This window comes from Micromonospora sp. NPDC048842 (assembly GCF_040649935.1).
GTDB lineage: Bacteria > Actinomycetota > Actinomycetes > Mycobacteriales > Micromonosporaceae > Micromonospora > Micromonospora hortensis.
Genome location: NZ_JBEZGK010000008.1, coordinates 171,029 through 284,551 on the forward strand (window position 1 = coordinate 171,029; position 113,523 = coordinate 284,551).

Annotated in this window: 99 protein-coding genes, 4 tRNA genes and 4 pseudogenes (2 of these 107 only partly in view); 49 read left to right on the plus strand and 58 right to left on the minus strand. The window is 70.5% G+C overall.

What is annotated here, in order from left to right:
- On the minus strand, nucleotides 1-494 hold the start of the coding sequence (dacB, locus tag AB0C19_RS14145; protein WP_357184359.1) for a D-alanyl-D-alanine carboxypeptidase/D-alanyl-D-alanine-endopeptidase. The gene continues 1,090 nt to the left of window position 1, outside the view; only the first 494 of its 1,584 coding nucleotides appear in the window; it begins with the start codon at nucleotides 492-494; its stop codon lies beyond the left edge, outside the window.
- Between the two features lie 66 nt (nucleotides 495-560).
- Nucleotides 561-1,277, minus strand: a complete 717-nt coding sequence (locus AB0C19_RS14150) for an aquaporin (protein WP_238683433.1) — start codon at nucleotides 1,275-1,277, stop codon at nucleotides 561-563.
- A 109-nt stretch (nucleotides 1,278-1,386) separates the two neighbouring features.
- On the opposite strand from AB0C19_RS14150, the gene AB0C19_RS14155 reads away from it, so the two are divergent.
- Both AB0C19_RS14155 and AB0C19_RS14160 read left to right on the plus strand, forming a co-directional pair.
- Nucleotides 1,387-2,460 carry an NAD(P)-binding domain-containing protein gene (locus AB0C19_RS14155; protein ID WP_357184363.1) on the plus strand — a complete coding sequence of 358 codons (1,074 nt, stop codon included), beginning with the start codon at nucleotides 1,387-1,389 and terminating at the stop codon, nucleotides 2,458-2,460.
- 195 nt (nucleotides 2,461-2,655) lie between these two features.
- Nucleotides 2,656-2,937 (plus strand): adhesin, encoded by a 282-nt coding sequence (locus AB0C19_RS14160; protein ID WP_179782354.1) that lies wholly within the window; start codon nucleotides 2,656-2,658, stop codon nucleotides 2,935-2,937.
- Nucleotides 2,938-2,945: 8 nt separating this feature from the next.
- Here the strand turns inward: AB0C19_RS14160 and AB0C19_RS14165 are convergent, their stop codons facing one another.
- Complete coding sequence (locus AB0C19_RS14165) at nucleotides 2,946-4,013, minus strand: beta family protein (RefSeq protein ID WP_357184367.1); 1,068 nt, start codon at nucleotides 4,011-4,013, stop codon at nucleotides 2,946-2,948.
- A 91-nt stretch (nucleotides 4,014-4,104) separates the two neighbouring features.
- Between AB0C19_RS14165 and AB0C19_RS14170 the strand changes: the two genes are divergently transcribed.
- From AB0C19_RS14170 to AB0C19_RS14185, 4 genes are all read left to right on the plus strand, one after another.
- A complete protein-coding gene (locus AB0C19_RS14170) occupies nucleotides 4,105-4,983 on the plus strand; it encodes a sulfotransferase domain-containing protein (RefSeq protein WP_357184370.1) in 879 nt (292 codons plus the stop codon).
- A gap of 242 nt (nucleotides 4,984-5,225) precedes the next feature.
- A complete protein-coding gene (locus AB0C19_RS14175) occupies nucleotides 5,226-5,618 on the plus strand; it encodes a cupin domain-containing protein (RefSeq protein ID WP_091397116.1) in 393 nt (130 codons plus the stop codon).
- Between the two features lie 42 nt (nucleotides 5,619-5,660).
- Nucleotides 5,661-7,460, plus strand: a complete 1,800-nt coding sequence (locus AB0C19_RS14180; protein ID WP_357184374.1) for a glycoside hydrolase family 15 protein — start codon at nucleotides 5,661-5,663, stop codon at nucleotides 7,458-7,460.
- A gap of 255 nt (nucleotides 7,461-7,715) precedes the next feature.
- A complete protein-coding gene (locus AB0C19_RS14185; protein ID WP_357184377.1) occupies nucleotides 7,716-9,086 on the plus strand; it encodes a pectate lyase in 1,371 nt (456 codons plus the stop codon).
- A 51-nt stretch (nucleotides 9,087-9,137) separates the two neighbouring features.
- Here the strand turns inward: AB0C19_RS14185 and AB0C19_RS14190 are convergent, their stop codons facing one another.
- On the minus strand, nucleotides 9,138-10,328 hold the full coding sequence (locus AB0C19_RS14190) for a threonine synthase (protein ID WP_357184380.1): 1,191 nt from the start codon (nucleotides 10,326-10,328) through the stop codon (nucleotides 9,138-9,140).
- A 14-nt stretch (nucleotides 10,329-10,342) separates the two neighbouring features.
- Nucleotides 10,343-11,392 carry a DNA polymerase ligase N-terminal domain-containing protein gene (locus AB0C19_RS14195; protein ID WP_357184383.1) on the minus strand — a complete coding sequence of 350 codons (1,050 nt, stop codon included), beginning with the start codon at nucleotides 11,390-11,392 and terminating at the stop codon, nucleotides 10,343-10,345.
- Between the two features lie 94 nt (nucleotides 11,393-11,486).
- Between AB0C19_RS14195 and AB0C19_RS14200 the strand changes: the two genes are divergently transcribed.
- Complete coding sequence (locus AB0C19_RS14200; protein ID WP_357184386.1) at nucleotides 11,487-12,275, plus strand: aldo/keto reductase; 789 nt, start codon at nucleotides 11,487-11,489, stop codon at nucleotides 12,273-12,275.
- A gap of 108 nt (nucleotides 12,276-12,383) precedes the next feature.
- Here AB0C19_RS14200 and AB0C19_RS14205 read toward each other — a convergent pair whose 3' ends face one another.
- Both AB0C19_RS14205 and AB0C19_RS14210 read right to left on the minus strand, forming a co-directional pair.
- On the minus strand, nucleotides 12,384-12,701 hold the full coding sequence (locus tag AB0C19_RS14205) for a helix-turn-helix transcriptional regulator (protein ID WP_357184389.1): 318 nt from the start codon (nucleotides 12,699-12,701) through the stop codon (nucleotides 12,384-12,386).
- Nucleotides 12,698-13,063, minus strand: a complete 366-nt coding sequence (locus AB0C19_RS14210) for a type II toxin-antitoxin system RelE/ParE family toxin (protein ID WP_357184392.1) — start codon at nucleotides 13,061-13,063, stop codon at nucleotides 12,698-12,700. Before AB0C19_RS14210 ends, AB0C19_RS14205 begins: the two co-directional genes overlap by 4 nt.
- Nucleotides 13,064-13,298: 235 nt before the next feature.
- On the opposite strand from AB0C19_RS14210, the gene AB0C19_RS14215 reads away from it, so the two are divergent.
- Together AB0C19_RS14215 and AB0C19_RS14220 are read left to right on the plus strand one after the other, a co-directional pair.
- Nucleotides 13,299-13,451: a hypothetical protein gene (locus AB0C19_RS14215; RefSeq protein WP_238683424.1), complete on the plus strand. Its 153-nt coding sequence runs from the start codon at nucleotides 13,299-13,301 to the stop codon at nucleotides 13,449-13,451.
- Nucleotides 13,451-14,416 (plus strand): N-acetylmuramoyl-L-alanine amidase, encoded by a 966-nt coding sequence (locus AB0C19_RS14220; protein ID WP_357184396.1) that lies wholly within the window; start codon nucleotides 13,451-13,453, stop codon nucleotides 14,414-14,416. The genes AB0C19_RS14215 and AB0C19_RS14220 overlap by 1 nt, the downstream gene beginning before the upstream one ends.
- A 56-nt stretch (nucleotides 14,417-14,472) precedes the next feature.
- On the opposite strand, the gene AB0C19_RS14225 is transcribed toward AB0C19_RS14220, so the two are convergent.
- Nucleotides 14,473-15,594, minus strand: a complete 1,122-nt coding sequence (locus tag AB0C19_RS14225) for a cellulose binding domain-containing protein (RefSeq protein ID WP_357184399.1) — start codon at nucleotides 15,592-15,594, stop codon at nucleotides 14,473-14,475.
- Nucleotides 15,595-15,893: 299 nt separating this feature from the next.
- Here AB0C19_RS14225 and AB0C19_RS14230 point away from each other — a divergent pair, with 299 nt between their 5' ends.
- Both AB0C19_RS14230 and ctaD read left to right on the plus strand, forming a co-directional pair.
- Nucleotides 15,894-17,000: an FAD-dependent monooxygenase gene (locus tag AB0C19_RS14230; protein ID WP_357184402.1), complete on the plus strand. Its 1,107-nt coding sequence runs from the start codon at nucleotides 15,894-15,896 to the stop codon at nucleotides 16,998-17,000.
- A gap of 130 nt (nucleotides 17,001-17,130) precedes the next feature.
- The gene (ctaD, locus tag AB0C19_RS14235; RefSeq protein ID WP_357184405.1) at nucleotides 17,131-18,891 is read left to right on the plus strand and encodes a cytochrome c oxidase subunit I; all 1,761 of its coding nucleotides are present in this window, start codon (nucleotides 17,131-17,133) and stop codon (nucleotides 18,889-18,891) included.
- A gap of 437 nt (nucleotides 18,892-19,328) precedes the next feature.
- On the opposite strand, the gene AB0C19_RS14240 is transcribed toward ctaD, so the two are convergent.
- The 4 genes from AB0C19_RS14240 to AB0C19_RS14255 are packed head-to-tail and all read right to left on the minus strand — an operon-like array spanning nucleotide 19,329 to nucleotide 25,226.
- Nucleotides 19,329-20,576 carry an MFS transporter gene (locus AB0C19_RS14240; protein ID WP_357184408.1) on the minus strand — a complete coding sequence of 416 codons (1,248 nt, stop codon included), beginning with the start codon at nucleotides 20,574-20,576 and terminating at the stop codon, nucleotides 19,329-19,331.
- 40 nt (nucleotides 20,577-20,616) lie between these two features.
- Entirely contained in the window at nucleotides 20,617-21,198 is a 582-nt protein-coding gene (locus AB0C19_RS14245; protein WP_357184411.1) for an isochorismatase family protein, read from the minus strand.
- Between the two features lie 46 nt (nucleotides 21,199-21,244).
- Nucleotides 21,245-22,531: a nicotinate phosphoribosyltransferase gene (locus tag AB0C19_RS14250; protein WP_357184414.1), complete on the minus strand. Its 1,287-nt coding sequence runs from the start codon at nucleotides 22,529-22,531 to the stop codon at nucleotides 21,245-21,247.
- Nucleotides 22,532-22,547: 16 nt separating this feature from the next.
- The gene (locus AB0C19_RS14255) at nucleotides 22,548-25,226 is read right to left on the minus strand and encodes a LuxR C-terminal-related transcriptional regulator (RefSeq protein WP_357184417.1); all 2,679 of its coding nucleotides are present in this window, start codon (nucleotides 25,224-25,226) and stop codon (nucleotides 22,548-22,550) included.
- A 293-nt stretch (nucleotides 25,227-25,519) separates the two neighbouring features.
- Between AB0C19_RS14255 and AB0C19_RS14260 the strand changes: the two genes are divergently transcribed.
- The 9 genes from AB0C19_RS14260 to rdgB all read left to right on the plus strand — a co-directional run bounded on the left by AB0C19_RS14260 (nucleotide 25,520) and on the right by rdgB (nucleotide 32,323).
- Nucleotides 25,520-26,974, plus strand: coding sequence for a hypothetical protein (locus AB0C19_RS14260; protein WP_357184420.1), 1,455 nt, complete (start codon nucleotides 25,520-25,522; stop codon nucleotides 26,972-26,974).
- 148 nt (nucleotides 26,975-27,122) lie between these two features.
- Nucleotides 27,123-27,413 carry an ATP-dependent Clp protease adapter ClpS gene (gene clpS, locus AB0C19_RS14265; protein WP_088946433.1) on the plus strand — a complete coding sequence of 97 codons (291 nt, stop codon included), beginning with the start codon at nucleotides 27,123-27,125 and terminating at the stop codon, nucleotides 27,411-27,413.
- The gene (locus AB0C19_RS14270; RefSeq protein WP_091393575.1) at nucleotides 27,410-27,910 is read left to right on the plus strand and encodes a DUF2017 domain-containing protein; all 501 of its coding nucleotides are present in this window, start codon (nucleotides 27,410-27,412) and stop codon (nucleotides 27,908-27,910) included. Before clpS ends, AB0C19_RS14270 begins: the two co-directional genes overlap by 4 nt.
- Nucleotides 27,911-27,962: 52 nt before the next feature.
- Nucleotides 27,963-28,451, plus strand: coding sequence for a M67 family metallopeptidase (locus AB0C19_RS14275; RefSeq protein WP_355171104.1), 489 nt, complete (start codon nucleotides 27,963-27,965; stop codon nucleotides 28,449-28,451).
- Nucleotides 28,452-28,516: 65 nt separating this feature from the next.
- Nucleotides 28,517-28,918 (plus strand): MoaD/ThiS family protein, encoded by a 402-nt coding sequence (locus tag AB0C19_RS14280; RefSeq protein WP_357184425.1) that lies wholly within the window; start codon nucleotides 28,517-28,519, stop codon nucleotides 28,916-28,918.
- A gap of 11 nt (nucleotides 28,919-28,929) precedes the next feature.
- A complete protein-coding gene (locus AB0C19_RS14285) occupies nucleotides 28,930-29,895 on the plus strand; it encodes a pyridoxal-phosphate dependent enzyme (protein ID WP_328650747.1) in 966 nt (321 codons plus the stop codon).
- A 223-nt stretch (nucleotides 29,896-30,118) separates the two neighbouring features.
- The gene (locus tag AB0C19_RS14290) at nucleotides 30,119-30,862 is read left to right on the plus strand and encodes an MBL fold metallo-hydrolase (protein WP_357184428.1); all 744 of its coding nucleotides are present in this window, start codon (nucleotides 30,119-30,121) and stop codon (nucleotides 30,860-30,862) included.
- 121 nt (nucleotides 30,863-30,983) lie between these two features.
- On the plus strand, nucleotides 30,984-31,709 hold the full coding sequence (gene rph / locus AB0C19_RS14295) for a ribonuclease PH (protein WP_357184431.1): 726 nt from the start codon (nucleotides 30,984-30,986) through the stop codon (nucleotides 31,707-31,709).
- Complete coding sequence (gene rdgB / locus AB0C19_RS14300) at nucleotides 31,706-32,323, plus strand: RdgB/HAM1 family non-canonical purine NTP pyrophosphatase (RefSeq protein ID WP_266303539.1); 618 nt, start codon at nucleotides 31,706-31,708, stop codon at nucleotides 32,321-32,323. Before rph ends, rdgB begins: the two co-directional genes overlap by 4 nt.
- A gap of 15 nt (nucleotides 32,324-32,338) precedes the next feature.
- Here rdgB and AB0C19_RS14305 read toward each other — a convergent pair whose 3' ends face one another.
- The 7 genes from AB0C19_RS14305 to AB0C19_RS14335 all read right to left on the minus strand — a co-directional run bounded on the left by AB0C19_RS14305 (nucleotide 32,339) and on the right by AB0C19_RS14335 (nucleotide 41,707).
- The gene (locus AB0C19_RS14305; RefSeq protein WP_357184436.1) at nucleotides 32,339-33,562 is read right to left on the minus strand and encodes a hypothetical protein; all 1,224 of its coding nucleotides are present in this window, start codon (nucleotides 33,560-33,562) and stop codon (nucleotides 32,339-32,341) included.
- 102 nt (nucleotides 33,563-33,664) lie between these two features.
- Nucleotides 33,665-35,203, minus strand: a complete 1,539-nt coding sequence (gene hutH / locus AB0C19_RS14310) for a histidine ammonia-lyase (protein ID WP_238683409.1) — start codon at nucleotides 35,201-35,203, stop codon at nucleotides 33,665-33,667.
- A complete protein-coding gene (gene hutI / locus AB0C19_RS14315) occupies nucleotides 35,200-36,387 on the minus strand; it encodes an imidazolonepropionase (protein WP_357184440.1) in 1,188 nt (395 codons plus the stop codon). Before hutI ends, hutH begins: the two co-directional genes overlap by 4 nt.
- Nucleotides 36,384-37,745, minus strand: a complete 1,362-nt coding sequence (locus tag AB0C19_RS14320; RefSeq protein WP_357184443.1) for a formimidoylglutamate deiminase — start codon at nucleotides 37,743-37,745, stop codon at nucleotides 36,384-36,386. The genes hutI and AB0C19_RS14320 overlap by 4 nt, the downstream gene beginning before the upstream one ends.
- A 238-nt stretch (nucleotides 37,746-37,983) precedes the next feature.
- Nucleotides 37,984-39,186: an allantoate amidohydrolase gene (locus tag AB0C19_RS14325; protein ID WP_357184446.1), complete on the minus strand. Its 1,203-nt coding sequence runs from the start codon at nucleotides 39,184-39,186 to the stop codon at nucleotides 37,984-37,986.
- Entirely contained in the window at nucleotides 39,183-40,838 is a 1,656-nt protein-coding gene (gene hutU / locus AB0C19_RS14330; RefSeq protein ID WP_238683405.1) for a urocanate hydratase, read from the minus strand. The genes AB0C19_RS14325 and hutU overlap by 4 nt, the downstream gene beginning before the upstream one ends.
- Nucleotides 40,839-40,855: 17 nt before the next feature.
- A complete protein-coding gene (locus tag AB0C19_RS14335) occupies nucleotides 40,856-41,707 on the minus strand; it encodes a MurR/RpiR family transcriptional regulator (protein WP_238683404.1) in 852 nt (283 codons plus the stop codon).
- Nucleotides 41,708-41,839: 132 nt separating this feature from the next.
- Between AB0C19_RS14335 and AB0C19_RS14340 the strand changes: the two genes are divergently transcribed.
- Nucleotides 41,840-43,444 (plus strand): DUF6541 family protein, encoded by a 1,605-nt coding sequence (locus AB0C19_RS14340; protein ID WP_357184451.1) that lies wholly within the window; start codon nucleotides 41,840-41,842, stop codon nucleotides 43,442-43,444.
- An 89-nt stretch (nucleotides 43,445-43,533) separates the two neighbouring features.
- Complete coding sequence (locus AB0C19_RS14345; RefSeq protein WP_357184454.1) at nucleotides 43,534-45,579, plus strand: trypsin-like peptidase domain-containing protein; 2,046 nt, start codon at nucleotides 43,534-43,536, stop codon at nucleotides 45,577-45,579.
- On the opposite strand, the gene AB0C19_RS14350 is transcribed toward AB0C19_RS14345, so the two are convergent.
- Entirely contained in the window at nucleotides 45,576-46,604 is a 1,029-nt protein-coding gene (locus tag AB0C19_RS14350) for an acyltransferase family protein (protein WP_357184457.1), read from the minus strand. The two genes, AB0C19_RS14345 and AB0C19_RS14350, sit on opposite strands and share 4 nt — an antisense overlap.
- A gap of 181 nt (nucleotides 46,605-46,785) precedes the next feature.
- Here AB0C19_RS14350 and AB0C19_RS14355 point away from each other — a divergent pair, with 181 nt between their 5' ends.
- Nucleotides 46,786-48,924 carry a sialate O-acetylesterase gene (locus AB0C19_RS14355; RefSeq protein WP_357184460.1) on the plus strand — a complete coding sequence of 713 codons (2,139 nt, stop codon included), beginning with the start codon at nucleotides 46,786-46,788 and terminating at the stop codon, nucleotides 48,922-48,924.
- A 3-nt stretch (nucleotides 48,925-48,927) separates the two neighbouring features.
- Here the strand turns inward: AB0C19_RS14355 and AB0C19_RS14360 are convergent, their stop codons facing one another.
- The 6 genes from AB0C19_RS14360 to AB0C19_RS14385 all read right to left on the minus strand — a co-directional run bounded on the left by AB0C19_RS14360 (nucleotide 48,928) and on the right by AB0C19_RS14385 (nucleotide 56,341).
- Nucleotides 48,928-50,268 (minus strand): O-antigen ligase family protein, encoded by a 1,341-nt coding sequence (locus AB0C19_RS14360; RefSeq protein WP_357184463.1) that lies wholly within the window; start codon nucleotides 50,266-50,268, stop codon nucleotides 48,928-48,930.
- A 1-nt stretch (nucleotide 50,269) separates the two neighbouring features.
- Nucleotides 50,270-51,631, minus strand: a complete 1,362-nt coding sequence (locus AB0C19_RS14365; protein ID WP_357184467.1) for an oligosaccharide flippase family protein — start codon at nucleotides 51,629-51,631, stop codon at nucleotides 50,270-50,272.
- Nucleotides 51,628-52,695, minus strand: a complete 1,068-nt coding sequence (locus AB0C19_RS14370; protein WP_357184470.1) for a glycosyltransferase — start codon at nucleotides 52,693-52,695, stop codon at nucleotides 51,628-51,630. The genes AB0C19_RS14365 and AB0C19_RS14370 overlap by 4 nt, the downstream gene beginning before the upstream one ends.
- Nucleotides 52,695-53,660: a glycosyltransferase family A protein gene (locus AB0C19_RS14375; RefSeq protein WP_357184473.1), complete on the minus strand. Its 966-nt coding sequence runs from the start codon at nucleotides 53,658-53,660 to the stop codon at nucleotides 52,695-52,697. The genes AB0C19_RS14370 and AB0C19_RS14375 overlap by 1 nt, the downstream gene beginning before the upstream one ends.
- Nucleotides 53,661-53,752: 92 nt before the next feature.
- The gene (locus tag AB0C19_RS14380; protein WP_357184476.1) at nucleotides 53,753-55,402 is read right to left on the minus strand and encodes a sugar transferase; all 1,650 of its coding nucleotides are present in this window, start codon (nucleotides 55,400-55,402) and stop codon (nucleotides 53,753-53,755) included.
- Between the two features lie 87 nt (nucleotides 55,403-55,489).
- On the minus strand, nucleotides 55,490-56,341 hold the full coding sequence (locus tag AB0C19_RS14385; RefSeq protein WP_357184479.1) for an LCP family protein: 852 nt from the start codon (nucleotides 56,339-56,341) through the stop codon (nucleotides 55,490-55,492).
- 460 nt (nucleotides 56,342-56,801) lie between these two features.
- Between AB0C19_RS14385 and AB0C19_RS14390 the strand changes: the two genes are divergently transcribed.
- The 3 genes from AB0C19_RS14390 to AB0C19_RS14400 all read left to right on the plus strand — a co-directional run bounded on the left by AB0C19_RS14390 (nucleotide 56,802) and on the right by AB0C19_RS14400 (nucleotide 59,556).
- The gene (locus AB0C19_RS14390) at nucleotides 56,802-57,635 is read left to right on the plus strand and encodes a class I SAM-dependent methyltransferase (protein WP_357184482.1); all 834 of its coding nucleotides are present in this window, start codon (nucleotides 56,802-56,804) and stop codon (nucleotides 57,633-57,635) included.
- A gap of 4 nt (nucleotides 57,636-57,639) precedes the next feature.
- Nucleotides 57,640-58,458, plus strand: a complete 819-nt coding sequence (locus AB0C19_RS14395) for an MOSC N-terminal beta barrel domain-containing protein (protein ID WP_357184485.1) — start codon at nucleotides 57,640-57,642, stop codon at nucleotides 58,456-58,458.
- Nucleotides 58,459-58,569: 111 nt separating this feature from the next.
- Complete coding sequence (locus AB0C19_RS14400) at nucleotides 58,570-59,556, plus strand: expansin EXLX1 family cellulose-binding protein (RefSeq protein WP_357184488.1); 987 nt, start codon at nucleotides 58,570-58,572, stop codon at nucleotides 59,554-59,556.
- A 4-nt stretch (nucleotides 59,557-59,560) separates the two neighbouring features.
- Here the strand turns inward: AB0C19_RS14400 and AB0C19_RS14405 are convergent, their stop codons facing one another.
- From AB0C19_RS14405 to bcp, 4 genes are all read right to left on the minus strand, one after another.
- Entirely contained in the window at nucleotides 59,561-60,088 is a 528-nt protein-coding gene (locus tag AB0C19_RS14405; protein WP_357184491.1) for a GNAT family N-acetyltransferase, read from the minus strand.
- A 110-nt stretch (nucleotides 60,089-60,198) separates the two neighbouring features.
- A tRNA-Leu gene (locus AB0C19_RS14410) sits at nucleotides 60,199-60,272 on the minus strand.
- Nucleotides 60,263-60,859, minus strand: a complete 597-nt coding sequence (locus AB0C19_RS14415; protein WP_238684404.1) for an HNH endonuclease — start codon at nucleotides 60,857-60,859, stop codon at nucleotides 60,263-60,265. The genes AB0C19_RS14410 and AB0C19_RS14415 overlap by 10 nt, the downstream gene beginning before the upstream one ends.
- Before the next feature lie 29 nt (nucleotides 60,860-60,888).
- Nucleotides 60,889-61,365, minus strand: coding sequence for a thioredoxin-dependent thiol peroxidase (gene bcp / locus AB0C19_RS14420; protein ID WP_357184495.1), 477 nt, complete (start codon nucleotides 61,363-61,365; stop codon nucleotides 60,889-60,891).
- 172 nt (nucleotides 61,366-61,537) lie between these two features.
- On the opposite strand from bcp, the gene AB0C19_RS14425 reads away from it, so the two are divergent.
- The 4 genes from AB0C19_RS14425 to AB0C19_RS14440 are packed head-to-tail and all read left to right on the plus strand — an operon-like array spanning nucleotide 61,538 to nucleotide 64,216.
- Nucleotides 61,538-62,254, plus strand: coding sequence for an energy-coupling factor ABC transporter permease (locus AB0C19_RS14425; RefSeq protein WP_112582195.1), 717 nt, complete (start codon nucleotides 61,538-61,540; stop codon nucleotides 62,252-62,254).
- Complete coding sequence (locus AB0C19_RS14430; protein ID WP_357184500.1) at nucleotides 62,251-62,676, plus strand: PDGLE domain-containing protein; 426 nt, start codon at nucleotides 62,251-62,253, stop codon at nucleotides 62,674-62,676. The genes AB0C19_RS14425 and AB0C19_RS14430 overlap by 4 nt, the downstream gene beginning before the upstream one ends.
- Before the next feature lie 14 nt (nucleotides 62,677-62,690).
- Nucleotides 62,691-63,461: a cobalt ECF transporter T component CbiQ gene (gene cbiQ, locus AB0C19_RS14435; RefSeq protein WP_357184503.1), complete on the plus strand. Its 771-nt coding sequence runs from the start codon at nucleotides 62,691-62,693 to the stop codon at nucleotides 63,459-63,461.
- Entirely contained in the window at nucleotides 63,458-64,216 is a 759-nt protein-coding gene (locus AB0C19_RS14440; protein ID WP_357184506.1) for an ABC transporter ATP-binding protein, read from the plus strand. The genes cbiQ and AB0C19_RS14440 overlap by 4 nt, the downstream gene beginning before the upstream one ends.
- Here the strand turns inward: AB0C19_RS14440 and AB0C19_RS14445 are convergent.
- From AB0C19_RS14445 to AB0C19_RS14460, 4 genes are read right to left on the minus strand one after another with little or no spacing between them, the layout of a single operon-like run.
- Nucleotides 64,200-65,312 (minus strand): hypothetical protein, encoded by a 1,113-nt coding sequence (locus tag AB0C19_RS14445; protein ID WP_357184508.1) that lies wholly within the window; start codon nucleotides 65,310-65,312, stop codon nucleotides 64,200-64,202. The two genes, AB0C19_RS14440 and AB0C19_RS14445, sit on opposite strands and share 17 nt — an antisense overlap.
- Nucleotides 65,309-66,025 carry a thioredoxin domain-containing protein gene (locus AB0C19_RS14450; protein WP_357184511.1) on the minus strand — a complete coding sequence of 239 codons (717 nt, stop codon included), beginning with the start codon at nucleotides 66,023-66,025 and terminating at the stop codon, nucleotides 65,309-65,311. The genes AB0C19_RS14445 and AB0C19_RS14450 overlap by 4 nt, the downstream gene beginning before the upstream one ends.
- On the minus strand, nucleotides 66,018-66,542 hold the full coding sequence (locus AB0C19_RS14455; protein WP_357184514.1) for a MauE/DoxX family redox-associated membrane protein: 525 nt from the start codon (nucleotides 66,540-66,542) through the stop codon (nucleotides 66,018-66,020). The genes AB0C19_RS14450 and AB0C19_RS14455 overlap by 8 nt, the downstream gene beginning before the upstream one ends.
- A 32-nt stretch (nucleotides 66,543-66,574) precedes the next feature.
- Nucleotides 66,575-67,165 carry a sigma-70 family RNA polymerase sigma factor gene (locus tag AB0C19_RS14460; RefSeq protein WP_357184517.1) on the minus strand — a complete coding sequence of 197 codons (591 nt, stop codon included), beginning with the start codon at nucleotides 67,163-67,165 and terminating at the stop codon, nucleotides 66,575-66,577.
- Between the two features lie 172 nt (nucleotides 67,166-67,337).
- Here AB0C19_RS14460 and AB0C19_RS14465 point away from each other — a divergent pair, with 172 nt between their 5' ends.
- From AB0C19_RS14465 to AB0C19_RS14475, 3 genes and pseudogenes are all read left to right on the plus strand, one after another.
- The gene (locus AB0C19_RS14465) at nucleotides 67,338-69,005 is read left to right on the plus strand and encodes a copper resistance protein CopC (RefSeq protein WP_357184708.1); all 1,668 of its coding nucleotides are present in this window, start codon (nucleotides 67,338-67,340) and stop codon (nucleotides 69,003-69,005) included.
- Between the two features lie 17 nt (nucleotides 69,006-69,022).
- Complete coding sequence (locus AB0C19_RS14470; protein ID WP_238691197.1) at nucleotides 69,023-69,757, plus strand: YcnI family protein; 735 nt, start codon at nucleotides 69,023-69,025, stop codon at nucleotides 69,755-69,757.
- A gap of 692 nt (nucleotides 69,758-70,449) precedes the next feature.
- Nucleotides 70,450-70,662, plus strand: a pseudogene (locus tag AB0C19_RS14475) (hypothetical protein); the annotation flags it as partial.
- 384 nt (nucleotides 70,663-71,046) lie between these two features.
- Here AB0C19_RS14475 and AB0C19_RS14480 read toward each other — a convergent pair.
- Nucleotides 71,047-72,330 carry a glycosyltransferase 87 family protein gene (locus AB0C19_RS14480; protein ID WP_357184520.1) on the minus strand — a complete coding sequence of 428 codons (1,284 nt, stop codon included), beginning with the start codon at nucleotides 72,328-72,330 and terminating at the stop codon, nucleotides 71,047-71,049.
- Between the two features lie 72 nt (nucleotides 72,331-72,402).
- On the opposite strand from AB0C19_RS14480, the gene orn reads away from it, so the two are divergent.
- Both orn and AB0C19_RS14490 read left to right on the plus strand, forming a co-directional pair.
- Nucleotides 72,403-72,993 carry an oligoribonuclease gene (gene orn / locus AB0C19_RS14485; protein ID WP_091393455.1) on the plus strand — a complete coding sequence of 197 codons (591 nt, stop codon included), beginning with the start codon at nucleotides 72,403-72,405 and terminating at the stop codon, nucleotides 72,991-72,993.
- 112 nt (nucleotides 72,994-73,105) lie between these two features.
- Nucleotides 73,106-73,181 (plus strand) — tRNA-His (locus tag AB0C19_RS14490).
- Between the two features lie 109 nt (nucleotides 73,182-73,290).
- Here the strand turns inward: AB0C19_RS14490 and AB0C19_RS14495 are convergent.
- Together AB0C19_RS14495 and AB0C19_RS14500 are read right to left on the minus strand one after the other, a co-directional pair.
- A complete protein-coding gene (locus tag AB0C19_RS14495) occupies nucleotides 73,291-74,583 on the minus strand; it encodes an Ig-like domain-containing protein (RefSeq protein ID WP_357184524.1) in 1,293 nt (430 codons plus the stop codon).
- 249 nt (nucleotides 74,584-74,832) lie between these two features.
- Nucleotides 74,833-76,095, minus strand: a complete 1,263-nt coding sequence (locus AB0C19_RS14500) for an Ig-like domain-containing protein (RefSeq protein WP_357184527.1) — start codon at nucleotides 76,093-76,095, stop codon at nucleotides 74,833-74,835.
- A 187-nt stretch (nucleotides 76,096-76,282) separates the two neighbouring features.
- Between AB0C19_RS14500 and AB0C19_RS14505 the strand changes: the two genes are divergently transcribed.
- Nucleotides 76,283-76,358: transfer RNA gene (locus AB0C19_RS14505), tRNA-Lys, on the plus strand.
- Between the two features lie 104 nt (nucleotides 76,359-76,462).
- Here the strand turns inward: AB0C19_RS14505 and AB0C19_RS14510 are convergent.
- Nucleotides 76,463-78,142 (minus strand): Na+/H+ antiporter, encoded by a 1,680-nt coding sequence (locus tag AB0C19_RS14510; protein ID WP_357184530.1) that lies wholly within the window; start codon nucleotides 78,140-78,142, stop codon nucleotides 76,463-76,465.
- A gap of 342 nt (nucleotides 78,143-78,484) precedes the next feature.
- On the opposite strand from AB0C19_RS14510, the gene AB0C19_RS14515 reads away from it, so the two are divergent.
- Nucleotides 78,485-78,560 (plus strand) — tRNA-Lys (locus tag AB0C19_RS14515).
- Between the two features lie 106 nt (nucleotides 78,561-78,666).
- Nucleotides 78,667-78,819 (plus strand): hypothetical protein, encoded by a 153-nt coding sequence (locus tag AB0C19_RS14520; RefSeq protein ID WP_357184533.1) that lies wholly within the window; start codon nucleotides 78,667-78,669, stop codon nucleotides 78,817-78,819.
- Nucleotides 78,820-78,941: 122 nt separating this feature from the next.
- Here AB0C19_RS14520 and AB0C19_RS14525 read toward each other — a convergent pair.
- The 5 genes and pseudogenes from AB0C19_RS14525 to AB0C19_RS14545 all read right to left on the minus strand — a co-directional run.
- Nucleotides 78,942-79,805 (minus strand): annotated as a pseudogene (locus tag AB0C19_RS14525) (MFS transporter); the annotation flags it as partial.
- Between the two features lie 88 nt (nucleotides 79,806-79,893).
- Complete coding sequence (locus AB0C19_RS14530; protein WP_357184535.1) at nucleotides 79,894-80,238, minus strand: YnfA family protein; 345 nt, start codon at nucleotides 80,236-80,238, stop codon at nucleotides 79,894-79,896.
- Between the two features lie 194 nt (nucleotides 80,239-80,432).
- Nucleotides 80,433-80,762 carry a hypothetical protein gene (locus tag AB0C19_RS14535; RefSeq protein ID WP_357184538.1) on the minus strand — a complete coding sequence of 110 codons (330 nt, stop codon included), beginning with the start codon at nucleotides 80,760-80,762 and terminating at the stop codon, nucleotides 80,433-80,435.
- Between the two features lie 169 nt (nucleotides 80,763-80,931).
- Entirely contained in the window at nucleotides 80,932-84,054 is a 3,123-nt protein-coding gene (locus AB0C19_RS14540; protein WP_357184541.1) for a hypothetical protein, read from the minus strand.
- A gap of 54 nt (nucleotides 84,055-84,108) precedes the next feature.
- The gene (locus tag AB0C19_RS14545) at nucleotides 84,109-84,744 is read right to left on the minus strand and encodes a TetR family transcriptional regulator (protein ID WP_357184544.1); all 636 of its coding nucleotides are present in this window, start codon (nucleotides 84,742-84,744) and stop codon (nucleotides 84,109-84,111) included.
- Nucleotides 84,745-84,839: 95 nt separating this feature from the next.
- Here AB0C19_RS14545 and AB0C19_RS14550 point away from each other — a divergent pair, with 95 nt between their 5' ends.
- Together AB0C19_RS14550 and AB0C19_RS14555 are read left to right on the plus strand one after the other, a co-directional pair.
- Nucleotides 84,840-85,778, plus strand: coding sequence for an oxidoreductase (locus tag AB0C19_RS14550; RefSeq protein WP_357184547.1), 939 nt, complete (start codon nucleotides 84,840-84,842; stop codon nucleotides 85,776-85,778).
- A gap of 76 nt (nucleotides 85,779-85,854) precedes the next feature.
- On the plus strand, nucleotides 85,855-86,205 hold the full coding sequence (locus AB0C19_RS14555) for a DoxX family protein (RefSeq protein WP_357184550.1): 351 nt from the start codon (nucleotides 85,855-85,857) through the stop codon (nucleotides 86,203-86,205).
- A gap of 8 nt (nucleotides 86,206-86,213) precedes the next feature.
- Here the strand turns inward: AB0C19_RS14555 and AB0C19_RS14560 are convergent, their stop codons facing one another.
- The 7 genes from AB0C19_RS14560 to AB0C19_RS14590 all read right to left on the minus strand — a co-directional run bounded on the left by AB0C19_RS14560 (nucleotide 86,214) and on the right by AB0C19_RS14590 (nucleotide 94,022).
- Nucleotides 86,214-86,882: an ABC transporter ATP-binding protein gene (locus tag AB0C19_RS14560; RefSeq protein ID WP_357184711.1), complete on the minus strand. Its 669-nt coding sequence runs from the start codon at nucleotides 86,880-86,882 to the stop codon at nucleotides 86,214-86,216.
- 59 nt (nucleotides 86,883-86,941) lie between these two features.
- A complete protein-coding gene (locus AB0C19_RS14565) occupies nucleotides 86,942-89,794 on the minus strand; it encodes an ABC transporter permease (RefSeq protein ID WP_357184553.1) in 2,853 nt (950 codons plus the stop codon).
- 87 nt (nucleotides 89,795-89,881) lie between these two features.
- The gene (locus tag AB0C19_RS14570; RefSeq protein WP_210781026.1) at nucleotides 89,882-90,100 is read right to left on the minus strand and encodes a hypothetical protein; all 219 of its coding nucleotides are present in this window, start codon (nucleotides 90,098-90,100) and stop codon (nucleotides 89,882-89,884) included.
- 207 nt (nucleotides 90,101-90,307) lie between these two features.
- Nucleotides 90,308-91,054 (minus strand): BTAD domain-containing putative transcriptional regulator, encoded by a 747-nt coding sequence (locus tag AB0C19_RS14575; RefSeq protein WP_357184557.1) that lies wholly within the window; start codon nucleotides 91,052-91,054, stop codon nucleotides 90,308-90,310.
- Between the two features lie 20 nt (nucleotides 91,055-91,074).
- Complete coding sequence (locus AB0C19_RS14580; protein WP_357184560.1) at nucleotides 91,075-92,868, minus strand: ABC transporter ATP-binding protein; 1,794 nt, start codon at nucleotides 92,866-92,868, stop codon at nucleotides 91,075-91,077.
- 17 nt (nucleotides 92,869-92,885) lie between these two features.
- A complete protein-coding gene (locus AB0C19_RS14585) occupies nucleotides 92,886-93,410 on the minus strand; it encodes a TlpA disulfide reductase family protein (RefSeq protein WP_357184564.1) in 525 nt (174 codons plus the stop codon).
- Between the two features lie 66 nt (nucleotides 93,411-93,476).
- Complete coding sequence (locus tag AB0C19_RS14590) at nucleotides 93,477-94,022, minus strand: MauE/DoxX family redox-associated membrane protein (protein WP_357184567.1); 546 nt, start codon at nucleotides 94,020-94,022, stop codon at nucleotides 93,477-93,479.
- A 272-nt stretch (nucleotides 94,023-94,294) separates the two neighbouring features.
- Between AB0C19_RS14590 and AB0C19_RS14595 the strand changes: the two genes are divergently transcribed.
- Together AB0C19_RS14595 and AB0C19_RS14600 are read left to right on the plus strand one after the other, a co-directional pair.
- Nucleotides 94,295-94,654, plus strand: a complete 360-nt coding sequence (locus AB0C19_RS14595; protein WP_357184714.1) for a S26 family signal peptidase — start codon at nucleotides 94,295-94,297, stop codon at nucleotides 94,652-94,654.
- Between the two features lie 197 nt (nucleotides 94,655-94,851).
- On the plus strand, nucleotides 94,852-97,836 hold the full coding sequence (locus AB0C19_RS14600) for a glycoside hydrolase family 3 C-terminal domain-containing protein (protein WP_357184570.1): 2,985 nt from the start codon (nucleotides 94,852-94,854) through the stop codon (nucleotides 97,834-97,836).
- A 52-nt stretch (nucleotides 97,837-97,888) separates the two neighbouring features.
- Here AB0C19_RS14600 and AB0C19_RS14605 read toward each other — a convergent pair.
- The 4 genes and pseudogenes from AB0C19_RS14605 to AB0C19_RS14620 form a co-directional block, all read right to left on the minus strand.
- Nucleotides 97,889-98,251: pseudogene (locus AB0C19_RS14605) on the minus strand (cellulose binding domain-containing protein); the annotation flags it as partial.
- A gap of 42 nt (nucleotides 98,252-98,293) precedes the next feature.
- A pseudogene (locus AB0C19_RS14610) lies at nucleotides 98,294-99,979 on the minus strand (CotH kinase family protein); the annotation flags it as partial.
- Nucleotides 99,976-100,797, minus strand: a complete 822-nt coding sequence (locus tag AB0C19_RS14615) for a polyphosphate polymerase domain-containing protein (RefSeq protein WP_357184573.1) — start codon at nucleotides 100,795-100,797, stop codon at nucleotides 99,976-99,978. The gene AB0C19_RS14615 and the pseudogene AB0C19_RS14610, both read right to left, overlap by 4 nt.
- On the minus strand, nucleotides 100,794-101,396 hold the full coding sequence (locus AB0C19_RS14620; protein ID WP_357184576.1) for a DUF4956 domain-containing protein: 603 nt from the start codon (nucleotides 101,394-101,396) through the stop codon (nucleotides 100,794-100,796). Before AB0C19_RS14620 ends, AB0C19_RS14615 begins: the two co-directional genes overlap by 4 nt.
- A 941-nt stretch (nucleotides 101,397-102,337) precedes the next feature.
- Between AB0C19_RS14620 and AB0C19_RS14625 the strand changes: the two genes are divergently transcribed.
- On the plus strand, nucleotides 102,338-105,013 hold the full coding sequence (locus tag AB0C19_RS14625; protein WP_357184579.1) for an RICIN domain-containing protein: 2,676 nt from the start codon (nucleotides 102,338-102,340) through the stop codon (nucleotides 105,011-105,013).
- Between the two features lie 43 nt (nucleotides 105,014-105,056).
- Here the strand turns inward: AB0C19_RS14625 and AB0C19_RS14630 are convergent, their stop codons facing one another.
- The gene (locus AB0C19_RS14630; protein ID WP_357184582.1) at nucleotides 105,057-106,247 is read right to left on the minus strand and encodes a DUF1996 domain-containing protein; all 1,191 of its coding nucleotides are present in this window, start codon (nucleotides 106,245-106,247) and stop codon (nucleotides 105,057-105,059) included.
- 190 nt (nucleotides 106,248-106,437) lie between these two features.
- Nucleotides 106,438-106,740 (minus strand): amphi-Trp domain-containing protein, encoded by a 303-nt coding sequence (locus AB0C19_RS14635; protein WP_357184586.1) that lies wholly within the window; start codon nucleotides 106,738-106,740, stop codon nucleotides 106,438-106,440.
- A gap of 153 nt (nucleotides 106,741-106,893) precedes the next feature.
- On the opposite strand from AB0C19_RS14635, the gene AB0C19_RS14640 reads away from it, so the two are divergent.
- Together AB0C19_RS14640 and AB0C19_RS14645 are read left to right on the plus strand one after the other, a co-directional pair.
- The gene (locus AB0C19_RS14640) at nucleotides 106,894-107,190 is read left to right on the plus strand and encodes a DUF6582 domain-containing protein (protein ID WP_196921397.1); all 297 of its coding nucleotides are present in this window, start codon (nucleotides 106,894-106,896) and stop codon (nucleotides 107,188-107,190) included.
- 64 nt (nucleotides 107,191-107,254) lie between these two features.
- Complete coding sequence (locus AB0C19_RS14645) at nucleotides 107,255-108,469, plus strand: FUSC family protein (RefSeq protein WP_357184589.1); 1,215 nt, start codon at nucleotides 107,255-107,257, stop codon at nucleotides 108,467-108,469.
- Nucleotides 108,470-108,539: 70 nt separating this feature from the next.
- On the opposite strand, the gene AB0C19_RS14650 is transcribed toward AB0C19_RS14645, so the two are convergent.
- The gene (locus tag AB0C19_RS14650) at nucleotides 108,540-108,965 is read right to left on the minus strand and encodes a VOC family protein (RefSeq protein ID WP_357184592.1); all 426 of its coding nucleotides are present in this window, start codon (nucleotides 108,963-108,965) and stop codon (nucleotides 108,540-108,542) included.
- Between the two features lie 199 nt (nucleotides 108,966-109,164).
- On the opposite strand from AB0C19_RS14650, the gene AB0C19_RS14655 reads away from it, so the two are divergent.
- Together AB0C19_RS14655 and AB0C19_RS14660 are read left to right on the plus strand one after the other, a co-directional pair.
- Nucleotides 109,165-109,491, plus strand: coding sequence for a hypothetical protein (locus AB0C19_RS14655; protein ID WP_357184595.1), 327 nt, complete (start codon nucleotides 109,165-109,167; stop codon nucleotides 109,489-109,491).
- A 140-nt stretch (nucleotides 109,492-109,631) separates the two neighbouring features.
- Nucleotides 109,632-111,461, plus strand: coding sequence for a glycoside hydrolase family 15 protein (locus AB0C19_RS14660; protein WP_357184717.1), 1,830 nt, complete (start codon nucleotides 109,632-109,634; stop codon nucleotides 111,459-111,461).
- 9 nt (nucleotides 111,462-111,470) lie between these two features.
- On the opposite strand, the gene AB0C19_RS14665 is transcribed toward AB0C19_RS14660, so the two are convergent.
- Entirely contained in the window at nucleotides 111,471-112,286 is an 816-nt protein-coding gene (locus AB0C19_RS14665) for a DUF72 domain-containing protein (protein ID WP_357184720.1), read from the minus strand.
- A 123-nt stretch (nucleotides 112,287-112,409) separates the two neighbouring features.
- Between AB0C19_RS14665 and AB0C19_RS14670 the strand changes: the two genes are divergently transcribed.
- Both AB0C19_RS14670 and AB0C19_RS14675 read left to right on the plus strand, forming a co-directional pair.
- Nucleotides 112,410-113,420 carry a glycosyltransferase gene (locus tag AB0C19_RS14670; protein WP_357184598.1) on the plus strand — a complete coding sequence of 337 codons (1,011 nt, stop codon included), beginning with the start codon at nucleotides 112,410-112,412 and terminating at the stop codon, nucleotides 113,418-113,420.
- A gap of 61 nt (nucleotides 113,421-113,481) precedes the next feature.
- Nucleotides 113,482-113,523: the start of a Clp protease N-terminal domain-containing protein gene (locus AB0C19_RS14675; RefSeq protein ID WP_357184601.1), read on the plus strand. The gene runs 687 nt beyond the window's last position; 42 of the gene's 729 nt are visible here — the first part of the coding sequence; its start codon is at nucleotides 113,482-113,484; the stop codon falls past the right edge of the window.

A 113,523-nucleotide genomic window follows, 5' to 3' on the forward strand; every position in this document is an offset into this window, starting at 1 on the left:
CGGTCGTAGCGGGTGTCGTCGGCGACCAGGTTTCCGGTAACCACCCGCACGCCGTCGGCGGCGACCTGGGCGGCGAGCGCGTCGTAGTCGGCGGCGAGCATCGTCGGGTCGCCCCCGCCACGCAGGTAGAGGTTGCCGGAGAGCAGGCCCGCACGGCGTTTGCCGCTGGCCCGTACGTCGGTGCTGAACCGGTGACCCGGGCCGAGCAGCTCAAGGGCGGCCGTCGAGGTCAGCAGCTTGGTGTTGGACGCCGGAACCAGCCGGCGGTCACCGTTGCGGTCGTAGAGCGTCTGTCCCGTGCTGGTGTCGACCACCACCACCGACGCCTGCGCGCCAGCCAACCGGGTGTCGGCGAGGATCGTGTCGATGGTGGCACGCAGCTGGGTCGTCGCGGGGGTGGGCGATTCGGCCGTGGCGCCGGGCGCGGCGGCGGTGGCCGCTGTGGCTACCAGCGCGAGCAGCGCGAGGGCCCGGGGAAAGTGACGGCGATGCATCCGCTGATGCTGTCACGGAGATATTCGCCGGAGAAGGCCCTCAAGCGAAAGATATTGCCGTCTGGGCTACTTCGGCCCGCCGACCGTCTTCTCGTGGCCACCCCAGTAGTGCCGCTGCGCCCCCATCACCAGCGGTGCGACCAGCGCGGCGAGCGCCCCACCGAGCAGCGGGAAGACGATGAACACCCAGAGCTGCCGTAGCGCGACGCCGCCCTCGAACACCGCCGGGCCGAACGCGCGGGCCGGGTTGACCGCAGCGCCGGTCAGCGTCACGCCCACCAGTTGGGTCACGGCCAGGGCCAACCCGATGGCCAGCCCGGCGGTGCCCGGATTCTCGCTCCGGCTCGTCACCACCAGCACGACCAACACGAAGAGGAAGGTCAGCACGACCTCCAGCACCGCCGCGCCGCCCCGGTTGATGTGCGCGCCGTAACCGTTCGTGCCCAGGGCCCCGGTCTGGTCCGCCACGTCACCCCATCGGGTCAGCGCCCAGAGCACGAAGCCCGCGACGGTCGCGCCGACGAACTGTGCGATCCAGTACGCCACCGCCCCGAGCACCGAGATCTTGCCGGAGAGCAGCACACCGAGCGTCACCGCCGGGTTGACGTGGCTACCGGAGAGTGGGCCGATCGTGTAGACGAGGGCCACCATCACGAATCCGAAGGCCAGCGCCACCACCACCACGCCGCCCTGGACCCGTGCGGCGACCGCGCTGCCCACCCCGAAGAACACCAGCAGCAGGGTGCCGAGGAACTCGGCCGCGTACCGACGGAAGTCGCTCATTCACTCAGCGTAGGTGCAGGTCAGGTGGCCGAAGCCGGAATGGCCGTCTGTGATCGGCGCGACGGTCGAGGACGGGCACAGCGGTGACGTCCGGCGCGTTGTAGCCCACGTGGACACCCACTCCGCGGACATCGTGGTGATCGGCGCCGGGCAGGCCGGCCTGAGCGCCGGCTATCACCTGCACCGCACCGGCTTCGCGCCCGGCAGCGGCTTTGTCATCCTCGACGCCGACAACGGGCCCGGCGGCGCCTGGCAGCACCGCTGGCCGACGCTGGTCTTCGACCGGGTGCACGGCTTCCACGACCTGCCCGGGCTGCCGCTCCCGCCCACCGAGCCGCATCGCCCGGCCTCCGAGCAGGTCAGCGCCTACTTCGCCGCGTACGAGAGGGCCTTCGACCTGCCGGTGCGGCGGCCGGTGCGGGTCCGGGGGGTGCACTCCCGCCCGGACGGACGACTGGACGTGCACACCGGCCGGGGTACCTGGACCGCCCGAGCCCTGATCAACGCCACCGGCACCTGGACGCGACCGTTCTGGCCGCACTACCCGGGCCGGTCGACGTTCCGAGGACGCCAGCTGCACACCGCCGACTACCGGGGGCCCGCCGATTTCACCGGCCTGCGCGTGGTGGTGGTCGGTGGCGGCACCTCGGCCGTGCAACTGCTCGGCGAGGTCTCCACCGTCGCGGCGGGCACCACCTGGGTGACCCGCCGGCCGCCGGCGTTCAACGACGAGGAGTTCGGCCAGGAGCTCGGTCGCGCCGCCGTAGCCCGGGTGGACCAGGCGGTACGGGCCGGCCGACCGCCGGGCAGTGTGGTGGGCGTGACCGGGCTGCCGGTCACCCCGGAGGTGCGCCGACTGCGCGAGCGTGGCGTCCTCGACCGGCTACCCATGTTCGACCGGATCACGCCCGACGGGGTGGCCTGGACGGACGGGAGGTTCGAGCCAGCCGACGTGATCCTGTGGTGCACCGGCTTCCGGGCGGCCATCGACCATCTCGCCCCGCTGGGGCTGCGCGCGCCCGGTGGCGGTATCACGATGGACGGCACCCGGGTGGTCGCCGACGCGCGGGTTCACCTGGTCGGGTACGGCCCCTCGGCCAGCACGATCGGTGCCAACCGGGCCGGCCGAGCGGCGGTCAACGAGATTCGCGCCTGGCTGGCGCCGGCCGCCGTTCTCCACTGACCTGGCTCTATTTGACGGATGGTCAGCCAGCGGGCACGGTGGGAGTGACGGGGCCGTCAGCTGCCCCGATTCGATGCGACGGCGACGACCGTTCGCCCCTCTGTCGCCTCCCACGTGTGCGCTCGTACGCGGGCCGACTGTCCGGTCCGCGCGGTATCCGACCGCGAGCCCGAGAATCCACGAGGAGTTCCATCAATGCTCACCATGACCGATAACGCCGTGCTCGTCATCCGTGACCTCGCCAATCAACAGGACGTCGCCCAGGACGGCGGTGTGCGTATCGCCGCCGACACCGAGGCGGGCTCGCTCACCGTCGAGCTCGTGCCCGAGCCGGCACAGGGCGATCGGGTGGTCGACAACCAGGGCGCCCGGATCTTCCTGGACGAGGACGCCGCCGAGCTGCTCGGCGACGCGTCGGTGGACGCCACGGTCGACGACGAGGGCATCATCCAGTTCGGCTTCACCGAGAAGCAGTAGACCCGACCTCAGCGCAGCGATCGTCCCCGCTGCGGTGGACCCTGCCCGGGGTGCCACCGCGGCGCGCCGTCGCCGGCCGGGTGCAACAGCGTGCCGAGCACGTGGGCCAGGTGGTGCGAGGTGCTCCACGCCGCCCAGTTGGCGGTCGAGCCGGCCCCGGCGCCCCGGCGGGCCCGGCGCAGCAGCTCATGGTCACCCCAGGAGAAGGCCGCTCCGCTGGTCGGCCAGTGTGGTGCCGACACCAGCGTGCGACACAGGTCGGCGAACCGGTCGTCGCCCCGGCCGCCGCGTCGCGCCCAGCGGTAGACCCACCAGCTGCCGTCGTCGGTGTATCGCACTGTCGGCAACCGGTCGCCACTGTCACCGGTGCCCGGCCCGGCCGGGTGGACGCCGTAGTCGCCGTAGTCGACCCCGGCGTCGGCAAGTCGTCGCCACAGTTGCCAGTCCCAACGGTCCAACTGGACCGGCTCGTCGGTGGGCAACCGGGACAGCGTCGGCGGCATACCGCCTGCCGCCACCGTCACCGACCGCCAGGCGTGTCGACGTGCCCAGTCCAGCAGGTGGCGTACCCGAGGCTCGGCGGTCCGCACGTCCGCCGGGCAGCAGACGTCCCCCGCGTCCACCAGCAGGTCGCACTCCTCCGGGGCGAGGCCGGTGAACCGCCAGATCCGTTCCACAGCTGTGGTGCTCGCGTCCGGCCCGGCCCGGTCCCGGCCGGCCCGCAGCCGGATTAGCGCGCGCCGGCCGTACGCCCGCGCCGCCGCGCCGTGCGCTACCAGCCGGTGGTCGCTCTCGGAGAGCCCGATCACCGGCACCACCGGTACGCCCCAACGGGTCAGCTCCGCCTCGGGGATGTCGGGCAGTGCGCTGACGTCGATGGCGGCCAGCAGCCCGGACGGCAACCGGCGAACGTCGTCCATCGTGGACCGACCGATCGCGCCGATCTCCAGGATCGGGGCGACCAGTGCGGTGTACGCGGGATCGAGGTGGCTCAGGGCCTCAAGCTCGCCTCGTCGGTTGGCGAGGATGGGGCGGTAGACCGGTGCCGCCGCCCGGCCCCCGTGGGCGGGCACCATACTTCAATCTAGCCAGGCATCCGGACATGCCCCAGGAATGTAAGCCGGAATTCGGCTGCTCGACTGTCGGTTCGGCGACTACCATCCACCGATGCCCACGCCGATTTACCGTTACCAATCCGACGAAGAGGACAGCGGGCGGTGGACCGGTTTCCCGTTCCGCGACGGCGACATCGTGATCAGCACCCGGTCCAAGAGTGGCACCACCTGGATGCAGATGATCTGTGCGCTCCTGGTGCTTCGTACCCCGGAGTTGCCGGCCCCGCTGACAGTGCTGTCGCCGTGGCTGGACTGGTTGGGCGAGCCGCAGGCCACTGTGTACGACCGGCTGGCCGCCCAGCCACACCGGCGGTTCATCAAGACGCACACCCCGCTGGACGGGGTGCCGCTCGACCCTCGTGCGCACTACGTGGTGGTGGCCCGGCACCCGCTGGACATGGCGGTCTCCCTCTACCACCAGGGCGCCAACCTGGACCGGGCGCGCATCGCCGAGCTGACCGGCCAACCCGCCCCGGCCGGGCCACCCGGAGAACGGCCTGGAGTACGGGAGTGGTTGCTGAGCTGGGTCGACCGGGAGGTGGACCCGCACACCGAGTTGGATTCGCTGCCCGGGGTGCTGATGCACCTGAGTGACGCGTGGGCCCGCCGGCACGAGCCGAACGTCGAGCTGGTGCACTACGACGACCTGCTGGCCGATCTGGGCGGTGAGATGCGCCGGCTCGCCGGCAGGTGGGAACTCCCGAGCCCGGGGCCGGGGTTGGTGGAGGCGGCCACCTTCGGTCGCATGCGGGAGCGCGCCGACCGGCTCGCGCCGGACACGCTCGGCGTGCTGCGTGACCGGCAGGCGTTCTTCCGCCGAGGCGCCTCAGGCCAGGGACGTGACCTGCTGGACGAGGCCGGCCTCGCTCGCTACCAACAACGGGTCACCGCGCTGGCCCCGCCCGACCTGCTCACCTGGCTGCACCGCTAGGCCCCCAGGCACACAAGAGCGCGCGGCGCCGCTCCGCGATCGGAACGTCGCCGCGCTCTGGCCGTCTCCCACCACCGCAGCCGTTCGGCGGTACGTCGGCGGGGACCTGGCTCGACCGGCCGTTCGCGCCGGTCCGCTTCTCGATCCCCGGTCCGCGCGTATCCAAACCCGCCCAGCGTGGGGAATTCCACCATTCGCGGGTCCCGGCGTGGCGCGCCGCCGGACGGGGTATGAGCGTGGACATGGAGCATTTCACTATCGCGACTGTCGCCGAGAAGAGCCCGGATTTCCGGCGCGTGCTGTGGACCGGTGAGCACACCCAGCTGGTCATCATGACCATCCCCGCCGACGGGGAGATCGGCGAGGAGGTGCACGAGGACATCGACCAGATCCTCACCTTCGTGAGCGGCGTCGGCGAGGCGCGGGTCGCCGGCGCGAAGCGGAAGGTCGTCGCGGGCGACCTGGTAGTGGTGCCGGCGGGCACCAAGCACAACTTCGTCAACACCGGTCCCAACCCGCTGGTGCTGTACACGGTCTACGGGCCGCCGGAGCACGCCGACAAGGCCGTGCACAAGACCAAGGAAGAGGCCGACGCGGCCGAGGCGGCGGGCGAGGACGAGCCACCGACCGAGTGATGCGTCCGGCCTGATTCGGGCCGATGCGGGTACCCCCGGCGGGTGGAGCAGCAGCCGCCGATTTCCGACTACGGGTTCCTCTCGGACTCTCGTTCGGGCGCCCTGGTCGGCAAGGACGGCTCGATCGACTGGTGGTGCCCGCACCGGTTCGACGGGTCGTCAGTGTTCGCGCGGTTGCTCGACCCGGGAGCCGGCCACTTCCGGCTGGCACCGGTCGGGGTCGGCGGCCCGGGTCACCGGGTGGAGCGCGCGTACCTGCCGGACACGTTGGTGCTGCGGACGGTGCACCACACCCCGCACGGCAGCGTGGCGGTCACCGACGCGCTGGCCGCCGAGGTCGGCGCCCGCGCCCACGAGCTGGGCAAGAACTCACCCGCCGTGCTGATCCGGGTGGTCAAGGGACTCTCCGGGCGGGTACGGATGGCGTTGGACTTCGCGCCTCGCCCGGAGTACGGCCTGCTCACGCCGTACCTGCACGAGCAACCGGACGGCGGGGTGCTGGCCGGCGCCGGCCCGGTGGTGCTGATTTTGCGCGCCGGGGGTCTGCACCTGCGGGCCGGCGCCGACCGGGTGACCCACGAGTTCGAGGTCTCCGCCGGTCAGGTCATCGGGATGGACCTCGCGTTCGGCGAGGCGTACGGCGACCCGCCGGCCCGGGTGGACCCGCTGACCACCCTCGCCGAGACGACGGCGGCGTGGCAGGCGTTCCGGGAGACGCACGGGTACTCCGGCCGCTACCCCGAACTCGTCAAACACAGCTCGACGGTCCTGACCGGCCTCACGTACGCCCGCAGTGGCGCGGTCGCCGCCGCGTTGACCTCCTCGTTGCCGGAGCAGATCGGTGGCGACCGGAACTACGACTACCGCTACTCCTGGTTGCGGGACTTCTCGTTGACCATGCGGGCCCTCTGGGTGGCGGCCTGCCCCGACGAGACGTCCCGACTGTTCGCCTGGGCGACCCGCTCGATCGGCCGGTTCGGCGATGAGCCAGTGCCGGTGCTCTTCGGGTTGGAGGGGGAGCGCGATCTCTCCGAGCACCACTGCAACCACCTGCGCGGCTACCGCGACAGTCGACCGGTGCGGGTCGGCAACGACGCCTGGCGGCAGCGGCAGCTCGACGTGCCGGGTGAGGTGATGTCGGCGGTGTGGCGGCTGCGCGACTACCTGGGCGCGCGGTTCGAGGACGAGCTGCGGGAGATGGTGCTCGGGCTGACCGAGCAGGTGGCCGCGACGTGGCACCTGCCGGACCGGGGTATCTGGGAGACCCGCGACGAGGAGCGCCACTACGTCTCGTCCAAGGTGTCCTGCTGGTTGACGATGGACCGGGCGGTGGGGCTCGCCGACCGGCTCGGTGATCGGGCCGACCCCGGTCGCTGGGCGCGGGTACGCGACGAGATCCGCGACACGGTGTTGCGCGAGGGGTGGAACGAACGGATCGGGGCGTTCACCGGGGCGTTCGGCTCGGCGGAGCTGGACGCCTCGGTGCTCGCGCTGCCGGTAACGCACTTCCTGCCGGCCACCGACCCGCGGATGCGCTCGACGATCGCGATGGTCGAGCGTGAGCTGGGCACCGAGGACGGCCTGCTGCGGCGTTGGACGACCGACCCGGCCGGATTCCTGCTGTGCTCGTTCTGGCTGGTGGAGTGCCTGGTGATGACGGGTGAGCCGCAGCGCGCCGAGGCGCTCTTCGAGCGGGTCGTCGGGTACTCCAACGACGTGGGGCTGTTCAGCGAGCAGATCGACCTCACCACCGGCATGCAGTTGGGCAACACGCCGCAGGCGCTCTCGCACATTGGGCTGATCAACGCAGCCTGGCGGATCACCGAGCCGGAGAGCTACTGAGCTGTCGGTTCCGCCCCGGCCGGAATCCTGCAACAGACCTGCAAACGCCAGGCATTGACGCTGATGGTTGGACAGTCCTAGCCTCGAGGCATCGGGAAAGCCCTTTCCCCAGGGCTTTGATCCCGCCTCACCCCGCCTCGGATCCGGGCGTCCGACGGGGGCGCACACCGATCCCGTTCAGCGCAGCACGCCGTGCGAACACGTCTCGGTACGGCGACCGAGGGATCACCACCACATGCGTCAAGGAGGACACCTGTGCAGAAAAGACGACTCTCCGGCCGCCGACCACTCCTGCTGGCGGTCGGGGCCGGGGTGACCGCGGCGGCCCTCGCCGCCGGCATGACCTCGGCCTTCGCGGCCACCGTCTTCAGCGACGACTTCACCGACGGCGACACCTCCGGCTGGTCCAAGTCCGGCGGCACCTGGGCCGTCGACGGCTCGGGCGTGCTCAACCAGTCCAACGCCGGCAGCGAGCTGGCCCGGCAGTTCGCCGGCCAGACGAGCTGGACCAACTACTCAGTGCAGGCCCGGGTCAGGCCGACGAGCTTCGGCTCGTCCAGCGCCCTGGTCGGGCTCGCCGCCCGCTCCACCAGCAGCACCAAGATGTACCGGCTGGCCCTGCTCGGCTCCGGCCGGGCCGAACTCCAGGCGGTCAACGGCAGCTCCGTCACGGCGATCGGCTCCGCCGCGCTGGGCATCGGCACCGGCACCTGGTACAACCTGCGCATCGAGACCAGCGGCAGCACCATCCGCGGCTTCGTCAACGGCACCCAGATCGCGTCCGGCAGCAACAGCCTGGCCGGCGCCGGCCGGATCGGCCTGGTCACCGCGTACGCCAGTGGCGGCTTCGACGACGTGTCGGTCGACTCGTCCGGCGGTGGCACCCCGACCACACCGCCACCGACGACCACTCCGCCACCCACCACCACGCCGCCACCGACCACCACACCTCCGCCGGCTGGTTGGCCGACGCCCACCGGCAGCCAGAAGGTGGACGCCACGATCCCGGTCTCCGGCTCGTTCGACGGAGGGCTCAAGCGCTACTACGGCATCGGTGACGGCGGGCAGAGCGAGAGCCAGGACCCGATGTTCGAGCTGGCCGCAGGTGCCACTTTGCGCAACGTGATCATCGGTGCTCCGGCCGGCGACGGCGTGCACTGCGAGGGCAACTGCACCCTGATCAACGTCTGGTGGGAGGACGTCGGCGAGGACGCGGCGACCTTCCGCGGCGGCACCACGTACACAGTCGACGGCGGCGGGGCCCGCTCCGCCAGCGACAAGGTCTTCCAGCACAACGGCTCGGGCACCGTCTACATCAAGAACTTCCGGGTGGAGAACGCCGGCAAGCTCTACCGCGCCTGCGGCAACTGCTCCACGTCGTACCAGCGGCACGTGGTGATCGACAACGTGATCGTCCGGAACACCGACGCGATCGCCGGCATCAACACCAACTGGGGCGACACCGCCCGGTTCAGCCGGATCACCATCGTCGGCGACCCGGACCGGGAGACCTCGATCTGCGTGAAGTACAAGGGCGTGCCCAAGGGCAGCGAGCCGACCGAGATCGGCGAGGGTGCCGACGGCGTCAACTGCCTCTACTCGCCCTCCGACATCACCTACCAGTAGAGCGGCACGACAGCGCCCCGCGGACCGCCCGGTCCGCGGGGCGCCGTCACGTCACCCCATCACTGGTACGCCGGAGACGTCGACGGTGTCCGGATACTTCAGCCCGGCGCCGGTGTTGAGCACCACCACCCGTTCGCCGGCCCGAATCCACCCGCCCGCGCGCAGTTGCCGGGCCGCCGTGAGGCAGGCCGCCCCCTCCGGGCAGAGCAGCAGCCCCTCCCGGGCGGCGAAGTCCCGCAGATCGCCCAGGATGTCCGCGTCGTCGACGGCGACCGCCGTGCCGGAGGACTCCCGCAGCGCCGCCAGGATCAGCTCGTCGCCCAGCGGGGCCGGCACCGTGATGCCGAACGCCACTGTGTGCGCGTCCGCCCACGGCTGCGCCCGATCCTCTCCGGCGGCGAAGGCCCGCACGATCGGCGCGCAGCCGGTGGACTGCACCGCCACCAGCCGGGGCAGCTTGTCGCCGATCCAGCCGAGCTCGCGCAGCTCGTGCAGCGCCTTGTGGATGCCGATCAGGCCGACCCCGCCGCCGGTCGGATAGATGATCACGTCGGGTGTCTGCCAGCCGAGCTGCTCGACGATCTCGTACCCCATCGTCTTCTTGCCCTCCAGCCGGTAGGGCTCGCGCAGCGTGCCGGCGTCGAAGATCGCCCCGTTCGACTCCGCTATCAGCTCGGCCACCCGCCGGCCGGCGTCGCCGATCAGCCCGTCGATCAGGCGCAGGTCGGCACCGGCGGCGACGCACTCGCGCCGGCAGATGCTCGGCGCCTCCAGCGGCATGACGATTGTCGCGCCCATTCCGGCCCGCGCGGCATACGTGGCCCAGGCCGACCCGGCGTTGCCGTTGGTGGGCATCGCGATCCGCTCGACGCCCAGCTCGCGGGCCCGACTCACCCCGACCGCCGCGCCCCGGGCCTTGAACGAGCCGGTCGGGATCAGCCCCTCGTCCTTGATCATCAGATCCGCGATACCGATCTCGGTGCCGTACGCCGGAGCCCGCAACAGCGGCGTCCACCCCTCACCCAGCGTGGTGACGTGCCGAGGGTCGGCGACCGGCAGCAGCTCCCGGTATCGCCACAGGTCGGCCGGGCGCAGCGGAAAGCGTTCCGGGGTGACCGCCTTCGCCACGGCCGGCAGGTCGTAGCGGGCCAGCAAGGGCGATCCGCACTCGCAGAGATTCTGTAACCGGTCGGCGGCGTACTCCTTGCCGCAGCGCGGGCAGTCCAGGTGAGTCAGGTACACGTCGCTCCTCGCCGTCACACAGCGTCGATGCTCAGCCAGTGCCGGCTGCGCCGCCCCGGCTGGTAGACCGAGTCCAGTCGCTTGGCGATTACGCCCGGCAGGCCCTGTTCCCGCCCGGCACGCAGGGCCTCGTCGCCCGCGCCCGGGAACCACGGCGGAGTCTGCCAGTGCGTACCGGACAAGACCAGCCCGTCGAGCAGCTCCCGGCGTTGCGCGTACGGCACGTCGACGCTGCTCACGCCCTCCAACCAGAGCAGGTCGACGATCAGGTACTGGACGCCGGCCGGAACCCGGCTGCCGGTCGCCGGCCGGACCGGGCGGACCCGCCCGGCACCATCGATGCGGACCAGCACACCGTCGAGCACCGCCTCGGTGGGCGCGAGCGCCTCGGCCATCGCGCGCAGCCACTGATACCCACCGGTGATCTCCTCGTCGGTCTCGGAGAGCAGCCGCAGCCGCCCGCCGGAGACGTACGCCATCGCCCGCACGCCGTCCCAGCGCAGCTCGTACCCCCAGTCGGCGCTGTCGCGGGGGAGCCCGGCGGCGGGAGTGGTGTGCATCGGTCGGACCAGATCCGGCATCGGCGTCCAACCCGGCGGCGCGGGGTCGGTGCGTCGGACCATCCAGTCCCGTCCTGAGGTGGCGAAGAGGACGTACCGGCCGGCGGTCCGGTCACCGGAGAGGGTCACGATCACCTCGTCGTCGCGCCACTTCTCACACCGGTAGGTGCCCCGGTCGTGGATCAGCATCCGGCCGCCGCCGTACTCACCCGCGGGAATCTCGCCGGCGAAGTCGAGGTATTCCATCGGGTGATCTTCGGTGTGCACGGCGAGGTGGTTGCGACCCGGATCGCGGGGCAGGCCGCGCGGCACCGCCCAGGACGCCAGCACCCCCTGGTGCTCCAGGCGCAGGTCCCAGTGCAGGCTCCGGGCGTGGTGCTGCTGGATGACGAAGCGCGCGGTGTCGCCGTCGGCCCCGGGTGTCGTGGGGGTCCGCGCCGGCACCGGCTCCGGCGTACGGGCCGCGTCCCGTCGTCGCCGGTACTCCTCCAGCCGGTCGGTCACACAGGCATTCTGCGGCACACCGGACCCCTGCGCTGGATGCCGGAGTGTCCGGTTCGCTCGGCGGCGGAGGGCTCGGCGGGGTAGAACGGACCTCATGGACCTCACCGACCAGCCCACCGCCCTGCTCCCGGGCGACGTCCGGATGCCCCTGCTCGGCTTCGGTACCTGGCAGGCCACCGGCCAGGCCGGTTACGACGCGGTGCTGGCCGCGCTCGACACCGGCTACCGGCACGTCGACACCGCCACCGTGTACGGCAACGAGCGCGAGGTCGGCCGGGCCGTGCAGGAGAGCGGGCTGCGCCGGGAGGACATCTTCATCACCACCAAGCTCCCGCCGAACCGGGTGGGCCAGGAGCGCGCGACGTTGGAGGCCAGCCTGGAGGCGCTCGGCGTCGACCAGGTGGACCTCTGGTTGATCCACTGGCCGCCGTCGTCACCGTCGGACAGCATCCCGCTCTGGCGTGAGCTGCTGGCGGCCCGGGACGAGAACCTCGTTCGGGCGGTGGGGGTCAGCAACTACAGCACCGGGCAGATCGACGAACTGATCCAGTCGACCGAGGAGAACCCGGCGGTCAACCAGATCGAGTGGAGTCCGGCGCTGTACGACCGGCAGCGGCACGCCGAGCACCGGGACCGGGGCGTGGTGCTGGAGGGTTACAGCCCGTTCAAGACCAGCGACCTCAGCGACCCGGTGCTGACCAGGATCGCCGCCGCGCACGGGGTCTCGCCGGCGCAGGTGGTGCTGCGGTGGCACATCGACCACGAGATCGTGGCGATCCCGAAGTCGGTGACCCCGGAGCGGATCAGCGCCAACTTCGACGTCTTCCACTTCTCGCTCACGGCCGAGGAGATGCGCGACATCGACGCGCTCGGCGACGTCTGAACCGGCGGCTTCGTTCACATCAGGCCGGTGCCGTGCCCGAGCAGGGGCTGCTCGGGCACGGCACCGTTCGCGATTCGGTCGATGGCTGGTTTTGGCCAGGTGGGGTGGTTAGGCGATGGCGGCGATGTCGCCGTCGTCGAAGTAGATGGCTTGGTGGAGGCGCCCGCCGAGGGCGGCGGCGTAGCGGGCGACGATGTCTTGACCGGAGATCTTGCCCTGTTCGATTTGGGAGACGCGGCCCTTGGTGACGCTCATGCGGTCGGCGACCTGCTGCTGGGTTAGGCCACGGGCGCGGCGTACCTCGGCAAGACGGTGTCCGACCACGCTGGCGAGTAGTTCCTGCTTGCCCGTCTCGACGGCCTGTTCGCCGCCGGCGCGCTCGACGTGAGCGGCGCGGATGTCGCCCCAGCGTGCGTAGCTGCTCATGGCTGTCGGCCCTCCTCCACGGCGCGTTCCTTCAGATAGATCTCGTAGCGTTGCTCGGCCAGGGGGATCGCTTCCGCGTACCACTGCTGCCATTGTCCGGCCTTGTCTCCGGCGACGAGCAGGATGCTGGAACGCCACGGGTCGAAGGCGAAGAGTATGCGTACGGTGCCGGGGCGCAGCTCTTTGAGGTTGGCGACCGACGAGCCGTGGATCGTGTCGACCAGCGGCCGGCCGAGCCCTGGGCCAGCTTCGGCGAGCAGGTCGATGGCTTGCACGACGCGGGCGTGGGTGAGTGGATCGAGGCTGTCGATCCACTCCTGCACTTCGCTGACGAGGTAGATCTCCCACTCGTCCGTAGCCATTCGTGAAGTATAGCGTCTGCTATACCCCGGGGGTGTGCGGCTGCACAGGTAGCCGCGCAGCGTGACGGCCGAGGAGATGCGCGACATCGACGCGCTCGGCGAGGTCTGAGTCGGCGATTTCCTTCAGTCAGCAACATGAGGATGAAGGGTATCGACATCGACGTTCGTGACGGTATAGCGTGCCCGTCATCACGTTCGTCGATCCGTTCGTACCCGCCGTCGCTGGAGGATCGCCATGGCCCGAACCCCGTCCATCCGTCTGCCTCGCCGTGGGGTGCTCGGCATCCCCGCCCTGGTGGTCGCCGCACTGACCGTCGTCGCCCGACCCGCCGCCGCGAGCGCCGCGCCGAAGGCCGAGTGCCTCGCCGACCTGCTTCAGGACGCCTGATGGCGACGATTCCCTGGCTGGTGGACGTGCTGCGCGCCGCCGGGGTCCAGGTAGTGGTCGAGGGGGACTGGCTCAACCGGATGCGGCCCGGCTCCTTCGACCCGATCGGGGTGCTCTGGCACCACACCGCCTCGACCTCCAGCGCCAGCAACCCGCACCCGGCGCTCGGCATCTGCATCAACGGCCGGTCCGACCTGCCGGGCCCGCTGTGCCAGGCGCTCGTCGACTACAACGGTGTCTTCCACGTCATCTCCGCCGGCCGGTGCAACCACGCCGGGGTCAGCGGCGGCAGCGGGCCGATCCCGGCCGGGGACGGCAACACCCTGATGATCGGGTGGGAGATCGACTACAACGGCGTCAACCAGGAGATGACAGCCGCGCAGTACAACGCGTCGCTCGCCGCCACGGCCGCCGTGCTCACCCGGCTCGGCCGGGACAGCAGCTACGCCCGGGGCCACCGGGAGACCAGCACCAGCGGCAAGATCGACCCGTCCTTCATCGACCTGAACGTCATGCGCGCCGACGTGGCGGCGCGAATGGCCGGTGGCGGCACCGCCTGGTCCTCGACTGTGGACAACACCACCAGCGGTCAGTTCACCGCCAGCGCCAACTGGGGCGTGTCGTCGTACTCCAGTCAGCGTTACGGCGCCGACTACCGCTACGCGGACCCGGTCGCCGCCAGCGACGTCGCGTGGTACCGGTTCAACGTCCCGGCCACCGCCAGCTACCGGGTCGAGGCCTGGTGGCCGGCGAACTCCGGCTACAACAGCGCGGCCCCGTACATCGTCGCCACCAGCGCCGGCAACCAGACCGTCCGGGTCGACCAGCGGGCCACCGGCGGGCAGTGGCGCGTCCTCGGCACGTTCACACTCCCGGCCGGTGACGCCAACCGGGTCGGCGTGAGCCGGTGGAGCAACACCAGCGGCCTGGTCATCGCCGACGCCGTACGCCTCACCCGCGTCTGACCCTGATCCCCTGAGTGGTGGGGGCGCGACCGCACGGTCGCGCCCCCACCGTCAGTTCAGGAGCGGGAGCAGGTTGCCCCGTTGAGCGAGAAGCTGGTCGGCGACGAGTACGAGCCGCTCAGGCTCCCCTGGTAGCCGAAACTGGCAGTGCCCCCGGGTGCTATCGACCCGTTGTGGCCGACGTTCCGGGCGGTGACCGTCGAGCCGCTCTGGCTCACAGTGGCGTTCCAGGCGTTGGTGACCTGCTGACCGCCGGGCAGGCCGTAGGTCAGCGTCCACCCGTTGATCGCGCTGGACCCGGTGTTGGTGATCTGCACGTCGGCAGTGAAGCCGTTGTTCCACGAGTTCGCCGTGTACTTCACCGCGCAGCTCGCGCCACCGCTCGGCGGCGGGGTCGTCGGGTTGGTCGGCGGCTGGCCGCCACCGTTGACGTTTGCCGAGAACGAGGTCACCGCGAGGCCGACGCCGCCCTGCCACGGCTCGAAGCCGGCCTGGATGCTGGTCAGGTACCAGGAGTTGGTGATCGCGCCCCGGTTGCGGGTGTCGTTGATGAAGTCCAGCACGCTGAAGTTCAGGCTGGAGATCGCCGACGAGGCGACGTAGGAGATGACGTTGTTGGAGCCGTTGCTGCCCCGCCAGACCTCCCAGGTGCGGCCGGCCAGGTTCGTGGTGCCGACGACCGAGCCGATGGGCTGGATCGGGCCCTGCCGGTTGAGCCAGATCATGATCTCCATCTGGTTCACGCCGTCCCGCTTGGGCGACGGGTCCAGCCAGATGTCGTACGACGCGTTGTAGGTGGCGCCACTGACGTAGCGGTAGGAGATGCTGCTGGTGGCGCTGCTGATCTGGCTCACCTGGATCGGCAGGTTCGTGCCGGGGGAGCAGTTGGTGTAGTGACAACCGAAGAACACCGAGGGGTACGCGGTGGGCGCCCCGTTGGTGGGGCTGCTGCCGTTCAGGGTGGTGATCTCGAAGCCGTTGTTCGTGGCGTTGATGCACTGCTGGGCGGTGGTGCCCCAGCGGTTGTTCTGGACCACGTAGCGGCCCCCGATGACTGTCGAGCCGTACTGTTCGCAGATCTGGGTGTCGGCGGAGGCGCTGCCTCCGAGGGCTACTGCCACCAGCGAACTGGCGACCAGCAACCCGGCGGCGGCCAGGGCCCGAAGTTGACGTTTCATGACACTCCTCGACTCGGCGCGTGCCGGGCGCCGGATGTGGTGGGGCAGTGCGGGAGCGCTCCCACGCTCAACGACACATTTACATGTCTGAAACTGGTGCGCAACCGTCCGCGTCGAACTGGTGAATTGTGAGGATTGCCATGCCCCGCCGGACGGCTGGCCACTGACGGCCAGCCAAGCGGCGCGGCTCACCGACGAGCGGCGGGGTGCGGGCCGATTGGGCCTGGTGTGCGCCGATCGCTCCGAGTAGCGTGTTGCCTCCAACGCGTGCCGCTCCCCCTCCGGAGGCGTACACCACCATGGGTGGCTCCCCCCTGCGCATCCTCGTCGTCGGCGCGGGCATCGCCGGCCTGGCCGTAGCCCGGGCGCTGCGCCTGGCGGGCTTCCGGCCCGACGTCACCGACAAGCTGCCGCCGGGGGAGTCCACCGAGACCGGTCTCTACCTGCCCGGCAACGCCGCCCGCGCGCTACACCGGCTCGACCTGCACGACCCGGTCCGGCCGATCGGCCAGGTGATCCGCCGGCAGCGGTTCTTCGACGCCGCGGGCGCGCAACTCTGCGAGGTCGACCTCGACGCCCTCTGGGCCGGCGTCGGCGAGTGCCGGGCGCTACCCCGGGCCGACCTGCACCGGGTGCTGCTCAGCGGTGCCGGCGGCGCCGTCCGGCACGGCGCCGAGGTCCGCACCCTGGACCTGCTCCCGGGCGCTGTCGGCGTCACCTTCACCGACGGCACCACCAGCGAGTACGACCTGGTCATCGGCGCTGATGGGCCACGCTCCTCGGTCCGTGCGCTGGCGGCGCTCGGTGGGCCGCCGCGCCCGGTCGGGCAGGTGGTCTACCGGGCCGTCCTGCGCGACGGTCCGCCGGTCACCGAGTGGACCGCGCTGCTCGGCCAGCGCTCCGGGTTCCTGATGGTGCCGATCGGTGGCGGGCGGCTGCACCTCTACGCCGACGAGGCCGGCACCGAGGAACCCGCCGACCCGCTGGCCCGGCTGCGGGACCTCTTCGCCGACTACCGCGGCCCGGTCCCCGAGGTGCTGGCGGCCCTCGACGAGGTGCACGTCGGGATCACCGACGAGGTGGAGTTGGGTCGCTGGTACCGGGGGCGTGTCCTGCTGGTCGGCGACGCCGCGCACGCCACCGCGCCAACGCTGTCGCAGGGTGCGGCCATGGCCTTGGAGGACGCCGTGGTGCTGGCCGAGTCGCTGCGCGCCGCCAACAGCGTGGAGGCGGCCCTCGTGGCGTACGAAAGTCGTCGCCGTCCGCGTACCCGATGGGTGCGGGACCGGACCCGGGACCGCAACCGCACCAGGGACGTTCCGCCGGCGCTGCGCGACCCGCTGCTGCGCGGACGCGGCGACCGGATCTTCGGGGAGCACTACCGGCTCCTGCTCGGTCCGCTGTAGGCCCGTAGTAGATCGTGTCACGCCACCCCACGCGGCGCTGCGACCTGCCGGGGACTATCCTCCTTGCGGATGACGGCCCGCCGATAACCAGCGTGTGCCGAGCGGGACAACCGAGAACCGGAGGCCACTCGTGACCACCGTCGCACCCAAGCCGGTCGTGACCCGGCCCTGGCCGGTCCGGGAGCCGGTCAAGGGGTCGGCCATCGCGCGGCTGCTGCGAACCACGGACGCGAAGCAAATCGGGATCATGTACATGATCACCGCGTTCGTGTTCTTCATGATCGGTGGCGTGATGGCCCTGATCATGCGGGCTGAGCTGGCCCGACCAGGGCTGCAGTTCCTGTCGCCGGAGCAGTACAACCAGCTCTTCACGATGCACGGCACGATCATGTTGCTGTTCTTCGCGACGCCGATCGTGTTCGCGTTCGCGAACTACATAGTGCCGATCCAGATCGGCGCGCCCGACGTCTCCTTCCCACGACTGAACAGCTTCGCCTACTGGCTGTACCTGTTCGGCGGGACGATGGCGACCGCCGGATTCATCACCCCGGGTGGCGCCGCTGACTTCGGCTGGTTCGCGTATGCGCCGCTGAGCAGCGTCGAGCACTCGCCGGGCGTCGGCGCCAACATGTGGATCATGGGTCTGGCCATCTCCGGCCTGGGCACCATCCTCGGCGCCGTGAACATGATCACCACGGTGCTGACCCTGCGCGCGCCCGGCATGACCATGTTCCGGATGCCGATCTTCACGTGGAACATCCTGGTCACCAGCCTCCTGGTGATCCTGGTCTTCCCGCTGCTGGCCGCCGCGCTCTTCGCGCTCGCCGCGGACCGCATCCTCGGCGCGCACGTGTACGACCCGGCAACCGGTGGGCCGATGCTCTGGCAGCACCTGTTCTGGTTCTTCGGGCACCCCGAGGTCTACATCGTGGCGCTGCCGTTCTTCGGCATCATCAGCGAGGTCATCCCGGTCTTCTCCCGCAAGCCGATCTTCGGCTACAAGGGTCTGGTCGCCGCGACCGTCGCGATCGCCGCGCTCTCCATGAGCGTCTGGGCGCACCACATGTTCGCCACCGGCCAGGTGCTGTTGCCGTTCTTCAGCTTCCTGAGCTACCTGATCGCCGTGCCGACCGGTATGAAGTTCTTCAACTGGATCGGCACCATGTGGCGGGGCCAGATCAGCTTCGAGACGCCAATGCTCTGGGCGGTCGGCTTCCTGGTCACCTTCCTCTTCGGTGGTCTCACCGGTGTGCTGCTGGCCAGCCCGCCGATCGACTTCCACGTGTCGGACTCGTACTTCGTGGTGGCGCACTTCCACTACGTGCTCTTCGGCACCATCGTGTTCGCGGTCTTCGCGGGCATCTACTTCTGGTTCCCGAAGATGTTCGGCCGGATGCTCGACGAGCGCCTGGGCAAGGTGCACTTCTGGCTCACCATGATCGGCTTCCACACCACGTTCCTGGTACAGCACTGGCTCGGCAACGAGGGCATGCCCCGTCGGTACGCCGACTACCTGCCCAGCGACGGCTTCACCACGCTGAACACGATCTCCACGATCGGCGCGTTCATCACCGGTATCTCCACGCTGCCGTTCATCTACAACTGCTGGAAGTCGTACAAGACCGGCCCGGTGGTCGAGGTGAACGACCCCTGGGGTCACGGCAACTCGCTGGAGTGGGCGACCAGCAGCCCGCCGCCGCTGCGCAACTTCGACCGGATGCCGCGGATCCGCTCCGAGCGGCCGGCGTTCGACATGAAGTTCCCGGAGTTGGCGGCCGGTGGCCAGAGCCTGGCCGGCCCGCCGGAGGGTGGCGCCAAGCCGCTCACCAGCGAGTCGGACGGCGGGGCCAGCTACCGCGAGGACACCGCGAGCGACGTCGACAGGCACTGACGCTCAGGCTCAGCAGTACGACGGGCGCCGCAGCCGGGACACCGGGAGCGGCGCCCGTTCGCCATATCCGGCCAACGTCACTCCCGCGCCCCGTCGGCCCGTTCCTGGCCTGCTCCACTGTCCCTTCACCGGCGCGTCGCCTGGCTCCGAAGGGGCTGTGTGCCTGGAGAGCCTGATGTCTGTGAGTCATCCTGATGACTCACAGACATCAGGCTTTTCAGCATGCGCGGGGCCTGGCCGCCCGGCGGACACCCCCGACCGGCCGCTGCCGCGGTACGCCCGAGACTGGCCGGCCGAGGTTCTGCGACTCCGACTCCGACACTGAACGGATCGGGGCCGGGAGAGCTGTCGGAGCGGCGCACGGGGTCGACTGTCCGCCCGGCCCGACCGCCGGCCGGCGGGCCAGCAAACCGCCGTCGGTGGCGTGGGCGCAGCCGTCAGTGGGCGGCGGGGGTGAGGTCGGCCTCGACGGGTGGCGGGGTGGCCGCTTCGGCGTTGCGGCGGCGACGCAGCTCGATCGGGAGCACCACCAGTGTGACCAGCGCGCCGAGCGCACCGGTCACCACGAAGCCCCAGAGTGGCGCGCTGGCGTCGATCACCGCGCCGGCGAGCGGTGCGCCGATCGCGATACCGACGGTGACGGCGGAGCCGTGCAGACCCATCGCCTCACCACGTACCTCGGCGGGAACCAGGCGGCTGACGGCGTCCGAGCCGGCCGCGATGGTCGGCGCGCAGAGCGCGCCGGCGGGGATCAGCGCCAGGCACAGCAGCCACCAGTGCGCACCGCCCAGCCCCACCGGAATGGTGCACACCGCCAGCGCGGCGGTCAGTGCCAGCGGGGAGAACGAGCGGTGCACGGCCCCGTAGGCGAAACCGCCGGCCAGCGAGGCGACCGCCCAGATGGCCAGGACGGCGCCGGTCCACCCGACCTCGCCGCTGGCCCGCAGGACGGCGACCACCGCGACGTCGGTGCCGCCGAGCACCAGGGTCGCGGCGGCGCTGAGCGCCAGGACGGCGAGCAGGCGGGGGGTCATCCACTCCCGGCGCGGAACCCGGCGTTGTGGGCCGGTGGGCTCGGTGGCCTCCCGGATCGGTGGGTTGACCACCCACAGGGCGATCCCGGCGGCGACGATGCCGCCACCGACCAGGTACATGGTGGTCTGCGCGGAGATCGCGGTGACCAGGGCCACCGCCAACGCCGGGCCGATCATGAAGGACAGCTCCACCGACATGGAGTCCAGTGCGTAGGCCGGGCGGCGTTGGTCCTCGGGGACCAGCGCGGCGATCGACTGACGGACCACGGAGAAGATGGGCAGGGCCAGCGAGCCGGCCACGAAGGCGGCCGGCAGGAGCACCGGGTACGCCAGCGACGGGGCGGTGGACCAGAAGATCGCCTCGGCGATGGCGGTGAGCACCAGGACCGGGCGCAGTCCACGCCGGTCCACGAGTCGGCCGAGCAGCGGCCCGCCGATCGCCGCGCCCACTGTGACCGCCGCACCCACCAGGCCGGCCGCCCCGTAGCCCCGATCAAGATCGAGCACTACGTGGAAGGTCAGCGTCACCCCGGTCGCGGTGAGCGGGATGCGGGCGAGGACGGCAACCAGTAGCAGCGACCGCAGACCGGGCAGGGCGAGCGCCCGCCGGTAAGGCTTCATGTTCACGTGGGTCCGTACCTCCGGCGACATCTTCGACCGGCGGCGGTCCCTTGGCCAACCAATTAGCGCCTCATGCGGCAGTGATCACAGGCTGACCCTGCATGATCACCCCGGCGCCCTCCATCGCGCGCAGGGCCACGTCGGTGGTCGCCGGGGCGACGGCGGCGGTCAACTCCAGCAGCACTGTGGTGGCGAAACCCTCCCGGGCGGCATCCAGCGCGGTCGCCCGGACGCAGTGGTCAGTGGCGATGCCGACCACGTCGACCCGGTCCACGTCGCGCTGGCGCAGCCAGTCGGCCAGGCACTCGCCGTCGTCGGCATGCCCCTCGAAACCGGAGTACGCCGCAGCGTGCTCGCCCTTGTGGAAGATCGCCTCGACCCGGGCGGTGTCCAGTTCCGGGTGGAACTCCGAACCGCTTGTGCCGACCACGCAGTGCCGGGGCCAGGACTCCACGAAGTCCGGCGGATCGCCGAAGTGGGCACCCGGGTCGACGTGGTAGTCCTTGGTGGCGACCACGTGCGTCCACCGGTCCGGCTCGGCGGCGAGTAACCGGGAGATGCCCGCGGCCACCCCTGCGCCGCCGGCGACGGCCAGCGAGCCGCCCTCGCAGAAGTCGTTCTGCACGTCCACGATGATCAGCGCGTTGGCCATCAGGGGGTTTCCTCTCTCCGCACGGTCGGTGACGCTCGGGGGTGACTCAGCCAGCGGGCACGACGGTGACCGGCACTGCCGGATCGCCGGCCGAGAGCTTCAGCCCCTCCCACGGGATGGAGATCAGACACTCCCGCAGGTGCTCCCGTGACTGGTCGAGGGTGGGCAGCGGCACCGACTCGCCGGCGACCACGTACGACTGCTGGAGCAGGCGGTCGTTGGGCTGCCGGTCGGGAACGCCCTGCGGGACGATGACCTCCTCGGTGGCGGTGCCGGTCGGCTTGTGCCGGCGGACCGCGACCTTCCGGCCGCCGATGGTGGCCTTGTGCTCGGAGCGCTTCACCACCGGCCGTCCCTCGACCTCGACCAGTTTGTAGACCAGCCCGGCGGTCGGCGCCCCGGAGCCGGTGACCACGGCAGTGCCGGCGCCGTACATGTCCACAGGTTCGGCGGCCAGCGCGGCGATCGCGTACTCGTCCAGGTCACCCGAGACGATGATCTTGGTCTCGGTGGCGCCCAGCGAGTCGAGCAACTCCCGGGACTGCTGAGCGATCACCGCGAGGTCGCCGGAGTCGATCCGCACCGCCCGCAGGTCCGGCCCGGCCACCGCTATGGCGTTGCGGATGCCCTGGCTGATGTCGTACGTGTCGACCAACAGCGTGGTGTCCTTGCCCAGCGTGGCGACCTGCGAGGCGAACGCCGCCCGCTCGTCGTCGTGCAGCAGGGTGAACGCGTGCGCGGCAGTGCCCGCCGTCGGGATGCCGTAGCGCGCGCCGGCGGCGAGGTTGGACGTGAACCGGAACCCGGCCAGGTACGCGGACCGCGCCGCGGCCACCGCCGCCTCCTCGTGTGCCCGGCGCGACCCCATCTCGATCAGCGTCCGGCCCCGCGCCGCTGTCACCATCCGGGCCGCCGCGGCGGCCACCGCGCAATCGTGGTTGAGCACTGACAGCGCCAGCGTCTCCAGCACCACACATTCGGCGAAGCCGCCGGAGACGGTGAGGATCGGTGAACCGGGGAAGAACAGCTCACCCTCGGCGTACCCGTCGATGTCGCCGGTGAAGCGGTAGTCGGTGAGCCACGCCGCCGCCGTCTCGTCGACCACCCCGGTCCGCAGCAGGAACTCGACCTCGGTGCTGTCGAACCGGAAGTCGCGGATCAACTCGATCAGCCGGGCCGTTCCGGCGACCACGCCGTACCGGCGGCCGCTGGGCAGCCGGCGGCTGAACACCTCGAAGACACACCGGCGGTCGGCGGTGCCGTCCTTCAGTGCCGCGCTGACCATTGTCAGCTCGTAGTGGTCGGTCAGGAGCGCGGGGCGGTGGATGCTCACCGCCCCAGCCTAAGGTTCAGCTCGGGTCGCCGCCGTCGTGGCCCGGGATCGAGCGCAGCGCCGCCCACAGCTCGGCCCGGCCGGTGACGCCGAGCTTGGCGTAGATCCGCTGGAGGTGGTTCTCCACGGTGCGCGCCGAGAGGTAGAGCCGTTCGGCGATCGCCCGGCTGGGAGCGCCGTGCGCGGCGAGGCGCGCCACCTGCCACTCCCGCTCGGTGAGCACTGGCGCGCCGGCCTGGAGCGCCGGCGTCCGGATCAGGTCACAGCGCCCGAGCAACCCGGCGAGGCGCTCCCGGGCGTCGTTGGCGGCAGCCGAGTGCTGCCGGCGCAGCCGCTGGACGGCCTGGGAGGTGGCCTCGGCCGCGTACACGGTCAGCTCCAGCGCGGCATAGTCGTCGGCGACCGCGAGCAGGTCGGTGGCGGAGTCGGTCACCGCGGCGCGGGCGTGCCGGGCCAACAACGGCGGGAGCACCCCGTCGACCCGTTCGGAAAGCTCGGCGAGGCGCTGCGCGACGGTGCGCCGACCACCGTCGGAGCAGGTGGGGCCGACCGCCATGCCCGCCTGGTCGAGTCGGACGAGGTCGTGCAGGACGTGCACCTCGTGCCCGGCGAAACCGTCCGAGCGCAGCCGATCCACCAGGTCACCGAGGTGTTTGACAGCGCCCGGCAGGTCGCCCGAGGCGGCGAGCGACGCGCCCCGGGCCTGCTCCAACCACGGGTAGAGCACCGCCATGCCCGGCGCGTGGGTACGGTCGGCTTCGGCCATCGCCGCAACCGCCTGCGCGGCGTCACCGCGCAGCGCCGCCGCCTGGGCGCGTTCGGCCTGGGCCAGGCCGGCGTAGACCCGACTCGTGGCCAACACCGCGCAGGCGCCCAGCGAGGTCCTCATGGCCGCGTCGCTCTGCCCGCGCAGCCGGGCCGCGTATGCCTGGAGGATGGCCAGGTAGCCGGTGCCGAGGCGGAAGTCGCCGGCTCCGGCGAGGTCGGCGAACTCGTCGGCCACTATCGCGTCGATCCCGGAGAGGTCGCCGGTGAGCATGAGCCGGGTGCCTCGGGCCAGCTCCAGGGCCAACTGGAGGTACGGCATGTCGGTGCGCCAGCTCGCCGCTGCCGAGTGCACCTGGGCGATCGCCGTACCGCTGCGGGTCAGCTCGCCCTGCGCGGCCTGAACGTACGCGATGGTGGATCGGGCCAGCTCGCGGGCGGCGACGCCGGCCGCCGGCCGGTCCAGCACGCGTCGGCTGAGCTGCACCGCGGTGGCCGTGTCCAGTCGGTGCAGGCGCATGATCGCCTCGAAGGCGTGCACCCGGGACCGGTCTGCGGAGTCGCTGAGCTGCTCGACCCGGCTTGCGATCTCCTCCACCGTGGACTCCCGGCTCAGCCCCCAGTAGCTGACCATGCCGCGTACGGTCAGCCAGCGGCAGAGCCGCCGCTCGTCGCCGGGCTCGGGGGTGACCGCGTCGAGGACGTCGATCGCCTCGTCGGGCCGGTCGGCGAACATCAGGATGGTGGCCAGCAGCTCCGCCGCGTCGTAGCCGCCGTCGGCGTGCAGCGCGGCCCGCGCCAGGCGGGTCGCCAGCGGCACGTCGTAGCGGGTGAACGCCTGCACCGCGGCGTCCAGCAGCAGAGCCGGATCCTGTGCGGTGCCCGAGTCGAGTCGCCAGACGGCCACCCGCAGCAGGTCGTCGCGTCGGCGTTTGCCGACCTGCTCAAGCAGCTCGGCGAGGTGTGCCTGAAGTCGGCGGGTGCGGCTGACCGGGCAGCGACGGCGCATCACCTCGCCGTAGAGCGGGTGCGCCAGCCGGACGTTCGTGCGTCGGTCGTGCTGAATGACCGTGATCAGCCCGCGTTCCTCGGCGGTCTCCACGTCCGACTGTTCGGCGGCCTGCCTGAGGAGGTGCAGGCCCAGTGGTTCGCCGAACGCGACCAGCTCGACGACCGCGCGGACGCCGTCGGTGAGCTTGCCGACCCGGGTGTCGATGAGGTCGGTCAGGTTGGGCGCCAGTTCCAGTCGCCCGGTCCACTTCCAGATCCCGTACGTGCGCTTCAACTCGGCGCTGCCGTTGGCGGCGTGCACGAGCTCGCGCAGCAGCAGCGGGTTGCCGGCCGACAGCCGGCCGAGCCGGTCGGCGGAGCCGGCGTCGACCGGGCCGCCCAGGATCGCCGCCAGCAGGTCGGTGGTCTCCTCCTGCGGCATCGGGGTCAGCTCGACGTGCTCGACCAGGTCGTCGGTCCAGAGTGCGCGGATCGGCAGCGGGATCTGCTCGCCGTCGCGCAGGGTGCCGACCACTGTGGCGTTCTCGGCGCGGGCGACCAGATGCACAAGTGCGGCCGAGGGGGGATCGAGCAGGTGGGCATCGTCGATGGCGAGCACGATCCGCCGGCCGGCCGCCTGCTGTTGCAGCACGTTGAGTGCCCAGCGCAGGATGCCGGCGGGGGAGAGGCCCTGGGGCTGCTCGGCGGGGAGGACCTGGACCAGCCCACCGAACGGCAGCGCCGCGGTGGTGGCGCTGGCGGCGATGGACCAGATCGCGAACCGGTCGGTGGGCAACGCGCCCACTCCCTCGCGCAGCAGGCGACTCTTGCCGATGCCAGCGCTGCCGCTGAAGAAGAGCCCGCGGCCGGCCTCACCGGTCACCGCCTCCAGCAGGCGGTTGAGCTCACCCGTGCGGCCGACGAACTCCCATCGACTCATTCGCGCAGCATATCGACCGGAATCCGTCCGCGCCCGCACCGTCACCGTGCGAAGTTGAGTAATCGCACAATTACCGGTGAGTATTCGAGGTGTTCCGCCCGGTCGTCAGCTCGGTCGTAGTCTTCCGACATCCGGGTTGACGCACCGGAATTTTCGCGACCGGACCCACGGTCACCTGCAACGGGAGGCACCTGATGAAGCAGGGCCCTCTCCCCTCGGTCGAATCGCCGGACGACATGACCGGCCGCCCAACCGACCTACCCACCTGCGGCCCCCTCCCTACTCGGGTCGGCGTGTCCCGCGCCGCCCCGGACGAGCCGCTCGGCGTGGTCGCCGTCGGCCCGGCCGGTGCCGAGCGGCGCGCCGTGCTCGCCACACTGCTCGGGCTCGACCCGGTCATGCTCACAGTGCCGGCGGGCAGCTGGTTGGTGGTGCGCGACGCCAAGGTGCCCACCCGGGCGGCGTTCGTGCCCGGTTACCGCCAGCCGCACTCGTACGGCGCGGACCGGGACGCCGCCGGTCCGGCGTTGGCCCGCCCGCCCCGGCGTGTCGAGCTGAGCGTGCCCCAGCCGCTGCTGCGGCACTTCACCCTTGTCGACGTTCCGGACACCGCCACCCTCGGCGTGTCCGGCACCCGGGTGCTGCTCGAAGCGGCGGGCCGAGCCGGCGCGATGCTCTTCGTGATCGCCGCCGACCAGGCCTTCACCGCCGCCGAGTTGAACCTGCTCGCCGAAGTCGCCCCGACCTCGGTGGAGGTCGTCTTCGCGGTCACCCCCGGCGCGGCGGGGTGGGCTCCGCTGGCCGACGGCACGGCGACTACGGAGGGCGCGGGGGCGTCCGTCCCGCCGGTCGGAGGTGCGGAGACCGAGGTGGATGCGGTCGCGGTGACGGTGGAGGCGCATCGGGCGGCCCTCCTGGCCGCGGTGCCGGCGCTGGCCGGCGCGCGGTGGTTCCCGGTCGACGGCGCCGACACCGCCGCCGACCTGCGGCGGGCGCTGGTGGGTTGGGCGTCGCGTGAGGGGTTGCAGCGGGCCAGCGTCGACCCGCCGGTCCTGCCGGGCCAGCAGGGTCGCGTCGCCGTGGCCGCCGACCCGGGTGACTGGTCCGAGCGGCTCGACCGCCACGCCCGCTCGTGCGCTCAGCGGATCCGCCAGCACCTCGCCCTGGAGTTGGCGAACATCCACCTTCGGGCCGTTCAGGAGATCGTGTTCGGAGTCGGCTGCGCCGGCCTACCGGATCTCCTCGACCGGGAGATGGCGGCGTTGTCGTTGTTGGCCACCGCGCAGTGCGATCAGGCGGTGCGCGGCATCATGACCGACGTCGCGTCCCAGGTGCTCGGCGCGCCGCCGGCCGAAGGCGTGCGCCGCCGGATCGCCGCCGCGGTGCAGTACGGCCTGGCCGACCACCGGCCCGGCCACGAACTGGACAAGGTGCTGTTGATCACCAGCACGGCCGGCGTGGTCGAGCTGACCGGCCTGGAGGCGATCGACGCCGCCGCCAGCTATCCGGTCGCGTCCCGGGACGAGGTGCTCCCGCCCATCGCGGTGGCGCTCTCCGGCGGGTGCTGGCAGCAGTGGCGTACGCCCGGCAACAGCGACCACAGCGCGGCGCGGGCCTGGTCCCAGCGGGCGGTGCGCGAGGTCGAGTTGGGGTTGTCCAGGGAGATCTCCCGACGGTTCGAGGTGATCCGCCTCTCGCTGGGCGTGGTGCTCTCCGATGCAGTCGATCACGGCATTCTGCTCGCCTGACGGCGCGTCCACCGGTGGGTCCGGGTCCGGGCCGGACCCCACCTCCGATGGCGTCCGGGGCGGGTCGGGAGGGCCCGGGGTGGGTGATCCGCGCCGGGCCGGCGTTCCGGTTCCTCGGTTCCGGGAAACCGGTGGCACGATGGGGGGCATGGCGGCTCCGCAGGTTGCACCGGTCGAGACGCCGGACACTGACGAGGTGCCGGCGTCTGACCGGCAGTGGGTGACGATCGTGTGGGACGACCCGGTCAATCTGATGACGTACGTGACCTGGGTCTTTCAGAAGCTTTTCGGCTACAGCCGGGAGAGGGCCGAACAGCTGATGCTGGACGTGCACCACAAGGGCCGTGCCGTGGTCTCCACAGGTGCCCGCGAACGGATGGAGCACGACGCGTCGCAGTTGCACGCGTACGGGCTGTGGGCGACGGTGGACAGATCATGAGCATGTTCCATCGCCAGGCCGGTCACTACGTCGCCGTCTTCGCCGTCGACGAGGTGCGGGTGCTGCGCAAGGTCGCCTCCGAGGTGGTGGGTCTGCTCACCGATGGCTTCGACCACACCGACCCGGTGGTCGGTCGGCTCTTTCCGGCGGTCTACCCACAGGACGCTCCGGGCACCGCCGAGTTTCGTCGCTACACCGAGGGCGACCTGAAGACCGCGAAGATCGATCAGGCGGGGGCGATCCTGGCCGCGTTGCCGGACGACGCCGGTGGCGAGGTGCGGCTGGACGCCGAGGCCGCCGAGGCGTGGTTGCGGGCACTGAACGACGCCCGGCTCGCGATGGGCGTCCGCCTGGAGATCAAGGACGGCACGGATCTGGGCGAGGAGTTGGACGACGCGGTCGCTGAGGACCCGGGTTCCAGCCGGGTGTTCCAGCTTTCGGTCTACGCCTATCTCGGGTATCTACAGGAGTCGCTGCTCAACGCCTTGATCGACTAGGGGTGACCGGCACCACTTCGGCCCGTGCCCGGCAGGCGTTAGGCTGGTGCACGTGCTGAGCATCGACCGGTCGATCATTGACGCGATCGTCGCCCACGCGCGCCGGGATCACCCTGACGAGGCGTGCGGCGTGGTCGCCGGTCCCGTCGGCAGCGACACCCCGACCCGGCACATCCCGATGGACAATGCCGCGCGGTCGATGACCTTCTACGAGTTCGACTCGATGGAGCACCTGCGCGTGTGGCGGGAGATGGACGACCGGGACGAGGAGCCCGTCGTCATCTACCACTCACACACCGCCACCGAGGCGTACCCGTCGCGGACGGATGTCTCCTTCGCCGGTGAGCCGGGGGCGCACTACCTGCTCATCTCGACCCGTGAGCCCGACTCGGAGGAGATCCGGTCGTTCCGGATCGTCGACGGCGTGGTCACCGAGGAGCCGGTCCGTGTCGTGGAGGCCGGCGTCGACCCGCACGCCGTCCAGTCCTACATGTTCGGGCAGAGCCCGGCGACGGTCGATTACGAGTGTTCCGGCCGCTGACCTGTCAGCGCCGCAGCCATCTCGTCCCGTCACCGTAGGCACACCCGATCGAGGAGTTCCCCATCATGGCTATTGAAGTTCGCATCCCCACCATCCTGCGCAGCTACACCGGCGGCGCCAAGGTCGTCGACGGCACCGGCGACACGCTCGCCGATCTGCTCACCGACCTGGATTCCCGGCACGGCGGTCTGCGCGGCCGGCTGATCACCGACGCGGGCACGCTGCACCGTTTCGTCAACGTCTACGTGAACGACGAGGACGTCCGCTTCCTCGGCGCGCTCGACGCGAAGCTCTCCGACGGCGACAGCGTCACCATCCTGCCGGCGGTGGCCGGCGGCGCGTTCGGCTTCGCCGCCGCAGCGGCGATCAGCTCGCACAGCGCGGCGGCAGCGGCGATCACCTCGCGCAGCATCAGCTCGCAGAGTGCGACCGCCGCTGTGGCCCGCGACGCCGTCGCGGCTCGCTGAGGTCGGCCGCCATGGCGCGGTACGACAGTCTGCTCGACGCCTGCGGGGGTACGCCGCTGGTGGGCCTGCCCCGACTCTCCCCGACGGTGCCCGACGGGGCCCCTCCGGTGCGACTCTGGGCCAAGCTGGAGGACCGCAACCCCACCGGCAGCATCAAGGACCGCGCGGCGCTGTTCATGGTCCGGGCGGCGGAGGAGGCTGGCCGGCTCCGCACTGGTGACACCATCCTCGAGCCGACGAGTGGCAACACCGGCATCTCGTTGGCCATGGTGGCGAAGCTGCGCGGCTACCGGCTGGTCTGCGTGATGCCGGAGAACGTCTCCACCGAGCGGGTGCAGCTGCTCCGGATGTACGGGGCCGAGATCATCTTCTCGCCGGCGGCGGGTGGGTCCAACCAGGCGGTCGCCACGGCGAAGCAGATCGCCGTCGAGCACCCCGACTGGGTGATGCTCTACCAGTACGGCAACGAGGCGAACGCGCGGGCGCACTACGAGACGACCGGGCCGGAGCTGCTGCACGACCTGCCCAGCATCACGGACTTCGTGGCGGGGCTGGGCACCACCGGCACCCTGATGGGCACCGGGCGTTACCTGCGGGAAAAGGTCGAGGGCATTCAGATCGTGGCCGCCGAGCCGCGCTACGGCGAGTTGGTCTACGGCCTGCGCAACATCGACGAGGGGTACGTTCCGGAGCTCTACGACGCCTCGGTGCTCTCCCGGCGGTTCTCGGTCGGCACCCGGGACGCGGTGTTGCGCACCCGCCAGCTCGTTGAGGTGGAGGGCATCTTCGCCGGGTTCTCCACCGGTGCGATCCTGCACGCCGCGCTGGCGGTGGCGCACGAGGCGGTGCGCGACGGCCGGCGGGCCGACGTGGCCTTCGTGGTCTGCGACGGCGGGTGGAAGTACCTGTCCACCGGCGCGTACGGCGGCACACTCGCCGATGCCGAGGACGCCCTGGAGGGGCAGCTCTGGGCCTGACCGATCTGGTCTGCCGACTACGGGCCGTCGACATTCGTCGACGGCCCGTACGCATCCCGACGTACCGCGAGCGGGTGTCACGTTCGTGACAACTTCCGTTGGATGATTCTTGCTGCCGGGTGCGCCAGCGTAGGCTGCGCAGCGTGGCGTACGCGTCGGTAGAGATCATGGCCGGGACCATCGCCGGCACGGGTGCTACTGATAGTGACAGCGAGACCACTCGATGCGACTGACCGTTCTGGGAAGCGCCGGCAGTTTCCCTGGCCCCGAGTCGCCCTGCTCCGCCTACCTCGTCGAGGCCGACGGCTTCCGGCTCCTCGTCGACTTCGGCTCGGGGTCGCTGTCCAGCCTCCAGCGGTACGCGGGTCTGCACGCCCCGGACGCCATCCTCCTGACCCACCTGCACTGTGACCACATGTTCGACGCCGTGCTGTACGTGGTGGTGCGCCGGTACGCCCCGGACGGCCCCTACCCGGCGTTGCCGGTGTACGCGCCCGCCGGCGCGCCGGACCGACTCAGCGCCGCGTACGGCGACGACGGCTCGGTGGAGGACGTGTACCAGTTCTACGCGCTCCAGCCGGGCACCTTCCCGATCGGCCCGTTCGCCGTCACGGTCGACCGGGTCAACCACCCCGTCGAGACGTACGGTGTGCGGCTGGAGCACGACGGCCGTTCGCTGTGCTACTCGTCGGACACCGCGCCCTGCGAGGCGCTGCTGCGGCTGGCCCAGAACGCCGACGTGTTCCTCTGCGAGGCCAGTTACCTCGACGGCATGGACAATCCGCCGGATCTGCACCTGACCGGCCGGGAGGCCGGCGAGGCGGCGACCAAGGCCGCTGTGGGTCGGCTGCTGCTCACCCACCTGGTGCCGGCCTGGGGCAGCGAGGCGCACACGTTGGAGTCGGCCGCTGCCGCGTACACCGGGCCGCTCGAGGTGGTCCGGCCCGGCGCCAGCTACGACGTCTGACGCAGCACGCCCGGTTCGCGAGGCCGGGCCGCGGTCGCCGTTGTTCCTCGGGGTGTACGGCGCGGGCGTTCCCCGGGGCACCGCGAGTGAGGTGGATCGTCGCACCGCATAGGGTGCAGGCATGGTGCGACCTGACGGGCGAGGGCCCTCTCAACTTCGACCGGTGACCCTGACCCGAGGCTGGAGCACCCATCCGGAGGGCTCGGTGCTCGTCGAGTTCGGCGGCACCCGGGTGCTCTGCACGGCGAGCGTCACCGAGGGGGTGCCCCGCTGGCGCAAGGGTTCCGGGCTCGGTTGGGTGACCGCCGAGTACGCGATGCTGCCCCGGGCCACCAACACCCGCTCCGACCGGGAGAGCGTCAAGGGTCGGGTCGGTGGTCGTACCCACGAGATCTCCCGGTTGATCGGCCGTAGTCTGCGGGCCAGCATCGACCTCAAGGCGCTCGGCGAGAACTCGATAGTGCTCGACTGCGACGTGCTCCAGGCCGACGGCGGCACCCGCACGGCAGCGATCACCGGCGCGTACGTCGCCTTGCACGACGCGGTGGGCTGGCTTGCCGCCCGCAAGTCCTTGGCCGGCAAGCCGGACAAGGTGATGCACCGTTCGGTGGCCGCGGTCAGCGTGGGGATCATCGCCGGGGAGGCCCGGCTCGACCTCTGCTACGAGGAGGACGTCGCCGCCGAGGTGGACATGAACGTGGTCTGCACAGGTGCCGGCGACTTCGTCGAGGTGCAGGGCACCGGCGAGGCGGGCGTGTTCGCCCGCGACCAGCTCGACGCCCTGCTCGACCTGGCCGTCGCCGGCTGCTCCGAGTTGGCCGAAGCCCAGCGGAAGGCACTCGCATGAACAAGGTCCTGCTCGCCACCCGTAACCGTAAGAAGCTGATCGAGCTTCAGCGGATCCTGGACGGCGCGCTCGGCGCGCACCGGATCGCCCTGCTCGGGCTGGACGACATCGAGCAGTACGCGGAGCTGCCGGAGACCGGCCTGACCTTCGGCGAGAACGCGCTGATCAAGGCGCGGGAGGGTTGCCGGCAGAGCGGCCTGCCGACCATCGCCGACGACTCCGGGCTCGCTGTGGACGCGCTCAACGGGATGCCGGGGGTGTTCAGCGCCCGCTGGTCCGGCCAGCACGGCAACGACCAGGCCAACCTTCAGCTGGTGCTGGACCAGATCGGCGACGTGCCCGACGAGCAGCGGGCGGCCTCGTTCGTCTGCACCGTCGCTTTGGTGCTGCCGGGCGGCAAGGAGCATCTCGTCGACGGGCGGCAGTCCGGGCGGGTGCTGCGCGCGCCGCGCGGTGACGGTGGGTTCGGCTACGACCCGATCTTCCTGGGCGACGGACAGGACCGGACCAACGCGGAGCTGACCCCGGCGGAGAAGGACGCCATCAGTCACCGGGGCAAGGCGCTGCGCGAGCTGGCCAAGCTGATCGCCAAGGTGTTGCCGCCCGCCGCCTGAGCACCCCGACACGTCTCACCAGCGCTTCGTCACGAGGTCGCCGCCCAACTCGTCGACCGGGACGCGGTCCTCAGTGGCCAGCACGGTGAGCATCCGTTCGGCTTCGCCGATGGTGGCGATCCGCCCGGTCGAGGTGGACCGCAGCGTGTCCAGCTCTTCCAGCCACAGCCCGTCGCGCTCCCAGGCAACCTGCACACAGCCGCCGGAGCGGCCGAAGGCGGTCAGGAAGTCAGTGCTCAGCGGCCGCATCGCGCGCAGCAGGAGGCGCGCCTCGGCCGCGTCCAGCGGCACGTCCTTCTGGACGCTGCCGCGGTACTGGTAGGTCGCCTCGAGGAAGTCGGGCGGGGCCGGCAGGGCGGCCGCCGGGAGCGACCCGTCGGTCAACCGGCGGATCAGATCCATGCCGTCGTACCGGCCGACGGTCAGCTCCCGCCCGCCCTGCTCGGGGTACGTGCCCACCAAGGTGTCCCCCTCCCGCCGAACGACGACAGCGGCGTCCTCATGAGCAACCCGGATCCGTACGCCGGCAGGCAACCAGGGCAGGTGCAGGCCCGCGAGCCGGGCGGCCGACGACAGACCCTCGGTCGGGGCGTCCAACCCCGTCCACTGGTCCAGCAGCGCCACGTCGATGTCGATGTCGTCGTCGACGGTGGCCGGCAGCGCGGCCAGCCGACCGATCCGGCGTCGCTGCCAGGTCAGCGAGACCCTGATCCGGGTGCCGGTGTGGCCGTCCCAGTCCACCGTCAACCCTTCGGCGCGCAACGCGACCGCGATCTCCTCCCCGACGTCCACAGTTGCGGGCTGCCCGAAGAGGCCCCACGTCAGGTAGACGCCGGAGCCGTCGACGCCGCGCTCGGCGTCCTGCTGGTGATAGAACGCGTACCCCCGTGCCGTGCGTCCGCGCGGCACCTCGTCGCCGATCTCGGCGACGCCGCAGTTCTGGCAGCAGGCGAAGTTTTCCCGGGCCACCAGCCCAGTTGCCGAGAGCGTCCGGAACGCCGCAGTGAGCCGGTCGCTGTCGGTGACCTCCGGCCACTGCGCCTGGGCGGCCAGGTGCGCGCTCAACTCCTCGGTCACCACCGGCCAGGCGTGGGCCTCGACCTCCGCCGGGTTCGCCTCGCCGTGCAGGTACTCAATCGTTGCGGCGACGATCGCGGCGGCCGGCAACTCGGCCAGCGCCACCTGACGGCGGACGAAGTCCTCGATCTGCTCGCTGAGCCCCTGCTCCTCGTTCTCCACGGCGGCGAACGCTAGCAGCAGCAGCCGACAGTTCGGCCGGGGTGTGCCAGGTGCTGTCGCCCGCCGCCTGACCCGCGGCGGACGACAGCGACCCGCTGGAGATCAGCCCAGCGGGCCGACCTCCCGTTCGATGGCGGCGCGCAACTCCGGCCCGGCGACGACGGCACGGGCCGCCTCCATCACCGGGGCGAGGAACACGTCCGGTCCGGGCTCGCCGGCTGCCGCACCGAGCGCGGCGACGGCCGCCCTGCCGGCCGGGGACGGCTCCAGCGGGGCGCGCAGCTGAAGGCCGCGTACGCCGGCCAGCAGCTCCACAGCGAGCAGGCTGGTCAGGTTGTCCAGGACGGTACGCAACTTCTTGGCCGCCGCCCAGCCCATCGAGACGTGGTCCTCCTGCATTCCGCTGGTGGGAAGCGAGTCCACCGACGCGGGGGCGGCCAGCCGACGGTTCTCGGCGACGATGCCGGCCGCCGTGTACTGGGCGATCATCAGCCCGGAGTTGACGCCGGCGTCGGGGGAGAGGAACGCCGGCAACTCCCGGGAGCGGGTGACGTCGAGCAGCCGGTCGACGCGCCGCTCGGCGATCGCGCCCACCTCGGCGGCGGCGATGGCGAGGAAGTCCGCGGCGAAGCCGAGCGGTGCGCCGTGGAAGTTGCCTGTCGACTCGACCCGGCCATCCGGCAGCACCACCGGGTTGTCCACAACGGACACCAGCTCCCGGCCAGCGACGGTGCGGACGAAGTCCAGGGTGTCGCGGGCCGCGCCGGCCACCTGCGGCGCGCAGCGCATCGAGTACGCGTCCTGCACGGCGTGCGCCAGGTCGTCGCGGTGCGAGTCCATCACCCGGGAGTCCTGCAACAGGCGGTGGATGTTCGCCGCCGACGCCGCCTGACCGGGGTGTGGCCGGATCGCGTGCAACTCGGGCAGGAACGGCCGCTCCGAGCCGAGCATCGCCTCGATGGCCAGCGCCGCCGTCACGTCGGCCATGGCGAACAGGTGCGCCGCGTCGTGGATGGCCAGCAACAGCATGCCGAGCATGCCGTCGGTGCCGTTGATCAGCGCCAGCCCCTCCTTGGCGGCCAGCTCGATCGGCTTGAGCCCGGCGGCGGTCAACGCGTCTGCCGCGTCCTGCCGCTCACCGGCCGGGCCGAGCACCCAGCCCTCGCCGAGCAGCACCAGCGCGCAGTGTGCCAGCGGCGCCAGGTCACCGGAGGCGCCCAGCGAGCCGTGCTCCGGCACCCACGGGGTGATGTCGTGGTTGAGCAGGTCGACAAGGGCTTCCGCGACCAGCGGCCGGACCCCGGATCGGCCCAGGGCGAGGGACCGGACCCGCAGCAGCATCATGGCCCGGACCACCTCGCGCGGCATCGGGGCGCCCACCCCGGCGGCGTGCGAGCGGATCAGCGCGTGTTGCAGCTCGGCCCGCCGCTCCGGTGCGATGAAGGTGTTGGCCAACGCGCCGAACCCGGTGGAGACCCCGTAGACGGGACGGCCCGACGACTCGATGCCGTCCACGATGGCCCGGCTGGTCGCCATCGCGTCGATGGTGGCCGGGGCGAGGACGACAGTGGCGGTGCCGCGGGCCACCGCGAACACGTCGTCGGCGGTGATCCCGGTGGGCTGGATGGTCACGTGCGTCATTGCGGTGCTCCGTTGCGTATTACCTGGCGGATCAGGGGGACACCGGGCCGGTAGGCCAGGTGCAGGTGTGACGGCGCGTCGAGGACGACGAGGTCGGCCCGCGCGCCGGGGGTGAGGACACCGATGTCGTCGCGGCGCAGCGCCCGCGCGCCACCGGCGGTGGCGGCCCAGACCGCCTCCGCCGGGGTCATCCGCATCTCGCGGACCGCGAGGGCCACGCAGAACGGCATCGACGAGGTGTACGACGAGCCGGGGTTGCAGTCGGTCGCCAGCGCCACGGTGACACCGGCGTCGAGCAGGCGGCGGGCGTCCGGGTAGGGCGAGCGGGTGGAGAACTCGGCGCCGGGCAGCAGTGTCGCGACGGTGCGGGTGCCCGACCCGTCGCTGTGGGCCGTGTCGGCCAGCGCTGCCACGTCGGCATCGCTCAGGTGGGTGCAGTGGTCGACGCTTGCCGCGTCCAGCTCCACGCCCAGCTGCACCCCGGGGCCGGGGCCGAGCTGGTTGGCGTGCAGCCGTACGCCCAGCCCGGCGGCCTGACCACAGGCCAGGATGGCGCGGGCGTGGTCCACGTCGAAGGCGCCCCGCTCGCAGAACACGTCGATCCACTTCGCGTACGGGGCGGCGGCGGCCAGCATCGGCCCGCAGACCAACCCCACGTAGTCGTCGGGGCGGTCGGCGTACTCGGCGGGCACCACGTGCGCGCCCAGGAAGGTGGTCTCGGTGCTGGTCTCGGCGGCGATCCGCAGGGAGCGGGCCTCGTCGGCGACGGTCAGGCCGTACCCACTCTTGATCTCCATGGTCGTGGTGCCCTGGCGCAGCGCCTCCCCGCGCAGCCGGCGCACTGTGGCCCGCAACTCCTCGTCGGTGGCGGCCCGGGTGGCACCGACGGTGGTCCGGATGCCGCCGCCGGTGTAGGGCTGACCTGCCATCCGGGCGGCGAACTCGGCGGCCCGATCCCCGGCGAAGACCAGGTGGGCGTGGCTGTCCACGAAACCGGGCAGCACGGCGGCACCACCGGCGTCGACGTGATGGTCGGCGGCGGGCGCGTACGCGGACGGCCCGACCCAGGCCACCCGGCCCTCCTCGATGAGCACCGCGGCGTTGCGGCGGATGCCGAGCGGGCCTTCGCCGGCGCCGTTGGTGACCAGCTCACCGATGTTGTCGACAAGCAGGCTGCCACTCATGCGGGTGTCACCGCCTCGATCGCGGACGACAGTTCGGTCGGCACGTCAACTGTCAGGTGCCGGCCCTCGGCCACCACCACCCGGCCGTCCACCACCACCTGCTCGACGTCCGCGGCGCCGGCGGCGAAGAAGGCGCCCACCGGCGGCACCCCAGCGGTGCGGGCGCTGTCCAGGCGTACCGTCACCAGGTCGGCGCGGGCGCCCACCGCGATCCTTCCGGCGTCTGCCCAGCCCAGCGCGGTGTGCCCGGCGACGCTGGCCGCGTTCAGCAGGTCCAGCGGCGCGAAGTGGCCGCGCCGGCGGGTACGCAGCCGCTCGTCCAGCTCGACCGCCCGAGCCTCCTCGAACAGGTCGATCACGGCGTGGCTGTCGCTGCCGAGGCTCAACCGGATGCCCGCGTCGGCCATCAGCCGGGCCGGGCCGATGCCGTCGGCGAGGTCCCGCTCGGTGGTCGGGCAGAGGCACACAGCGGTCCGGCTGTCGGCGAGCACTGACAGGTCCGCGCTGGTGGGGTGGGTGGCGTGGACGGCGGTGGTGTGCGGCCCGAGCACGCCGTGCTCGGCGAGCAGGGCGGTGGGCGAGCGCCCGTGCACGGCCCGGCACTCGTCGTTCTCGGTGGGCTGCTCGGAGAGGTGCACGTGCAGCGGCGCCTGCCGCTCCCGGGCCCAGTCGGCGACAGTGTGCAACTGATCGGCCGGGACGGCCCGCACCGAGTGCACGGCAGCGCCGACCCGGACGTGCGGGTCCGTCGGTTGGAACGCCGCGGCCCGCTCGGCCCAGCGGGCGGCGTCGCCGTCGCCGAAGCGACGCTGCGGGCCGGCGAGGGGCCGACCGTCCACGCTGGAGGTCAGGTAGCAGGTGTCCAACACAGTGAGTCGGATCCCGGCGTGCGCGGCCGCCTCGACCAGTGCCGCGCCCATCGCGTTCGGGTCGTCGTAGGCCCCGCCGTCCGGTCTGTGGTGCAGGTAGTGGAACTCGCCCACGCAGGTGATGCCGGCGAGCGCCATCTCGGCGTAGACGGCCCGGGCCAGCGCGAGGTAGGTCTCCGGGTCCAGCCGGTCCGCGACGGCGTACATCTGGTCCCGCCAGGTCCAGAAGTCACCCCGCCCACCGTGGGTACGCCCGCGCAGCGCCCTGTGGAAGGCGTGCGAGTGCCCGTTCGCGAGGCCGGGGACTGTGAGGCCGGGCAGCGGCACCGCGTCGGGGTACACCTCGACCCCGGCCGGTGGCCTGCTGCCCGGGGTCAGCGGCGTCACCGCCGTGATCCGGCCGTCCTCGACCTCGATGAGCACGTCGGGCGTGGGCTCGGCGTGCTCGGGCAGCCAGGCGTATTCGGCGAGCCAGCGGGCGGTGGTCATACTCCTCGCCTCCTGTGGAGCTGAATCGTCTGCGACATCAGCGGCCGGGGTGAGATCAGCGGCCGGGGTGACGCCGGCGGCCGGGGTGATGCCGACAGTTGGGGCGCTTCGGCTGATTCGTCTACGACATCAGCTCCAAAGGACGAGAACAGGAGATGCGGCACCTCGCCACGCCGGAGACTCCGCACCCACCGACGCCGCAGCTCCGTGCCGTCCGAGGAGAGGCTCGCCACGTCGTTCACCGGCATGTCAGCTCCTCCAGCACCCGGGCCAGCGCCCGTACCCCGGCCGCGCAGTCGTCGTCGGTGGCGGCCTCGGCGGGGGAGTGCGAGACGCCGGTCGGGTTGCGCACGAAGAGCATCGCGGTGGGCAGGTACGCGGCGAGCACCCCGGCGTCGTGCCCCGCGCCGGTGGGCAGCACCGGTGCGTCGAGCAGTGTGGCCAGGCGGTTGGCCAGCCCGCCGTCGAAGGCGACCACCGGGGTGGCCGACTCCTCGGTGACCGTCACCGTCGTACCGTCGCGGCGGGCCCGCTCGGCGAGCTTGCCGCGTACCGCGTCGACAAGCCCGGTCAGTGTCTCCGGGTCGGCAGCTCGGGCGTCCAGCCAGCCGGTCACCTTCGACGGGATCGCGTTTGTGGCGTTGGGCTCGACGGCGACCCGGCCCACAGTGGCGTGCGCGCCGCGCAGCCGGGCCTCCTTGTTGGCCGCCAGCACCGTGAAGGCGTAGGTCAGCATCGGGTCGCGGCGGTCGGCCATCCGGGTGGTGCCCGCGTGGTTGCCCTCGCCGACGACGTCGAAGCGCCACCGGCCGTGCGGCCAGATCGCGCTGGCCACCGCGACCGGTGCGGACGTGTCGACGAGCGCGCGGCCCTGTTCGACGTGCAACTCCACGAAGGCGCCGAACCGGCCCAGCAACTCCGGGCGGGCGCCCGCCGGCCGGTCACCCAGCGCCTCGGCGAAGCTCACTCCGGCCGCGTCGCGCAGGCCGGCCGCGCGTTCGGCCGACAGCGCCCCGGTGAGCAGCCGCGACCCCAGACACGGTACGCCGAAGCGCGCCCCCTCCTCCTCGACGAAGGCACCCAGCACCAGCGGCCGCCCAGGGGTGACGCCCGCGGCGCGCAGCTCGTCCACGGCGAGGAACGCGCTCACGATGCCGAGCGGCCCGTCGTACGCCCCGCCGTGTGGCACCGAGTCGAAGTGGCTGCCGGTGAGCACCGCGTCGGACGCTTCCGGGTCACCCCAGTGGGCGAAGAGGTTGCCGTTGCCGTCCTCGGTGACCGGCATGGCACGGCGCTCGGCCTGCGTCCGGAACCAGGCGCGCAGCTCCCGCTCCGGCTCGGTCAACGCGTACCGCAGATAGCCGCCGCTGTCGGCGTCCCGCCCGACCGGCGCGATCTCGTCCCACAGCGCCCGGAACCGGGCGGAAAGGTCGTCCGTCACGCGGGTCCCTCCGTCATGGGGACCCGGACCCCGGTGCGGTCGGCGACCTCGCGGGCGCTCTCGTAGCCGGCGTCGACGTGCCTGATGACGCCCATCGCCGGGTCGTTGGTGAGCACCCGCTCGATCTTCTGCCCGGCGAGGGCGGTGCCGTCGGCCACGCACACCTGCCCGGCGTGGATCGACCGGCCGATGCCCACCCCGCCGCCGTGGTGGATGGACACCCAGGAAGCCCCGCTGGCCGTGTTGACCAGGGCGTTGAGCAGCGGCCAGTCGGCGATGGCGTCGGAGCCGTCGGCCATCCCCTCGGTTTCCCGGTACGGGCTCGCGACGCTGCCGGTGTCCAGGTGGTCCCGGCCGATCACCACCGGGGCGGAGAGCTCGCCGGAGGCGACCATGTCGTTGAACCGCACACCCGCCCGGTCCCGTTCGCCCTGACCGAGCCAGCAGATCCGGGCCGGCAGGCCCTGGAAGGCGACCCGCTCACCGGCCAGCTTGATCCAACGGGCCAGCGACTCGTTCTCCGGGAACAGGTCGAGGATGGCCCGGTCGGTGGCCGCGATGTCGGCCGGGTCGCCGGAGAGCGCCGCCCACCGGAACGGCCCCCTGCCCTCACAGAACAGCGGCCGGATGTACGCGGGCACGAAGCCCGGGAAGTCGAAGGCGCGCTGATAGCCGCCGAGCTGCGCCTCACCCCGGATCGAGTTGCCGTAGTCGAACACCTCGGCGCCGGCGTCGAGGAAGCCGACCATCGCCTCGACGTGCGTCGCCATCGACGCGCGAGCCCGGTCGGTGAACTCGGCCGGCTTCGCGGCGGCGTAGTCCCGGGCCTCGGCCAGCTCCACCCCCACCGGCAGGTAGGCCAGTGGGTCGTGCGCGCTGGTCTGGTCGGTCACGATGTCGATCTCGACGCCCCGGTTCAGCAACTCCGGGAAGACCTCGGCGGCGTTGCCGACCACGCCCACGCTCAGGGCCCGGCGCTCCCGCTTCGCGGCGCGGACCCGGGCGATCGCGTCGTCCAGGGAGTCGGCGACCTCATCCAGGTAGCGGTCGTGCACCCGACGGTCGAGCCGGGTGCGGTCCACGTCCACGATCAGGCAGACGCCGCCGTTCATGGTGACAGCGAGTGGCTGCGCGCCGCCCATGCCGCCGCAGCCGGCGGTCAGCGTCAGCGTGCCGGCGAGGGTGCTGTCGAACCGTTTGGCGGCCACCGCCGCGAACGTCTCGTAGGTGCCCTGGAGGATGCCCTGGGTGCCGATGTAGATCCACGAACCGGCCGTCATCTGCCCGTACATGGTCAGGCCGAGCTGTTCGAGGCGGCGGAACTCCGGCCAGGTCGCCCAGTCGCCGACCAGGTTCGAGTTGGCCAGCAGGACCCTGGGCGCCCACTCGTGGGTGCGCATCACCCCGACCGGGCGGCCCGACTGCACCAGCATCGTCTCGTCCTCGCGCAGGTCGGTCAGCGTGCGGACCAACGCGTGGTACGACGGCCAGTCCCGCGCCGCCTTGCCGGTGCCGCCGTAGACCACCAGGTCGTCGGGGCGTTCGGCCACCTCGGGGTCGAGGTTGTTCATCAACATCCGCAGGGCGCCCTCCTGCTGCCACCCACGGGTGGTGAGCTGGCTGCCCCGTGCGGCACGAATGGGCTGGGTCATCTCTGGTTCTCCTCCGGTCAACCGAGGAACAACTGTCGGCGGGCCGCGGAGGCTTCGAACGCCTCCAGTCGGCGCTGGGTGTCGGCCGGGGTGGCGTCGCAGATCGCCTGCAACAGCACCATGGCCAGGGTCATCGGGGCGGTGTGCAGGTCGAAGACGAGTTGCGCGCCGACCGCGGCGGCGAGCACCACGTCGGCGTGCTCGGTGGCCGGGCTGACCGGGGAGTCGGTGATCGCCACCACTGTCAACCCGGCGTGGCGGGCGTCGCGCAGCGCGTCCAGGGTTTCCCGGGGGTAGCGGGGCAGCACGAAGGCCAGGACGGCGGACGCCCCTGCCTCGGCAGCCTGCTCCAGGCGGTCGGTGAGCAGACTGCCGCCGTCGTCGAGGACCCGTACGTCCGGGTGCACCTTCGCCGCGAAGTAGGCGAAGTACGCGGCCAGCGGCGCGGCGGCGCGTAGGCCGAGCACCGGCAGTGGGCGACTCTCGGCGAGCAGCCGTCCGGTCTCCGCGATCCGGTCCCGGTCGGCGAGCTGACCGGCCAGCCGTTCCAGGTTGCCCATCTCCGCGCGTACCGCCTGCTGGAGTTCGTTGCCGGCGTCCGTCGATCCGCCCGGGGTCGAGCCGGTGAGGTCCCGCAGGCGGCGGCGAAGCGCCGGGTAGCCGTCGTGGCCAAGCGCGACGGCGAACCGGGTGACCGACGGCTGACTCACGCCGGCCAGCTCGGCGACCTCGGCGGCGGACAGGTACGCCACGCCGGGGGCGTGCTGCACCAGACAGTGCGCGATTCGGCGCTGGGTGGGGGTGAGCCGCACCCCCTGGAACAGGTCGAGCACCCGGTCAGCGGGTGCCGCGACAGCTCCTTCATTCATGAGCTGACTCTATGCATAGAAACTTTCATAGACAACCACCTCGGGTCACCCCCGCCCCCCGTTCAGCCGCCGCGACTCGTAACATGCGGGCGTGCAGCGCGAGCAGGATTCGCGTCGTCGAAAAGGAGCGCCGTGGTCGCAGTCGAGGACGCCCCGCCCATTCGCGCCTCTCGTCCGGCCCCTCCTCGACGCCACCGGGCAGCGGTCGGGGAGACGGTGCCGGTCATCGCTCTTCTCGGGGCCTTCCTCGTCGTCAACGACATCCGGTCGTGGCTGACAGCCCAGTACTGGGGCGACGAGGCGTGGGTCGCGCTCTCGGTCCGTTTCCCCCTCGCCGATCTGCCGGTGACGACCTCATCGAGCCCGATCGGGTGGAGTTTCCTGCTCCGACTGGTCCCGGACATCGACCACCTCCGGGTCGTACCCCTGGGTTTCCAACTGCTGACCGTCGTCGCGGCCTACCTTCTGGGCCGCTCGCTGGCGTCCGAACGCGCTCGGGGCATCCTCATCGGCGTCGTCACCGGGCTCGCCGTCCTGCTCCTGCCGGTCCAGCAGACCCGCCACGACCTGAAGCAGTACACAGCGGACGCCGCCGTGGCGGTCTGCCTGCTCGCCCTGGCCACCTGGACGGAACGCTCCTGGTCTCGGCGGCGACTCGCTGTGGTGGTGGCCGCGGTGGGCCTGGGCATGCTGCTGAGTCACACGACCGCCATCGTCGCGGTCTGCGTCCTCGGAGGGCTGCTGCTCTCCGTCGTCGTGCGCCGGGAATGGACGAGGACGATCGAGGCGACAGTCGCCGGCCTGGTCGCCGGCGCGCTCGTCGCCGCCGTCTACTTCGGAGTGTCCGCCCGGGGCAACAGCGATGCCATGCGGGACTACTGGGACGACTTCCTGCCGAGCGTCTCCGAACTGCCCGCACACCTCGTGCGGCAGACCAAGGCGCTGTCGCCGATGCTCGGCGCACCAGTGTCGATCCTCGCCATCCTCCTCGTGCTCGGCGTCCTCACGCTGTTCCGACGCGGACACGCCGCCCCGGCGATCGCCGTCCTCCTGCTGCCGGTGGCGGCCATCGGGCTGGGCGTCGCGGGGATCTACCCGCTGCTCGACCCGCGCACGTCCCATTTCCTGATCGTGGTGGCGGGCCTGGTGGCCGGCATCGGCATCGTCGGTCTGGCCGACCTGACCGTCGTCCTGGCCCGCCGCGGGCTGCCCCGGCTACCACCGGGCGTGGTGGCCGCCGTCACCTGCGCCGTCCTGCTCGCCAGCTTCGCCGCCGTCAACCACCGCTGGTACCGCACGGACGGCAACGAACCCGGGGTCTGGCGGGCGCACCAGGCCATCACCGACATCGGAACGTCGACACGGTACGTCGCGGCGCACAAGGGGCCACACGACCTCGTCGTGGTCAGTGGGCCCGCCTGGTTCGGGTTCACGCTCTACTCCGACCAGGATCCGCTGAAGCTGGTCGCGCCGGTCAGCGGCACCGTCGGTTGGACCCTCACCATGCCCACCCGCGCCGACGTGATCCTCCCGAAAGCCGCCGATGCGCCGTCCATCAAGGACGCCCTCGACGAGGTTCTGGCCCGGGCCGCGAAACAGCCGCCCGGCACCCGGGTCTGGCTGGTCCGCACGTACACCCACCCGAGTGAGCCCGTCTGGCAGGCGGCGCTCGCCGACTATCGCGTGCAACGCGTCACGTCCGGACCGGAGCCAGTGGTCGTGATCAGCAAAAGGTGACGGCGGGACGAGCTGACGGGTGACCGCCGGGCGACTGACTGTGGCACCGGTCGGTACCATGCGCCTGGCGGTCGAGCGGAGGAGTTGGCATGCAGCCGGAAGGCCCCTACAGGTTCACCCACTTGCTGGGCGGTTCACCAGTGGGCAAGGCCTGGGCCGCCATCGACGAGCAGGGCCGGTTCGTGAGCGTGGCCGTGCTGGACGCGACGGTTGCCGCCGCCCCCGGTTGGCGGGAGGCGTTCGCCGAGGTCGCGAACGCGCTCGCCCAGTCGCCCGACGGGCCCCCGATCACGTACGCCGACTTCTCGGCCGCCGCGCCCTGGGTGGCGTACGCCGCCGAGGCCGGACCCGCCCCGGAGAAGCTGTTCCGCGCACTTGGCGTGGAGTACCAACCGGTGCCCGCCGCCCCCCGACCCGTCTCCGCCCCTCCCCAACCGGTGTCCGGTGTGCCGCAGCCCGTGTCTGGTGTGCCGCAGCCCGTGTCTGGTGTGCCGCAGCCCGTGTCCGGCGTGCCGCAGCCCGTGTCCGGCGTGCCCCAGCCGGTGTCCGGTGTGCCGCAGCCCGTCTCTGGTGTGCCGCAGCCCGTGTCGGGCGCGCCGCAGCCGGTCGTCGACATGCCGCATGCCCCGTGGGCGGTGCAGTCGGCCGCGATCCCGAACCAGCCGCCTGCCCACCCCGTCTCGGCCACGCCGGTGTCGAGCGCACCCGCCTCGCCGGCCGGCCACGATGGCGCCTCGACGCCGGCCACCGTGTCGGGCCCACCGGCCGACGTGCCCCCGTTCGACCCGTACGCCGCCCCGGTACGACGGATCAAGCCCTCGGCGCCGCCCAAGCGGCGTACCGGCCTCTGGGCCGGTGTGGCCGCGCTGGCCCTGGTGGCCGTGGTCGGTGGGGGCGCCGGCATCTACGCCCTCAGCTCGGATGAGCCCGGCGAGCCGGATCCCCCGCCGACCGCCACGTCCAGCGGCTTCCCCGCCGCGACCCCGCTCGCCCCCGGCCTCAAGCCCTGGGCGCAGGCCGCCCTGCGCAGCCCCGAGGAGCACGCACTGGCCGTTGCCGGTCCGTCCATGGTCTTCGTGGAGGTCATGTTCACCGGGTACGTCCGCAACAAGGCCGGTGGCGCCCTGCTGGACAAGGCCCCGGTGACCTTCAGCCGGCGCTGTAGCGGCGTGGTCGTCCAGCACGAGGGGTACGTCCTCAGCAACAGCCAGTGCGTGCAGCCCACTCCGGACGTCCTGGTCGGGGGTGCCCTGAACGCCGTGGCCAACCGGCTCGTCGCCGAGGGCAGCCTGCAAGCCAAGGACATCAGCACCTACACCCGCAGCCGGTTGAGCACCTCGGTCCTGACCGGCGCCAATGCCGGCGACCAGCCGGAGACCCGGCTGTACGGGCAGCTCAACATCGCCAAGGGCGAGGTGACGGACAGCCCAGCGATCGCCGGCACCGTCGTGAGGGCCCTGCCGATCGAGGCGGGGAACGTCGCCCTGATCAAGCTGGAGCAGAAGAACCTGCCCACGTCGGAGCTGAACACGTCGGCCAGCGTCAGCCCGGAGACGTCACTGCTCGTGCTGGGCTACGGCACCACCGACACCAGCTTCCGCGCCGCCACCTACACGGTGGTGTCGAAGACGGTGACCGTGACCGGAATCGACTCCTCGACTCCGCTGAACCCGTACCGGATCAATGAGGATCTCGGGCTCTACTCGCGAGGCGGGATCGCCATCGATCCGAGCGGCCGGGTGGTCGGCATGCTGGACAACGACGTTCTGCGGCCCGACAAGGCGAACCGCCTCGTCGTGCCGGTCTCCGCCATGACCGCCCTACTCCAAGCCGCAGGCGTCACGAACGCGCTCGGCAAGGCCGACAACCAGTACCGCAGCGGCCTCGACGCGTACTTCGCCGGGGACGAGTCGACCGCCATCGCCCGATTCGACGAGGCCGCGCGGAACTCCCCGACGAACCTGCTGGCCCAGTCGTATCGACAGGCGGCCGTCGACAGCCGGGGGTCCGACGACGATTCAGGCGGGTCGAGCTGGGCCGTGCCGGTGATCGCCGCAGCCGGAGGCGCGCTCGCGGTGGCCATCGTGGTGGCGGTGGCGATGCTCCTGGCGCGGCGGCGCAACAGCCGTTTCTAGTGCGTCTGCGCGGCGCCCGGGCGAGGCGCCACGCCGGTGGCGGCCCGCGCGGACCCGCCGATCCGGGTGCCGGTCAACCACGGGCCCAACGGCGTGCTGATGACGATCCACGCGAACGCCCAGGGGACCACGAGAGCGGCGACCAGGTCGAGCACCCCACCGGACCTGGGCGTCTTCAGCACCCACAGGATGCCCGCGTGACTGAGCACGACGGCGATGCCACAACCGGCCAGTCGACTGATCACCCGCGACGCCCGCACGCCGATGCGCAGGTCGAGTTCCTCCGCGAGCCGGATGAGGCCGACGCTGATCAGGATCGCGGTCAGCACCCCCAGCACCGGGGAGCCGAAGTCGCCGGCCTTGAGGTCCAGGTCCCGGTTGAGGCCGAGCAGCACGAAGCCGACGCCGATCGAGAGTGACGCCGCACCGGCGCTGGCCGGAAGGCGCGGGCGGAGTCGCCGCAGCAGCCGCCCGGCCAGCACGAAGACCAGGCACGCCGGGACCAGGAAGAGCCCGAGCGGGCCGGCGGTGACAACGCCGGGCGCGAGGTACGCGGTGACCAGGCCGACCACCGCGACCGTCCAGGCGACCGCGGCGGGGAACCGCTCCAGCCACCGGAACGCGACCGCCGCGATGAAGAGCACCGAGACGAACCAGAAAGCGGAGAACGGCCGGACCGCAGCCGTGCCGCCGTAGAGCGCGTCACCGATGGTTCCCGGTGCGACCTGGCCTGTCGCGGCGTCCGCTGCGAGCAGTGCCGCGACCAGGAGGAGGAACCACACCACGTAGGGCACGCCCAGGGTCGTCCACCGCTTGCGCAACTCCCCGCCGAGGGGTCGACCGGGCGACCAGAAGTAGCCGGTCAGGACGAAGAACACGGGTACGTGCCAGGTGTAGATGGACGCCCGGGTCAGGCTGTCGCTCCAGACGTGGCCCGCGACAACCGCGGCGATTCCGACAATCCGGAGGAGGTCGACACCGGCGGAGCGGTTACCCGCCGCCGTTGTCGTGCTCGTTGCGGCCATGGCGGGCATCATTTCAGACAGCGGGGCCGACCTACGCCCCGGATCGGCACCGGTTCGGCCGGCGGTCGTGCCGGCGTCGTCGGGTGTGGCGCATCGCCTAATCTGGGCACGACACGCTGCCCACACTGTGGAGGTTTCCCGGGTGTCTCGTCCCCACCCTCCGTGGGCCCGCCTCCGATCGGTGCCCCGACCGGCCTGGATCGGCTTCGGGGTGGTCGTGTTGCTCCTGGCGGCCGTCCCCGTGCTCGGCTGGTCGCCGTCGAGGACCGGCGCACCGGATGCGGCCTGGTCGGCCGCCGACGTGGACACCCCGCCGCCCATCGCGCCGATCGACGGCACCAGCTGTGCCGCCAACGCGCACGGTATGGCCGGCTTCACCCCGGTCAGCGCCCTCGACCTGCCCGAGCGGTACGACCCCAAGAGGCCGCTTGCCCTCTCGTTCGACCGGGCCGGCACCGTGGCCGGCGGGTTCGACCGGATCGGCTACTGCCTGGAGTTGACCAGCCCCACCGGTACGCAGTGGGTGTGGACCGCCATGTCGCCGTTCACGACCGACGCCCGACGCCTCGGCCCACCGACCCGGGCCGGTCAGATCGTCCGGCAACGGATCGCCGATCTGGAGGTCGCCACCAATGCGCCGGGCCTGGCCACCGGCACCGGTCTCACCGGCTATCTGGAGATGTGGCCGAACAAGTACGGGCCGGTCAACTCCGGCCAGGTCCCCGGCGCCGCCGCCGACCGGTACGACGCCGACGACGACGTGTACTCGTCGATCGGGTACGGCTCCTTCCAGGTGCACACCGTCGCGGCCACCCGCCCGGCCACGGCGGCCCCGCAGACGGTTCTCGCGGTCAACGGCTTCACCTCGGACGTCCAGCCGCTGTCGGTGGGCATCGGGACCGCCCCCACCGGCCACCCCGACTGGACGGCAGCCGGTAACGCCGGCACGTACACCCAACGTCGGCTGACGGTCTACGCCCGCGCCTCGGTCCTCACCGTCGGTCAGCACCCTCGGGATCGGCAGCTGTACCCCCGGGACGCGGCCGGCGGCGCGGTCGTGCCGGTGGCCGGCAAGGCGACCGACCCACGGGTCAAGGCCGTACGCCTCAAGGTCGTCAGCGGGGCTGACGCCTGGGACGAGACGGTGCCCGTCGGGGCCGGCGGTGAGTTCGCGTTCCGGCAGCGGATCACCGCCGCGCTGCGGGAGTACCGATTCGAGTTGCACGTGCTCGGCGACGGCGTTGCCCGACGGGCAGCCCTGTGGGAGGGCGTGGTGTCCGGCGACGTGTACGTCATCCAGGGCCAGTCCAACGCGGTGGCGGCCAGCTACCGGGGATCGTCGATCGGCGAGGAGTCCCCGTACGTCCGCAGTTTCGGCTCGACGACCGGGGATCGGGTCCTCTCCAGCGCGGACCGTACCTGGAACTACGCCGTCTCGGGTACGGTCCGGCAGCCCGGCTCCGTCGGCCAGTGGGGGATTCGCGCGGCCCACCGGCTCATGGACACCTACCAGGTGCCGGTAGCTGTGATCAACGGCGCGGAAAACAGCAAGGTCGTGTCGTTCTTCCAACGCAACGACGGCAACCCTGGTGACCTGCGCACCAACTACGGCCGCTTGCGGCAACGACTCACCGCCGCCAACGTGGTCGGCGAGGTCCGCGCGGTGTTCTGGTACCAGGGCGAGGCCGACAACAACGACGCCGTCGGGCATGTCGCCGGGTTCACCGCGCTGCTGAGCGACTGGCGCCGGGAGGTGGGCTTCCGGGTCGACGGGGGCACGCGGTACTACGTCGTCCAGGTCGGTAGCTCACCGTGCGGAAACACCTCCGCTGGCCCGCTGCGTGAGGCGCAACGGCGGATGGCCGACACTCTGAAGGTGACGCTGCTGTCCACCAGCGCTCTGACCGGCCGGGAGGCGTGCCACTTCGCCTGGGAAGGGGGCTACCGCGAGTTGGGCGATCAGGCGTTCGCCGTGTTGGCCCGCGACATCCACCGCGGCCCCAGCGGGGGCGTGTCCGCCCCGAACCCTCGGTCGGCCGCCTTCACCGACGCGCGGCGTACCCAGGTGGTGGTTCAGCTCCGTAACGTTGACCCGCTGACCGTCCGGGCTGGCGCGGGCACCGACTTCACGATCGACGGCAGCACCGCCACCGTCACCGGCGTCGAGTACCGCGAGGGAGGGCGGCTCGTGCTGAGCCTCTCCGGCCCGGCCGATGGCGCGACCGGGCTGAGTTACCGGGGCGACGCCGGGCCCTGGTGCGTCAACGCCACAGGGGTCGGTCTGCTGGCCTTCAAGGGCCTGCCGATCGGTGCTGCCTAGTCACTACGGCGCGACGGCGGCGGCGTCGTGCCGTCCCGTCAACCGTTTGAGGGTGGCGAACCGAACCGGGCGGTCCACCAGGTCCACCGGCCCCGGTGCCGGGGTGCGGGCCGGGGCGGCCGACGCCGACGTGGTGAGGGCCAGCAGCACGACGATCCAGGTCAGCCCGTCCACCGACAGCGGGTTCCAGACGACCTCGGTGAACGAGTAGACGACGAGGAGCACCACCGGCGCCTTGGCGGTGAAGGCGTGCCCGTCCTCGACATTGCGGTGCAGCAGGGTGGCCATCCACAGACCGAACAGGGTCAGCGCGATCAGCCCGCCGGAGAAGATGACCAGGACGTACCCGGAGTGGAAGAAGTGGGTCGGTGCCTTCTCGATGTCCTGTAGGTAGTACCACTTCGAGACGCCCACGCCGACGGCCTCCCGGCCGCTGAGGTACTCGCGGGCGGCGACCCAGATGTTGCCGCGGTTGCTCAGCGTGGTCTTCGACGCGCTCCACATCAGATACGTGGCGGCTGTCAGTGCGCCGACGACGAGCGCCACGCAGAGGGCGAAGGGGATCCGCGGGCTGGGTCGCAGACGCTGCACGAGCAGTGCGCCCAGCATCCAGACGGCTACCGCGCCGACGGCCAGGTAGCTGGTGCGGGAGCCGGTGGCGACGATAACCAGCAGGCAGAACGACGCCGTCGCCACCAGTTCGACGCGGCGCATCGCGCAGAACGCGGCGACCAGGGTGAACGACGCCAGCATCGCCGCGTAGTTCTCGGAGTTGTAGAAGCTCTTGAACAGCGCACCGGCCAGCGAGCACTTCTCCAGCTTCCCGCCGGTGCACGTCCGCCACGCCTGCCCGTACACAGCGGTCGGGATGGTCAGCAGCGCCAGGACCGCCAGCCCGGTGTAGGCCATCGCCCGCACGCTGACTGTGGTGCGGGCGGCCATCATCCAGACGGCGATCAGCAGGAGCCCGGACGCCGCGTACGCCGGCAACCGCGACCCGTAGATCCCGGTGCCGGTGACGACGTCGATGAAGGCGCACCAGACGAGCAGGCCGCCGGCCATCGCCAGCGAGATCCGGAGCCACAGGTCGGACGGGCCGCTGAGGACACCACGGCCAGAGAGCACCAGCCAGCCCAGCAGGGCGACCACCAGCACACCGATAAGCATCGAGCTGTGGCTGCCGGCGAGCGCCGGGGCCGCGTTGGTGAGCACCGCGAATCCGACCAGGGCGACCGCCGATGCGGGGTCGCCGAATGCGGTGGCGACGGACCGCCGCATTCGGATCAACCACAGAGCCACCGCTACGCCACCGACGGTCAGTAGGACACCGAAGATGGTGGTCACGTCAGACCCTTTCTCGGTCAGGTACCGCTGCCGGTTCGACGACGGCATCGCGGTGCGGGTGTCGCCGCAGGGCGATGATGAGACACCCCCACAGCAGCATGCCGAGCAGAGCGTCGCACAGGAGGCTCGACACGACCGCGCCCTGCCATCCGTAGGCGGGGATGAGCCACACGTTGAGCCCCGCGTTGACGACGCCCACCGCGATCTGGCACACCGTACGACGGCCCTGGAGTCGGCTTCCAGAGAGGGCGTCCGCTGCCAGGTAGTGGATCGACTTCAGGACCAGGATCGCGCTGAGGCCCTGCAGTGCCAGGGTCGCCGCCTCGTACTCCGGTCCGAAGATCAGCGGCATGGTCCAGGCCATTGCGACCAGCAGCAGGCTGCTCGGCACGCTGAACATCAGGAAGCGAGGCAGAAGGCGACGGGCGAGCCCGAGCGCCGCCCGGGGTCCCTCGCGTCCGACCTCGAAGAAGCGGGGGTAGGCGACAGCGGACATCGACCGGGCCGGCGTGTAGGCGAAGTCCACCACCCGGTAGGCCGCCGCGTAGATCGCCGCAGCCTCGGTGGTGCCGATCCGGGACAGCATGACCTTGTCGATGTCGTTGTAGACCGTCTGGGCGGAGAGGCCGACGGCGAACAGCAGTCCGCTGCGGGCCTGGCTGAGCGCCGGCCCGACGGACCAGGAACCGCCTCCGCCGCCGCGCAACCCGTACCAGGTCGTCAGCAGACAGACCACGACGGAGACCGCCAGCGCGGTGAGAGCCCAGTTCCGAAGGGAGATCGGTTCGTCCGCCGCAGCGAGGAACAGCGCGCCGACCAGCCGGAACACGTGCAGCAGGGCGGGGATGACCGAGGCGACGAAGACTTTGCCCCGGGCCTGCACCGACGCGGCCACGGCCTCGATGAGCCGCCAGGCCACCAGGTCGGCGGCAGCGAGGCAGAGCATGTCGACCGCACTGATCTCGCTACCCCAGATCGCCACCCCGGCCGCGCTCACCAACACGGTCGCGCCCACACCGAAGACGACGGTCAGGACCAGGCCCCGCATCAGGTGCAGGGCCCACTCGCTGGGGGCCTCGGCATAGCTCTGGAAGATCAGACTCGGTGCGCCGGCGGACGCGAACGGGGAGACCACGGCGACGAGGGCGGTGACGCCGACGAAGAGCCCGTAGGTGTCGATCGACATCTCTCGGGCCAGCAGGACGAAGAGCACGCCCTGCGCGAGGGTCCGTAGCAGTGTGCCGGTGAAGAACTTCCCGGACCGCTTCAGGAAGGTGTCGCGTCCGCTCGGGGGACGCCGATGCGACCGTGGCCGCGGTGCGGTCGGCTCTACGGAGCCGACCGCACCGGAGGGCGTACTCACCGGTTCAACGCCTCCACCCACTGGCGGCCGACCTCGGCGGGATCCAGTGCCGCGCAGCGGGCATGCCAGGACTTCTCGAAGTCGGCCAGTGTCGGCCGCTGGGCACCGGTCAGCCGGAGCACCGCGTCCGCGAGGGCGGCCGGCGACGTGTCCGCCGCCAACGCGCCAGGCACGAAGGTCGGGATCATCTCGTCCAGCGCGGGCACCGGGAGGGCCGCCACCGGCAGGCCCGCCTCGGCGGCCTCGACCAGGCTGAACCCGAAGGTCTCGGCACGAGACGGGTGGACCAGGAGGTCCGCTTCGGCAAGGAGTTGGGCGACACCCGGCACCCGTCCGAGGAACGAGGTCCGGTGTTGCACACCCAGTTCCTGGGCCTTCGCGTGCAGCAGATCCCGCTCCTCGCCGTCGCCGGCGAGTGTGAGGTGGTACGCCTCCGGCAGCAGGGCCAGCGCGGAGATGGCGCAGGAGTGGTTCTTGTACGGGCGGAAGGCGGCAGTGGTGAGGAGGTTGATCCGCCGGTGGTCCACCACCTCGCGCGGTGCGACGAAGGGCCGAGGCGGCATCGGGTTGCTGATGGTGACCACCGGCTGCCCCGGCGCCAACTGCTGGACCGTGCGGGCGACACCGTTGGAGACGGCGACGACGAGCCGTGGACGAAGCCCCTTGAGCCGCGAGAACCGGGCGAGCGTGCGCACCCGTCGGTCGATCCGCAGACGTTCCGGCAGCAGGGAGTGCTCCCAGGCGACGTAGCTGCGGCCGGACCCGGCGAGGGCGGCACCGACGGGCACGCTGCCCCACAGACCGCTGGCCACGATCTGGACGTCCGGTGCCAGGTTCTGTAGGCGCCGCCGCAGCGGCGGAACAGACTCCATCAACCGGGTGATCCGGGAGCCGAGGCCCAGGGTGTCGACGGTCAGGTCGGCCAGTTCGGCGGGGACCCCACGGGAGACGACTGTTGCCGAGACCTCGACGCCCTGGGCCTGGAGGCCACGGATCAGCAGCGCCGCCGCCAGCTCCATGCCGTAGAGCGGTTCGAGCTGCGGCAGTACGAAGTGCAGACGCATCAGTGTGGCCGTTCGGTCTCAAGCGGTCGAGTGGGGCTGCTGGGGGCCTTCGACTTGCGCATGGCGACCCGTTCCAGGGTCGACCGGGGTACCAGCCCGAGCGCCGCCAGCACCGCGTTCCGGGCGGACGGAGGTGAGTTGCGGCGGATCGCCCGCACCATCTCCCGCACGCCCTCCCGGTCTCGGGCCTGGAGAGCGTAGCGGAGGGTCTGGGCCGCGATGAAGTCCGAGAAGGTTCCCGGCGCCCACACTCCCTCCCAGCGCTGGGCCCAGTGCCACGAGGTACGCCAGTCGGCGCCGGCCGAGATCGACCCGGGGCTGCCCACCGTGTAGACGGCCGTCGCCTCCTCCACCTGGACGATCTTCACCCGGGGCAGCCGGGCGACCCGAACCAGCCAGTCCCAGTCCTGGTGTCGGGGGAGCGTCTCGTCCCAGCGGCACTCGGTCGCCAACTCGTACGTGGTCAGGAGCGTCGACGTGGGCAGCGACTGCCGGCCGATGCCGAGGTGACGGCGGCGGAACAGGTAGTCCTCCGGCAGCATGCCGTCGGGGATCACCTCGGCGGGAGCCGGTGTCGGCAGCGGCTCGGCGCCGTCCTTGCGTTGCAGGATCCGGGATGAGACGACGGGGCGGAACCCGGCCGCCGCGACCCGCTCCAGCGCGGGCACCTGTGCCGCCAGTTTGGTAGGCAGCCAGGTGTCGTCGTCGTCGAGGAACGCGACGTGGCTGCCCGGGATCGCGTGGGTGACTCCGAGGTTGCGGGCGTACGACCCGCGTCGGCCGCCGCCGGTGCAGACCACCTGGTCGATGTGCTGTCCCAGGTTCCGCACCGTCTGCGGCACCTCCGGGGTGTCACAGACGACCACGATGTGTACGGATGCGCCCTGCTGGGAGCGGGCGGAGAGCACCGCGTCGGCGATGCTGGGGCGGCCCGTGGTGGGGATCACGACGGATACGTTCGGCATTGCGTTCTCCATGCGTTTGGGGGTACGACCGGCACACGGCCGCCGGGTACGGCCGTTGGCCGTACCCGGCGGTGTGCCGGTGCGTGGGCGGATCAGCGGCCGCCGGCGCGGAACACCTCGGTCACCGTACGGAGCACCACCTTGACGTCGAGCCAGAGGGACCAGTTCTCGATGTAGAAGTTGTCGAAGCGGGCCCGGTCGGAGATCGGGGTGTCGCCGCGCAACCCGCTGACCTGCGCCAAGCCGGTGAGCCCGACCGGGACGCGGTGGCGCATCGCGTACTGGGGGTATTCGGCCGAGAACTTCTCGACGAAGTAGGGACGCTCGGGTCGGGGGCCGACCACGCTCATGTCGCCGCGGAGGATGTTCCAGAGCTGCGGGAGCTCGTCGAGGGAGGTCCTGCGCATGATCCGACCGATCGGCCCCACCCGCCGGTCGTTGGCGATGGACCAGTTGGTCTGCGACTCGTGCTCGTCGACGGGGCGCATGGACCGGAACTTGATGATGTTGAAAGGTCGGCCGTGCCGACCGATGCGCTCCTGGTAGAAGAAGATGCCGGGGCCGCCGTCGATGAGCGTGGCGACCGCGCAGATGAGGAGCACCGGGCTCAGCAGGAGCAGCGCCACCAAGGCGAACGCGATGTCCGAGGCGCGCTTGAGCGCGGACTGCGGGCCGGAGAGGGTGATGTCGCCGATGCTGACGACCGGAACCGCGCCGATGTGGTCGCCGTGCGAACGGGACCCCCAGAGGGGGGTGGCAGCCCACAGGTCGCACTCCGCCGTCCGTGGCCGGGCCAGGATCTCCATGAGGGAGGTCTCGGAGCAGCTCGCGTCCGCGACGATCACCACGTCGCACTCGCGCAGCCGTACGAGGCTGTCGAGGTCGTCGAGGGATCCGATCAGCGGCAGCGCCGACGGACCGTCGGGGGTGTCGACACAACCCACGAAGCGCAGGCCGTACTGGGGGTAGCGGCGCAACAGCCGGGCGAGTTCCACGGCGGTGGGGCCACTGCCGACGATGATGGTGTTGTGCTCGACCCACCGGCGCTTGCGGGCGACGATGGCGAATTCGCGGGTGACAGCCCGCCCGAGGATGACCAGCCCCGCCGACGCGGCGACACCGCGGGTGAAGCTGAAGACGTACTCGGCGGATTCGTGACGCATCGCCGCGACGATGGCGACCGCGGACGCGGCGGCCAGCAGACGCCCGCAGAGGCTCGGCACCTCGTCGAGGAAGCTCACGTGCCGTCGTGCCCGGTAGAGGCCGCCGCTGGCAAAGATGATCACGGTCAGGACCGTCATGGCCAGGGTGCCGCGCCAGTACTGCTGAGTGATGACCAGCGGCGTCAGCAGTGCCAGGACGTCGACCGGCGCGGTCATCATCCAGGCGCGCAGCCACCTGGTCCGGGTCGAGGCGCGCGAACCGGCATACGGCAGGACAGCTGTCGTGTCCAGGCCGGCGCGAGGCTCGTGCTCTGCGGGCGCAGGCGCAGGTGCCGGTGCCTGCGGGGCCGAGCGCCGGTCGGCTGGCGACGGGACGGCCGGGGCCTGGTGGCCGGAAGTCTGGTAACCGGGAGGCTGGTAGCCGGCAGGCTGGTAACCGGGGAACTGGTAGGCGGGAGGGCGACTCCCGCCGCGACTCCCCTCGTCGTCCCCCTCACCGTCGCCCTGGGCGTCGGTGGCGCTGCCGTCGCGGTCATCGGCCGGTACCGGCCGATGCCACATGGCGGGCTGATTGGACATAGTGGACCTCCCCGTGAGGGCCGGCTGACCTGGCCGGTCCGTAACTCGAGACAAGGCGGCGGCCGGCGACAGCCACCGGCCCGGGTGTTACTTGGCGCTGGCGAGAATCTCGTCGACGGAGTCCCGGCGCACGGCATCGTAGAAGGTCTTTGCCTTCTCGGTGTTCGCGAAGACGACGCTCTCGCTGCCCACTCGGCCGGTGCCCTTCGTCGGGCTGGTGACGAAGGTGAGGTTACGGCCGCGAAGGCTCCGCAGGTCTGTCGCCATACTGACGAGCGACATCTTCTCGTCCACCGCCACGGCGCTCGAGGTCGCCTTGACGAAGGAGTTGAGCCGCCCGGGATTGGTGACGATGCCGCCGGACACGGCCTTGTCGAGGATGGCCTTGATGACCTGCTGCTGGTGACGGATGCGGGCGAAGTCGCCGTCGGCGAACTGTTTGCGCTGGCGGGAGTAGTCCAGGGCCGTCTCGCCGTCCATCCGCTGCATTCCCTGCTCGAACTTGCGGAACGGCGGGTGGATCGACGTGAACGACTTCTCCGCGTTGATGTCGACGCCGTCCAAGGCGTCGATGATTTCCTTGAAGCCGGCGAAGTCGACAATCATGACGTGGTCGATTCGCACCGTGGTGAACGATTCGACTGTTTGCACCATCAGCGGAATGCCACCCCAGGCGTACGCTGCGTTGATCTTCGCATCGCGGCCGCCGTGCCCCCCGTTCTTGGCCTTCGGCACGTTCACCCAGGTGTCCCGAGGAATCGAGACGAGTTGCGCGCTGGCCCGGTCCTTCGGGATGTGCGCGACGATGATGGTGTCCGTGCGCGAGCCGCCAGTGCTCTCCGGGTCGCGGGAATCGCTTCCCAGGATCAGGATGTTCATCGCGCCGTCGGCCACCGCCTGCGGACGCCCCTCCTCGGGAACGTCGGCGAAGGCGTCCACCCGGTCGATGTCCTTCTCGACCGAGCGGAGGTAGAGGGCACCACCGATCATGCTGCCGCCGCCCAGGATCGCTGCGACTACCAGGCAGATGACGAGGACGCGACGCCAGCGAGGGCCACGACGTCGCCGCTTGCCCCCGGCCGGGACATCCTCCTGCGGATCGACTGCGTGTGGGTCGAAGAATTCGGTGTCGGCATCGGTGTACCGCTGAGCACCAGACATGCCGGCGATGCTACTGATTGCATGCTCCTGTCGTGCACCCTCGTCCTTTCGGGTATCGCATGCCTGCCGACCGGTGCGGCGAACCAGGCCCTGCGTTCGGACGGACTGCCGTTAACGCCGGCCCGGGAGCGCTTTCAAAGCCCTATTCTCCTGCCCCGGCGGGAGGCGGAAACAACGTAACCATCGGCTTTCGCGAGGACCCTCCCGCTGCCGCCCGAACCCTGCTACAACGGCACCCGTGGATCGAATCAAGCTCCGACGGGCCGTCGCGCGTACCCCACTCGCCCCGATTGCCGCCTTTCCCAAGAGGCTCCGCACTATCGCGCGGCACGACGCGAAGGTGCTGCGCCGCTCGGCGCGCTGGCTGCTGACCTCCCGCGAGCACCACAACTACACGTACGACCTCACCTCGTTGAGCCGCAACCACCTCGCCTGGTTCGTCAGCGTGGTCTGCGACATCCCGGTCAAACAGGTCCGGGCGTACCTCGGCGAGATCGAGTCGGACGACACCCTGCGCCAGCACCTCCTGGCGGCGATCGCCGCCTCCGACCGGCGCGGCCTCGCCGACAAGGAGATCCGCTACGCCCGGCGGATCGGCTGGTACGCCATCGTCCGTGCCACCCGCCCCACCCACGTCGTCGAGACCGGTGTCGACAAGGGACTCGGCAGCGTCGTCCTGGCGTCCGCCCTGCTGCGCAACGCGCAGGAGGGGCACCCGGGCCGGGTCACCTCCCTGGACATCAACCCCGAAGCCGGCTACCTCGCCCGGGTCGCACCGTGGTCGGAGGTCGTCGACCTGGTCATCGGCGACTCGATCGCCTCGATCGGCGCGCTGGACCGCCCGGTCGACCTGTTCCTGCACGACAGCGACCACAGCCGCGCCCACGAGAAGCGTGAGTTCGACGCCGTGGAGCCCAAGCTCGCCCCCGGCGCGATCCTGCTCACCGACAACGTCACCAGCACCAACGTGCTCGCCGAGCACGCCGAACGGACCGGCCGCCGGTTCCTCGCCTACCGGGAGAGCCCGGCCGACCACTGGTACCCGGGCGACGGGATCGGCGTGGCATGGTAGCCGGGTGCGGCTGACCTCGATTCACACGTACCCCATCAAGGGTTGTCACCGGCTCGACCACGACGGCGCGTTCGTGCACCAGTGGGGCCTGGCCGGTGACCGGCGCTGGATGGTCGTGGACGCCGACGGGGTCGGCGTCACCCAGCGGGACACGACCCGGCTCGTCGACCTGCGTGCCGCCGTGCGCCCCGGGGGTCTGACGCTGCGCGCCGACGGGCAACCCGACCTCGACGTGCCCGAGCCGGCCGGCGGCGAACCGGTCGCGGTCCGTACCTTCCGCAGCCGTACCTTTCCGGTCCCCGCGCTGCCGGCCGGCCAAGCGGCCGACAACTGGCTGGGTGCCCTGCTCGGCCGACCGGTCCGACTGGTCTGGCTGGCCCAGCCGACCCGCCACCTGGCCGCCGGGACCCGCGAACACGACACCGGTGACCAGGTCAGTTTCGCCGACGCCTACCCGGTGCTGCTGGCGAACGCCACCTCCCTCGACGCCCTCAACGACTGGCTGGCCGAGGCGGGGGAGGAACCGGTGCCGATGACCCGGTTCCGGCCCAACCTGGTCGTCGACGGTGCGCCGGCCTGGGCCGAGGACGACTGGGTGGGTCGGCGGCTGCGCATCGGCGATCGGATGTTCCAGGCCGCCGGGCCGTGCGACCGCTGCGTGGTGACCACCACCGATCAGGAGACCGGGGTACGCACCAAGGAGCCGCTGCGCACCCTCGGGCGGCACCGCAACGTCAAGCAGAAACTCCTCTTCGGACTGAACCTGGTGCCACTCGACAGCGGGCCGCTGGCGGTGGACGCCCCGATCGCCGTCGCGCCCTGACCGGCCCGCCGACCAGTAATCTGCACCCCACGGTCACCGTCCGTCGATGCTGTCTTAGCTTTGGCTTAGCCCGCTTGTCGGTACCCGACCGGGTCCGGCAGCATCGCCGTCGTGACGGACGGAAGCGCTGTCGACATCAACATCGACCTGGACCATCCTCCAGAGGGCCGGCCCGCGCCGTCGTCCGGTGTGAAGCCCTGGCTGGTCGCCACCGGCGTCACGGTCGTCGCGGCGACGCTCGGGCTCACCCTCACCCTGCGCTCCGGCTCCACCCCGGCCTGCGCCGCCGGTCGGACACTGGCCGCGCCGCCCACCGGCACCGCCACGAAGACCGGCAAGGCCACCTTCTACGACTCCAAGGGCACCGGCGGCAACTGCTCGAACCCGGCTGCCCCGGCCAACCGGCTCTACGTCGCGCTCGGTCCGACGGAATACTCCGCCGGTGCCGCCTGCGGCGGATTCCTCGACGTCGTCGGCCCCAAGGGCACCGTCCGGGTGCTCATCATGGACCAGTGCCCGGAGTGCGAGCCCGGCCACCTCGACCTGTCCCGCGAGGCGTTCGCCCGGATCGCCGACCCCGTCCAGGGCCTCGTTCCGGTGACCTACCGCGCGGTGGTCAACCCGCCGCTGCCCGGACCACTCACCTTCCGGATCAAGGAGGGCGCGTCACAGTGGTGGTTCGCCGTCCGCGTCGGCAACCACGGCAACCCGCTGCGGTCCGTCGAGGTCCGGCAGCGTGACAGCGACCCCTGGCAGTCGGCCGCCCGGCAGGACTACAACTACTGGCTGATCGCCTCCGGCGCCGGGCCGGGCCCGTTCAACGTCCGGGTCACCGACGTGTACGGCAACCGGGTCACCGTCGGCGGCATCCGGATGGCGCCCGGCCAGGTGCAGAACAGCACGGTCCGGATGTACGCACCCGGTGCCGGGGCCACCACACGTCGTCCGTCCGCCTCGCCCCGACCGCCGAGCAGCCGCCCCGCCGCCACGCCGACGCCGACCCGTCGCTCGGTCGAGGTGGCGAGGACGAGCGCCCCGGCCACCGACGCGCCGACCACCGGCTCGGCCCGGGCCAACGCCCGGTGGTGCGAGGGCTGACCACTCAGTCGGCCATCGCCAGATCGAGCCACATCAGAATCTCGTCCCGATTGTCATCGGGGGCCACCCGCAAGGCGCCCGGCAGCCGGCCGACCTCCCGGTACCCGAGGCGACCGTAGAACTTGTCCAACCCCAGGCCGTCGCGCACCGTGACGTGCAGCGCCTCATGGCCCAACACCCTGCCCAGCCGGGTGGCCTCCATCATCAGCGCCGAGCCGTAGCCGGCACCCTGGGTGTCCGGGTGGACCATCACCCGCTTCAGCACACACCAGTGCGCAGTGAGCGGAAAACGGTTGTCACTGAAGATCAGCATTGCCGCCAGTCGGTCCCCGGAGTAGCCGACCAGCAGCCGGTCCGGTCCGTCGGCGATGCCGGCGAAGGTCGGATCGGCGGTGACGTGCACGTCGGTGGCGGTGACCGGTGGCACGAAGCCGACCGCCCCGCCGGCGTTGCTGACGTCCACCCAGAGGTCGACGATCTCGGCACGCAGCTGCGGGGTCAGGTCAGGGTCGAGGACGAAGCGCAGACTCACGCTCGCCATCCTGACCCAACGACCAGGCCCACGACCCGCGACAGTGACACGCCCGACAAGCCGATCCTGGCTCCGACCGAGCCAGGATCCGTCGCGACTCAAAGGTGATGTGGGGCCGACGGGATTCGAACCCGCACTGGTGCGGACCTAAACCGCATGCCTCCTGCCGTTGGGCTACGGCCCCTTGAAGCTGTACTCCACCAGCGTCCACGGCCACTCCAGCCGACGCGGCAGTCGCCTGCCTATCGGGAAGCCGGTCGGAGTAACCGCATCAGGATCGTAGACCACCTCGGGCTCCACGAGTGCAGGCCGTCGCTGACCAGCGTATGTAGAGGTCTGGCTGTGGCAATTGGGGCAGAGCAGACGAAGATTTCGTGGCCGGTTGTCGAGAAAATCGCCATTGATGTGGTCCACGTGCAGCGTCAATCTGGCACCTTGCCACGTTGACCCGATGCCGCACACCTCGCACGTCTCGGGGAGACCGATTGTCGCCAAGGCGCGTTTGAGGCGAATCCCTGGGATTCGGCGGGAACCGGCCGGCAGCACTACCAGCAACTCTGTGGGGGACATGCGCCGCCATCGCACGCCTCGATTGTGTGCCTGACCAGTGAAGTGCGACGTGTCGATGCCGAACCGCTTGAGCTGCCGGCTGATGTGCGCGTGCGAGCCACCGCTGACGCGTACGCCGAGCAACCGCATCACCTCGGTGATGTTGCGGGCGGCGGCGGCGGCGGCGGCCAGCGCTTCGGGCGTGTACTTGTATCGAACCACTGACGGACCGTAGCGGTCCGGTGTGACAGTCAGTCCAGGCCGAGGTCGCGGCGGAGCTTGGCGACGTGCCCGGTGGCCTTGACGTTGTAGAGCGCCCGCTCGACCTTGCCGTCGGCGTCGATCACGAACGTCGAGCGGATCACGCCGGTGACGGTCTTGCCGTAGAGCTGCTTCTCGCCGTACGCGCCGTAGGCGGTCAGCACCGACTTGTCCGGGTCCGACACCAGCGGGAAGGTGATGGCGTCGCGCTCGCGGAACTTCGCCAGCTTCTCCGGCTTGTCCGGAGAGATGCCGATGACCTCGTAGCCGGCGGCCTGGAGTGAGGCGAGTGAGTCGCGGAAGTCGCAGGCCTGCTTGGTGCAGCCGGGGGTCATCGCGGCCGGGTAGGCGTACAGGACGACCTTGCGACCTCGCAGGTCGGCGAGGGTGAGCTGGTCGCCGGTGTCGGTGGCGAGGGTGAACTCGGGCGCGGGGTCACCGGGGGAGAGGCGGTCGGGCGAGGTCATGGCCCCGACCCTACCGCCGAGCCGCCGACCGGCCGAGCACCGATGGGTTGGCGGGGCCTGGCCTGGAGTGATCAAGCCCATGCGTTGTTGCCAGAGTCTGGCAACAACGATGGTTGGGAAATAGGCTGACCCACGCCGGCCCGGTCGGGCCCGCTGACGCGTGGGAGGTCGCGTGGAGACACTGGCGATGCACATCTCGAACGGGATCATCGACGGTCCCGTGGCAGCGATCTTCGCTGCGCTCGCTCTTGCCGCGCTCACCGCCTGCGTTCTGCGCGGCCGGCGCGACCTGGACGACCGGCTGGCCCCGATGGCCGGCCTGGTGGCGGCGTTCATCTTCGCCGTCCAGATGCTCAACTTCCCGATCTTCACGGCCGGTGTCAGTGGTCACCTGCTCGGTGGCGCGCTCGCCGCCATGCTGGTCGGCCCGTGGGTCGGCGCGCTCTGCGTGGCAGTGGTGCTTGTCGTACAGGCGCTGATCTTCGGCGACGGTGGCGTGGCGATGCTCGGCCTCAACATCACGAACATGGCGTTGCTCGGCACCGCCGCGGCGTACGCGCTGATCGCGCTGCTGCTGCGGGTGCTGCCCCGCACGCGGGCCGGTCTGGCCGTGACCGCGTTCGTCGCCGCGACGCTCAGCGTGGTGGTGGCGTCGCAGGGTTTCGTCCTGGAGTACTGGCTGGGTGGCACCACCGACCTGGGCAACAACCTGGGTGGCCTGGCCGGCACGATGGCCGGCGTCCACCTGCTGATCGGCATCGGCGAGGGCCTGATCACCGCGACCACGGTGCTCACCGTCGCGAAGGTGCGCCCCGACCTGGTGTACGCGCTGCGTTCCCTGCGCGCGCCCGCCGCCCCCGCCGTTCCGGTCGCCGGAGGTGTCCGATGAAGAACCGTTCCTGGGCCTTCCTGGCCGGCGGCCTGCTGGTCGCCCTGCTGCTCGCCGGCGTGGTGAGCAACTACGCCTCCTCCCACCCGGACGGGCTGGACTCGTCCCTGCTCAAGGGCTGCACCGTCGACGCCGACGACAACATCGTCGGGGGCAGCTGCCCGGCCCAGCAGGCCCGTGACCACGAGTTGGCCGACAGCCCGCTCGCCGACTACGGCGTACGGGGCGTGCGGAACAGCTTCGTCTCCACCGGCCTCTCCGGGGTGCTCGGGGTGCTGGTCACCTTCGCGATCGGGGCCGGCGGGTTCTGGCTGCTGCGCCGTCGAGGCGGCACGCCGACCGACGCTGACGCGGCGACGCCCGCCGAGGGCGATCCCGCGACGTCCGGCGATGTCCGGCGTCGCGCCGACGCCGCCAGCTGAGCAGGGGTACGCGGATGGGAGCCGGTCACGGGCACGTGCTGTACCGCGAGTCGGACTCGCCGGTGCACCGGCTCCCGCCCGAGGTCAAGATCGTGGCGATGGTGGTCTTCACCCTCGCCGTGGTGGCCACCCCACGCGAGGCGTTCTGGGCCTTCGGCGCGTACGCCGTGCTGGTGGCGGCGGTGGCGGCGCTGGCCCGGGTGGGCCCACGGTGGCTGCTCAGCCGAGCGTTGATCGAGCTGCCGTTCGTGTTGTTCGCCGTCGCCCTGCCGTTCCTCGGCAGCGGTGAGCGGGTCGAGGTGCTGGGCCTGCGGCTGTCCGAGGACGGGTTGCATGGCGCGTGGAACATCCTGGCCAAGGGCACCCTGGGGGTGCTCGCCTCGCTGCTGCTCGCCGCGACCACCACCACCAGGGACCTGATCGTGGGGCTGGACCGGTTGCGCTGCCCGCAGGTGCTCACCCAGATCGCCACGTTCATGCTGCGCTACCTCGACGTGCTGATCGGCGAGGCGCGGCGGATGCGGGTGGCCCGGATCTCCCGAGGCGACGACCCGCGTTTCCTGTGGCAGTTGCGCGGCTTCGCCGCCGGGATCGGGGCGTTGTTCCTGCGCGCCTTCGAGCGAGGCGAGAGGGTTTATCTGGCGATGCTGTCCCGGGGCTACACCGGGCGGATGCCCGCCGTGTGGCAGGGCGAGGGTGCGGCGAGCGCCGGCCAGTGGCTGGTCGCGGCGACCGTGCCGGTGTTGGCGGCCTCCATCGCCGCGACCGCCGTCGTGCTGTCATGATCGGTGTCGTGCAGACCGCTGTCTCGCTGGACGTTCGGGGCGTTCGTTACGCGTACCCGGACGGGCACGTCGCCCTTCAGGGGGTCGACCTGAACGTGCCGCGGGGCGACCGGGTGGCGCTGCTCGGGCCCAACGGCGCCGGCAAGACCACGCTGGTGCTGCACCTCAACGGCATCCTCACCCCGACCGAGGGCAGCGTGAGCGTCGGCGGGCTGACTGTCACCCCGGATCGGGCCATCCTGGCCGAGGTGCGCCGCCGGGTGGGCATCGTCTTCCAGGACCCGGACGATCAGCTGTTCCTGCCGACTGTGGCGGAGGACGTGGCGTTCGGGCCGGCGAACCTGGGTCTGCGTGGGGCCGAGCTGGCCGCCCGGGTGGACGAGGCGCTCGCCGCGGTGGGGATGAGTGAGCATCGGGACCGGGCCCCGCAGCACCTGTCGTTCGGGCAGCGCCGCCGGGTGGCGGTGGCCACGGTGCTCGCCATGCACCCGGAGATCCTGGTGCTCGACGAGCCGTCGTCGAATCTGGACCCGGCGGCCCGTCGGGAGCTCGCCGAGATCCTCCGCGGCCTGCCGGTGACCCTGCTGATGGTCACGCACGACCTGCCGTACGCGGCGGAGCTGTGCGAGCGCTCGGTGATCCTGGACAACGGCCGGATCGTCGCCGACGCCCCCACCCGCAGTCTGCTCAACGACGCCCCCCTGCTGGCAAGACACCGCCTGGAACTGCCCTACGGGTTCACCCCGCAGCCGTAGACCCACTCTCGGCGGCCTCGACCCGAGGTGCCGCCGCTGTGGTGCGGGAGGTGGCGTGTAGGCGCAGGATGCCGGCGGCTGTCGCACCGGCGCCGGTGATCAGGAAGAGCGCCACCATCACCCGGGCGGCAGCGGGTGACCAGGGCACCGGCGCGATGGCGCGGGCGAACACGGCGGCGTTCGACGCTCCGGCGAAGAGCGCCAGGCAGGCCCCGGCCAGGGCGACCACGAAGTCGGCGGCCGGGCGGCGGCTCAGCGCGTACCAACCGGCGGCGATCGCGCCGAGGCCGGTGAGAAGGGACCAGATCTGCCCGGAGAGCAGCCCGACCAGCACCCCGCCCACGCCCTGGGCGCCCGCGTCCAACTCCCGTCCCACCGGGTACCCGACGGCCAGCACGCCGCCGACGATCAGCAACACGCCGAGCGCGGACAGCGCGCGGGCGCCGGCCGGTGCGGTGGCGGCGAACAGGCCGAGCGCGCCCACCGCGAGCAGCCCCACGATGGTCACGGCCCACCAGGTGTACGCGTCCGGCGGCGGCACCCAGTCCAGCGTGCCGCCGATCACCACCGGGTCGGTGCCGTCGCGCAGTGGAATGGTCCAGTCCCGGACCCGGTGCTCGCGGTCCGGTGCGGCGCGTACCGCTGCCGGCGGTGCCGACTCCTGCCACAGCGCGCGTTGGTCGTGCCAGCGCGCGGTGGTGCCGTCGTCGATCCGTTGCCAGGAGGGTGCGGCCGCCGGGTCCGCCTCGGCCGGGAGCGCGGTGTCCCCGGCGATGGTGCGGTTCAGGTACGTGGCGGGGGAGTGGCTGTTCTCGAAGACCCCGTCCGGGCCGACGCGCAGGTACGGCTCACCGGAGTAGCCGATGACCTCGATGGCGCGGCCGGTGCGGTTGGTCAGCTCCAGTCGGGCGCCCGCCTCGATGACGCGTACCTCGAGCCCTGGCCGCGCCGGTGCGACCCCTGTGGTCCGGGTGCGGTAGTCGGTGCCGTCCGGTGCGTCAGCGCCGTGCGCGGCGGCGGGCGCCGCGCTGATCACTGTCACCAGGCCGGCTGCGGCGGCGACCAGGCCGGCGCGGCCCAGCAGGGTACGGATCACTTGCCGGCCGCCGCCACGGCTGCGGTGAGAGCGTCCGGGGTGGGGTTCTCGACGGGTTGACCGTTGACCTTGACGGTCGGCGTGCCGGTGACGTTGCTCCGGCTGGCGTCGTCGGTGACGTGTTCGGTCCAGGTCCGGTACGTCTCGTCCTTCACGCAACTGCCAAAGGAGCCGCGGTCGAGGCCCACGCTGGTGCCGATGTCGATGAGCTTGTCGTCGGTGAGCCCGGCGCTGCCCTCCGGCGGCTGCTGGGCGAAGAGCGCCTTCGCGTACTCGTGGTACTTGCCGCCCGCCGCCGCGCAGCCGGAGGCGGCCGAGGAACGGGTGGAGTACTCGGTGGTGGAGAAACGGTTGAGGTACGCGACCGGGTGGTAGACCACAGTCGCCTTGTTCTCGGCCACCAACTGTTCGAGCGTCGACCCGCTGGTCTGCTCGAACTGCTTGCAGGCCGGGCAGAGGAAGTCCTCGTAGACGTCGACGGTGACCGGCCCGCCGCCGGTGACGATGCCGGTGCCGGCCGCGTTGGCGCCGGGTGGCGTGGTGAAGCTGTCGGAGCGCTGGCTGGACCAGACTGCCCACCCGATGCCGCCGGCGATGACCAGGACGAGGACCGCTGCGACGGAGACCCAGATCGTGCGGCGGCGGCGCCGCTCGCGGGCCAACTGCTCGCGGACCACCCGGGCGGCGTCCCGCTGCCCCTTGCGACTACTCATCCTCGTCCTCCACAACGGGTTCGCCGGACAACCACCCGTCCACCGATACCGGCGTACGTGGCCAGATCAGTAGAAATCCGGCCAGAACCAAGAATCCCAGGTCCCGGAGGATCTCCGGGAGGTAACTGGGTGCCTGCCCCGCGGCCAACTGCCCGCCGCTGCCGAAGCAGCCGCAGTCGATGGCCAGCCCACGCGCCCAGGCCGAGGCGATCCCCGCGATGAAGATCACCAGCAGCGCGGCGGACACCCCGGCGACGAGCCGGGTGGCCAGCCCGAGCAGCAGCAGCACGCCCAACGCCAGTTCGACGAAGGGCAGGGCCGCGCCGATCACTGTCGCCACGTCGTACGGCATCACCTGGTACGCGTTGACCGCCCGCCCGGAGGCGGCGAGATCGCTGACCTTCGACGCGCCGGCGACCAGCCACACGGCGGCGAGGCCGAGTCGGGCCGCGATGCCGAGCCACGGGCGGACCACTGGCCAACGGCCGCCGCGGGTGGAAGGTGCTGTCACGCTCATTTGTCGTCCCGTCCGCGCCGGAAGTTCCGCGTTCAGCCGGTCAGGGCGTCGCCGACCGCCTCGACCAGGTCGTCTCGTGCTCGGGCGACCCGGGACCGGATGGTGCCCACCGGCACCCCTTCGACGGCGGCGGCCTCGGCGTACGACAGGCCCAGCAGTTGGGTGAGCACGAACGCGGAGCGCCGCTCGGGGCCGAGGCGACGAACGAGGTCGGCGGCGCCGAACTGGCCGGCCGGGTCCGGGTGCGGCCGGTCGGTGTACGCGTTCGCCGCCAGGCGCTCGTCGAGTCGCCGACGCCTGATGACAGTGCGCAGGTGGTCGGCGCAGGCCCGGCGGGCGATGCCGAGCAGCCAGGTGCGGACGCTGGAGCGACCCTCGAAGGCGGGGAGTGCCCGGAACGCCCGCAGGTAGGTTTCCTGGGTCAGATCGTCGGCGCTGTCCGGGTCGACCAGGGAGGCGGCGAACCGCCAGACCTCGGCCTGGGTCAGCCGGACGAACGCCGCCTGGGCGGTGGGGTCACCGTCGCGGGCGGTCAGCGCCCACTCGGTTGCCGGGTCCCGGGCGACCTCGTCGTCCGGCTCTGCCGGACCGGCGGCACCGGAGTCACGCGGGACAGGGATCACGACACACCAGGCTACGCGGCAGTCGGCGGCGCGTCAGCGTCGTTCGGCCCTTGGATGGTCTGCGACACGTCGGGAACTTTTACCCGACCCGGGCCGACTACCACTTCATGACGTGCGACCACAGAAGCGACCACCCCCCTCGGGTCGCCGAATGGGACACCCATCGGCGACCATGGCCGGCATGACAGTCGCCCCCCGCCGCTGGGCCGCCAGGCTGGCTGCAGCCGCCGGCCTCCTGGTCACCGTCGTCGCCTTGTTGATCGCGCCAGCCACCTCCGCGAGCGCCCACGCGGTGCTGGAGAGCAGCAGCCCGGCCGCCGCCTCCATCGTGCCGAGCGGGCCGTCCGAGGTGGTCCTCACGTTCAGCGAGTCGGTCCGCAAGGTGCCCGGCAAGATCCGGGTCATCGCGCCGGACGGCTCCCGGGCCGACCGGGGTGAACCGTCGTTCAGCGGCGGTGTGGTGACCATCCCGGTGGACCCGGCCGGCGCCCGCGGCACCTACCTGGTGAGCTTCCGGGTGATCTCCGCCGACAGTCACCCGGTCTCCGGGGCGTACACCTACTCGGTCGGCGCACCCTCGACCCCACCAGTCGACTCCGGCACTGACAGCCGCGCCAACCCGGTGGTGGAGACGGCGGTGAAGGTGGCCCGCTTCCTCGGCTACGCCGGCCTGGTGCTGCTGGTGGGGCCGGCGCTGGTGCTCGCCGCGCTCTGGCCACGACGGCTCTCCCGGCGGGGGCCGACCCGGCTGGCCTGGACCGGCCTCGGTCTGGTGGCCGTCGCCACCCTCGCCGACCTGTGGTTGCAGGTGCCCTACACGGCCGGTGGTGGCCTCTTCGACGTTACCGGCGAGGGGTTCGGCAGTGTGTTCGGCAGCTCCTTCGGCGCTGCCCACCTGGTCCGACTCGGCCTGCTGGCGGCGTCCGTCTTCCTGCTCCGTCCGCTGCTGGCCCGGCCCGCCGGCCGCGCGGACGCGATCATCCTGGCCGTGCTCGGTGGCGCCGCCCTGCTGACCTGGCCGCTGGCCGGGCACCCGGCGGCGTCCCCGGCCCCGGCGGTCTCCGTGGTGGTCGACGCGGTCCACCTGGGCAGCATGGCGGTCTGGCTGGGCGGTCTGGTCATGCTCGCCGTCTTCCTGCTGCGCCAGGCCGACGAGCGCGAGTTGGGCGCGATCCTGCCGATCTGGTCGCGCTGGGCGGCGCTTGCCGTCTCGGCGCTGCTGTTGGCCGGCACCGTCCAGGCGCTGATCGAGGTGGCCACCCCGCAGGCGCTCTTCGACACCACGTACGGGCGCTTGCTGCTCGCCAAGATCGGGTTGTTCGCGCTGGTCATCGCCGTGGCCGCGTACTCCCGGCAGTTGGTGCGTAGCCGCGTCGCGGCGCAACGCCCGGTGCCGGTGCGCCGGGCGGTCCTGGTGGAGTTGGCCGTCACCGTTGTGGTGCTGGCCGTGTCCGCCACGCTCGTGCAGACCACGCCCGCGCGCACCGCCGCGGCCGGCCCGTCGGCCGGGGCCGAGGCCGGCCTCTTCAGCACCAGGCTCGCCAGCCCGCTGCTGACCGTCGAGGTCGAGGTGAGCCCGGCCGAGCGGGGCAACAACTCGGTGCACCTGTACGCGTACGACAAGGCCAACCAGCCACTGCTGGTCGCGGAGTGGAAGGCGACAGTCGCGCTGCCCTCGGCCGGGATCGAGCCGATCGAGGTGCCGTTGCTGCGGTTGACTGACAGTCACGCCTACGGCGACATCAGCCTGCCGACCCCCGGCGAGTGGCAATTGAAGATCACCGCCCGAACGACCGACATCGACCAGGCCACGGTGACCGCCACCGTGCCCATCCGTTAGAAAGGCTCGCGAAACCAATGACCCGATTCCGGCGTACCGCAACCGCCGCTGCCGCCCTGGCGTTCACCGCCGCCGCCACCGCTGTGCTCGGCTTCGCCGGACCAGCGTCCGCGCACGTCACGGTGAACCCGAAGGAGGCGACCCAGGGTGGCTACGCCCGGGTGGCGTTCCGGGTGCCCAACGAGAGCGACACCGCGTCGACCACCAAGCTGGAGGTGGTGCTGCCGGAGAACGCCCCGGTCGGCTCGGTGTCGACGATGCCGGTGCCGGGCTGGACGGTCACCACGGAGAAGCGCAAGGTCGACCCGCCGATCGAGGTGCACGGCAGTCAGCTCACCGAAGCGGTCTCCAAGATCACCTGGACGGCCTCCGGTGACGCGGGGGTGAAGCCGGGTCAGTTCCAGGAGTTCCCCGTCTCGATGGGGCCGCTGCCGCAGGTCGACTCGATGGTCTTCAAGACCCTGCAGACCTACTCGGACGGCAACATCTCGCGGTGGATCGACGACCCGGCGCCGGGTGCCGAGGAGCCGGAGCACCCCGCCCCGGTGCTCACCCTGGCCGCCGCCGCGGCGCCGTCGGGTTCGGCCTCGCCGGCCGCAGCCGTCGCCTCGCCCGACGACGATGACGACGACGACGGCAACGGGCTCGCGGTCGGCCTCGGCGTGGCCGGACTCGTCGCCGGTCTGGCCGGCCTGGTGCTGGGCGGGCTGGCGTTCACGCGTACCCGCCGGGAGCCGGTCGCCAAGGCCTGACCCTGTTTCACCCGCTGGCCCGCCGGATCTTCCGGCGGGCCAGCGTGCTTTCCGGAGTCGATGCCCACCGTGCCGTGGATATCCCCTGATCAGACGGTGTACGTCGGTAAGGTCGGCCGGGTATTTGGCTACGGAGGGGGACGGTGCGGATGCGGTTCGTGCGGGTGATCGCCGGAGTGCTGCTGTTGGTAGTGGGAATTCCGGCGCTGTTCGCCGGTGGCGGGCTGTGGCTGGTGACCCGACACGCCGACGCTGGCGGGTCCTTCGCCGCCCGTTTCGAAACGGTCCGCACGCCCGGTCACGCGATCGTCGTCACCGACCTCGACCGGTTGCTGCGGCAGGAGGCGCCTTTCGCGCGTACCGCGCAGACCCGGCTACGCCTGGACGCCCGCACCACGGGTGGGCCGGCGTTCGTCGGACTGGCGCCCACCGCCGAGGTGCGTGGCTGGCTGGAGGCGGTACCGCACGCCACGGTCCGTCGGGTGGCGCTGGCCCGGGGTCCGCTGCCGGTCCGGCTCGATCCGGCCGGGCCGGCCGCCGACACCCCGGGCGTCGCGCCGGCCGACGGGCCGGTCACGCCGCTGGGCCGGCCCTTCTGGGTACGAGAGGGGATCGGCTCGCTGGAGTGGAGCGCTGACGACCTCGCCGGCGAACCCATGAGCCTGGTGGTGATGCGCCCCGACGGCGAGGAGGACCTGGTTCTGGACCTGCACGCCGAGTTGCGGGTCGGGTGGACCGGCCCGGCCACCTGGGGTCTGCTGACCGTCGGCGTGCTGCTGGTGGTGTGCGCGGCGCTGCTCCTGCTGCGGCCGCTACGGCCACGCGAGGTGATCTTCGTGGTCGAGCCGGATCAGGTGCCGGTGCTCGCCGGCCGGCTCGGGGTCACCTCGTTGAGTGGCCTGGGCCCCCGCCAACCCGATCCGACCCCGCCGTTGCCGGTACGACAACTCGCCCCGGTCGGCTCCGGAGCCCCGGACCCCGCCCGGTCGGCGATCGGCGCGGCCCGCGCGGCCACCCTCGCCGACCTGGACGAACCGGTCCGGCTGCCCCGCCCACCGGAGGTGACGCTGAGTCTCGCCTGGCCGCCGGCCGACGTGGACGAGCCCACTGCCCGGCCGGTCGCGGCCGCCCCTGGCGACGACAGGGCCCGTGGCGGACCGGTCGGGTGACGGCCCGGCCGGCGGTGGTGGGTGAGACGGCGAGTGGCCCTCCGCGCTGCCGACGCGGAGGGCCACCCTCACCGGGGGATCGGTGCTACCCGAGCGACGCTTGAGGTAGATGAGGACAGATTAGCCCCGAACATGGTTACTCGGGAGGTCTGTCCAATTGGTGCGATTTTCCGCACCGAGCCCCGAGCGCACCGGTAACGCCACCAGCAGCAGCAGGCTGAGCAGCACGTAGGTGTTCTGCACGACGAAGTCCACCGGGTCGTGAGTGCGGACCGGTCCCGCGCCCCAGGCCTGGAACGTCACCACGCCGTAGATGGTCACGGCGGTGATGCCCAGCGCGAGCCCGGCCAGCCACCGACGTCGGCGTGCCTCCTCCGGGCGGTTCGCGCTCAACGCCGCGTCGGCGAGCAGCACCACCGCCGGCACGAACCAGTAGATGTGGTGGGTCCAGGTGATCGGGCTCGCCAGGGAACCGACCAACCCGGTCAACGTCAGGCCGGTCAACACGTCGCCGGCCCGCGCCGCACGGGCGGCCCGCCACAGCCCGTAGCCGGCGACCGCGGCCACCAGCAGCAGCCAGAGCAGCCGGTCCGGCTTCTCCGGCTCGGTGAAGCGGCTGAGCAGGCCGAACAGCGACTGGTTGCCGACGATGTCGGTGCGTCCCACCCGCTCGGTGGTCCACAGCTCGTGCGTCCAGAACCGCCACGAGTCACGAGGGGCGATCGCCGCCGCGAGCAGGGTCGCCGCCGCCGCTGTCGCGCTCGCCACCGCCGCCGCCCGCCACCGTCGGGTGGCCAGCAGGTACACGATGAAGATGCCGGGAAAGAGCTTGAGCGCCGTCGCCAGCCCCACGCCCACCCCGGCCCAGCGCCGCGCCTGCGGCACCGCGAACAGTAGATCGGCCAGGATCAGCACGACCAGCAGCATGTTGATCTGGCCGAAGGTGATCGTCTCGCGGATGCTCTCCACCGCCAGCACCAGCAGTACGGCGGCGATCAGTGTGAACGTTCGGGGCAGGTCGTGTCGGGCGATCACCGGCGTCACCAGCCACCGGGTGGTCAGCACCACGGCCAGCACTGTGAGCGCCGTAAAGATCGCCACGGTGGCGCCGAGCCGCAACAGACCGAACGGCCACAGCAGCAGCGCGCTGAATGGTGGGTAGGTGAAGTACAACTCGCCCTGCACCCGGTCGGGCTGGACGTAGTCGTAGAGCGGGTGGCCGACGCGCCACCAGTCCATCGCGGACATGTAGATCTTGAGATCGAAGAAGTTGTGCACGAGGCCTGGCAGGTAGAGCGCTGGCAGCACAGCGCCGAGGGCCACCACCGCGACCAGACGACGGACCGTACGGCCGCCGGGATCGTCTTCGGTGACGGCGGGCGGTGCGACGGGTTCTGCTGGCACCCCGAAACCCTAGCGGTCCGGTCCGCCGAGAGCGCGCAGCCGCGGGGCGTGGGCTGCGCGTAGGCTGTCCCGGTGGCTGATCTCCTCGTCTGGATCGACTGTGAGATGACTGGGTTGGACCTCGGCAGGGACAAACTGATCGAGGTTGCGGCACTGGTCACCGATCCCGACCTCAACGTGCTCGGTGACGGTGTCGACGTGGTCATCCACGCCGACGAGGCGGCACTGGAGGGGATGCCGGAGATCGTGCAGACCATGCACGCCAAGTCCGGCCTCACCGAGGAGGTCCGTCGTTCGGCGGTCACCCTCGCCGAGGCCGAAGACCTGGTCCTGGACTACGTGCGCACCTTCGTCAAGGACCCGCGTACGGCGCCGCTCTGCGGCAACTCGATCGCCACCGACCGGGGCTTCATCGCCCGGGACATGCCGCGCCTCGACGCGCACCTGCACTACCGGATGATCGACGTGTCGTCGATCAAGGAACTCTGCCGCCGCTGGTACCCCCGCGTGTACTTCGGCCAGCCGCAGAAGGGTCTCGCGCACCGGGCGCTGGCCGACATCCGGGAGAGCATCCGGGAGCTGGAGTACTACCGGCGCACCGTCTTCGTTCCGCTGCCCGGCCCGGATGTCGAGACCGCCAAGGCCATCGCCGCCGAACTCTGACCACGCCGGCTCGTCCCGGGGAGCAGGGAACCCGCTGGACGAGGTGCGTTGCGGTGTGGCTATTATTGGTCCGCACCCCGCCCGGAGCGATCGACCGGGCGACGGCGGCATGGTGGCTGTAGCTCAGTTGGCAGAGCACCGGGTTGTGGTCCCGGTTGTCGGGGGTTCAATTCCCCTCAGTCACCCCACTGGTTTCACCACTCAGGCCCCCTCCTCGGAGAGGGCCTGAGTCGTTGTCGGGGCGAGGCAGGGCCTACGCGAAAGCCCCCTCCGAGGAGGGGGCTTTCGTCGGCTGGCTCAGGAGGTCGGCGTGGGGGACGGGGCGCCCGTCCCGTCCGGGGTCGGGGTGGCGGCGTCCGGGTCGGCCGGAGGCTCGTACGGAAGGGCGCTGCCCTTGACGTACTCGTCCCAGCTCATGTTCCAGTCGGTCCAGCCGTTGCCGTTCTGGAGCTTGCGCTCGGTGCCCTTCACCGTGATCGGGTCGCCGACCTGGGTGTTCTTGAAGAGCCAGTCGCCGTTGGCCATCGACACGTTCACGCAGCCGTGCGACACGTTAGTGGTGCCCTGCTGTCCCTCGGACCAGGGTGCCGCGTGGATGAACTCCCCGCCCCAGGTGAGGCGCTGCGCGAAGTCAATCTTGGTGCGGTAACCCTCCTCCGGGCCCAGCTCCTCGAACGTGTCGAAGACCGTCTTGCGCAACTTCTCGATGACGACCATGGTGCCGCTGGACGACGGGGTGCTCTTCTTGCCCAGGCTCACCGGGATGGTCTTGATCACAGAGCCGTTGCGGGTCACCGTCATCCGCTTGGTCTTGTTGTCCACAGTCATGACCACCGCCGCGCCGATCTTGACGTCCACCGAGAGGTCGGCGCGGCCGTACCAACCCTCACCCATCGGCAGGCCACCCGCCTGGACCCGGTAGGAGACCTTGCTGCCGGTCTTCCAGAACTCCTTCGGCCGGAACCGGATCTCGGTGGGGCTGACCCAGTGCCAGATCCCCGCCTGCGCCGGCGTCGAGGTGACAGTCATCCGGCGCTGCACGTCGTCGCGGTAGTCCTCCGGGATGCCCCGGCTGAACTTCACGATCAGCGGCATGCCCACACCGACCACCTGGTTGTCGCCGAGGAAGCTGCTCACGCGTACCTGGTTGCCGGGCTTGGCCATCGTGGTGAAGGTGCTCGTCGCGGTGGCCGGGCGTCCGTCGTCGCCCTTGGCGGTAACGGTGGCCGTGTAGCTCGTGCCGTAGGCCAGCGCGCCGGTCGGCAGCCACGACTTGCCGTCCTTGGCGAGGGCGCCCTCGACCACCTTGCCGGCGGCGTCCTTCAGCTCGACAGCGGTCTCCACGGCGTCCTTCGTGGTGAAGGTGACGCCGGTGGACGCCGGCACGTCCTTGGCGTCGGCCGCCGGCTCGCTGATCGTCGCGGCGGCCTTCGGCGCCGGGTTCTCGCCGCCGCCGTGCCACGAGGACGGCTTGCCGCCGTCGCCGTCGGTGCAGGCCGAGGTGAAGGCCAGCGCCACGGCGAGAAGCCCCGCCGCGAACACGCGGCGTCGCCCACCGGGCCTGATCAGCTGGTCCTGGCTAGCTCGCATGAATTCCCTCACAGTTGTGGTCGCTGCCCCATCGTCTCTTACTGACGCGCCAGAGCCGGCCCCGGTTGCCGAGGGTGAACCGAAACACGCCATCAATAGTGCCCGAATCCTGCTACTATCCGGCGTTTCGTGAGCCTGGTTCGTCTCCGTGTCGGGAGCGCGGGGGTCGCCGCGCTGTCATCGAGCGGCGGGAGTGCAAGGGTACGCCGGTCCGGCCAACGGCCGAGCCGGCGCAACGAGGCCGACGGCTCAGACCGCCGGACCGGCCCCACCACTGGGCACCGGCAACGCGCTGCCCTTGACGAACTCCGACCAGCTCAGGCTCCACGCCGTCCAACCGTTACCGGCGGCGATCCTGCGCTCGGTGCCCTTGATCGTGATCGGGTCACCGATCCGGGTCTTGCCGAACAACCACCTGGCGTTCGCCATCGACACGTTCACGCAGCCGTGCGAGACGTTCTGCCGCCCCTGCACGTGCTCCGACCAGGGCGCGGCATGGATGTACTCGCCACCCCAGGTCAGCCGTTGGGCGAACTGGATGTCGGTCACGTAGCGGTTGGCCGGATCCGGGTCGTCGCGGGTGTCGAAGACAGTGGCTTCCTTCTTCTCCATCACCACCATCGTGCCGCTCGACGACGGTGTGCTCTTCTTGCCCAGGCTCACCGGAATGGTGCGTACCGGCGCGCCGTTCTCGTACACCGTCATCTTCTTGTTGGCGTTGTCGACCTTCATCTCGAACGACCGGCCGATCTTGGCGGTGGCCTTGCGGTCGATGTCGCCGTACTTGCCGTTGCTCAACGGCACCCCCGCCAGCGCGATCCGCACGGTGATGGTGGTGCCCGGCTTCCAGTACTCCGGGGCCCGGTAGTAGGCCTGCGTGCCATTGCTGACCCAGTGCCACGCGCCCGGCTGCGGCGGGTCGGTCTGGACGAACATCCGCTTCTGCACCGCCGCCCGGTCCTTCTTCGGGATACCCGGGTGGAACTCGGTGACCACCGGCATGGCCACCCCGTAACTCTTGTCGTCGAAGAGGTACAGGCCCGACCCGATTGTCGACTTCGGCTTGGCCATCGTGGTGAAGCTGCTGGTGCCCTGGCTGCTCGTGCCGTCCGACGCGCTCGCCGTCACAGTGGCCGTGTAGCGGGTGCCCCACTTCAGCGGAGCTGACGGCACCCAGGCCGAGCCATCGGTACGCAGCTTGCCCTCGATAGAGCCGCCGCCGTCCGCCGTCAGGGTGACAGCGGACACCTTCCCGCCGTCCGGGAGCTTCGCGCTGATCTCCGTGCTCACCGGCCTGTTCTTCGTGCCGTTCGCCGGGCTCAGCGTGAGCGCCGGCCCACTCGGTGTGCTCGGTGTCGAAGGTGCGGCTGAGCCAGGGGTGGCGCTCACGTCCGAGGACGCCCCGCCAACGAATTCCGGCTTCTTCTCGCCGCCGCCGCATCCGGTCAGTGCCAGCGACGCCGCCAGAGTCAGGGCGCCCACCACCGCCCCGGCTCGCGTGAACCGTGCCATGCCCACCTCTGTTCTCGCGTACCTGGCGGACATCGTGCCGCATCACCGCCGCAACCCACGCCCCGATCTTGGCGGCGGTGGCCGGTTTGGGGCTTTTTGCCGGCAAAGCTCGACCGAAGGGGGGACCCGGGCAACCAAATTGGAGCCCGTGTTGGAGGGGTGCTAATGTTCTCTCCGTTGCCGATGAGCGCCGCTAGCTCAACTGGCAGAGCAGCGGACTCTTAATCCGCGGGTTCGGGGTTCGAGTCCCTGGCGGCGCACCAACGATGAGGGCCCTGACCTGGCAGATGTGTGCCGGTCAGGGCCTTTTTCGCGTACGCCGGTGCGACGAGGCCCGACGCCGGTGGCTCGACACCGTCGTGGCAGGTCAGCTGGAGGACCGCCTCGGGAGTAACAGCTCCTCGTGATCGAGTTCACGTTCCAGAACGCGGAGCTCCTCGTCCGGCAGTCGGCCGGAGTCGCGCCAGCGCACGAGTTCCTCGCGCTGTGCGTCGATCGCTGTCCGGCGGATACGAAGCGCCGCTTCATACGCCGGTGAGGTGGGCAGCTCGGATGATCCACTCTGCTCCAGCAGGTCCAGCCGCCCGCGGTAGCGCGCCAATCGGGCCAGCAACTGCGTACGGGTGGTGTTGACGGACACCGCGCTGTCCGGCTCCACCGCGGCAACCTCGTCGAGGCGGGCCAGGGCGGCCTCGACCGCCGCAGAGCGGGCCTCGTTGCGGACGCGGGCCTGGTCGGCTTCGTTGGCGCGCAGGCCCAGCATTCGCACGAGCGGCGCGAACGTCAGGCCCTGCCCGACGAGTGTCACCAGGACGACCACGAAGGTGCAGAACAGCAGGAGGTCACGGTCGGGAAAGGGCGCGCCGCTGTTTGTGGTCAGCGGCAGGGTGAAGATCGCGGCCAGGCTGATCACCCCACGGGTGCCGGACCAGCTCAGTGCCACCACCTCACGGGAGGTGAGTCGGCGGGCGTTACGGTCAGCGCGCTCGATCTGCCGGGCGCTCCAGGGTTCGTCGGGATCGTCCTGCTCGGAGATGCCGCCCAGCCGGGTGTGCAGCGACCGGGGGAGGGACTGGGTCATCACCAGCCACGCGGGGCGCAGCAGGAGCACCACGCCCACCGATACCGCGACGGCGATGACGATGGTCGACGTCTCGTACTGACGCAGGCCCTTGACGACCTCGGGAAGCTGCTGGCCGATGAGCAGGAAGACGAAGCCTTCGAGGAGGAAGTCGACCAACCGCCACACCGCGCTGGTCTGCAGCCGGGCGGCGCCCGAGGTGAGCTGAGGCGTCTTATGGCCAACGATCAGCCCGGCGATCACCACGGCGAGCACCCCGGAGACGTGCAGTTCCTCGCCCAACAGGTAGGCCACGAACGGTGTCGCGAGCGAGATGGCATTCGACAACAGCGGGTCCGCGGTGAACGGTCGGGCCAGACGTACCAGCCACGCCACTGCCGCTCCCACGGCGACCCCGCCGACCGCCGCCAGCACGAACTGACCAACCGCGGACGGGAACGAGAACTCACCACCCACCGCGGCGGCCACCGCGACGCTGAGCATGGTCAGCGCGGTGGCGTCGTTGAGCAGCCCCTCGCCCTGAATGATCGTGACCATCTTCGGTGGCAGATTCACTCGGCGGCCAACCGCCAGGGCGGCCACCGGGTCGGGCGGCGCGATGGCGGCGCCGACCGCGATCCCGGCAGCGAGCGTCGCCCCGGCGACGAACAGGTGGAACCCGATACCGACCAGCACCCCGGTGAGGAGCACCAGCAGCACGGACAGGCTGACCACGATGCGGAGGTTCCGGCGGATGTCCAACAGCGAGGAGTCCAGCGCGGCGCTGTAGAGCAACGGCGGCAGCACGATCATGAGCACAAGGTCGGGATCCAGGCCGATGTTGGGGCCGGGGAGCAGCGCGTACGCGATGCCGATGAGCGGCAGAAGCGCTGCGGCCGGCAGGCCGGTGCGGGCCGCCACCCACCGCACGACGACGATGACCGCGACAGCGGCGAGCACGAACAACAACGTCGAATGGGTGCTCACCTGGCTACTTCCCCCTGGAGCGGCGCGAGGTTCCTCGGATCCACTGCGGGCTCGCGGCCGAGCCGGCCGTTCGGCGCTGTTGGCGCCGGTCAGCGCCCCAGGCAGTAGTAACGAGCGTACCCGCTTGATCAACCGGACCTGGCCGACCGCAGCTTTCACGGCGACGGCGTCGGTGCTGCCGCCAGCCTCACCACTGTGGAATTCGGTACGACCACAACTCCGATCCTGGCCCGGGTACGCCCGCACGACGGTGACACGTCCGCCCCGGTGACGCTCTCCGCTCGGTGGCCGCCTCGGGGACCCGTCCAGCCTGCTGCTAACGTCTCGTCCCGTTGTCAGCGAGCGCCGCTAGCTCAACTGGCAGAGCAGCGGACTCTTAATCCGCGGGTTCGGGGTTCGAGTCCCTGGCGGCGCACCAACGATATTCGGGGGGCACGACCAATCGGTCATGCCCCCCCCGAATCGCGTTGTCCGGCGGGGCGACGCGGATCACGAGTGGACCACGACGTCCCAGCGCCCACACGATGAGCGCGAAGCAGCAGAGCGCCGTTCCCGCGACGGTGACCGCTGTCCAGCCGCCCGCGGACCAGAGCGCCGTCGCGGCGGCGGAGCCGATGGCGGCGCCGACGAAGTTGCAGGTGGCCAGCGCGGTGTTGAGCCGGCTCCGGGCCTCGTGAGAGAGGGCGAACAGCCGCGCCCGGTTGAGTAGTGCCTGCGTCTGGAGGGCGACGTCGAGCATGACGATCACGATGATGACGAGGACGACGGACCGTACGGCGAACGCCGCGACGACGAATGCCGTGAGGGCCAGTACCCAGGCCGCGCCGGTGGCCGGAAGCGACCAGCCGCGATCGTGCAGCCGTCCGCCGCGCAGGCCGGAGAGGACGCCAGCGAGGCCGGCCAACCCGAACAACCCGATCACCGCCACCGGGTACCGGAACGGCGGGCCGCTGAGGAGGAACGTCAGCGCCGTCCAGAACAGCGAGAACGCGGCGAATCCGCTGGCGGCCAGGACCAGCGTCCATCGGACCGCCCGCTCGCGTACGACCACCGCGCCGACCGAGGCGATGAGCTGCGCGTAGGGCATGCGCGTGCGCGGTGGCAGCTGTGGAATCGCGCGGTAGAGCACGATCGCGAGCAGGACGGCGAAGACCGCGGCGAGGGCGAAGATCGTCCGCCACCCGGCGGCGTCGGCGACGAGGCCGCTGATCGTGCGGGAGGCCAGGATTCCGGTGAGGGTCCCGGATCCGACGACGCCGACGATCCGACCGCGCTGGGCGTCGCCGGCAAGGTCTCCGGCGAGCGGGGTGAGGATCTGCCCGGAAATCGTCGTCACGCCGAGCACGCCGAGCGCGAGGATGAGTACGCCGATCGACGGCGCCAGCGCACACAGCAGCAGTGCGGCAGCCGAGGTCAGCAGCATGATCGGGACGAACCGGCGGCGGTCCAGGACGTCACCGAGCGGCACGAGCAGCAGCACGCCTACGGCGTACCCGAGCTGCGTCGCGGTGACCAACCAGCCGGCCGTCGCGGTCGTGACGCGTAGATCGCCCGCGATGAAGCCGAGCAGTGGCTGGGCCCAGTACAGGTTGCCGACTGCCACTCCCGCCGCCAACGCGAGAAGGAACGTCAGCCGGCGGCTCATCCCTGACGGCGGTGCCATGCGGGGTGCTGCCACCCTGCCACGCTACGGCGCGGGCCAAGCGTGCGCCTCGACGAGGCCTGAGCGTGCAGGATCGGCTCCGTGGCGATCAGGAGCCGCCTGCCGTACGCGGCGCGTACATGATCAGGGCGACGCCGATCAGGCAGATGCCGGCGCCGATGATGTCCCACCGGTCGGGCCGGAACTTGTCGACGATCACGCCCCAGGCAAGGGATCCGGCGACGAACACGCCGCCGTAGGCGGCGAGGATGCGCCCGAAGTTCGGGTCGGGTTGGAAGGTGGCGACGAATCCGTACGCGCCGAGGGCGATGACTCCGGCGGCGATCCACCACAGGCCGCGGTGCTCGCGCCAGCCCTGCCAGATCAGCCACGCCCCGCCGATCTCGAACAGGGCGGCGACGACGAACAGCAGGACAGAGCGGACAACTGTCATCCGTGGACCGTACCGATGTGCTCCGGACCCCGATCACGCCGGTGACCTCGTCGAACAGGAGCCTCCTGGAGCGATGGTGGCGAAGGGGATGGGGCAGCACGGTTGGCCGGCACACTCGACGAGGTCGTCGCAGCCGGCCTCCACCGCAGCGCGCAGTGTGCCGGCGATGACCTGCAAATCAGCGAGCGCCAGAGCTAGGCGGCCCTGTCACCGATGGGTCGCGAGTGCCGGAAGGCGCTCAGCAGGGCCGAGACCACCGCAGCCAACAGCAGGACCCTCGCCACGTTGAACAGCACCGTGTCGCCGGTGGAGTGGGGCGGGAAGATGTCCTTGGCGAGCCAGCCGACGCCCGTCCCCAGCCCCAGGCATACGTGCATCATTGCCCGCAGGCGCGGCTGGGGCTGAGGGCGGCCGAAGATCCGGGGCGCCGTCGTGCCGCCACGGCTCTTGTGGAACAGCACAGTGGCGAAGGCCAGGTTGGCTGCGGCGGCGATGACCGCCAAGACCACGTCCACGGATCCCATGACACCGAACGCTATCGGGTAGAGGCTCGTTGCAAAGATCAGCGGATTGGGTGGTCGACGTCGTTGTCGACGCTTTTCTCCGGAGCATCGCTGACCGTCATGTGGATCTGGCGGATCCGGACTGACAGACAGCGTTGCCGGCGCCCGGAAGGCGCCGGCAACGTGTGCCTCAGTTGGCGTGGGTCAGGCGGGTGGTGATGCGCAGGCCCATGAGTGTGTCGTTCATCCACGGCACCCGCTCGCGGTGCAGGCCGGCGGTCATCTGGTCCGCCCACACCTCGTACCGCTGCATGAGCGTGTTGGCGCGGGACCGCGCGCTGGTGATCAGGCAGTCGCCCAGTGGGTCGCCGGGCAGGTTGGACGAGTCGACAGCGGGCTCGCAGGGCACCTTGAGGCTGACCTGGTCGCGCAGTGGGCGGCTGGGGTCGAGCGAGCACGGCGTGGGCCCGCAGAGGGCGTAGTTCCCACTCGCCTTGGCGTAGGCGTTACCGATCTTGGCATCCGTCGGCATGTTCACCGGGATCTGGTACTGCCCGAACAGGTTCGCGGACAACACGTCGTCCGAGTCGAGGGCGTTGGGCAGACCCAACCGGGTGTACGCCTGGAGCAGCCGCGCCGCGGTGTTCACCTTCTTCAGGGCGGCGGGCACCGCCCCGCTGACCTGGGTGCTCTGGTCCCGTACCCGGTCGTACATGGACTTCTGCCGGGCCTGGAGGAAACCGCGCAGGGTCGGCGTCAGAGTGGCGTCCAGCGCCGCGTTGTTCACGGCCGTCGCGCCGCTCTCGAAGGCGTAGCGTCCGGACGGCCACTTCTGGGTCAGTCCCTGCTCGGGCGTGGTCTCGCTGTCACAGTTGAAGAACTCGCAGTCGACCTGGTAGACCTGCTCGTTCGGCCAGGTGTAGTCGGCGGTGCGCGAGTTCTGCCAGGCCGTGTTCGAGTTCAGCCGGAATCGGCTGTGGATCTGCAACCGCAGCTTGCCGTAGTGGCGGATCACCCCGGTGCCGTAGCCCGTCGTACGCGTGTAGACCCAGCTCGGTGTGTAGCAGTAGCCGACCTCGGGCAACTCCCGTACCCCGGCCGGCGGCTCGTCGTGGCGCGGTGTGTACGCGTACTGGAGTGCCCGCACCATGTTCGACATCAGGTTGTAGCGAACGTTGCTGGGTCGGTCGATCTGCCTGCTGCCCTCACATGCGGGCACCGTCGCCTCGTCGCCCTTCGCCGGCGCCGCGGCGAGCGGCTTGTCGGTGTCCCAGAACAGGTCGTAGTCCTTGAGCGTCTTCACCTGTACGCCATTGGCGTCCGGTTCGTAGCGGACCTGGACCTCGTTGGTCCGAAACGCTCTCAGCGCGGCCGACAGCTCATTGGTGGCGGTGACGTACTCGTTGACCAGCCCGGTGATCAGGCTGTTGGCGTTGCCGCCGGCCGGTCGACCGAAGCTGGCCGCGAGGTCGGCGATGCGGGTGCCCTCCGCCTCGATCTGCGCGGCACGGCCGGCGCTGACCTGGGCGGCGTACGTCGGGTTCTGCAGCATCAACATGGCGTACGACTGCGCGCCGAGGTTCCACACCGTCGGGTTGCCGACCGGTGTCGACGGTTCGACCATCGAGGGGTCACGTCCGTTGGCGACCCGGGCCAGGTAGTTGATCGACCGGGCCTCGCCGAAGCTGTTCAGCACCGTGGTCGGGTCGACGGCCGGGTTGTCGGCGTCGGTCCGGGGCACCACGAACGCGGCGCCGCTGGCCAACTGTGTCGAGGTCAGGTGGAATTCATTCTCCGGGCCGACGAACTCGCCGTACGTCGGGATCGGTTGACCGAAGTTCTCCAGGTAGCCGATGTACTTGTTGATGTCGGCGCGGGCGTCGTGCAGTGTGGCGTCGCCGATCGCGGCCAGGACGGTCGCGGCGATGTCCTCCAGGCGCAGGCCGAGCTGGGCGACCTGCTGCTGCACGAGGGTGATCTGTGCGGTGTTGCCGGCGATCGCAGCGTTCAACTTGTCGAACTGGGCCATCATGTTCGCGTACACCGTGTTGATCTGGGCCTCGACCCGCGCGAAGCTGGCCCGCATCTCGTCGCCGAGGGCCCGCACCTCGTCGCGTAGGGCCTTCACCTGGGCCAGGATCTGTGCGTCCAGCGACGGTCCGCTGCTGCCGAAGAGCCCGACGATCGACATCACCGCACCGAAGACGTTGCCGGTCATCGCCAACGTAGCGGTGCTGAAGATCGAGCCCGCGAGGCCGCGGCCGGTGATCGCCGCCGCGTACTTGGAGATCGCGCTGATCGTGGTGAGGACCGCTTCCCCGATCACCTTGGACTTCTTGCCGGCGGCGGGGTCGGCGAACCCGATGATGGTGGAGACCATGCCGACCCCGGCCTTGATGTCGGAGATCGTCTGCTGCCGAGCCTTGTCCCGGTCCTCGGCGGCCTTCTTGGCCGCCGCGGTGCACGCGGCGCTCGGCGGCCCTTCCGGCGGACACTTGCTGTTGTTCTCGCCGATCTCGAGGCGGATCTCCAGGCTCAGGCCGAGCAGCTCCGCGTGCAGGGAGGCCAGCTGCTGCTTGGCCGCCGCTACGTACGCCACCGAGTCGTCCCGCAGCGCCAGGATCGCGTCGAGGTCGACATGCGAAAGTCCGGGATCCTGCTGGAGCTCCTCGTAGGTGCTGGTGATGTCCACCCCGACCGGCTCACCGAGGACGGCGTTCCAGGCGGTGGCGACGGGCCCGCTGGCTGCCCCCGCCTGTCGGGTCGCGGACCACACGGCCGCGAGAGCGTCATCGCGGCCGCGCAGCCACTGGGCGGTCCGCAGCGCGCCGGAGGCGAGTTCCTCGCGGGTGTCCCACGGCTCGACCGTCTTGCCGATCACGGCCCCGACCAGGCCGGTGATCTCCGGCGAGGTCCGGGTGTCGCCGCCTGGCGCGCCGAGCAGGATGTCGACGGACTTCAGCAGCAGGTCCTGTTCGGGCAGCAGGAGGTCGAACGTGGTCAGCGATTCGTCGAGCACCTGCTTGCGTGCGGTGAGCTGGGCCTGGGCCTGTGCAGCAGTGGCGTTCGGGTGCAGCCGGTGCCACTGGACGAACTCGGCCGACAGCACGACGGTGGTGATCCGAGCGGCGCCCTGGAGATGGAGTTCGGCGACCTGGCCGAAGGCCCGGTCGGTGAGCGCTGCCTGAGGGACGGGGACGGGGACGGGATCGGCCGACGCGGGCTCGCCGAAGAGCGCGCTTGCCACTGTGACCGCGATCATCGCCAGCACGGCAGTCCCGCGCCGGGTGCGCGTGGAACGTTTTATTGTCATGCCGCGAACGTATTGAGCGGCCTGAAAGGGCGCTGAAAGGGCGCTGACTCGCGCTCAGCCGGCGGCGGGTGACGCGGCGGGCGCGTCGAGGGCGGGCGCCACGACGGCGAACGCCTGGTCCATCAGCTCGGCCAGGTGCTGCTCGTCGTCGCCCGGCTGCCACCGCTGGAGCACCGTGTCGAGTGCCAGCAGTGCCATCCCGGCGGCCATCCGTGGGTAGGGGTCGGTGTGCGGGTCGAGGCGACGGCGGTTGGCCACCTCGGCGGCCAGCTCGGCGCGCCACTCGATCTGGCGTTCCAGCCAGCGGGCGTGCAGGGCGGGGGTGTCCAGGATCAGACGGACGACGACACGGGCTCGCTCGGAGTGCTCCGGGTGGTCGTTGCAGGCGGCGAGCGGCACCCAGAGAGCGTGGCGCAGCGCGACCGACGGCGGCTCGGCGGGCGGCCGGGCGGCGAGTTCGGTGATGATGTCCGCGCTGGTGTCGGCAAGGAACCGAACGACCACGTCCTCTTTCGACGCGAAGTAGCGGAAGAAGGTGCGTCGCGACATGCCGGCCGCCGCCGCGATGTCGTCGACGGTCACCACGTCGAAACCCTTTGTGGCGAGCAGCATCAGGGCGGCGTCACGCAGCTCGTCGGCAACGAGCTGGCGTTTGCGGTCGGCCAGGCTGTTGTCCGTACGAGATCTCATCCGCCGATGCTACGTCACCTGCTGCCACATCATGCCCATGCTGGCATCTCGTGCACCTCTTGACACTAAGTGCCATCGATAGCACAGTGGGGCGCATGACCGTCAATGGCTGGTCCACCGAACAGATCCCCGACCTCAGTGGCCGTACCTTCGTCGTCACCGGTGCCACAGCGGGCCTCGGCCTGGCCACGACCCGGGCGCTCGCCGCTCGCGGTGCGCGCGTCGTGCTGGCCGTCCGCGACGAGGAGCGGGGTCGCCGGGTGGCGGCCGACATCACCGCGGCCCGACCCGGCGTCGACCTGGAAGTCCGGCGGATCGACCTCGCCGACCTCGACTCGGTCCGGACGTTCGCCGACGGGATGAACGCCGACCACCGCCGGGTGGACGTGCTGATCAACAACGCGGGGGTGATGGCAGTGCCGCGTACCCTCAGCCCGCAGGGTCACGAGATGCAGTTCGCCACTAACCACCTCGGGCACTTCGCACTCACCGGGCTCCTGCTCGACCTCCTGCTGGCCGGCCGGGATCCACGGGTGGTCACTGTCACCTCGGTCAACCACCGGCAGGCGAAGATGCGCTTCGCCGACCCGACCGGCGAGCGGGGCTACTCCCCGATGGGCTTCTACAACACGTCCAAGCTGGCCAACGCCATCTTCGGCTACGAGCTGCACCGGCGGCTCAGTGCCGTGGCGAGCCCGCTGGGCAGCTTCCTCGCCCACCCCGGCTACACCGCGACGAATCTGCAGACCAGTGCCACCACGCCGGTCTGGCGGCTGCTGCTGGGCCGGATCGGCAACCCACTCCTCGCCCAGCCGATCGATCGCGGCGTCTGGTCGCAGCTGTTCTCCGCCACCGACCCCGGGGCGCAGCCGGGCCAACTCGTCGCCCCGGGTGGGCCGGGTGAACTGCGCGGTCACCCCGCGCCGGCGAAGCTCTCCACCGCCGCGACCGACCCCGAGCACGGCCGCCGTCTGTGGGAACTGTCCGAACAGGCCACCGGCGTACGGTTCGGCGCGCTGCGACGAACGAGCTGATCGCGGTGCATCCAGCAGCCGTCACATTCCGCAGCGCTAGATCGTCCAGGGGGCGAGCAACCACGACGGAGGAACAATGTTCGCTGCCTATGTCACTGTCACCATTCTCGCGTCGGTCTTCACCGGCTTCGCCGCCGTCACCTACCTGATCGGTCACGACTATCCGAAGGCCCAGGCCGACATGAAGCGCGTGCCACGGTCGTGGTTACCGTGGTTGGGCGTGGCGCTGGCGGCAGGCTCGTTGGGGCTGCTGGCCGGCTTCGCCGTACCGCTGCTGGGAATCCTCGCCGCCGCCGGGCTGGTGCTGTACTTCATCGGCGCGCTCCTCGCGCACCTGCGCGTCGGCTCCCGTCAGCTGGTGGGGCCGGCCGTATTCTTCGTGACCGTGGTGGCCGCACTGGTGGTGAATGTGCTCCACCACTGGTGATCCGTCAGCTACGACGTGAGGCACCCGTCCCGCATCTGGACGGCTCGGTCGCAGCGCGCGGCGATAGCGGCGTCATGGGTCGCCATGATGAGAGTGGTGCCCTGTTCGTCGCGCAGCCTCAGCAACAGATCGACGATCGCGGTGCCGGTCTGACTGTCGAGATTGCCGGTGGGTTCGTCGGCCAGCAACAGGGCAGGTTGGTTGATCAGTGCGCGGGCGATGGCGACCCGTTGCTGCTGCCCACCGGAGAGCCGCGACGGCAGGGCGGCGGCCCGGTCGGCGAGCCCCACCATCGCCAGCAGCTCATGGGCACGAGTGACCTTGTCGAAGTCGGTGCGGAACGGAATCAGCGGCGCCACGACGTTGTCCACTGCGGTGAGCGTGGGCAGCAGGTGGAACCGTTGGAACACGAAGCCGACCCGTCGCCGGTAGGCGGCCAACCCCCGGCCGGCCAGTCCGGTCACCTCCTGGCCGCCGACCTCGATGGTGCCACCGTCACTTCGTTCGATGGCGCCGATCAGGTGCAGGAGCGTCGACTTGCCCGAGCCACTCGGCCCGGTCAACGCGATCGCGGTGCCGGCGTCGATCGCGAGGCTGACGTCGTTCACAGCGACCAGCGGTGCGCCGTCGGGCAGGGGAAAGGACTTCCGTACCCGGGTGAGACACACCAGCGGCATGGTCACAGTGCTCGACGTCGCAGCTGACGTCTGTTCCATCGGACCTACTCCTTTGCCGCTCACCCCTCGGCGAGCAGGTGGGCGGTGGGCAGTCGGCGGAGCACGGCGATCGGCACCACCACCGACAGGGCGGAGACGGCGACGCCGAACACCAGGGCGGCTGCGGAACACCAGAGGATCGCAGCGGTGACGCCCCCGGCGAAGGCCGCCGCCGCGCCCAGGCCGGCAGCGGCACCGAGCGTGCCGCCGATGGCACCCATGCCGATGGCCTCGATGATGACCAGCCGATTCAGCGTGGCGTCGGTCCAGCCGACGGCAGCGAACAGGGCGAACTCGGCGGCGCGCTCGCTGATGTTGAGATAGAGCACGTCAGCGACCGACACGATGCCCAGCACGATCGTGACCGCCACGGCGATGTGATCGACGGTGCGGGCCTGGAGAGTGACGGCATCACCGAGCAGGGTGCCGGTGATCGCCCCCCGGAACGCGAACGTGATCGCCAACAACATGGTCAGCGCGGCCACCCCGATCGTCAGACTCAGCGCGCCGAGCGCGGTCCGACCGGGTGTGCGGGCAAGGTTGGCCAGCGCGAGGGTGGCCAACCGGCGCGGTGCCTGCCGGCGGAGGGCGAAACCCGAGACGGCGGGCCGGATGATCTCGCCGGGGTCCGGCCGGGCGGCCCGCCAGGCCGGCCAGCCGCCGGCGAGCAGGGCCAGGGCCACCGCTGCGGGTACGGCGAGCAGGGTGTGGCTCCACGCGATGTTCAGCCCGAGACCGAACGCGATCCCGAGCGCCAGCCCGGTGCCCGCGACGCCTGCGGCGAGGCCGATGCCGACGATCTCGATGAACATGAGCTGGAGGAGGTGCCGGCGGCCCCAGCCGAGGCAGGTGAGGATGCCGAACTCGGTGCGTCTGGCGCGGATGGCGGCGGTGTTGGCGTTGAGCACTGCCAGCGCGCACACGGCGAGCACCAGGACGGACAGCAGGACGCTCTTGCGGTCGGCCGCGCGGACCAGCACGGACGCGACGCCCTTCTGCACCCAGGGCTCGGCCACGGCGAGGTCGGGCCGACCGTAGTTGCCCGCCGGGTAGTGCACGGTCATCGCTGTGGGCGACGACCCCAGGGTTATGTCGACCTGGAGGCCGGTGCGTTGCGCGATCTCCTCGGCGATCACCCGGACCCGCTCCCGGGACACCGGGTCGATGCCGACGTCTCCGGCCAGCCGAACTCGCACCACGCTGATCGGTGCGGTGGTGTTGAGCTGGTACTCCGGGTAGCTGGGCTCGGTGCTGTACGCGCCGGGGTCGAAGATGGCGGGCAGGGCCGCCATGGTGGTGAGCATCAGCGGAGGCTGGCTGAGCAGGCCGGTGACGTTCGAATTCGGGGTCAGCCGTCGGCCGCCCAGTGCCTGCCGCGACGCTTCGTCGGCACCCTCGGCGCCCGGATTGAAGTACGTGTCCATGGGCACCGCTGACAGCGCGCTGCCCAGCGAAACCCTGGCGGGGTCGAAGGTGCCCACCGCGCCCAGCGCGGCATCGGGCATGCTGACGTCTCCCGGTTGCTCCTCGTAACCGTGCGCCAGGTTTCGATGGACGGCTACCTCGCTGCGCACGCTGGTGTCGGCGAACTCCATCGGCACGTGCCGGGACGACCCACCGTCGTCGGCGCCCTGACCCCAGATCTTCAGGTCGTACGGATCTGGCTGGGCCCGCAGACCGTCCCCGGCCGGTACCCTCTTCGGCGGTCCGACGGTCCAGAACTGGTCGAGCCACCTGGTGTTCGACGTTGCCAGGTCGTATTCGACGCCCAGGTCGTCGGGGCGAAGCATCCGGTCGAGCAGGTTCTGGTACGGCTCTTCGAACGACATCGCCCGTGTGGCGACCGGCGTGCCGGACTCGTTGACCAGAGCGGCGCGGAGCCGCTGGTCGTCAGCGGATCTCCGGACCAGCTCGGGCACGTCGGAGTTCAGGCGCTGCACTGTGACGTTGAGCGTCCTGTCGACCTGGGGTCGGTCCGCGACGAGGATCGGGAGCACCGAGTAGGGGTACGGCATTCCGTCCAGCCGCCGCGAGGCCGGCGCTTCGGGCGAGGTGAAGTATCGGCCCGAGGTGACGGCCTGGTCCAGCCCGGCCAGCGTGGCCTCCGACTCCGGGTCGACCGCGGCCATCAGGAACGGCACCGTCCACGCCAACGTGACTGTCGGCCGCGTCGCCTTTCCCTCGCGATCCGTCGAGCCCATGCCGCCGACGCACGTCAACGACGATCGGGCTCGGAGGTCGGTTGGCGCGAGCCAGTCCTCCGCGGTGATGGCCGGAGCCGCTGGGCAGATCTTCACCCGTTGGCCGTCGGCGTCGACCTCCTCCGGCGGTGGCAGGCCCCCGCCGCTCTTCAACTCGCTGTTCGGCACCACGTCCAGCCGGTTCCGCGTCGCGTAGAGGAACGCCGGCCCGTCCGGGATCTGGCTCAGCCCCGCGTCCGTCGCCCAGGTCGGCTGGACCCGCAACACCTGACGCTCGGCGGTCGGGTCAAGGTGATCCGACAGGTCGACAGTCACTGGCACTGTGCGCATCACGTACCCGATCATCGCGACCGGTGCGGCCACCGAGACCCCGTGCACCGCCTGGATCTCACGCCACTGATCGTGGGTGATGCCGCCACGCATGCCCGCCAACTGGCCCGACTGGACCAGATTGCGCTCCTGCTCCAGCGGCAGCACCGCGCCCTGGGGGCGTACCAGGAGGTCGTAGACCGGGCGATAGTTGGCGCTGACCGCGCCCACCGCATCCAGCCGGGAGGTCACAGCGGCCCCGGTGAGCAGTGTGAACCCCGCTACCGCGACGGCGATCATCGAAAGTAGGGCCAGTGACCGGCGTAGTCGTACCCGCCATTGCGACGCGGCTATCCCCAGCATCGACGCACCGTGCCCCGCATCGTTGGTCCTCCAGCATGAGGCCGTCGGTCGGATGGTGACATCCGACCGACGGCCGCGAATCGACGATCAGCAGCAGCCCGTGGAGTAGCTCACGTAGGACGCGTTGCAGTCTCTCGCCGTGTTGGCGTAACAGCGGACCTGCCCCGCGACCACCTTGTTGTAGTAGTAGTAGCAGAACGGCCCTCCACACCCGACATAGGCGAGAGAGCAGACGTTGCACGCGGACGCAGTGGCCTTTGGCAGCAGCGTGGCCAGTAGCTTGTCCGCCAGCTTGTTGATAATCATACGACCTCTCTCCTTCTCCGTCGGTACGACGGTTTGTCGACAGAGGTGACGATGTCATCGACCACTTACGATTCGCTAACGGTGCGCTAATGCCCCGGTTAGCGGCTGTGGATCGGCATTCGCGCAGGTCATGACCGCTCGGTGCGCGAGATGGCGGTCATGCCGCCACCCCGTGTGGTGGTCGGCGGTGGCAGGTGGGCGACGGTGCTACCGCTGACCGCTCGCGCGGATGATGCTGACCAGCCGGCCGATTCGTTGACCGGGCGCGACGCCGAGGTCCCCGGCCAGGATCTCGCACAACTGGTCGTGGGCGGCCAGGGCGGACGCGACGTCACCACGCCTCATGTGTGCCTCGATGAGGTGCTCCCAGGCCCGTTCCCGGTATGGCCACTGGCGCACGAGTGGCTCCATCGCGTCGATGACGGAGTTGTTGTCGCCGAGGACGAGTTGCGCCTCGGCGAGGTCCTCCATGGCCCGCCACCGTCGCTCGTCCAGTGACGCCGCCACGACCGCTACCCCAGCGGACCGGGCATCGACGCAGGCGTCCCCCCGCCACAGCCGCAGTGCCGCCGAGAGGGCGGCGACGCGGCGTTCGGCACCTTCGGGGAGCCGAGCCCCGGCGCCCTGTTGCGTCAGGTCGTCGAAACGGGCGAGGTCTGTCGATGCGAGGCGGGCGCACAGCAGGTAACCCGGTGGGCGGGTCTGCAGGAGGTTCACGGCATCCGGCCCGCCGAGCCGCACCAGGCTTCGCCGCAGGGCGCAGACGTGGCCCTGTAGCTTCGTCGTCGCCGTCGCCGGCGGGTGGTCGTCCCAGATCACCTCGATGAGGCGGTTGACGGCGACCACCGAACCCAGGTTGAAGGCGAGCGCCGCCAGCAGTGCTCGCCTGCCCAGGCCGCCGACGGCCATCGGCTGCCCGCCGACGGTTGCCTCGATCGGACCCAGCAGTGACACTCTGAGCAGGGTGTTAGCGTTCACATCGACGTCCGAGTGGTGATCGCGTCGTCGTAACCGGATGCCTGGAGGTGGAACAACTCGGCATAGCGCCCTCCCGATGCCATCAGCTCGTCGTGGCTGCCCTGTTCGAGGATGCGGCCGGCGGCCAGCACGGCGATGCTGTCCGCCTCCCGGACGGTGTTGAGCCGGTGCGAGATGAGCAGGCTGGTGTGTGTGCGGCGCAGCGACATCAGCCGCTGGTTGATCTCGTGCTCGGTCGCCACGTCGAGACCTGACGACGGTTCGTCGAGGATCAACACGTCCGCGCCCTCCCTGAGCAGGGCTCTGGCCAGCGCCAGCCGCTGCCACTGCCCCCCGGACAACACCACCCCCACCCCGGGCAGATCCCCGTCGCTGAAGGCTCGCGTCAGCATGGTGTCGTACCCGTTCGGAAGCGCGGCCAGGGTGGCGTCCATGTCGGCCGTGGCGGCTGCTGCCCGTACGCGGGCGCGGTCATCCAACGCGTTGATGTCGCCGACAGCGATGTTGTCGTGGGCGGAGAACTCGTACGTCATGAAGTCCTGGAATGTCGCCCCGAGGCGTGCGCGTAGCGAAGCCGGGTCGATGGTGGTGATGTCGACGCCATCCCACCGAATGACGCCCCTGTTCGGGACGTGGAAGCCGCAGAGAAGCTTGACCACCGTCGACTTCCCGGCGCCGTTGTCGCCCACCAGGGCGAGGGACGAGCCGCAGGGGATCCGCAACGTGAGACCGCGCAGGACCCAGTCGTGCTCGGGGGCGTACCGGAACCAGACGTCGTCGAACTCCAGGCCCCGCTTCAGTGGTGTCAGGGCGGGCAGCGGAACGGCACGTCGGGCCTCGCGGATCACCGCGGTGATGTCGACGTAGTGGCCGAACACGATCAACGTCTCGCCGAGCATCGCGATCTGTCGGACCAGGCTCGACGCGGACATCTGCAACGCGGTCAGTGCCGCGATCACGAGCACGAGGTCGCCGACGGTGCCGTGTCCGTCGACCACCCGTGCGACGAAGACGGCCAGCGCGACCAGCGAGACGATGCCGGTCAGCGTCGCGAGGGCGCTGTCGACCCACAGGGCCAGTCGGTCCTGGTGACGTTCCTGTCCCTGTGCCGCGCGCAGCTCGCGCAGCAGGCGACCCTGAAAGAACTGGCCGAGCCCGAACAGCCGGATCTCCTTCGCGGCGCGCATGTCGAGCAGGAGTGCCGCGTAGAACGTCTGCCGGCGGAACATCGGTACGGTGCGTTCCATCATCGCCCCGCGCATCCGCGCCAACCGGATCTGGGCCACGAGCGTGGGCAGCACCGCCAGCATGACCAACGCGCTCACCAGGGGAGACCAGCGCACCAGCGTCACGCCGAAGGCGACAATGGTGATCATCTCCTGCCCGATGCCCAGGACCATGCTGTTGAGCTGGGTCGGCGCGAAGCGACTCGCCTCGTGGGCGAGCCGGAGCCGATCATGAAACTTGCTGTCCTCCAACTCGGTCAGCCGAGGGTGCGCCGACACCGCTGTGAACAGTTCCTGCTGCGTGCGTATCGTCACCCGGCGTTCCGCGTCCCGCTGTACGTACTGCGAGACGTGCAGGATGACTGGCGACACGATGGCCAGCGTGCCGAAACCGACGACACCGAGCCAGATCGTCGACGTGGCGTCGGCGGAGAGACCGTCGATGAGGGCTCGGGTGAACCAGGCGGTGGCTACCGCTGTCAGACCACCCACCACCATGATCACGACGCTCACCGCCGCCGCCCAGGGCGCGGCGCCGAAGTAGATCCCGAACGCGCGACGCATCAACGCTGCCGACCGCCTCATCGGCTGCCCAATACCTCGCTCAGGTCATGCCCGCGTGCCGCCAGTCGTCCGTCCGCGCCGAAGAGCACGAATGACGGAGTGCCCTGCACCTGGAAGGCCGCCATCACCGCGCTCGGGCTGTCGTCCATGACGAGGAGGCCGGCCTTTCGCAGCGTCGGGCCGAGCTCGTCGGTCATGCCCTCGCCCACGGTGAGGAAGCTGACCACCCGTACGCCCGTGCCGCCGAACTCCTCGGCCCGGTCGGCCAGTTTCTCCGCCTGCGCGGGGCAGTGTCGGCATCCGGCGGAGAAGAACCCGATGAGGGTCGGGCTGCCCGCGAGGTCGGCGCTGGAGACCTGGCCGTCCGGTGACACGAACTCCGGCAGTTTGGTGCCGACCGACAGCCCCGAGGCGGGCGGAGAGTTCATCTCGATGAGCTTCGCCTCCGTCTCGCGTAGCCGCCTGATGACCGCCGCGCTCAGCGCGAGATCGACGAGGACGAGCGCCGCGAGGATGGCGACGGCGGTGGACAGAAATAGCACTGTGGGCTCCTTGGGCCGGGGCATCGAAGAACAGCGCACGAGAAGTGCGCGATCGATTGGAGAGATTCAGCGCGCGTGAGACGCTCCACGAAGGAGCCAGGTGAGGTCGTCAAGCCTGACCAGCGTCGTGACGATGAATCCCGCTAGGGAAAGAGCCAATATGAGGTGCGGCGGCTCTAGACTTCTGAGCGATATGGCGGGCAGGGTGATCGCGCCAAGAAGGGCGCCGGCGGCCGTGCCGGCGAGGAAACCACTGCGAGCGACGTGCCGCCACGCAACGGGCGTGTCCGTCGGGCCGAAACAGTGACATCCCGCCGTCGACCCTTGTCGGACGGCCCGCGCGAGCACGACGGTGAACGCGCCGAAGAGCAGCACGGCCGCGGCCAGGCCGATGACCGTGCCCCCGGGCCAGAGGACAAGCGCCAGTACGGCGACCTCGGACACTATCGATGCCACCGCCACCGGGCGGGACCAGCGCACGGGGGCGACCCGCAGTTGGGCAATGGCGTCGGCGAACGCGTGAAAACTCATTCGGCTACGCACTTTTCCGATGACGGATATCGCAAGAACGCCGGCCAGCGTCAAAATGGACGCGACAACAGCGACACCCACATCGTCCCCCATTCCCCGTGGCGCCCAAGTGCCGGGGTGCGAGTCGCGCAGACCTCAAGAACCCCGGCTGGGAAACCCGAGGTTATCGGCGTGCTTCGATGCTGTCAACGGGTTGATTTGCCGGCGGAAAGATGAGAGTAATACCCCTCGAAGGGGGTCTTATGACCGACGAGTCACAATTCCTGCTCACCGTCCTGGGTGGGTTTGCCGCGCTTGCGGCACCCGTCGTCGGCGTTGCCGTGGCGCGCCGGAGACTGATGATAGTCGATGTGATGGGTGACAGCATGGTCCCCACTCTGGCTCACGGCGACCGCCTCGTGGTGCGCCGAACGCGCCGGCTCCGGGCCGGCGGCATCGTCGTCGCGCGCCACCAGGAGGGTGGTCCTCGGAGTGCCGTCGAGGGCTCTCCCGCGTCCGCCTGGCTGGTCAAGCGCCTCGTGGCGCTGCCAGGTGACGCCGTCCCGCAAGTGGTCGCCCCGGCCGTCGGGGCAGAGGTGCGACAGGTGCCGGCCGGCATGGCCGTGCTGCTCGGCGAACATCCGGACAGCGTTGACTCGCGCCGGTGGGGATTCGTGCCGCTGAAAGACATCGAGGGCGTTCTGGTCGGGCGACTGGGGTCTACCGGCCGGTAGGGCAAACAGGTATTGCCCAGCCATTGGCGTACATCTATAGTTGCGCGGATCACAACAATCATGGCCGTGGTGACGCGGCCGGGTCGTCGAAGCGCTTCGACGATTCGTCGTTCAGGCCCGTCAGCCGGGTGTCGAGCCTGGTCACGCCGGCCTCGGCGCCCCGCTGGGCGTCCGTCGTACGACATGAGGAGAACCGCATGCGGAACTGGCGCCTTCGGCGCGGAATCACCGCGCTCGCGCTCGCCCTGCTAGCCCTACCGGCCGTTCCCGGCACCGCGCTCGCCGAACCCACCTACCCGTTCCGAGATCCCCACCTGCCAGTGGACGCCCGGGTCGACGACCTGCTCGGCCGGCTCACCCAGGACGAGAAGATCTCCTGGCTGCACCAGTACCAGCCGGCCATTCCACGGCTGGGCATCGGCCTGTTCAAGACCGGCACCGAGGCGCTGCACGGGGTGGCCTGGTCCACCGACATCGACAACAACGGCGCGGTGGTCAAGGCTCGCGGCACCGTCTTCCCACAGCCGGTGGGCATGGCGAGCACCTGGAACACCGACCTGATCCGGCAGGTCGGATCGGCAGTCGGCGACGAGGCGCGCGGCTACCACGCGCAGAACCCCCGGGTCTGGGGGCTCAACCTCTGGGCGCCGGTGGTCAACCTGCTGCGCGACCCCCGCTGGGGCCGCAACGAGGAGGGCTACTCCGAGGACCCGCTGCTCACCGCCGAGATCTCCACCGCGTACGGGTCGGGGATGACCGGCGGTGACCCCAACCACCTGAAGAGCGCGCCGACCCTCAAGCACTACCTGGCCTACAACAACGAGGTCCGACGCGACGTGACCTCGTCGAACGTGCCGCCTCGGGTGCTCAACGAGTACGACCGCGCCGCCTTCAAGCCGGCCATCGCCGCCGACGCGGCGACCGGGATGATGGCCGCGTACAACCTGGTCAACGGCCGTCCGGCAACAGTGGACCCGGACCTGGCCACAGTGGTACGTGACTGGACCGACCAGCCGCTGATGAACGTCACCGACGCCTGGGCGCCGAACAACCTCGTCGCCTCGCAGGGGTACTACCCGACCCAGGCCGAGGGGAACGCCGCGATCATCAAGGCCGGCCTCAACAGCTTCATCACCGACGACACCAACGCGCAGCCCACCGTCACCGCCATCAAGCAGGCCCTGGCGACCGGCCTGCTCAGCGAGGCGGACATCGACGCCCGGATCCGCGAGATCCTGAACGTCCGGTTCCGGCTGGGTGAGTTCGATCCGGGCGGCGGCCGGTACGGCGGCATCACCCCGGACGTCATCAACAGCCCGGAACACCAGCGACTGGCCCGGCAGGCTGCCGGCGAGGCGATGGTGCTGCTGAAGAACGAGCGGCAGGCGCTACCGCTGGACCCGGCCCGGACCCGCAAGGTGGCGGTGCTCGGCCCGCTGGCCGACACCCTCTACTCGGACTGGTACGGCGGCGACCTGCCGTACCAGGTGACGGCGCTCGGCGGCATCCGCGAGCGGCTGGGCAGCTCGGCCAGTGTGAGCGGGCTCGACGGGGCGGACCGGATCGCCCTGAAGGACGTGTCGACCGGCCGGTACGTCTCGGCCACCGGCACCACCGACGCCGACCGCGTCCTCGGGACCGGCGCCACCCCGGCGCTCGTCGCCCAGTTCGACGTTGTCGACTGGGGGCAGGACGTGGTGACGTTGCGCAACGCCGCCAACGGCCGCTACCTCGGCTACAACTGGGGGCCGTTCCTCACCCGCGACGAACAGCCGAACGGTTGGTACGTCCAGCAGCAGTTCAAGCTGGAGCCGCAGGCCGACGGCACCGTGGTGCTGCGGTACGTCGGCTACGAGACCACTGAGAGCTGGTTCGGCGCCGACACGTACGTGACGATCGGCGACGACGGCGCCCTCAAGCTCGGCGCCTCGACCCCGGCCGCCGCTACCCACTTCAGTCGCGAGCTGATCAGCAACGGAATCCACCGGGCCGTGGCGGCGGCCAAGGCGGCCGACACCGCAGTGCTGGTGGTCGGCAGCAACCCGTTCATCAACGGCCGCGAGGCACACGACCGGACCTCAACGGCGCTGAGCGCCGGCCAGGAGGCGCTGGTCAAGGCCGTGGCCACTGCCAACCCGCGGACCGTTCTCGTGCTCCAGACCAGCTACCCGGTCACCATCCGATGGGAGCAGGAGCACGTACCGGCCATCGTCTGGACCACCCACGCGGGCGCGGAGACCGGTCACGCCGTCGCCGACGTCCTCTTCGGCGACCGCAACCCGTCCGGCCGGCTCACCCAGACCTGGTACCGCTCGGACTCGCAACTACCACCGGACCTGCTGGAGTACGACATCATCTCGTCCGGGCAGACCTACCTGTACAGCCGCGCGAAGCCGCTCTACCCGTTCGGCCACGGGCTGTCGTACACCCGGTTCCGGTACGGCCAGCTGCGTGCCGGTGCGCAGTCGGTAGCGGCCGACGGCACCATCACGGCCACTGTCGACGTGACGAACGTCGGCAGCCGGACCGGGACCGAGGTGGTTCAGCTCTACACCCACCAGCGCACCTCGCGGGACACCACACCGATCCGCCAGCTCAAGGCGTTCCAACAGGTGAAACTCGCACCCGGGCAGACTCGTACGGTGACCCTGCGCCTGCCCGCCGCCGACCTGGCGCACTGGGACGTCACCCGCAGCAGGTGGGTGGTCGAGTCGTCAGTCCACGACCTGATGGTCGGGGCGTCCGTCGAGGACATCCGGGCCCGCGCCACGATCCGGGTCCGCGGTGAGACCATCCCGGCCCGCGACCTGTCCTGGCCCACCAGGACGGAGAACTTCGACAGGTACGCGGGCGTCCGGCTCGTCGACGAGACGAAACCCAGCGGTACGGCGGTCGGTGCCACAGCCGCCGGTCAGTGGATCTCCTTCGACGGTTCCACGCTGCGGCCCGGTGCGCGCACCTTCACCGCGACCGTCGCCAAGGCCGGTGCGGGCGCCGGCACGGTCCAGATCCGGTTGGGGTCGCCCACCGGCCGGCTGCTCGGCACGGCCACAGTGCCCAGCACCGGCGACGACTACCGGTACGTCAGCACCAGCACCGAGTTGGCCCGGGCAGTCGGCACCCACGACGTGTACCTGGTGTTCGACTCCCCGCTGCGGCTGGCGGAATTCTCCATCAGATGACCGGAGCCCCGGGCCGGGTCGATCGTCGACCCGGCCCGGGGCCGTCGGTTGGTCAGCTCGCCGTGCAGGTCAGTGTCGGTGTGCTGGGCGTGCCGGTGGACGAGCCGAGGAACCCGAACGCGGTGCTCGCGCCGGCGCCGAGTGCCCCGTTGTAGGCGACGTTGCGGGCGGTGACCGCCGAGCCCTGGCTCGTGACTGTCGCGTTCCAGGCCTGGGCGACGCTCTGGCCACCGGCGAAGGTCCACGTCACGGTCCAGTTGCTGATCGCCGAGGTACCCGCGGTGACCCGCACCTCGCCCTGGAACCCGCCGGTCCACTGGCTGGTCACCGCGTACGCCGCGGTGCAGCCGGCCGTGGGTGGTGGAGTGGTGGGCGGTGGAGTGGTGGGCGGTGGGGTGGTCGGCGGTGGCGTGGTGACGGAACCACCCCAGCCGGCGGTGGAGTCCAGCCAGGCGGCGCGTCGCAGCATCCAGTCCCGCATGACCTGGACCTGCCCCTGCCAGGTGGGCGAGGTCGGGGTGCGGAAGAAGCTGACCGTCGGTGCCGTCAGGTTGGGCCAGCGTTGGAAGTTGCGCTGGGCCGCGTTGGTCAGCGGGGCCGCGAGAGCATTGACCCGGGTCTGGAGCGCGGCGTCGGAGAGCAGGCCCCGTCGCAGCGTCTGCCAGCGCGATCGGGCCTGGTTGACGAACGCGGGGTCGCGTAGCAACTGGGCGAACCAGTCGTTGGCCGACGGTTGTCGGGTCTGCTGGTGCTGCCAGCCCGACACCTGGTCGTTGGCGAAGAATCCACCGACGCCGAAGCTGAGGTCGAAGTCCCACAGCGGACCCGCGAAGATCTTGCTGTCCCGGTCCTTGTAGAAGTGTGAGCTGCGGACGTAGGCGTCCATCTCCCGGCTCAGCTCGTTGACGATCATGAGGTCGATGAAGGAGTCGACGTCGATGTACTTGCGGTATCCGGTGCTCGGGTCGGCGAAGTTCGACGAGTGCAGCACGTCGTTGAACTCCTGGAGGTGATCGCGCAGCCAGTCCCGTTGCTGCGGTTGCAGGGGCGACGGGTCGGCGACTTCGAGGTAGTTCCAGCAGGTGGCCGCCGGCCCGGTGCACGGCAACGTCGGCTCCTCGGCCGCCATCCACTCGAACTTCCAGATGTACCCGCCCTGGATCTTCGGCAGTGTCACGTCGTCGGAGTCCAACTGCTTGAGGTCGAGGCGGTCCTTGGAGTTCTTGATCGTCTCCATGAACATGTAGACGCCCATGTAGTCGCTGGCACCCACCGGTGCGGCGTCCGTGTTGAGGTAGAACTCGGCGAACGCGTAGCGCGGGGCGGGCAGCCCCATCTCGCGCCCGAGGTCGTAGACGAGCGCCTCACGGATCAGCGCCTTGTCGGGGAACGGGCCGCGCAACACCCAGTCGGAGTCGGCCGGCATGCCCAGCACCGGGTGGTCGGCGTCGTCGTTCTCGTTGTCCCAGAACTCGACGCGGAACGGCGTCTTCTCGAACGTCGCTGACGAGTTGCCCCGCAGCCGGAATCCCGCGCGGGTGCTGAGCGTCGGGGCGGCCGCCAACGATGTGGTGCCGCCCGTCGGCTCGAAGATCATCGTGGTGGCGTCGAAGTACTCACGGTCGGGCCGGCCGGCACCGTACGAGTCGATCAGCACCACCGGCAGGTCGTGGGAGGTGGTGACGTTCTGGGCGGCGTACATGGCGGTGCCCGGCGCACCCGTGGGTGTCTGGCCGACGAACGCCTGTGCCCGCAACTGGGTGGTGCGGGTGAAGCGCAGCGGCGAGCCCGAATAGAGCGACGACTGGGCGGTCGGCGGCTGCCCGTTGGTGGTGTAACGGATCTGGGCGCCGCTGACAGTGCTGCTCAGCGTCACCGCCACCTCTCCCTGGAAGGTGCCGCTGGGCACCGAGAAGGTGATGTCGCCGGCCAGGTCGTCCGCCACGGCCGGTGCGGCGGCGGCATCGGCGGCCGGGCCGCCGGCGAGGAGTTCGGTGACCGGCTGGGCGGCCTGGGCAGCGGAGACGGGTTCGGCGCCGGCCGGTGGCGAAGACACCACGAGGAGGCCTGCGACGAACACGGCGGTGGCGGCGATCCCGGCGGCACGAAGGGCCGCCGGAAGACCGGTGTTGCGGGTGGTCATGCGCACGATGCCTCCTGTTCTGATCGGGTGGGAACTGTCAACTCCAGGAGCGCCGAGGACGGGTCGGCGCGGAAATGGCGGCGTAGCGTCCGTCGCCACGGCACGTCTGGAAGGTCCAGGCGCAGGGCCGCGAGACCGGTGGCGTACTTCGAGATGCGTACGGGCCGGGTCCCGCGTTGCCACAGCACTCTGTCGACCAGCGAAGGGGCCGAGCTGGTCTTGGTCTCGACCACTGCGATGGCGGGCAGCCGCAGTGTGCGGTCACCGTCCTGCCAGGTGAGCCCGGTGTCGATGGTGACCCGGCTCGCGGTCGCGGGGAGCAGCAGAGTGGAGCGACGGTAGCTGGTGACCAGCACCGGCTCCAGCGGGCTGCCGGTGAGATTGGACAGAATCGACTCCCGGTCCAGCACCTCGTCGACGAACCCGCGCCCGGACCGGACGGTGCGGCGGTCCTCGGCCAGATACGGCAGTCGGTGTTTGGTGACCCGTCCGCGTGCTCCGCTGATCTTCACTTCCAGCCAGCACTGGGCGGAGTCGAGGTAGGTCCGGGTCCGTACCTTGAATCGCCTGCGCCGCCGGTACGCGGCGCAGTGGTAGCTGGCCAGGCAGGGCGTGTCGAAGTACACGGACTCGTACCGGAAGTTGCGCTCACCATCGATGTCCAGCACCCGGGCGTACGGGGTGAGCTGGTCCAGCAGGTGCGGCAACTCGTCCACCGCCATGACGTACTTGCGGTCCACCCTGCACTGCAGCGCTGCCCTGTCGATCACCTCGGCCAGTGCGATCGGCGTCAGCGTCGCCAGCTGTGGCGCGCTCATCGGAGCGCCCCGGCACGTACCGACTTGCTGGTGCCGGCCGTCGCGCTGCGTCGGGCGACCGAGTATCGGACGTCGACCACTGTGGTCTCGTTGACCATGTCGAGCCGCTGGACGATGGCGTTGTGCACCCGGGCGTTGAGCAGTTGCTCCAGCTGGGCGACGAGAGCGACGTGATCGGTGACGGCGGAGTCGAGCACCATGATCTGGTGCCGGTAGTGCCGGAGCAGCCGTCGGTGATCGCCGACGAACATCACCGCGACGATGAGTGCCATCAGGCCTCCGCTGAGCCAGACCGAGGTGGTGCTGAGTGCGCCGAGAATGCCCAGTGCGAGAGCGGAGAAGTAGTACGCGACCTCGTGCTGGTCGAGTTCCGTCGACCGGAGTCGGATGATCGAGAGCACTCCGAACAGCGCCAGCCCCAGCCCGAGCCCGGCGCCGACGTCGCTGGCGCTCAGCGCGCTCGCCACCGCGAGGACGCCGACGTTGACCCCCAGGTAGGCGACGACAAGGTCGCGCCGGCGGTGCCGGGGAAAGTAGAGCCCGAAGACGAGCAGCGCCACCGCGCAGATGTCGATCGCGAACAGGACGAGCTGCGACATCGCTGGGGTTCCTCCTGGTTCACGCCGGAGCGGACCGACGCCAGACCGCCGTCGCTGCGTGGCGACCTGCGGAAGGTTGCCGGACCTCCGGGCTACTTTTCGGTAAACTTTCGGTATTTCGTTGGTGACTGTAAGCAGAACATCAATGCAAGTCAATGTGTGATCCGTGCGCACCTGTAGGTCCCCGGGCCGGCTGGCGAGGGTGTGGTGCGGCTGACGTGGGCATGCCCGGGACGCCGCCCCGGCTCGCGAGGTCGCCGAAACTTTCGGAGCTTTTCAGGCCTCGCGACGCCTCGATTGATCGATTCCTGGGAGTGGGTTGATCGTCGGTCCGGCCCGGGGGTCGCTGAGCCCTCTCGCGACCGCTCGGGTGGGCGGGGCTTGGTAACTGCGGGCGGGTGGAGGTGTTGTCGCTGGGGCGGTTCGAGGGGTCGGCTGTCGGTGATGTCGTAGGCGATTCAGCTCCAAAGGGGGACCGGACCAACGGCGTCCCCTGGTCCGGCGTCCCCTGGGGGGCTGTGGTTGCTCGCGACGTTCAGCGCCCTGCGCTGCGGGGCGCAGGCCGAGGCCGCCGTCCAGTTGTCGATCGCCGAGGTGCGTGCGAGTGGTCGCGAGCCTCCACGACGAGCCTCGCGTCGTCCCTGCGGATTCGTCGGACGACGTAGGCAGGGGTGTATGGCCGGCGTGGTTGATCTGCCCGATCCGACGGCATTTCTGCATAGACGCCCTCCAATTGCCGGTTGCATTGGTCAGACGTGTGACCTACGCTCCCAGTAAGAATTTCGGGGCGGTTAACAAAGAGTGCGGTCGGGGCGACGGAAGTCCCCGCCGGCCCTTAGTGGCGTCGCTGTTCCGTACTCGTCGCTCGATACGCACTTTGGGCACCACATCGACGACCAGTGAGAGGAACAGACGTGAAGTCAGCCATATCCACCGCTCGAATGTCAGTGTTGGCGGTGGCGGCGCTTGTCGCCGCCACACTGCCGGCAGTGCTGACAAACCAACTACCGGCCTCGGCCGCAGTCCAGGCGACCTACTATGTCGCCCCGGACGGTAACGACGCCAATCCGGGGACCATTCAATCGCCGTTCAAGACGGTCGAACGCGCGCGGGACGTGGTTCGCACCATCAATTCAACGATGAGCGGCGACATCAACGTGTATCTCCGCGGCGGGAGATATCCGGTCAGCAGCACCGTCGAGTTCGGCGCCAGCGACTCCGGAAACAACGGGTTCCGGGTCGCCTACGCCGCCTATCCCGGCGAGACGCCGGTCCTCGACGGCGGCGTCCCGGTGACCGGGTGGAGCCAGCACAGCGGCAACATCTGGAAGGCGCCGCTCGATCGCGCCAACAAGCTGCGGGCGCTCTACGTCAATGACAAGCGCGCGTTCATGGCGTCGAAGACGATCAGCTCGGCGGGCTGCTACGGGACGTACAACATCACTGCCAACCAGGCCGCGTGGGCCTGGGAGTCAGGTTCGCAGTGCGACGGCGCGAAATACAGCCTGAACGATTTCCCTGCCGTCGCCCGCAACCAGGACGACATCGAGATCGAGACCGGAACGACCTGGACCACGGCCATCGTTGGCGTCCGCCAGGTGACCACGAGTTCCGACGGCGCCAACCGGGTGGCCCTCTTCCAGCAACCCGGTGCGGCCATCGCCCAGGGTTCGTTCAACGGCAACGCCCAGGTCGGTGGCACGCACAAGCTCATGAACGCCTACGAGTTCCTGGACGCCCCCGGCGAGTTCTTCTTCGACAAGGGCAGCCGGACGCTCTACTACTACAAGGCCAGCGCCGAGAACATGTCGACAGCGACGGTCTACGCGCCGAACAACGTCTCCACAGTGCTGCGGGTCGCCGGCACCTCGACGAGCAGCCACGCGCGCAACATCACGTTCTCCGGCCTGACGGTGCAGCACTCCGACTGGAACCTGGTCAACGTCGCAGGCTCGGTCCTCAAGCAGGCCCAGCAGGGCAATCTGAGCGCGAACGTGTACGCCAAGGGCAACTTCCACGTCTACCACTACCGCAACGTCGACGTGGTTCCCGGCATCGTCCAGGTGCAGAACGCCGACGGGATCCTCCTGCAACGCAACCGGGTCCAACACACCGGTGCCGACGGGATCAGCATGGTCAACGACGTGCAGGGCACACAGTTGATCGGCAACCACACCAACGACATTGCCGGGTCCGCGATCCTCGTGGGCCATCCGCAGCACGTCTACATCGGGGACGGCACGTCGACCAACCGCGAGAAGTACTCCGCGTCGGTCGAGGGACTACCGAAGAACATCGACATCAAGAACAACTACCTCTACGACAGCGCGGTCCTGTTCAACGGGCACAGCCCCATCTCCGCGTACTTCGTCGACACCCTCACCATCCAGCGCAACCGGATCGAGAAGACCCCATGGTCGGGCATCACGCTCGGCTGGGGCTGGTGGAACTTCGACGGATCGTCGGGCTCGATCGTGCCGAACCGGCCGACCACCACGGCGAGAAACAACACCATCAGCTACAACCACATCATCGACACCGTGCAGCGTCTCAGCGACACGGGCCCCATCTACACGCTCGGAAGCCAGCCCGGGACCACCATCACCAACAACTATCTGCAGGGCGTTCCGTCGGGCCACAAGTACGGACTGCACCCGGATGAGGGATCAGCCTTCATCACGTTCCGCGACAACGTCCTGAGTATCGACAAGAACGTCACCTGGATGATCAACTCGGACGACTTCGGGCGGAAGCACGATCTGAGCATCACGCAGATCTACGGCCCGATCAACAAGGTCTCGAACAAGAATCTGCCGAACAGCACGGTCGCCGACATCCTCGTCTCCTCCGACTATGTCTGGCCCGCTGCGGCGTACGGTATCGCCGCGAATTCCGGCCTTGAGGACGCGTACCGGGACATCGTCCCGGCGAGCACCTTCTCCGCGCCGAATTACGTGCTGCCGGCCAGCACCTTCGTCACCAGTGCCACGGCGTCGATCCCGATCCGCAGCACCGGCGACGCCACCAAGTCGGTCTGGCTGGCGCCGTCCGGCACGACCACCTTCACCGCCGGGGCGACGATGACCAGGGCCGCCGGCAACGCCACGTCCATCGCCGTGCCGGCCACCCAGGGCGAGTACCGGCTGTACGTCGTCGACGCTCAGGGCAACCGGTCGGCGGAGTCGACCTTCATCGTCCGGCAGCAGCAGGGCGGTGGCAGCGGCACGGGGAGCGGGCAACTCGTGGGTGGCCAGTCCGGCCGCTGTGTCGAGGTGCCGAACTCCTCGACGACCAACGGCACCCAGACCCAACTCTGGGACTGCTCCACGGGCGCCAACCAGCGGTGGGCCCAGACCGCCAGCAAGCAGCTGACCGTGTACGGCAACAAGTGCCTGGACGCCTCCGGGGCGGGCACTGCCAACGGCACCGCGGTCATCATCTGGGACTGCCACGGTGGGCTCAACCAGCAGTGGAACGTCAACAGCAACGGCACCGTGACGAACGCCCAGTCGGGGCTCTGCCTCGACGCCAACGGTGCCGCCACCGCCAACGGCACGAAGCTCATCCTCTGGTCCTGCAACGGCGGCACGAACCAGCGGTGGACGCTGCGTAGCTGACCGACCCGACCCCGGGGCCAGGCCGACACGGGCCTGGCCCCGGCTATTTCTGGTAGCCGTAGTTGTCGCAGGTCCGGCGTCCCTGGACACAGTTCTTCGTGCGCTTGTTCATGGTGTCGACGTCCCACATCACGAACGCGTCGCCGTGCATCGACGAGGCGCTCTTGCCCTCCTTGTCGGAGGACAGGTAGTAGCCGGCCGGGGTGCCCTTGGCCGGGTACTGGATGTCGAAGGTGATCGCCGGGATCCGGACCGGGTGACTGGTCGGGCAGGAGTTGCCGCTGCCGTACGCCACATGGTCCTTGTGGTTGGGGCTGTCCAGGTGCTTGCCGTCCCAGCAGTCGGGGAACTGCATCATGAAGTGCAGCGTCGCGTCGCCCCCGCAGATGGGCCAGTTGCCGTTGGTGCTGCGGGCGATGCCGTCGAGGTCACCGGGGCCGTAGAAGGCGCAGTAGAACTGGCCGGTCGCGCCGCGCGGGGTCGGCTTCTTCTTCTTGGCGTCGCCGGAGATCATGCGCAGGCCGTTGGGCATCGGCATCTGGCCTGTCGAGTTCTTGGCGAGCGAGCGGTAGTAGACCCGGAACCCGGTGGTTTCGACCGGCTTTCCCGTCGCGTTGTCGTAGAGCGTGGGCACCCAGTAGGCGGAGTGGTCCTGGACGGGCTTGCACGAGGTGGCAGTGAACTTCGTGAGGTCACCGGCGACGGTGTTCGCGTCGACGGCCTTGTTGCCGACGAACGAGTGCATGTGTGACGCGCCCGGTAGGCCGGGGGCGACGATCGGGTCGTCCGGTAGCCGGTGGCTGTACTGGCAGTCAGCCCGGAACTCGGGAAGGTTGCCCACTCCGGACGGGACGGGGTCGACCTTCAACGCCCGGTACGCGTCGGCCTGCGCCTTCCAGGTCGCCCGGTCGACCGGAATCCAGCCGGTTGCCGGGACCTTCGGCGCGGCAGCGGTCGCCGGTGTCGCGCCGGTCGACGGGGTCGTGGAGGCCGACGGCGTCGCGGACGTCGACACCGCCACGCTTGGCGACGCCGGCTGCCCGGCCGGTGATGACGGGTATTCGAGTGCGTTGGCCGCGTTCGACGGCTCGGGCTGCGCCGCGCCGCTGCCCAGGTACACGCCCCCGGCCGCGATGACGAGTACGGCCGCCGCGCCGACGGCGACGCCGAGCCTGTTGCGGCCGAGCCAGCCAGGAACGCGATGACGGGGCGGCGGTGCGCTTTCGTACGACACGGGGTCACTCCCAACGAGTGGACGCCAGGATGACCCGAACGGCCACGGCCGCCGAATGGTAGGCGCTTGCGGCTCGCGCTCGGAAGGTCTTTAAACCTTCCTTAAAGTACGCGGGCTGGCCGCGTACGTGGGCACCGTTCGCCGGATCCGACGGACGGTGCCCACGCCCGATCTCGGGTCGGCGACGTCGCTAGGGGGCGGCGTGCTGCGTGGTGTCGGTCGGCTCGGCGGCCTCGTCGTCAGTCGAGGGCTCCTCCTCGTCCGCCACCTTGACGCGCGCGGGCTCGGTCCAGGAGAACTCGATCTCGACGGACACCTCCGTCTCGTTCTCCCGCTCGATCTCCAGCTCGCACCGCAACGTGTCCGCGACCGTCACCGCACCGGCCGCGCCGTAGAAGAGCCGCCCGTCAGACTCCAGCTGGTTCGCCAGCTGGCGCAGCCAGGCGGCCAGGTCGGAGCGTGACACCGTACGGGAGTCCTCATAGATATCCATGGCGGCCATGCTCGCACTCCACAAAGGACGACGTGTGCAGGGCTTCGGCCTCGACTCGAGGTGTCGGCATGATATGGATCTTGCCGGTGGTGGTGGTCGGGGAAATGTCGGCTTCGGAGGTGCTGCCGGACGGCGTGCGGGTAATGCTGGGCGATGACATCAACCTGGAAGCCCCACGAGAAACACGGCGGCCTGTCGGACAAGGACAAGCGCGAGCTGCCGGAGACCGTCTTCGCGTTCCCCGGCAAGCGCAAGGAACCGATGACCGATGCGAGCCACGTCCGCAATGCCATCGCCCGGTTCGATCAGGTGCAGGGCGTCACCGACAAGGACCGCGACCTGGCCTTTCAGAACATCCTCGCCGCCGCCAAGCACTACGGTGTCGACGTCGCCGAGACGAACTGGCGCCAGCTCGGCAAACTCCCGCACACGCCGAACCCCGCCCACTGACGGGGATCCGCACGATTCGGCTCGCTGGCCGGATAGGTCCGTATCCGCTGGGTAAGCGGCGCGGATGCCCGCCAAGCAGGAGCCGGCAGCTGACAACGACCCGCCCCGGCACGGGGTGTCCCGGGTCGACCGAACCTGGGCCGGCCTGCGCGAGCGGGTGCGGCACGGGCTGCGCTCCCGCGCCTGGCGGTTCCGCCTCTACGGGCTGCTCGCCGTGCAGGCCGGCGTCGCGGCGACGATCGCCTGGTTCGTGGGGGCCCAGTTCCTGGACAATCCCGCCCCGGTGCTCGCGCCCACCACAGCGGTCGGCATCGTGGCCGCCTCGATGGGCACACGCCTGCGGCGCACCATCGAGCTGCTGGTCGGGGTCGTTCTCGGGCTCGCCGTCGGTGACGCGGTCATGCCGCTGTTCGGCATCGGGCCCTGGCAGACCGGCCTGGTCGTCGTACTGGCGATCATCGTCGCCATCCTGCTCAAGGGCGGTGGCTCCCTGCTCACCCAGGCCGGTGGCACAGCGGTGCTCATCGCCACCCTGGAACCGCCAGTGCGTGACCTGTCCGTTCCTCGCTTCGTCGATGCCGCGGTCGGCGGACTGGTCGGGTTGGCGGTCGGTCTGCTGGTGGTGCCCATCCACCCGCAGCGGACGGTGCGGCGGCTGGCCGAACCCGTCCTCGACCCGGCCATCGCCGCCATGCACGATCTGGCCGGGGCGCTGCGCCTTCGGGATCTTGACGGTGCGCAGCGGAGCCTGGAGGCGTTACGGGGCCTCGGCTCCCGGCTGACCGCACTGGACGAAGGGCTGGGCGCCGCACAGGAGGTGGTGCGACTGGCGCCGCTGCGCTGGCGCGAGCGCCCGTCCCTGGCCTACTACACCGGTGCCGTCCGACATATGGAACGCACCCTGTACAGCTTGCGCGCGATTGCTAGGAGGCTGACCAAGGCCCTGCGGAACGGCGAACCGGTGCCGGAGGAGTTGCCCGCGGCTATCGACCTGCTGGCCGACAGCGTGCAGACGCTGCGCTGCGCGATCCGCGCGCGGGCAGAGCCGCAACAGGCGCGCCAGCAGATCCTGACCGCCGTAGAGTTGGTCGGAAAGGCGCAGGGACCCGCCGCGTCGGATCCCACCCGCCCGCACACCCACCGGCTGGGCTACTCGGGCATGATCGCCGCAGGTGACTTCCGCACGTCGGCACACGATCTGCTGATGGCCAGCGGGCTGAACGCCGACGAGGCGGCAGCGTTGGTGCGGCGGACGGCGGACCGGGACGAGTGGGACTGAACCGTCCCGGCGTCTCCGCCATTGTCGCCGAGCCGCCAACCGCGTGTCGGGAACCCCGAGTGCGCCCCCGTCAGGTCGCCTTCAGTGAGGCGAGGACGTCGAGGTAGTGCGGGTTCTTCATGACCCCCAGCACGTTGCCGAACGGGTCGACCACCGCCGCGGTGATGAACCCCTCGTCCCCGTGTGGAGTGATTGGCTGGTACTCCGTGGCACCCAACGCCAGCAGCCGCTCGACTGTCGCGTCGAGGTCGTCGACGCACCAGTGCATGACCACGCCGCCGGGCCCGGTCGCCGCGCCGGCCGGTGCGTACCTGCGGTCGATGATGCCCAACTCGGCCTGGTAGTCCCCGATGCGGAACTCGGTGTAGGCCGGGCGTCCGTCGGGGCCGGGGCGCATGAAGTACGCCTCGATGCCGAGGAAGTCCGCGTACCAGGCAGTGGCCGCTTCCACGTCGTCCGCCCAGATGTTCAGGGTGGCGAATCCTCGCAGGCTCATCAGGTGTCCTCTCGTCAATGTCGTTGGTGTTGACGCTATCGACGATTGCGGAAGGTTTGCTTCCGCAATAGGCGGTGGGTCTCGACTGAGTCGGACCGGACCCATCGAAATTAGGTGAACACCTCAACCAAATGCTTGCGATGTCAACAAAGTGCGGCGACGATGGTGGAAAGATCCATCGACGCATTGGAGTGTGCGCATGCGAGCAAGAGCAGCCCGAGCCGGCGCAGTGCTGACCATGTCCGCGATCATGACCGCCGGGCTCGGATCCCTGGCATCGCCCGCCTCCGCACAGGAATCCGGCCTGACCTTCTACAGCGGAACCTTCACCACTGCGGTCGCGCACTTCCCGGCCCCGACCGGTGCCTGTACGCCGGTGCCCTCGACCGCCGACAGCCACGTCGGGTGGAGCGGCTTCCAGGACGTCACCTTCTACCGGACCGCGGACTGCACCGGACAGGCGACGGGTGTGGGCACGCTCCGGACCTATCCGGCCGGGCAGTACGCGAGCTTCCGGGCGATCTGAGCGACTGACAGCGTTCCGGGACGGGGCCGACCTCGACGGTACGTCCCGTCCCGGGCCGGCAGCCGACACCCGGCGGGCCGCATCTTTCGACGGTGCCCGGGTAGTCGCCGCCATTGCCAGTACTGATGGCGGGGGATGGCGTGGACAGCTACCCGGCAGTCGAGGACCACGGTCTGATCGGTGATCTACAGACCGCGGCACTGATCAGCACGGACGGCACGGTCGACTGGTTCTGCGCGCCCCGCTTCGACTCGCCGAGCGTCTTCGGCGCGCTGCTGGACCGCCGCAACGGCGGCCACTTCCAGCTCTCGCCCGAGGGTGTCGACTACACGAGCAAGCAGCTCTACCTGCCCGGGACGCCGATTCTGATCACCCGCTTCCACAGCGCCGACGGTGTCGGTGAGCTGTTGGATTTCATGCCGGTCACCGGTGCGGAGGCCACCGACCGGCACCGGCTGATCCGGCTGGTGCGGATGGTTCGGGGGAGCATGCGGTTCCGCTTCCACTGCCACCCACGGTTCAACTACGGGCGCGATCCGTACGAACTGGAGGTGCACCCCGAGGGCGACGTCTTCCGGAGCCCGACGATGACGCTCACCCTCGCCGCCTTCAAGAACTCGCGCCGCGAGTTCAACGCGAGGGACATCAAACGGGACACCGACGGTGTGTCTGCTTCGTTCACCCTGCACGCCGGCGACATCGGCGGGGTGGTCCTGGAGACTGCGTGTCCGCACGCGCCCCGAGCCCTCACCACCGACGAGGCGTGCGAACTGCTCGCCGAGACCCGCGACTACTGGCGGCGGTGGGTGGGCGGTTCCCGCTACAAGGGCCGCTGGAGGGAGGTGGTCGAGCGGTCGGCGATGACCCTCAAGCTGATGACGTACGCACCAACCGGTGCCCTGGTCGCCGCGCCCACCGCGGGGCTGCCCGAGCAGATCGGCGGGCAGCGGAACTGGGACTACCGCTACACCTGGATCCGGGACGCGTCCTTCTCCGTGCATGCGCTGCTGCGCCTGGGCTTCACCGACGAGGCCCAGAAGTATCTGCTCTGGCTCGACGCGCGCATCCGTGAGGCACGCGACGGCAACCTTCCCCTGCAGATCATGTACCGCATCGACGGCTCACCGGACCTCCCCGAGGAGGTGCTGGGACATCTGGAGGGATACCGCGGCTCCGCGCCGGTGCGGATCGGCAACGGCGCGGCGGGCCAACTCCAGCTCGACATCTACGGCGAGGCGCTCGTCTCGTTGGAGCTCGCGGACCGCAACGGGCTGATCGCGCCGTACGAGGGGTGGCGCAAGACGGCTGGGCTGATGGACTGGCTCTGTGCGCACTGGGACCAGCCCGAGGACGGCATCTGGGAGACCCGTTCCGGCCGGCAGGACTTCACCTACGGTCGGGTGTTGTCCTGGGTCGCGCTGGACCGGGCCATCCGCATCGCACGTCGCCGGGGCCGCCCCGGCGACATCGCCCGCTGGTCCGCCGAACGTGACGCCATCTACCAGCAGGTGATGACTCGTGGGTTCAACCAGGAACGTCGCGCGTTCGTGCAGCACTACGGGTCCGACATCCTGGACGCGTCGCTGCTGGCGATGCCGGGGCTGAACTTCATCTCGCCGACCGACCCGCTGTGGGAGTCGACGCTGCGGGCGATGGACACCGGACTGGTCTCCGACAGCCTGGTCTACCGCTACGACCCGAAGGCCTCGCCGGACGGTCTCGCCGGCACCGAGGGCACCTTCAACATGTGCACCTTCTGGTACGTGCAGGCGCTCGCCCTGGCCGGCCGGATCGACGACGCCCGGTTGACCTTCGAGAAGATGCTCACCTACAGCAACCCGCTCGGCCTCTATTCCGAGGAGATCGCGCCGACCGGTGAGCAGATCGGCAACTTCCCGCAGGCGTTCAGCCACCTCTCGCTGATCAGCACGGCGGCCCACCTCGACGACCTGCTCGACCGGCAGGGTTGACCGGTCGGGTCAGAACAGCGTCAGCGGCTCGACCGGGATCGGCTCGGGCAACGCGTCGAGCCCGGGTACGCGTGCTCGTACCTCGTCATGGAACCGGCGGGCGAGCGCCGGCGCGTCGGCGTTGTCCGGGGTGTGGATGAACATCGTCGGCGAGCGCCCCTCGCGGAGCCAGGTGACTGTCACGTCGACCCAGCGCTGCCACCCCTCGACGGTGCGCGTCGGGTCGTCGCGACCGAGGTAGCGGATGATCGGTCGGTCGGTCAGCGCGAGGGACCGGAGGGGCACGCGGGGCTTCTTGGTCCAGGCGTCCCGCTCCGCGTCGCTGGTCGGTGGGCTCGCGAAGAAGGCTGTCGTGTCGAAGGGGATCCACTCGGCGCGGGCGGCGGCGAGGGTCGCCTCGAGCAGTCGGGCCGCGTGGGCGTCGGTGAAGAACGCGGGATGGCGAACCTCCACCGCGTACCGGTGGGACCGCGGGAGCTGCTCCAGGAAACGGCCCAGGGCCGGGACGTCAGCGGGAGCGAAGGAGCCGGGCAGTTGGATCCAGAGGGCGTGGGCGCGCGGGCCGAGCGGTTCGATGGCGTCCAGAAAGACGCGCAGCGGTTCGTCGACGTTGGTGAGCCGGCGTTCGTGCGTGATGACCTTGGGAAGTTTGAGGACGAACCGGAAGTCGGGACCCGTCTGGGCGGCCCACGAGGCCACTGTGTCCCGGGCCGGGGTCGCGTAGAACGTGGTGTTGCCCTCCACGGCGTCACACCAGCTGGCGTAGTGCCGCAGGCGCTCGGTGGGCGGCAGCCGGTGGCCCGGCCACGACCGGTGACTCCACATCGCGCACCCCACGTGCAGACGCATGACCGCCCTTCCCGCCGGTGACCGCGCTCGACCGGAGCCACCGTATACGGGCCGGCGGACCCGGCCGGGTCCACGGTGCGGCAGGTAGGGTCCGACGCCATGCGTGTGCTGTTCGCCAGTCTTGCGTCCGTCGGTCACACCTACCCGCTGGTCCCGCTGGCGATCGCCGCCCGGGAGGCCGGGCACGAGGTCCACTTCGCCGCCGGTCCAGAGGTGCACCCGCCGCTCGCCGCGCACGGCCTGCGGCCGTTCCGGCCCGGCGACGCCTTCTACGAGGTGTACGCCGAGGATCTCGCTCCGGAGTTGGCGCGGCTGCGGCCCGACCTGGTGGTGCACGAGTGGGGGCTGCCGGGTGCGGCCGTGGCGGCTCACCGGGCCGGCATCCCGGGCCTGTGGCACGGGTTCGGCCGGATGTTTCCCGAGGGCATCGGCCTGGAACTACCCACCAGGAACGCCGAGGTCGTCGGCCGGCCGCACCTGGACATCTGGCCGCCCTCGCTCCAGGACAAGGACTTCCTCGCCACCGAACGTCGGATCGAGCTGCGACCTGTCGCCTTCTCCACACCGGCCCCGCTGCCCGAGCGGGTGAGCCGTCGCACGTCCCGGCCGTTGATCTATCTGACCCTCGGCACCGCGTTCGGCACGCCGGAGTTGCTGCGCACCGCCATCGCCGGCCTGGCGGCGCTGGACGCCGACGTGGTGGTCGCGGCGGGCCGGGTACCGCTGGAACAACTGGGCGAGATCCCTGACCGCGTCGGCGTGCACCAGTGGGTGTCGCAGGCGGAGTTGCTGCCGCTCGTCGACCTGGTGGTGCACCACGCAGGTAGCGGTACCACCCTCGGCGCGCTGGCGGCCGGCGTACCGCAGTTGCTGCTGCCGCAGGGCGCCGACCAGTTCGCCAACGCCGACACGCTCGCCGCCGCCGGTGTCGCAGTGCGGCTCCTTCCCGGCGAGGTGGACGCGGTTGCCATCGCCGAGCAGGCGCACCGCCTGCTGCCGCAGCACGGCAACGCCGAGCAGTGCGACGCGGTCCGGGCGGTCGCCGAGGAGATCGCGGCCATGCCCGCGCCGGGGGCCGTCGCTCGACTGCTGCCGGAGTACGCCGCCTGATCTGACGCAACATCGTCAACTCAGGGTTGACGCCAGGAGTGCGTCAACCTATGGTTGACGCATGACAGATCCTCTCCAGATGGGTAACACCGTCAAGCTCGAC

Bases quoted from the DNA above. Each gene is read 5' to 3' on its own strand.
- AB0C19_RS14150 (WP_238683433.1), bottom strand. From the start codon at position 1,277: ATGAGCGACTTCCGTCGGTACGCGGCCGAGTTCCTCGGCACCCTGCTG.
- AB0C19_RS14160 (WP_179782354.1), top strand. From the start codon at position 2,656: ATGCTCACCATGACCGATAACGCCGTGCTCGTCATCCGTGACCTCGCC.
- AB0C19_RS14165 (WP_357184367.1), bottom strand. From the start codon at position 4,013: ATGGTGCCCGCCCACGGGGGCCGGGCGGCGGCACCGGTCTACCGCCCC.
- AB0C19_RS14170 (WP_357184370.1), top strand. From the start codon at position 4,105: ATGCCCACGCCGATTTACCGTTACCAATCCGACGAAGAGGACAGCGGG.
- AB0C19_RS14175 (WP_091397116.1), top strand. From the start codon at position 5,226: ATGGAGCATTTCACTATCGCGACTGTCGCCGAGAAGAGCCCGGATTTC.
- AB0C19_RS14200 (WP_357184386.1), top strand. From the start codon at position 11,487: ATGGACCTCACCGACCAGCCCACCGCCCTGCTCCCGGGCGACGTCCGG.
- AB0C19_RS14205 (WP_357184389.1), bottom strand. From the start codon at position 12,701: ATGAGCAGCTACGCACGCTGGGGCGACATCCGCGCCGCTCACGTCGAG.
- AB0C19_RS14210 (WP_357184392.1), bottom strand. From the start codon at position 13,063: ATGGCTACGGACGAGTGGGAGATCTACCTCGTCAGCGAAGTGCAGGAG.
- AB0C19_RS14215 (WP_238683424.1), top strand. From the start codon at position 13,299: ATGGCCCGAACCCCGTCCATCCGTCTGCCTCGCCGTGGGGTGCTCGGC.
- AB0C19_RS14220 (WP_357184396.1), top strand. From the start codon at position 13,451: ATGGCGACGATTCCCTGGCTGGTGGACGTGCTGCGCGCCGCCGGGGTC.
- AB0C19_RS14225 (WP_357184399.1), bottom strand. From the start codon at position 15,594: ATGAAACGTCAACTTCGGGCCCTGGCCGCCGCCGGGTTGCTGGTCGCC.
- AB0C19_RS14230 (WP_357184402.1), top strand. From the start codon at position 15,894: ATGGGTGGCTCCCCCCTGCGCATCCTCGTCGTCGGCGCGGGCATCGCC.
- AB0C19_RS14240 (WP_357184408.1), bottom strand. From the start codon at position 20,576: ATGTCGCCGGAGGTACGGACCCACGTGAACATGAAGCCTTACCGGCGG.
- AB0C19_RS14245 (WP_357184411.1), bottom strand. From the start codon at position 21,198: ATGGCCAACGCGCTGATCATCGTGGACGTGCAGAACGACTTCTGCGAG.
- AB0C19_RS14255 (WP_357184417.1), bottom strand. From the start codon at position 25,226: ATGAGTCGATGGGAGTTCGTCGGCCGCACGGGTGAGCTCAACCGCCTG.
- clpS (WP_088946433.1), top strand. From the start codon at position 27,123: ATGGCGGCTCCGCAGGTTGCACCGGTCGAGACGCCGGACACTGACGAG.
- AB0C19_RS14270 (WP_091393575.1), top strand. From the start codon at position 27,410: ATGAGCATGTTCCATCGCCAGGCCGGTCACTACGTCGCCGTCTTCGCC.
- AB0C19_RS14280 (WP_357184425.1), top strand. From the start codon at position 28,517: ATGGCTATTGAAGTTCGCATCCCCACCATCCTGCGCAGCTACACCGGC.
- AB0C19_RS14285 (WP_328650747.1), top strand. From the start codon at position 28,930: ATGGCGCGGTACGACAGTCTGCTCGACGCCTGCGGGGGTACGCCGCTG.
- AB0C19_RS14290 (WP_357184428.1), top strand. From the start codon at position 30,119: ATGCGACTGACCGTTCTGGGAAGCGCCGGCAGTTTCCCTGGCCCCGAG.
- rph (WP_357184431.1), top strand. From the start codon at position 30,984: ATGGTGCGACCTGACGGGCGAGGGCCCTCTCAACTTCGACCGGTGACC.
- rdgB (WP_266303539.1), top strand. From the start codon at position 31,706: ATGAACAAGGTCCTGCTCGCCACCCGTAACCGTAAGAAGCTGATCGAG.
- hutH (WP_238683409.1), bottom strand. From the start codon at position 35,203: ATGACGCACGTGACCATCCAGCCCACCGGGATCACCGCCGACGACGTG.
- hutI (WP_357184440.1), bottom strand. From the start codon at position 36,387: ATGAGTGGCAGCCTGCTTGTCGACAACATCGGTGAGCTGGTCACCAAC.
- AB0C19_RS14320 (WP_357184443.1), bottom strand. From the start codon at position 37,745: ATGACCACCGCCCGCTGGCTCGCCGAATACGCCTGGCTGCCCGAGCAC.
- hutU (WP_238683405.1), bottom strand. From the start codon at position 40,838: ATGACCCAGCCCATTCGTGCCGCACGGGGCAGCCAGCTCACCACCCGT.
- AB0C19_RS14335 (WP_238683404.1), bottom strand. From the start codon at position 41,707: ATGAATGAAGGAGCTGTCGCGGCACCCGCTGACCGGGTGCTCGACCTG.
- AB0C19_RS14345 (WP_357184454.1), top strand. From the start codon at position 43,534: ATGCAGCCGGAAGGCCCCTACAGGTTCACCCACTTGCTGGGCGGTTCA.
- AB0C19_RS14350 (WP_357184457.1), bottom strand. From the start codon at position 46,604: ATGGCCGCAACGAGCACGACAACGGCGGCGGGTAACCGCTCCGCCGGT.
- AB0C19_RS14370 (WP_357184470.1), bottom strand. From the start codon at position 52,695: ATGCGTCTGCACTTCGTACTGCCGCAGCTCGAACCGCTCTACGGCATG.
- AB0C19_RS14375 (WP_357184473.1), bottom strand. From the start codon at position 53,660: ATGCCGAACGTATCCGTCGTGATCCCCACCACGGGCCGCCCCAGCATC.
- AB0C19_RS14380 (WP_357184476.1), bottom strand. From the start codon at position 55,402: ATGTCCAATCAGCCCGCCATGTGGCATCGGCCGGTACCGGCCGATGAC.
- bcp (WP_357184495.1), bottom strand. From the start codon at position 61,365: ATGACCTCGCCCGACCGCCTCTCCCCCGGTGACCCCGCGCCCGAGTTC.
- AB0C19_RS14430 (WP_357184500.1), top strand. From the start codon at position 62,251: ATGAAGAACCGTTCCTGGGCCTTCCTGGCCGGCGGCCTGCTGGTCGCC.
- cbiQ (WP_357184503.1), top strand. From the start codon at position 62,691: ATGGGAGCCGGTCACGGGCACGTGCTGTACCGCGAGTCGGACTCGCCG.
- AB0C19_RS14440 (WP_357184506.1), top strand. From the start codon at position 63,458: ATGATCGGTGTCGTGCAGACCGCTGTCTCGCTGGACGTTCGGGGCGTT.
- AB0C19_RS14450 (WP_357184511.1), bottom strand. From the start codon at position 66,025: ATGAGTAGTCGCAAGGGGCAGCGGGACGCCGCCCGGGTGGTCCGCGAG.
- AB0C19_RS14455 (WP_357184514.1), bottom strand. From the start codon at position 66,542: ATGAGCGTGACAGCACCTTCCACCCGCGGCGGCCGTTGGCCAGTGGTC.
- AB0C19_RS14465 (WP_357184708.1), top strand. From the start codon at position 67,338: ATGGCCGGCATGACAGTCGCCCCCCGCCGCTGGGCCGCCAGGCTGGCT.
- AB0C19_RS14470 (WP_238691197.1), top strand. From the start codon at position 69,023: ATGACCCGATTCCGGCGTACCGCAACCGCCGCTGCCGCCCTGGCGTTC.
- AB0C19_RS14495 (WP_357184524.1), bottom strand. From the start codon at position 74,583: ATGCGAGCTAGCCAGGACCAGCTGATCAGGCCCGGTGGGCGACGCCGC.
- AB0C19_RS14500 (WP_357184527.1), bottom strand. From the start codon at position 76,095: ATGGCACGGTTCACGCGAGCCGGGGCGGTGGTGGGCGCCCTGACTCTG.
- AB0C19_RS14520 (WP_357184533.1), top strand. From the start codon at position 78,667: ATGAGCGCGAAGCAGCAGAGCGCCGTTCCCGCGACGGTGACCGCTGTC.
- AB0C19_RS14530 (WP_357184535.1), bottom strand. From the start codon at position 80,238: ATGACAGTTGTCCGCTCTGTCCTGCTGTTCGTCGTCGCCGCCCTGTTC.
- AB0C19_RS14535 (WP_357184538.1), bottom strand. From the start codon at position 80,762: ATGGGATCCGTGGACGTGGTCTTGGCGGTCATCGCCGCCGCAGCCAAC.
- AB0C19_RS14540 (WP_357184541.1), bottom strand. From the start codon at position 84,054: ATGACAATAAAACGTTCCACGCGCACCCGGCGCGGGACTGCCGTGCTG.
- AB0C19_RS14545 (WP_357184544.1), bottom strand. From the start codon at position 84,744: ATGAGATCTCGTACGGACAACAGCCTGGCCGACCGCAAACGCCAGCTC.
- AB0C19_RS14550 (WP_357184547.1), top strand. From the start codon at position 84,840: ATGACCGTCAATGGCTGGTCCACCGAACAGATCCCCGACCTCAGTGGC.
- AB0C19_RS14555 (WP_357184550.1), top strand. From the start codon at position 85,855: ATGTTCGCTGCCTATGTCACTGTCACCATTCTCGCGTCGGTCTTCACC.
- AB0C19_RS14560 (WP_357184711.1), bottom strand. From the start codon at position 86,882: ATGCCGCTGGTGTGTCTCACCCGGGTACGGAAGTCCTTTCCCCTGCCC.
- AB0C19_RS14565 (WP_357184553.1), bottom strand. From the start codon at position 89,794: ATGCTGGGGATAGCCGCGTCGCAATGGCGGGTACGACTACGCCGGTCA.
- AB0C19_RS14570 (WP_210781026.1), bottom strand. From the start codon at position 90,100: ATGATTATCAACAAGCTGGCGGACAAGCTACTGGCCACGCTGCTGCCA.
- AB0C19_RS14580 (WP_357184560.1), bottom strand. From the start codon at position 92,868: ATGCGTCGCGCGTTCGGGATCTACTTCGGCGCCGCGCCCTGGGCGGCG.
- AB0C19_RS14595 (WP_357184714.1), top strand. From the start codon at position 94,295: ATGGGTGACAGCATGGTCCCCACTCTGGCTCACGGCGACCGCCTCGTG.
- AB0C19_RS14600 (WP_357184570.1), top strand. From the start codon at position 94,852: ATGCGGAACTGGCGCCTTCGGCGCGGAATCACCGCGCTCGCGCTCGCC.
- AB0C19_RS14615 (WP_357184573.1), bottom strand. From the start codon at position 100,797: ATGAGCGCGCCACAGCTGGCGACGCTGACGCCGATCGCACTGGCCGAG.
- AB0C19_RS14620 (WP_357184576.1), bottom strand. From the start codon at position 101,396: ATGTCGCAGCTCGTCCTGTTCGCGATCGACATCTGCGCGGTGGCGCTG.
- AB0C19_RS14625 (WP_357184579.1), top strand. From the start codon at position 102,338: ATGTCAGTGTTGGCGGTGGCGGCGCTTGTCGCCGCCACACTGCCGGCA.
- AB0C19_RS14635 (WP_357184586.1), bottom strand. From the start codon at position 106,740: ATGGATATCTATGAGGACTCCCGTACGGTGTCACGCTCCGACCTGGCC.
- AB0C19_RS14640 (WP_196921397.1), top strand. From the start codon at position 106,894: ATGACATCAACCTGGAAGCCCCACGAGAAACACGGCGGCCTGTCGGAC.
- AB0C19_RS14645 (WP_357184589.1), top strand. From the start codon at position 107,255: ATGCCCGCCAAGCAGGAGCCGGCAGCTGACAACGACCCGCCCCGGCAC.
- AB0C19_RS14650 (WP_357184592.1), bottom strand. From the start codon at position 108,965: ATGAGCCTGCGAGGATTCGCCACCCTGAACATCTGGGCGGACGACGTG.
- AB0C19_RS14655 (WP_357184595.1), top strand. From the start codon at position 109,165: ATGCGAGCAAGAGCAGCCCGAGCCGGCGCAGTGCTGACCATGTCCGCG.
- AB0C19_RS14665 (WP_357184720.1), bottom strand. From the start codon at position 112,286: ATGTGGAGTCACCGGTCGTGGCCGGGCCACCGGCTGCCGCCCACCGAG.
- AB0C19_RS14670 (WP_357184598.1), top strand. From the start codon at position 112,410: ATGCGTGTGCTGTTCGCCAGTCTTGCGTCCGTCGGTCACACCTACCCG.